This window comes from Lysinibacillus sp. CD3-6 (assembly GCF_006351725.2).
Taxonomy (GTDB): Bacteria; Bacillota; Bacilli; order Bacillales_A; family Planococcaceae; genus Lysinibacillus.
The window spans coordinates 2479868-2595210 of sequence record NZ_CP085880.1 but is presented as its reverse complement, the minus strand read 5'-3'; the positions used below and the strand labels follow the sequence as shown (position 1 = coordinate 2595210).

Annotated in this window: 128 protein-coding genes, 1 pseudogene and 4 riboswitches (1 of these 133 cut by a window edge); of the genes and pseudogenes, 103 read left to right on the top strand and 26 right to left on the bottom strand. The window is 36.3% G+C overall.

Annotation, left to right across the window (positions count from 1 at the left end; all coding sequences use genetic code 11):
• The first annotated feature begins 69 nt into the window (after positions 1–69).
• Positions 70–846, top strand: a complete 777-nt coding sequence (locus tag FH508_RS12630; RefSeq protein WP_228134066.1) for a CPBP family intramembrane glutamic endopeptidase — start codon at positions 70–72, stop codon at positions 844–846.
• 85 nt (positions 847–931) lie between these two features.
• A complete protein-coding gene (gene ccsB, locus FH508_RS12625; RefSeq protein WP_217270082.1) occupies positions 932–2104 on the top strand; it encodes a c-type cytochrome biogenesis protein CcsB in 1173 nt (390 codons plus the stop codon).
• A 77-nt stretch (positions 2105–2181) separates the two neighbouring features.
• Here the strand turns inward: ccsB and FH508_RS12620 are convergent, their stop codons facing one another.
• The 3 genes from FH508_RS12620 to FH508_RS12610 all read right to left on the bottom strand — a co-directional run bounded on the left by FH508_RS12620 (position 2182) and on the right by FH508_RS12610 (position 5574).
• Positions 2182–2382 carry a cold-shock protein gene (locus tag FH508_RS12620; protein ID WP_010859201.1) on the bottom strand — a complete coding sequence of 67 codons (201 nt, stop codon included), beginning with the start codon at positions 2380–2382 and terminating at the stop codon, positions 2182–2184.
• Positions 2383–2751: 369 nt separating this feature from the next.
• The gene (locus tag FH508_RS12615) at positions 2752–3378 is read right to left on the bottom strand and encodes a response regulator transcription factor (protein WP_172771656.1); all 627 of its coding nucleotides are present in this window, start codon (positions 3376–3378) and stop codon (positions 2752–2754) included.
• A 3-nt stretch (positions 3379–3381) separates the two neighbouring features.
• The gene (locus tag FH508_RS12610) at positions 3382–5574 is read right to left on the bottom strand and encodes a sensor histidine kinase (protein WP_172771655.1); all 2193 of its coding nucleotides are present in this window, start codon (positions 5572–5574) and stop codon (positions 3382–3384) included.
• 213 nt (positions 5575–5787) lie between these two features.
• Here FH508_RS12610 and FH508_RS12605 point away from each other — a divergent pair, with 213 nt between their 5' ends.
• The 3 genes from FH508_RS12605 to FH508_RS12595 all read left to right on the top strand — a co-directional run bounded on the left by FH508_RS12605 (position 5788) and on the right by FH508_RS12595 (position 8202).
• A complete protein-coding gene (locus FH508_RS12605) occupies positions 5788–6708 on the top strand; it encodes a hypothetical protein (RefSeq protein WP_139860736.1) in 921 nt (306 codons plus the stop codon).
• Positions 6709–6849: 141 nt separating this feature from the next.
• On the top strand, positions 6850–7827 hold the full coding sequence (locus tag FH508_RS12600; protein WP_228134065.1) for a thymidylate synthase: 978 nt from the start codon (positions 6850–6852) through the stop codon (positions 7825–7827).
• Between the two features lie 174 nt (positions 7828–8001).
• Positions 8002–8202: a hypothetical protein gene (locus FH508_RS12595; RefSeq protein ID WP_172771654.1), complete on the top strand. Its 201-nt coding sequence runs from the start codon at positions 8002–8004 to the stop codon at positions 8200–8202.
• A gap of 45 nt (positions 8203–8247) precedes the next feature.
• Here the strand turns inward: FH508_RS12595 and FH508_RS12590 are convergent, their stop codons facing one another.
• The gene (locus tag FH508_RS12590; protein WP_172771653.1) at positions 8248–8805 is read right to left on the bottom strand and encodes a hypothetical protein; all 558 of its coding nucleotides are present in this window, start codon (positions 8803–8805) and stop codon (positions 8248–8250) included.
• Between the two features lie 159 nt (positions 8806–8964).
• On the opposite strand from FH508_RS12590, the gene FH508_RS12585 reads away from it, so the two are divergent.
• From FH508_RS12585 to FH508_RS12485, 21 genes are all read left to right on the top strand, one after another.
• Positions 8965–9729 carry a hypothetical protein gene (locus tag FH508_RS12585; protein ID WP_228134064.1) on the top strand — a complete coding sequence of 255 codons (765 nt, stop codon included), beginning with the start codon at positions 8965–8967 and terminating at the stop codon, positions 9727–9729.
• 213 nt (positions 9730–9942) lie between these two features.
• Entirely contained in the window at positions 9943–10149 is a 207-nt protein-coding gene (locus tag FH508_RS12580; RefSeq protein ID WP_172771652.1) for a thymidylate synthase, read from the top strand.
• A 124-nt stretch (positions 10150–10273) separates the two neighbouring features.
• A complete protein-coding gene (locus FH508_RS12575) occupies positions 10274–10684 on the top strand; it encodes an Rrf2 family transcriptional regulator (RefSeq protein WP_172771651.1) in 411 nt (136 codons plus the stop codon).
• Positions 10685–10759: 75 nt separating this feature from the next.
• The gene (locus tag FH508_RS12570; RefSeq protein WP_172771650.1) at positions 10760–11389 is read left to right on the top strand and encodes an NAD(P)-dependent oxidoreductase; all 630 of its coding nucleotides are present in this window, start codon (positions 10760–10762) and stop codon (positions 11387–11389) included.
• Between the two features lie 152 nt (positions 11390–11541).
• Positions 11542–12960: an aspartate ammonia-lyase gene (gene aspA / locus FH508_RS12565; RefSeq protein WP_172771649.1), complete on the top strand. Its 1419-nt coding sequence runs from the start codon at positions 11542–11544 to the stop codon at positions 12958–12960.
• Between the two features lie 246 nt (positions 12961–13206).
• On the top strand, positions 13207–14454 hold the full coding sequence (locus FH508_RS12560; protein WP_172771648.1) for a methyl-accepting chemotaxis protein: 1248 nt from the start codon (positions 13207–13209) through the stop codon (positions 14452–14454).
• Between the two features lie 443 nt (positions 14455–14897).
• Positions 14898–15200 (top strand): urease subunit gamma, encoded by a 303-nt coding sequence (gene ureA, locus FH508_RS12555; protein ID WP_172771647.1) that lies wholly within the window; start codon positions 14898–14900, stop codon positions 15198–15200.
• A gap of 14 nt (positions 15201–15214) precedes the next feature.
• Positions 15215–15583: an urease subunit beta gene (locus FH508_RS12550; RefSeq protein WP_172771646.1), complete on the top strand. Its 369-nt coding sequence runs from the start codon at positions 15215–15217 to the stop codon at positions 15581–15583.
• The gene (gene ureC, locus FH508_RS12545; RefSeq protein WP_172771645.1) at positions 15580–17295 is read left to right on the top strand and encodes an urease subunit alpha; all 1716 of its coding nucleotides are present in this window, start codon (positions 15580–15582) and stop codon (positions 17293–17295) included. The genes FH508_RS12550 and ureC overlap by 4 nt, the downstream gene beginning before the upstream one ends.
• Before the next feature lie 69 nt (positions 17296–17364).
• On the top strand, positions 17365–17811 hold the full coding sequence (locus FH508_RS12540; RefSeq protein WP_172771644.1) for an urease accessory protein UreE: 447 nt from the start codon (positions 17365–17367) through the stop codon (positions 17809–17811).
• Entirely contained in the window at positions 17753–18493 is a 741-nt protein-coding gene (locus tag FH508_RS12535) for an urease accessory protein UreF (RefSeq protein WP_228134063.1), read from the top strand. Before FH508_RS12540 ends, FH508_RS12535 begins: the two co-directional genes overlap by 59 nt.
• A 17-nt stretch (positions 18494–18510) precedes the next feature.
• Positions 18511–19140 (top strand): urease accessory protein UreG, encoded by a 630-nt coding sequence (ureG, locus tag FH508_RS12530; protein WP_172771643.1) that lies wholly within the window; start codon positions 18511–18513, stop codon positions 19138–19140.
• On the top strand, positions 19133–19939 hold the full coding sequence (locus tag FH508_RS12525) for an urease accessory protein UreD (protein ID WP_172771642.1): 807 nt from the start codon (positions 19133–19135) through the stop codon (positions 19937–19939). The genes ureG and FH508_RS12525 overlap by 8 nt, the downstream gene beginning before the upstream one ends.
• Before the next feature lie 30 nt (positions 19940–19969).
• The gene (locus FH508_RS12520; protein ID WP_172771641.1) at positions 19970–21556 is read left to right on the top strand and encodes an ABC transporter substrate-binding protein; all 1587 of its coding nucleotides are present in this window, start codon (positions 19970–19972) and stop codon (positions 21554–21556) included.
• The gene (locus FH508_RS12515) at positions 21546–22514 is read left to right on the top strand and encodes an ABC transporter permease (protein ID WP_172771640.1); all 969 of its coding nucleotides are present in this window, start codon (positions 21546–21548) and stop codon (positions 22512–22514) included. The genes FH508_RS12520 and FH508_RS12515 overlap by 11 nt, the downstream gene beginning before the upstream one ends.
• Positions 22511–23323: an ABC transporter permease gene (locus tag FH508_RS12510; protein ID WP_172771639.1), complete on the top strand. Its 813-nt coding sequence runs from the start codon at positions 22511–22513 to the stop codon at positions 23321–23323. The genes FH508_RS12515 and FH508_RS12510 overlap by 4 nt, the downstream gene beginning before the upstream one ends.
• On the top strand, positions 23316–24065 hold the full coding sequence (locus FH508_RS12505; RefSeq protein ID WP_172771638.1) for an ATP-binding cassette domain-containing protein: 750 nt from the start codon (positions 23316–23318) through the stop codon (positions 24063–24065). The genes FH508_RS12510 and FH508_RS12505 overlap by 8 nt, the downstream gene beginning before the upstream one ends.
• 14 nt (positions 24066–24079) lie before the next feature.
• Entirely contained in the window at positions 24080–24805 is a 726-nt protein-coding gene (locus FH508_RS12500; RefSeq protein ID WP_172771637.1) for an ABC transporter ATP-binding protein, read from the top strand.
• 121 nt (positions 24806–24926) lie between these two features.
• A riboswitch (cobalamin riboswitch) is annotated at positions 24927–25112 on the top strand.
• A gap of 179 nt (positions 25113–25291) precedes the next feature.
• The gene (locus tag FH508_RS12495; protein WP_172771636.1) at positions 25292–26206 is read left to right on the top strand and encodes a tyrosine-type recombinase/integrase; all 915 of its coding nucleotides are present in this window, start codon (positions 25292–25294) and stop codon (positions 26204–26206) included.
• A 758-nt stretch (positions 26207–26964) separates the two neighbouring features.
• A complete protein-coding gene (locus FH508_RS12490) occupies positions 26965–27291 on the top strand; it encodes a hypothetical protein (RefSeq protein WP_228134062.1) in 327 nt (108 codons plus the stop codon).
• Between the two features lie 333 nt (positions 27292–27624).
• Positions 27625–27954 carry a YolC/YozM family protein gene (locus FH508_RS12485; RefSeq protein ID WP_172771634.1) on the top strand — a complete coding sequence of 110 codons (330 nt, stop codon included), beginning with the start codon at positions 27625–27627 and terminating at the stop codon, positions 27952–27954.
• A gap of 168 nt (positions 27955–28122) precedes the next feature.
• On the opposite strand, the gene FH508_RS12480 is transcribed toward FH508_RS12485, so the two are convergent.
• Together FH508_RS12480 and FH508_RS12475 are read right to left on the bottom strand one after the other, a co-directional pair.
• Complete coding sequence (locus tag FH508_RS12480) at positions 28123–28488, bottom strand: hypothetical protein (protein WP_217270081.1); 366 nt, start codon at positions 28486–28488, stop codon at positions 28123–28125.
• A 186-nt stretch (positions 28489–28674) separates the two neighbouring features.
• Positions 28675–28914, bottom strand: a complete 240-nt coding sequence (locus FH508_RS12475) for a helix-turn-helix domain-containing protein (RefSeq protein ID WP_228134061.1) — start codon at positions 28912–28914, stop codon at positions 28675–28677.
• Positions 28915–29025: 111 nt separating this feature from the next.
• Between FH508_RS12475 and FH508_RS12470 the strand changes: the two genes are divergently transcribed.
• Positions 29026–29274 carry a hypothetical protein gene (locus FH508_RS12470; protein WP_172771633.1) on the top strand — a complete coding sequence of 83 codons (249 nt, stop codon included), beginning with the start codon at positions 29026–29028 and terminating at the stop codon, positions 29272–29274.
• A 395-nt stretch (positions 29275–29669) separates the two neighbouring features.
• Here FH508_RS12470 and FH508_RS12465 read toward each other — a convergent pair whose 3' ends face one another.
• Positions 29670–30098, bottom strand: a complete 429-nt coding sequence (locus FH508_RS12465) for a hypothetical protein (RefSeq protein ID WP_228134060.1) — start codon at positions 30096–30098, stop codon at positions 29670–29672.
• Between the two features lie 955 nt (positions 30099–31053).
• On the opposite strand from FH508_RS12465, the gene FH508_RS23945 reads away from it, so the two are divergent.
• The 15 genes from FH508_RS23945 to FH508_RS12395 all read left to right on the top strand — a co-directional run bounded on the left by FH508_RS23945 (position 31054) and on the right by FH508_RS12395 (position 42295).
• Positions 31054–31182 (top strand): hypothetical protein, encoded by a 129-nt coding sequence (locus FH508_RS23945; RefSeq protein WP_255639583.1) that lies wholly within the window; start codon positions 31054–31056, stop codon positions 31180–31182.
• 58 nt (positions 31183–31240) lie between these two features.
• The gene (locus tag FH508_RS12460; protein WP_172771630.1) at positions 31241–31726 is read left to right on the top strand and encodes a helix-turn-helix domain-containing protein; all 486 of its coding nucleotides are present in this window, start codon (positions 31241–31243) and stop codon (positions 31724–31726) included.
• Between the two features lie 223 nt (positions 31727–31949).
• On the top strand, positions 31950–32906 hold the full coding sequence (locus FH508_RS12455; protein WP_172771629.1) for a hypothetical protein: 957 nt from the start codon (positions 31950–31952) through the stop codon (positions 32904–32906).
• Positions 32907–32963: 57 nt separating this feature from the next.
• A complete protein-coding gene (locus tag FH508_RS12450; protein WP_172771628.1) occupies positions 32964–33206 on the top strand; it encodes a helix-turn-helix domain-containing protein in 243 nt (80 codons plus the stop codon).
• 35 nt (positions 33207–33241) lie between these two features.
• Positions 33242–33796, top strand: a complete 555-nt coding sequence (locus tag FH508_RS12445) for a hypothetical protein (RefSeq protein WP_172771627.1) — start codon at positions 33242–33244, stop codon at positions 33794–33796.
• A 315-nt stretch (positions 33797–34111) separates the two neighbouring features.
• The gene (locus FH508_RS12440; protein WP_172771626.1) at positions 34112–34537 is read left to right on the top strand and encodes a hypothetical protein; all 426 of its coding nucleotides are present in this window, start codon (positions 34112–34114) and stop codon (positions 34535–34537) included.
• Entirely contained in the window at positions 34527–35207 is a 681-nt protein-coding gene (locus FH508_RS12435) for a hypothetical protein (protein WP_172771625.1), read from the top strand. Before FH508_RS12440 ends, FH508_RS12435 begins: the two co-directional genes overlap by 11 nt.
• Positions 35208–35209: 2 nt before the next feature.
• Positions 35210–35440, top strand: a complete 231-nt coding sequence (locus FH508_RS12430; protein ID WP_172771624.1) for a hypothetical protein — start codon at positions 35210–35212, stop codon at positions 35438–35440.
• Between the two features lie 78 nt (positions 35441–35518).
• A complete protein-coding gene (locus tag FH508_RS12425) occupies positions 35519–35854 on the top strand; it encodes a hypothetical protein (RefSeq protein WP_172771623.1) in 336 nt (111 codons plus the stop codon).
• A 53-nt stretch (positions 35855–35907) separates the two neighbouring features.
• Positions 35908–38322, top strand: a complete 2415-nt coding sequence (locus FH508_RS12420; protein ID WP_172771622.1) for a phage tail protein — start codon at positions 35908–35910, stop codon at positions 38320–38322.
• Positions 38323–38433: 111 nt separating this feature from the next.
• Complete coding sequence (locus tag FH508_RS12415) at positions 38434–38973, top strand: hypothetical protein (protein WP_172771621.1); 540 nt, start codon at positions 38434–38436, stop codon at positions 38971–38973.
• Positions 38955–39365: a phBC6A51 family helix-turn-helix protein gene (locus tag FH508_RS12410; RefSeq protein WP_172771620.1), complete on the top strand. Its 411-nt coding sequence runs from the start codon at positions 38955–38957 to the stop codon at positions 39363–39365. The genes FH508_RS12415 and FH508_RS12410 overlap by 19 nt, the downstream gene beginning before the upstream one ends.
• Before the next feature lie 300 nt (positions 39366–39665).
• Positions 39666–40241: a recombinase family protein gene (locus FH508_RS12405; protein ID WP_172771619.1), complete on the top strand. Its 576-nt coding sequence runs from the start codon at positions 39666–39668 to the stop codon at positions 40239–40241.
• Between the two features lie 422 nt (positions 40242–40663).
• Positions 40664–40972 (top strand): hypothetical protein, encoded by a 309-nt coding sequence (locus FH508_RS12400; RefSeq protein WP_228134059.1) that lies wholly within the window; start codon positions 40664–40666, stop codon positions 40970–40972.
• 106 nt (positions 40973–41078) lie between these two features.
• Positions 41079–41263: riboswitch (cobalamin riboswitch) on the top strand.
• Positions 41264–41521: 258 nt separating this feature from the next.
• The gene (locus FH508_RS12395; protein ID WP_172771617.1) at positions 41522–42295 is read left to right on the top strand and encodes a hypothetical protein; all 774 of its coding nucleotides are present in this window, start codon (positions 41522–41524) and stop codon (positions 42293–42295) included.
• Positions 42296–42485: 190 nt separating this feature from the next.
• Here FH508_RS12395 and FH508_RS12390 read toward each other — a convergent pair whose 3' ends face one another.
• Positions 42486–44423, bottom strand: a complete 1938-nt coding sequence (locus tag FH508_RS12390; protein WP_172771616.1) for an elongation factor G — start codon at positions 44421–44423, stop codon at positions 42486–42488.
• 180 nt (positions 44424–44603) lie between these two features.
• A riboswitch (cobalamin riboswitch) is annotated at positions 44604–44790 on the top strand.
• A gap of 227 nt (positions 44791–45017) precedes the next feature.
• On the opposite strand from FH508_RS12390, the gene FH508_RS12385 reads away from it, so the two are divergent.
• The 5 genes from FH508_RS12385 to FH508_RS12365 all read left to right on the top strand — a co-directional run bounded on the left by FH508_RS12385 (position 45018) and on the right by FH508_RS12365 (position 49034).
• Complete coding sequence (locus FH508_RS12385) at positions 45018–46001, top strand: ABC transporter substrate-binding protein (protein WP_172771615.1); 984 nt, start codon at positions 45018–45020, stop codon at positions 45999–46001.
• Positions 46002–46054: 53 nt separating this feature from the next.
• Complete coding sequence (locus tag FH508_RS12380) at positions 46055–46729, top strand: precorrin-3B methylase (protein ID WP_228134058.1); 675 nt, start codon at positions 46055–46057, stop codon at positions 46727–46729.
• A gap of 263 nt (positions 46730–46992) precedes the next feature.
• Positions 46993–47487, top strand: a complete 495-nt coding sequence (locus FH508_RS12375; protein WP_172771613.1) for a DUF2243 domain-containing protein — start codon at positions 46993–46995, stop codon at positions 47485–47487.
• A complete protein-coding gene (locus FH508_RS12370; protein ID WP_172771612.1) occupies positions 47477–48307 on the top strand; it encodes a cytochrome c oxidase assembly protein in 831 nt (276 codons plus the stop codon). Before FH508_RS12375 ends, FH508_RS12370 begins: the two co-directional genes overlap by 11 nt.
• A 490-nt stretch (positions 48308–48797) precedes the next feature.
• A complete protein-coding gene (locus tag FH508_RS12365; RefSeq protein WP_172771611.1) occupies positions 48798–49034 on the top strand; it encodes a hypothetical protein in 237 nt (78 codons plus the stop codon).
• Between the two features lie 88 nt (positions 49035–49122).
• On the opposite strand, the gene FH508_RS12360 is transcribed toward FH508_RS12365, so the two are convergent.
• Together FH508_RS12360 and FH508_RS12355 are read right to left on the bottom strand one after the other, a co-directional pair.
• The gene (locus FH508_RS12360) at positions 49123–50319 is read right to left on the bottom strand and encodes a class I SAM-dependent rRNA methyltransferase (RefSeq protein WP_172771610.1); all 1197 of its coding nucleotides are present in this window, start codon (positions 50317–50319) and stop codon (positions 49123–49125) included.
• Between the two features lie 62 nt (positions 50320–50381).
• Positions 50382–51299, bottom strand: coding sequence for an alpha/beta hydrolase (locus tag FH508_RS12355; protein ID WP_172771609.1), 918 nt, complete (start codon positions 51297–51299; stop codon positions 50382–50384).
• Positions 51300–51472: 173 nt separating this feature from the next.
• Here FH508_RS12355 and FH508_RS12350 point away from each other — a divergent pair, with 173 nt between their 5' ends.
• Positions 51473–51952, top strand: coding sequence for a dihydrofolate reductase (locus FH508_RS12350; protein ID WP_172771608.1), 480 nt, complete (start codon positions 51473–51475; stop codon positions 51950–51952).
• 83 nt (positions 51953–52035) lie between these two features.
• Here FH508_RS12350 and FH508_RS12345 read toward each other — a convergent pair whose 3' ends face one another.
• Positions 52036–52671: a PAQR family membrane homeostasis protein TrhA gene (locus FH508_RS12345; RefSeq protein WP_172771607.1), complete on the bottom strand. Its 636-nt coding sequence runs from the start codon at positions 52669–52671 to the stop codon at positions 52036–52038.
• Positions 52672–52937: 266 nt separating this feature from the next.
• Here FH508_RS12345 and FH508_RS12340 point away from each other — a divergent pair, with 266 nt between their 5' ends.
• The 5 genes from FH508_RS12340 to msrB all read left to right on the top strand — a co-directional run bounded on the left by FH508_RS12340 (position 52938) and on the right by msrB (position 56454).
• On the top strand, positions 52938–53780 hold the full coding sequence (locus FH508_RS12340; RefSeq protein ID WP_172771606.1) for a DegV family protein: 843 nt from the start codon (positions 52938–52940) through the stop codon (positions 53778–53780).
• Positions 53781–53970: 190 nt separating this feature from the next.
• Positions 53971–54900 (top strand): GDSL-type esterase/lipase family protein, encoded by a 930-nt coding sequence (locus tag FH508_RS12335; protein WP_228134057.1) that lies wholly within the window; start codon positions 53971–53973, stop codon positions 54898–54900.
• A gap of 4 nt (positions 54901–54904) precedes the next feature.
• Positions 54905–55486 carry a YpmS family protein gene (locus FH508_RS12330; RefSeq protein ID WP_172771605.1) on the top strand — a complete coding sequence of 194 codons (582 nt, stop codon included), beginning with the start codon at positions 54905–54907 and terminating at the stop codon, positions 55484–55486.
• Between the two features lie 12 nt (positions 55487–55498).
• Positions 55499–56029, top strand: coding sequence for a peptide-methionine (S)-S-oxide reductase MsrA (gene msrA / locus FH508_RS12325; protein WP_172771604.1), 531 nt, complete (start codon positions 55499–55501; stop codon positions 56027–56029).
• The gene (msrB, locus tag FH508_RS12320) at positions 56026–56454 is read left to right on the top strand and encodes a peptide-methionine (R)-S-oxide reductase MsrB (RefSeq protein WP_172771603.1); all 429 of its coding nucleotides are present in this window, start codon (positions 56026–56028) and stop codon (positions 56452–56454) included. Before msrA ends, msrB begins: the two co-directional genes overlap by 4 nt.
• A gap of 264 nt (positions 56455–56718) precedes the next feature.
• Here msrB and FH508_RS12315 read toward each other — a convergent pair whose 3' ends face one another.
• Entirely contained in the window at positions 56719–58560 is a 1842-nt protein-coding gene (locus FH508_RS12315; RefSeq protein WP_172771602.1) for a methyl-accepting chemotaxis protein, read from the bottom strand.
• 274 nt (positions 58561–58834) lie between these two features.
• Between FH508_RS12315 and FH508_RS12310 the strand changes: the two genes are divergently transcribed.
• Together FH508_RS12310 and deoD are read left to right on the top strand one after the other, a co-directional pair.
• Positions 58835–59056 carry a YozE family protein gene (locus tag FH508_RS12310; protein ID WP_172771601.1) on the top strand — a complete coding sequence of 74 codons (222 nt, stop codon included), beginning with the start codon at positions 58835–58837 and terminating at the stop codon, positions 59054–59056.
• Positions 59057–59172: 116 nt separating this feature from the next.
• Positions 59173–59880, top strand: coding sequence for a purine-nucleoside phosphorylase (deoD, locus tag FH508_RS12305; RefSeq protein WP_172771600.1), 708 nt, complete (start codon positions 59173–59175; stop codon positions 59878–59880).
• On the opposite strand, the gene FH508_RS12300 is transcribed toward deoD, so the two are convergent.
• Positions 59871–60179 (bottom strand): tyrosine-type recombinase/integrase, encoded by a 309-nt coding sequence (locus FH508_RS12300; protein ID WP_172771599.1) that lies wholly within the window; start codon positions 60177–60179, stop codon positions 59871–59873. The two genes, deoD and FH508_RS12300, sit on opposite strands and share 10 nt — an antisense overlap.
• Here FH508_RS12300 and FH508_RS12295 point away from each other — a divergent pair.
• The 7 genes and pseudogenes from FH508_RS12295 to FH508_RS12265 all read left to right on the top strand — a co-directional run.
• Positions 60177–60332: pseudogene (locus FH508_RS12295) on the top strand (nuclease); the annotation flags it as partial. The gene FH508_RS12300 and the pseudogene FH508_RS12295 sit on opposite strands and share 3 nt — an antisense overlap.
• Before the next feature lie 222 nt (positions 60333–60554).
• Positions 60555–60782, top strand: coding sequence for a hypothetical protein (locus FH508_RS12290; protein ID WP_172771598.1), 228 nt, complete (start codon positions 60555–60557; stop codon positions 60780–60782).
• On the top strand, positions 60769–61164 hold the full coding sequence (locus FH508_RS12285) for a YopX family protein (RefSeq protein WP_172771597.1): 396 nt from the start codon (positions 60769–60771) through the stop codon (positions 61162–61164). Before FH508_RS12290 ends, FH508_RS12285 begins: the two co-directional genes overlap by 14 nt.
• Positions 61165–61209: 45 nt before the next feature.
• Entirely contained in the window at positions 61210–61380 is a 171-nt protein-coding gene (locus FH508_RS12280) for a hypothetical protein (protein WP_172771596.1), read from the top strand.
• Between the two features lie 45 nt (positions 61381–61425).
• Positions 61426–61650: a hypothetical protein gene (locus tag FH508_RS12275; RefSeq protein WP_172771595.1), complete on the top strand. Its 225-nt coding sequence runs from the start codon at positions 61426–61428 to the stop codon at positions 61648–61650.
• A gap of 42 nt (positions 61651–61692) precedes the next feature.
• The gene (locus FH508_RS12270; RefSeq protein ID WP_172771594.1) at positions 61693–62109 is read left to right on the top strand and encodes a DUF722 domain-containing protein; all 417 of its coding nucleotides are present in this window, start codon (positions 61693–61695) and stop codon (positions 62107–62109) included.
• 471 nt (positions 62110–62580) lie between these two features.
• The gene (locus FH508_RS12265; protein WP_172771593.1) at positions 62581–63357 is read left to right on the top strand and encodes a hypothetical protein; all 777 of its coding nucleotides are present in this window, start codon (positions 62581–62583) and stop codon (positions 63355–63357) included.
• A gap of 153 nt (positions 63358–63510) precedes the next feature.
• On the opposite strand, the gene FH508_RS12260 is transcribed toward FH508_RS12265, so the two are convergent.
• Positions 63511–63711, bottom strand: a complete 201-nt coding sequence (locus FH508_RS12260) for a hypothetical protein (RefSeq protein WP_172771592.1) — start codon at positions 63709–63711, stop codon at positions 63511–63513.
• A gap of 237 nt (positions 63712–63948) precedes the next feature.
• Here FH508_RS12260 and FH508_RS12255 point away from each other — a divergent pair, with 237 nt between their 5' ends.
• Together FH508_RS12255 and FH508_RS24105 are read left to right on the top strand one after the other, a co-directional pair.
• Positions 63949–64170 carry a transcriptional regulator gene (locus FH508_RS12255; RefSeq protein WP_172771591.1) on the top strand — a complete coding sequence of 74 codons (222 nt, stop codon included), beginning with the start codon at positions 63949–63951 and terminating at the stop codon, positions 64168–64170.
• Positions 64167–64379: a YhjD family protein gene (locus FH508_RS24105; protein WP_370635623.1), complete on the top strand. Its 213-nt coding sequence runs from the start codon at positions 64167–64169 to the stop codon at positions 64377–64379. Before FH508_RS12255 ends, FH508_RS24105 begins: the two co-directional genes overlap by 4 nt.
• A gap of 140 nt (positions 64380–64519) precedes the next feature.
• On the opposite strand, the gene FH508_RS12245 is transcribed toward FH508_RS24105, so the two are convergent.
• From FH508_RS12245 to FH508_RS12230, 4 genes are all read right to left on the bottom strand, one after another.
• Positions 64520–64717 carry a hypothetical protein gene (locus FH508_RS12245; RefSeq protein ID WP_172771590.1) on the bottom strand — a complete coding sequence of 66 codons (198 nt, stop codon included), beginning with the start codon at positions 64715–64717 and terminating at the stop codon, positions 64520–64522.
• Positions 64718–64759: 42 nt separating this feature from the next.
• Positions 64760–65593 (bottom strand): hypothetical protein, encoded by an 834-nt coding sequence (locus tag FH508_RS12240; RefSeq protein WP_228134056.1) that lies wholly within the window; start codon positions 65591–65593, stop codon positions 64760–64762.
• On the bottom strand, positions 65559–65765 hold the full coding sequence (locus FH508_RS12235; RefSeq protein ID WP_228134055.1) for a hypothetical protein: 207 nt from the start codon (positions 65763–65765) through the stop codon (positions 65559–65561). Before FH508_RS12235 ends, FH508_RS12240 begins: the two co-directional genes overlap by 35 nt.
• An 88-nt stretch (positions 65766–65853) precedes the next feature.
• The gene (locus FH508_RS12230; RefSeq protein WP_172771589.1) at positions 65854–66051 is read right to left on the bottom strand and encodes a helix-turn-helix domain-containing protein; all 198 of its coding nucleotides are present in this window, start codon (positions 66049–66051) and stop codon (positions 65854–65856) included.
• A gap of 174 nt (positions 66052–66225) precedes the next feature.
• Between FH508_RS12230 and FH508_RS12225 the strand changes: the two genes are divergently transcribed.
• The 15 genes from FH508_RS12225 to FH508_RS12155 all read left to right on the top strand — a co-directional run bounded on the left by FH508_RS12225 (position 66226) and on the right by FH508_RS12155 (position 79509).
• Positions 66226–66903, top strand: coding sequence for a helix-turn-helix domain-containing protein (locus FH508_RS12225; RefSeq protein ID WP_228134054.1), 678 nt, complete (start codon positions 66226–66228; stop codon positions 66901–66903).
• Complete coding sequence (locus tag FH508_RS12220; RefSeq protein WP_228134053.1) at positions 66879–67115, top strand: hypothetical protein; 237 nt, start codon at positions 66879–66881, stop codon at positions 67113–67115. Before FH508_RS12225 ends, FH508_RS12220 begins: the two co-directional genes overlap by 25 nt.
• A 277-nt stretch (positions 67116–67392) precedes the next feature.
• Complete coding sequence (locus tag FH508_RS12215) at positions 67393–67920, top strand: hypothetical protein (RefSeq protein WP_172771588.1); 528 nt, start codon at positions 67393–67395, stop codon at positions 67918–67920.
• A gap of 320 nt (positions 67921–68240) precedes the next feature.
• Entirely contained in the window at positions 68241–68477 is a 237-nt protein-coding gene (locus FH508_RS12210) for a hypothetical protein (RefSeq protein ID WP_172771587.1), read from the top strand.
• Positions 68478–68590: 113 nt separating this feature from the next.
• A complete protein-coding gene (locus tag FH508_RS12205) occupies positions 68591–68887 on the top strand; it encodes a hypothetical protein (RefSeq protein WP_172771586.1) in 297 nt (98 codons plus the stop codon).
• Between the two features lie 843 nt (positions 68888–69730).
• Positions 69731–70279 carry a hypothetical protein gene (locus tag FH508_RS12200; protein WP_172771585.1) on the top strand — a complete coding sequence of 183 codons (549 nt, stop codon included), beginning with the start codon at positions 69731–69733 and terminating at the stop codon, positions 70277–70279.
• A 484-nt stretch (positions 70280–70763) separates the two neighbouring features.
• A complete protein-coding gene (locus tag FH508_RS12195; protein ID WP_172771584.1) occupies positions 70764–72392 on the top strand; it encodes a PucR family transcriptional regulator in 1629 nt (542 codons plus the stop codon).
• Positions 72393–72653: 261 nt separating this feature from the next.
• On the top strand, positions 72654–72839 hold the full coding sequence (locus FH508_RS12190) for a XapX domain-containing protein (protein WP_172771583.1): 186 nt from the start codon (positions 72654–72656) through the stop codon (positions 72837–72839).
• Between the two features lie 72 nt (positions 72840–72911).
• Complete coding sequence (locus FH508_RS12185) at positions 72912–73073, top strand: XapX domain-containing protein (RefSeq protein WP_172771582.1); 162 nt, start codon at positions 72912–72914, stop codon at positions 73071–73073.
• Between the two features lie 213 nt (positions 73074–73286).
• Entirely contained in the window at positions 73287–73964 is a 678-nt protein-coding gene (locus FH508_RS12180; RefSeq protein WP_172771581.1) for a cysteine hydrolase family protein, read from the top strand.
• Between the two features lie 229 nt (positions 73965–74193).
• Positions 74194–75135, top strand: a complete 942-nt coding sequence (locus FH508_RS12175; RefSeq protein WP_172771580.1) for an oxamate carbamoyltransferase subunit AllH family protein — start codon at positions 74194–74196, stop codon at positions 75133–75135.
• Positions 75125–76678 (top strand): acyl-CoA synthetase FdrA, encoded by a 1554-nt coding sequence (fdrA, locus tag FH508_RS12170; protein ID WP_172771579.1) that lies wholly within the window; start codon positions 75125–75127, stop codon positions 76676–76678. The genes FH508_RS12175 and fdrA overlap by 11 nt, the downstream gene beginning before the upstream one ends.
• 1 nt (position 76679) lies before the next feature.
• Positions 76680–78113, top strand: a complete 1434-nt coding sequence (locus FH508_RS12165; protein WP_172771578.1) for a YlbE family protein — start codon at positions 76680–76682, stop codon at positions 78111–78113.
• Positions 78106–79041 (top strand): carbamate kinase, encoded by a 936-nt coding sequence (gene arcC, locus FH508_RS12160; protein WP_172771577.1) that lies wholly within the window; start codon positions 78106–78108, stop codon positions 79039–79041. The genes FH508_RS12165 and arcC overlap by 8 nt, the downstream gene beginning before the upstream one ends.
• Positions 79042–79095: 54 nt before the next feature.
• Entirely contained in the window at positions 79096–79509 is a 414-nt protein-coding gene (locus tag FH508_RS12155) for a cupin domain-containing protein (RefSeq protein WP_172771576.1), read from the top strand.
• 134 nt (positions 79510–79643) lie between these two features.
• Here FH508_RS12155 and FH508_RS12150 read toward each other — a convergent pair whose 3' ends face one another.
• Positions 79644–80147, bottom strand: coding sequence for a hypothetical protein (locus tag FH508_RS12150; protein WP_172771575.1), 504 nt, complete (start codon positions 80145–80147; stop codon positions 79644–79646).
• Between the two features lie 353 nt (positions 80148–80500).
• On the opposite strand from FH508_RS12150, the gene FH508_RS12145 reads away from it, so the two are divergent.
• The 4 genes from FH508_RS12145 (at position 80501) to FH508_RS12130 (ending at position 85797) form a co-directional block, all read left to right on the top strand.
• A complete protein-coding gene (locus FH508_RS12145; RefSeq protein WP_172771574.1) occupies positions 80501–81235 on the top strand; it encodes a metallophosphoesterase in 735 nt (244 codons plus the stop codon).
• Positions 81236–81853: 618 nt separating this feature from the next.
• Positions 81854–82543, top strand: coding sequence for a FadR/GntR family transcriptional regulator (locus FH508_RS12140; RefSeq protein ID WP_172771573.1), 690 nt, complete (start codon positions 81854–81856; stop codon positions 82541–82543).
• 4 nt (positions 82544–82547) lie between these two features.
• Positions 82548–83792 (top strand): CynX/NimT family MFS transporter, encoded by a 1245-nt coding sequence (locus tag FH508_RS12135; RefSeq protein ID WP_172771572.1) that lies wholly within the window; start codon positions 82548–82550, stop codon positions 83790–83792.
• 517 nt (positions 83793–84309) lie between these two features.
• Positions 84310–85797 carry an MFS transporter gene (locus tag FH508_RS12130; RefSeq protein WP_172771571.1) on the top strand — a complete coding sequence of 496 codons (1488 nt, stop codon included), beginning with the start codon at positions 84310–84312 and terminating at the stop codon, positions 85795–85797.
• 222 nt (positions 85798–86019) lie between these two features.
• On the opposite strand, the gene FH508_RS12125 is transcribed toward FH508_RS12130, so the two are convergent.
• Positions 86020–86640 (bottom strand): flavin reductase family protein, encoded by a 621-nt coding sequence (locus tag FH508_RS12125; RefSeq protein ID WP_172771570.1) that lies wholly within the window; start codon positions 86638–86640, stop codon positions 86020–86022.
• 200 nt (positions 86641–86840) lie between these two features.
• Between FH508_RS12125 and FH508_RS12120 the strand changes: the two genes are divergently transcribed.
• The 4 genes from FH508_RS12120 (at position 86841) to FH508_RS12105 (ending at position 88855) form a co-directional block, all read left to right on the top strand.
• On the top strand, positions 86841–87164 hold the full coding sequence (locus FH508_RS12120; RefSeq protein WP_172771569.1) for a nucleoside triphosphate pyrophosphohydrolase: 324 nt from the start codon (positions 86841–86843) through the stop codon (positions 87162–87164).
• Positions 87165–87245: 81 nt separating this feature from the next.
• Positions 87246–87566 (top strand): hypothetical protein, encoded by a 321-nt coding sequence (locus tag FH508_RS12115; protein ID WP_172771568.1) that lies wholly within the window; start codon positions 87246–87248, stop codon positions 87564–87566.
• Between the two features lie 393 nt (positions 87567–87959).
• On the top strand, positions 87960–88214 hold the full coding sequence (locus tag FH508_RS12110; RefSeq protein ID WP_172771567.1) for a hypothetical protein: 255 nt from the start codon (positions 87960–87962) through the stop codon (positions 88212–88214).
• 101 nt (positions 88215–88315) lie between these two features.
• The gene (locus FH508_RS12105) at positions 88316–88855 is read left to right on the top strand and encodes a hypothetical protein (RefSeq protein ID WP_172771566.1); all 540 of its coding nucleotides are present in this window, start codon (positions 88316–88318) and stop codon (positions 88853–88855) included.
• A 272-nt stretch (positions 88856–89127) separates the two neighbouring features.
• On the opposite strand, the gene FH508_RS12100 is transcribed toward FH508_RS12105, so the two are convergent.
• From FH508_RS12100 to FH508_RS12085, 4 genes are all read right to left on the bottom strand, one after another.
• A complete protein-coding gene (locus tag FH508_RS12100; protein WP_172771565.1) occupies positions 89128–89595 on the bottom strand; it encodes a nucleoside deaminase in 468 nt (155 codons plus the stop codon).
• 310 nt (positions 89596–89905) lie between these two features.
• Positions 89906–90079, bottom strand: a complete 174-nt coding sequence (locus FH508_RS12095; protein WP_172771564.1) for a hypothetical protein — start codon at positions 90077–90079, stop codon at positions 89906–89908.
• A gap of 160 nt (positions 90080–90239) precedes the next feature.
• Positions 90240–90434 carry a hypothetical protein gene (locus FH508_RS12090; protein WP_172771563.1) on the bottom strand — a complete coding sequence of 65 codons (195 nt, stop codon included), beginning with the start codon at positions 90432–90434 and terminating at the stop codon, positions 90240–90242.
• Between the two features lie 86 nt (positions 90435–90520).
• A complete protein-coding gene (locus FH508_RS12085; protein ID WP_228134052.1) occupies positions 90521–90820 on the bottom strand; it encodes a hypothetical protein in 300 nt (99 codons plus the stop codon).
• Positions 90821–91561: 741 nt separating this feature from the next.
• On the opposite strand from FH508_RS12085, the gene FH508_RS12080 reads away from it, so the two are divergent.
• The 7 genes from FH508_RS12080 (at position 91562) to FH508_RS12050 (ending at position 99918) form a co-directional block, all read left to right on the top strand.
• Entirely contained in the window at positions 91562–92302 is a 741-nt protein-coding gene (locus FH508_RS12080) for an N-acetylmuramoyl-L-alanine amidase (RefSeq protein WP_172771561.1), read from the top strand.
• Positions 92303–92668: 366 nt separating this feature from the next.
• Complete coding sequence (locus tag FH508_RS12075) at positions 92669–94183, top strand: lmo1851 family serine protease (RefSeq protein WP_172771560.1); 1515 nt, start codon at positions 92669–92671, stop codon at positions 94181–94183.
• A 68-nt stretch (positions 94184–94251) separates the two neighbouring features.
• Positions 94252–95154 (top strand): CobW family GTP-binding protein, encoded by a 903-nt coding sequence (locus tag FH508_RS12070; protein ID WP_172771559.1) that lies wholly within the window; start codon positions 94252–94254, stop codon positions 95152–95154.
• 378 nt (positions 95155–95532) lie between these two features.
• Positions 95533–96219 carry a CAP domain-containing protein gene (locus FH508_RS12065; protein ID WP_172771558.1) on the top strand — a complete coding sequence of 229 codons (687 nt, stop codon included), beginning with the start codon at positions 95533–95535 and terminating at the stop codon, positions 96217–96219.
• Positions 96220–96389: 170 nt separating this feature from the next.
• Positions 96390–97823, top strand: a complete 1434-nt coding sequence (locus FH508_RS12060) for a spore germination protein (RefSeq protein ID WP_172771557.1) — start codon at positions 96390–96392, stop codon at positions 97821–97823.
• The gene (locus tag FH508_RS12055) at positions 97820–98857 is read left to right on the top strand and encodes a GerAB/ArcD/ProY family transporter (RefSeq protein ID WP_172771556.1); all 1038 of its coding nucleotides are present in this window, start codon (positions 97820–97822) and stop codon (positions 98855–98857) included. The genes FH508_RS12060 and FH508_RS12055 overlap by 4 nt, the downstream gene beginning before the upstream one ends.
• Positions 98839–99918, top strand: a complete 1080-nt coding sequence (locus FH508_RS12050) for a Ger(x)C family spore germination protein (RefSeq protein WP_172771555.1) — start codon at positions 98839–98841, stop codon at positions 99916–99918. Before FH508_RS12055 ends, FH508_RS12050 begins: the two co-directional genes overlap by 19 nt.
• A gap of 69 nt (positions 99919–99987) precedes the next feature.
• Here FH508_RS12050 and FH508_RS12045 read toward each other — a convergent pair whose 3' ends face one another.
• Positions 99988–101337: an MATE family efflux transporter gene (locus FH508_RS12045; RefSeq protein ID WP_172771554.1), complete on the bottom strand. Its 1350-nt coding sequence runs from the start codon at positions 101335–101337 to the stop codon at positions 99988–99990.
• A 175-nt stretch (positions 101338–101512) separates the two neighbouring features.
• On the opposite strand from FH508_RS12045, the gene FH508_RS12040 reads away from it, so the two are divergent.
• The gene (locus FH508_RS12040) at positions 101513–102589 is read left to right on the top strand and encodes an undecaprenyldiphospho-muramoylpentapeptide beta-N-acetylglucosaminyltransferase (RefSeq protein ID WP_172771553.1); all 1077 of its coding nucleotides are present in this window, start codon (positions 101513–101515) and stop codon (positions 102587–102589) included.
• Between the two features lie 53 nt (positions 102590–102642).
• Here FH508_RS12040 and FH508_RS12035 read toward each other — a convergent pair whose 3' ends face one another.
• Positions 102643–103191, bottom strand: a complete 549-nt coding sequence (locus tag FH508_RS12035; protein ID WP_172771552.1) for a GNAT family N-acetyltransferase — start codon at positions 103189–103191, stop codon at positions 102643–102645.
• 550 nt (positions 103192–103741) lie between these two features.
• Here FH508_RS12035 and FH508_RS12030 point away from each other — a divergent pair.
• From FH508_RS12030 to FH508_RS11995, 8 genes are all read left to right on the top strand, one after another.
• Entirely contained in the window at positions 103742–105769 is a 2028-nt protein-coding gene (locus FH508_RS12030; RefSeq protein WP_172771551.1) for a diguanylate cyclase domain-containing protein, read from the top strand.
• Positions 105770–105879: 110 nt separating this feature from the next.
• Positions 105880–106557: a response regulator transcription factor gene (locus tag FH508_RS12025; protein ID WP_172771948.1), complete on the top strand. Its 678-nt coding sequence runs from the start codon at positions 105880–105882 to the stop codon at positions 106555–106557.
• Complete coding sequence (locus FH508_RS12020) at positions 106554–107939, top strand: sensor histidine kinase (protein ID WP_172771550.1); 1386 nt, start codon at positions 106554–106556, stop codon at positions 107937–107939. The genes FH508_RS12025 and FH508_RS12020 overlap by 4 nt, the downstream gene beginning before the upstream one ends.
• Positions 107940–108171: 232 nt before the next feature.
• The gene (locus FH508_RS12015) at positions 108172–110994 is read left to right on the top strand and encodes a 2-oxoglutarate dehydrogenase E1 component (RefSeq protein WP_172771549.1); all 2823 of its coding nucleotides are present in this window, start codon (positions 108172–108174) and stop codon (positions 110992–110994) included.
• A gap of 96 nt (positions 110995–111090) precedes the next feature.
• Positions 111091–112335, top strand: coding sequence for a 2-oxoglutarate dehydrogenase complex dihydrolipoyllysine-residue succinyltransferase (gene odhB / locus FH508_RS12010; protein WP_172771548.1), 1245 nt, complete (start codon positions 111091–111093; stop codon positions 112333–112335).
• A 348-nt stretch (positions 112336–112683) separates the two neighbouring features.
• Positions 112684–112869: riboswitch (Lysine riboswitch) on the top strand.
• Between the two features lie 119 nt (positions 112870–112988).
• Positions 112989–113840, top strand: coding sequence for a transporter substrate-binding domain-containing protein (locus FH508_RS12005; RefSeq protein WP_172771547.1), 852 nt, complete (start codon positions 112989–112991; stop codon positions 113838–113840).
• 278 nt (positions 113841–114118) lie between these two features.
• A complete protein-coding gene (locus tag FH508_RS12000) occupies positions 114119–114844 on the top strand; it encodes an amino acid ABC transporter permease (protein WP_172771546.1) in 726 nt (241 codons plus the stop codon).
• 13 nt (positions 114845–114857) lie between these two features.
• On the top strand, positions 114858–115343 hold the 5' portion of the coding sequence (locus tag FH508_RS11995) for an amino acid ABC transporter ATP-binding protein (protein ID WP_217270077.1). 246 nt of this gene lie beyond the right edge of the window; 486 of the gene's 732 nt are visible here — the first part of the coding sequence; its start codon is at positions 114858–114860; the stop codon falls past the right edge of the window.

Here is a 115343-nt window from a genome sequence, read left to right as displayed (position 1 = left end):
ACTTTTTACGTTAGTGAAAAGTTGGTTTTTTTTTTGAAATGATGAATTACATGATAAGGAGTTGAAGTTTTGTCAAATTATTTAGTGATAAAAACTACATTATGTATATACATTCTTACTACTTTAGTTCATCTATTTTTACTGACATTTTCTAATGGGCGAAGCTTGATTGGGCTTACAATGATAATTCCACTCCTCTCCGTTTTTCTTATGCAAAAAATAGGCGCAAGCCTACCTATTGTTTATTCCTTTGCTTTTAAAAAGCCAAAATGGAATTGGTTATTAGCAAGCATTGTAATGCCCATTCTCATGGGGGGCAGCATTCATTTATATTTCCTATATACAAATCGTGGGACATTTCTTGTAACGAGCATAGCTGATCTTTTTCCCTTAATACTCATTGGTCTTACTATTAGTACACTTTCAGCATTATTAGAGGAAATTGTCTGGCGTGGAAATTTTCATTTTTATTTGCGTCAGTATTACGGTTTGTGGCAAACCGCTTGCATAACAGGTGCCATATGGTCTTTATGGCATTTACCAATTGCACTATTTTATAAATCTTATAATATGCCATTTTTAGGGGTAATTATTTTTTTGTTACTGCTATATGGGATATCGTTAATACTTTCATTGTTCCGAGAATATGGACAATCTATTATGCCAGTCGCTATATTACATGGAATGATGAATGTGTTTTTTTTAAGTGATGGGTACCAAATGTCGGTTTCATTGGATGTCCAAGAAGGTGTAAAAGGAGCTATAATCCTGCTTCTATCCGTCTGCTTTTTCTTGTCTCGCCACATTTTTGTAACATACACCATTAAAAGAAGGATTTTACAGTAGAAAGTGGACACTTAATATAACGGTTTACGTTCTTTTATAAAGAGGCATTCACAGCTTCTACCAAAAAAGGATGTTGGAGGTCGTTATGTTGGAAACAGAAAAAATTTTAAGTATGAGTGGGAATTCGCTATCTGGCGCCTTTATTTTATTGTTAATCGCCATTTTCCCATTTGGACTAGCAGTAAAATCGTCTGGACAGACGTTTAAAAGGCTTGGTCTTATCCTTACATATTCCGCCTTTGTTTTGCAATTATGCTATTTTATTTTAAGGTGGATTGCAGTCAAGCATGCGCCTGTAAGTAATATGTATGAGTTTATGACGTTTTTTGGCATTATGTTAACGGCTAGTTTTCTTATCATACATTTTTTGTATAAGCAAATTGTCGTAGGGTTATTTGCTATACCTGTAGTACTTATCATTCTCGGCTATGGAAGCGTTTTTACAAATGAGGTGACACCGCTAGTCCCTTCATTACAAAGTAATTGGTTAACAATTCATGTGATGACAGTTGCCTTTTCAAGTGCTATTTTATCTATCTCATTTGCCACGGGAATAATTTATTTACTAAAAACATTGGATGTTCAAAAGCGATCCCTTAGTACGATTTCGTTAGAATTTGTCATGTACTGTTTGCTTGTTGTCATCGGCTTTAGTGGCGTATCGACTGCATTTAATATAATAAAGAATGACGTACATCTTCAATTTGAAAATGCACAAGGCAAGGAAGAAAAGGTTATTTATTCGATGACACCTCTTATTGTCAATAAAGGAGCATTAAAGGATAGTGGAGACTCTATTGGATTATTGAAAGTACCCCAGAATATAGATGCAAAAAAGTTAAATTCTATTATCTGGGCATTTATCGGGGGGACTATTTTATATGGACTCATACGAATCATCTTTAGAAAGCGAGTTATTGTTTTATTAAAGCCACTGTCAAAACGTGTACAGCCAGCATTAATGGACGAAATTTCATATAGAGCTGTTGTGATAGGTTTCCCATTATTTGCTTTAGGTGGCTTATTATTTGCAATGATCTGGGCACAAATTGCTTGGGGAAGATATTGGGGTTGGGACCCTAAAGAAGTATGGGCACTAATTACATTTTTATTTTATGCAGCTTTTTTACATTTACGTCTTTCCAAAGGATGGGAAGGGGAGAAAACTGCATGGTTATCTATCATCGGTTTTGGCATTATTGTTTTTAATCAAGTTTTCGTTAACTTAGTCATTGCGGGTCTCCATTCTTACGCTTAGAGAAATATTTACAAATGAAAAGAGACATCCATTAAGGATGTCTCTTGTAGTTTGAACTGTTAATTCTTGAAAAAGAATTAAAGTTTTACAACGTTTGTAGCTTGAGGGCCACGGTTACCTTCTTCAACGCCGAATTCTACTTTTTGTCCTTCTTCAAGTGTTTTGAAACCTTCAGATTGGATTGCAGAGAAGTGTACGAATACATCGTTTCCACCTTCTACTTCGATGAAGCCAAAACCTTTTTCTGCGTTAAACCATTTTACTGTACCTTGAGTCATTTAAAAAACCTCCAAAAATAAATTCAACAATCATATTCCTTCATTCTGTATAAATAAACACATAATCAGAAGATCCCAAAAACACGTTACTATTGAATACGTGGTTTCATTGTTTACGATGAAGTAATTTAATTATTACTTTCATTATATAACAGATTCATACATTTATCCAGCAAATGCCGTTTTTTAGTAAGAAAAAATTACATAATATTGTTTCTAAGTATAAGGATAAACCCATTTACTGAAAGAAAAGAGGTATAAAGAACCTATTTTGTTAATAAAAAACGATAAAATGAATGGATTTTAAACCTTTATCACATTATTAAATACTATGTAATTTTATGCGAAATTTAAGGTATCATAAATGACTCAGTCAATCCATGCTTTTTCCTTCGCAACAATTACCGCCTCTGCACGTGATTCCACTTGTAATCTGACAAAGAGTTTTGATAAATAATTTTCTACAGTACGCTGGGTAACGCCAATTGCAGAGGCGATGGCTTTATTTGTACAACCTTGTGCTACAAGCTGTAAAATTTCTTGTTCTTTATGACTTAGTAACACTTCCTGTTTTGCATTAGAACGATTCGAGTGTTGTTTGACAAAGTCCAAAAAATCAGAGGATAATAAAATCTCGCCGCGTAAAGTAGCTTGAATTGTTTGAATGACTTGTTCTTTTGTAGCAAGCTTTGATAATAGACCGTCCACTTTTTTTTCAATGAGTAGCTCGTAATAATCGGATAATTCGTAGCCTGTATAAAGGATAATGAGAGCTTCAGGCTGTTTTTTCTTAATCATTTCAGCAAGTTGAATTCCGTTTATTGGTTTCATATTAATATCAATTAAAAAGAGCTGAAATGATTGAGCCTCCATTCGGCAAGCGACATTAGCACTTTCTTGCTCTGTTTCAATATGAACGTTTTCCAAGTCTTGTAATAATGTTTTCGTTCCGTCTAATACGACAGGATGATCATCTACAATCAATATTTCAATCATTTTTTATGGTTCCTCACATTCCTCTTGAATTTGAATAAAGACATGCATGCCATCATTTGGTTTGGAGGTAATGGTCATTTCTCCGTTAAACGCTCGAACACGTTCGCGAATCCCATTAATGCCCATAGAAGCGGATGATTGCATTAAATCTTCAATATTACAGCCGATTCCATTATCGTCGTATTGGAGAACAAAACCATTATTTATCGCAAATAGTTTAAGTGAAACTTTTGATGCATCAGCGTGTTTAATCGCATTATTAAGCAGTTCTTGAACTAGCCGATAAACGACTAAATGTAAAGTTGCATCTTGAAACTGAACACGGTCAATTTGAGTATTCAATAGAAAGTTAGCACGAATTTTTACTTTTTGGACAAGTTTTTTTAAAGCCATTTCTAAACCAAACGTATCGAGTAATGGTGGGCTTAGATTTTCACAATACTCACGTAAATCTTTCGTGGCATTAATAAGCTGCTCTCGAATGTTTAAAACTTTTTTTTCTTCGATAATAGGGGAGCTTGCGATAACATCTAATTCCCTCGCTAAATGAAGCTGCTCCTGTAAAATAGTGTCATGTAACTCTTGGGCAAGGATACTTTTTTCTTTTTCAATAATATTCCATAATAATTTATCGAGCCAAGGAAGTTGGGTGTTATTTGTGTCTTTCATGTGTTGAATATCGCGTACTAAATCTTCGATATGCTTTAAATTGTCGATAAACATAGAGACATATAAAGCAAGTAACTCCAACCAAAGTAGCTCTTCTTTTTGTAGAGTGTGTCTTATCCGAATAAGAATCTTTTCATCCACTGTATCATGGATAAGGAGTTGTGTCATTTGGTTCTCAATTTGGATGCCACCTTGTGGAAATTGAACATCTTCGGTTATTGTTTCAAGGGTAAATGCTGTCGTACCAAGTTTCTCGGTAATTTCACTTTTAAGCTTATTAAGTAATTCCTGTTGATTTTTTGCATTACCAATCCGATTAACTGCAGCATATAAATTATGTACATAATCACCAGAAGACGAAAATATAATTTTTCGATGTTTAAAATCAAGTTGCTCTTTTATATAGAAGCTTGTAATAAAGCCTACGAAAAGCACGAAAAATACAACAATTAACATTGCAATTGTAAGCTGTGAAAATAGCAATATTGCTAAGACTGTCGTTATGATTAGTGAACTAAAAAAGGCAAGGGATGAATAGTAGCGAAATCGTGATAATTGGTACTCAATATCAAACAATCGTTCATTTAACTGAATGAATATAAAAGAAAAAGGAATAAACAAAATAAATAAAACACTTATTTCGGGCTGTATGATTGTATTATTACCTAAAATCTCAGGTACAACAAATAATAGTAAAAAAGGCAAAAATGGAATAATACACGAGATGGCAATTAATCGTATTTTTGCTAACCGTGTTCGTAAATAACTAGTGAGCAATATAAAAGTAGCGTATAGAATTAGTAACGCAAATAAACTGAGTGTAATATTAGGTGTGATATTACTAAAATGTGGCACAAATAATTCAATGACGTAACAAGAAGGTATGATGACTAACGGAATAAAATAGAGCCACTTTGTATCAAAATATGACCATTTAATATGTAAATAGCGAAAATATTGTTGTAAAAAATGAATGATTAATACTAAACATAAAACGATACAAATACCATTTACGATCATACCAATTCCATTCCCTCGACTTGAAGCACCTGTGCTCGTATAAGCTAAAGAACATGTTAAAAGAAATAGCATAAGTAACTTGGTGATGAAATTGTCTTTATTATGCTGCCATAAGTAGAACGCAACACCAAAACAAAGCATGAAATAAAACATCGGAAAAACTATATGCGTATAAAACTCTTCAGGAAGCTCTCGATGCAATACTTTAATTGTATGTACTGTGCCGTCTAATTTTAAAATCGACAGTTCATTTGCGCTAGGAATATATGTATCTTGTTGGAAAGATTTAAAACCTTTCGCAGATTGTTGATCGATGCTCAGGATAATGTCTCCTCGTTCAATATTTTGTTGTTGAGCCCAACTTGTATAATAAGGATCAATTATGACAGGTAGCTCATTGGACGTATCGACTGAAATGTTAATAAAAGGGGCACGGATGGCAACAACAAGTACATAAATGCCAATAAGTAAGTAGGTTATAAAAATACTAGAAGTTAATTTGTGCATAGTATATCCTCTTTATTTTTCATAATCATTATGAAAATGCCTCGTTTCATCAATAAGTATCAACTATATTATCCCTAATTTTTGGGTTTTTTGGAATACCGAAAGAAGACGTTTCGGAAAACCACTAACATTTTTTCGGAATAACGAAATAGTATTTTCGGTAAAAGCTGTGATAATGTGAATCTAGCTTGTGTGAAGGAAAGGGGAGCCTACATGAAAAGATGTGTGCTAACACTAATCCTATTATTCTTAGTCGCCATCTCAGTGTATCCGATAACAACAATGGCTAAAACTATTGTTGAAACGCCAGTTGAAGTGGATATTTGTATTATTGGAAGTGACAATCATTTTGTTTATAAAATTCCTAAACAGCTACATAACAATACGCCATATAATGAGATGAAAAATGATATCGAAGCCTCTTTAGCAAATCATTGGAAAGTGGAAGGTGCACATTTTGAAACGAATCAAAAGGATGTTGCCTATACATTTTTTATCGGAGATTTGTTTCAAGAAAAACAAGATGGTCAATTGAAATTGTCAATACCCTATCGCACGTTAGTTGGCATGTTTAGTGAAGATGAGTCTATTCAATTGCGTATTATGGCAAGTAAATTAACAAATTGGCAAATCAATGCTAAAGAATGGTCAACATTTGGATTTGTCCAACCACTAACATATTTGAGTGAACGTGAATACATCTATAATGGTGCAGTGAATGAACTGTTACAGCAACGCGTTGCCCATTTCGATGGGGCAATTGAAAAACAACAAATGATTTTACGCAGTATTATGTATTTTAGCTTTATTATCGTGCAAATTTTTGCCTGCTTGATTTTATCTAGACGTTTGAAAAAACGAATTCTTCAGCATCCAGAAAATATGCATCAATTTAGAAAACTAAACTACTTATATCAACTCATACCGTTGTTAATTGTTATTGCTCAAATTACTTTCTTAGTGATGTCTGGATTACTGACTGCATTTGGACTCTTTTTTAGCCCTGGTATTGATTTGTTATTTATTGTTGGTCCTATCCTTGTATCAATTATCCTGTTACCGATGTTTTTCGTTGCTACAGAAAATGAAATTTCTAGAGAATTACACGATAAAACATTGGGTTCAGACATGTAATTAGTTTGTTAAAGAGAAGTAGAAAAAAATAGCAGATTTTAATGTTGGAGTTAAAATGTCGTTTCTTTTTATTTGAGCGTTCATTTACTACCGTTAGATGGTATAATGTTCAACAGCATATTTGAAGGAGCTGGTGACAAATTGACGCATCCAGAAACTGCGTATTTAAACTTACTACAACATATATTAGAAAATGGAGTTAAAAGGGACGACCGTACTGGAACAGGCACATATAGTGTCTTTGGCTATCAAATGCGCTTTGATTTAAGTAAAGGATTTCCACTATTAACGACAAAGCGTGTTCCATTTAAACTTGTAGCAAGCGAGCTTCTTTGGTTTATTAAAGGCGATACAAATATTCGCTATTTATTACAAAACAATAATCATATTTGGGACGAATGGGCATTTAAAAAATGGGTAGAATCCGATGAATATAGCGGTCCTGATATGACTGATTTCGGCAGACGTTGTCTAATGGATGAAGCGTTCAATGCGTTATATCAAGCAGAGTTGACATCGTTTTGTGACCGCATTGTACAGGATGATGATTTTGCGAAAAAATACGGAGATCTTGGCAATGTTTATGGCAAGCAATGGCGTAATTGGACAACATCAAATGGGGAAAGTATTGATCAATTACAAGATGTCATTCACCAAATTAAACATAATCCAGATTCACGACGTATTATTGTGAATGCTTGGAATCCTGAAGATGTCATTAATGCAGGTGCAAAGGGGAGTAAAGCTGCTTTGCCACCATGTCATGTCATGTTCCAATTTTATGTAGCAAACGGGAAGTTAAGCTGTCAATTAATGCAAAGAAGTCTTGATACATTGCTTGGTTGTCCATTCAATATTGCTTCCTACGCATTATTAACACATTTAATTGCCCATGAATGTGGGCTTGAAGTTGGCGAATTTATTCATAGTATCGGCGATGCGCATATTTACGCAAATCACATAGAGCAAGTGAAAGAACAGCTCTCACGTGAGCCACGGGAACTACCAACCTTGAAAATAAACTCAAATAAAACGTCAATATTCGAAATAGAACTTGAGGATCTTTCCATCGAGGGCTACAATCCACATCCAGCAATTAAAGCACCAATTGCGGTTTAATAGAAGAAAGCAGCAACCAAAATGGTTGCTGCTTTTTTGAATAGTCGAATAAAATCGATCCATCTATTGAAAGAAATAGGAAAGAAGTCGGATGGTTAAGTAATGGTTCGTCTATTATAGTGTTAATGGTATTAATAGGAATATTTTCTAATTAAATGTTTAGGGGTGGCTGTGTTGATAGAAAAAGTAATGCTTCAAACGACAAACAAAGCAAAAGTTCGTCGGTTGAGGAAAAATATACAAGAACCAGCATCGTTGGAAAAAGAACAGCAGACTCAACACGATAGCTTAAACATTTCAACAACTTTAACACAAGAACAATTAGTGAAAATGATGCAAATAGTTGAAGAAATACGGCTGAATGGCTATAAATAGCTTGAAATGTAAGCGCCTTCCATGATTGAAATAACGCTCATAATCTTAACCATGTTTCGAGTAATCATAAATGACTTCTCCAGTTTTATCATAAAAAGTAAACATTGCTGGGAAAGTATCTTCTACATTTTCAGGTAGTTTAAATGTTTTCATAAATGGAGCGACTGTATCAACTTCAATTTCTTTTTCGAAATTCTTCCAGTTTGGTGTCAATTTGATTTTGGCAACATTACTGTCTAGTTCGTGTACATATAGTGTGCCATAGTTGCCTTTATTTGTTTTATGTTCTCGATAAGTTACTGTGAGATCTGTTGCTAAATAAATAAATTTAAGTTTACCATTCCAACCTTTATTAAAACGTGCATGACCATATTTACTATCGTTAATTTTCAATTGTACTAGCCACATATTGGTTTCTTCTATTCGTTCAAAATGCATTATTTGTATGCTACTATCGATAAAATCCTCTATAAAATCTTTCACTGTCGTTTCGGATGATTTTAGATGATAGTCGTTATAATAAGCATTTCCGTAAATGAAAAGTCCTAATAATAGTAATGGTGAAAATGAGCATATTACGATTAACAATAATTTGATTTTCATACTAAATATCCTCCTTTTTTATAGAAAATCCTTTTACTGATTTTTTTTATAATTTATCATTTAAGTATGAAAAAAAACAAGGAGGAAACCAATATAAAAAAATTATTTTTTATCTTTATTATGATTATTTTCATAGGATTTAATTTGGGAGAAATTCAAGTGAAAGCAGCTTCTAATTTAAATGCAGAGCAAATAGAACATCTTGAGTCTCTTGGTTTTACTCAAGAAGAAATATTAAACATGCTCCCAGAAGAAATAAATAAAAATTTAGAAATAGATGGAGAAGTTGTTGCAACTAGTACAAAATTTTTAAAAGTGATAGAAAATGATATTTTTAATGAGGAAGATTTAATCAATTTAATTATCGAACTTGATGAGGAGACTTATTTTAAGGAAGTTCAATTACAAGAAGAGAAAGAAAATAGGGGCTTTTTTTCTAATAAATCTATTGTAAAAAGGAATACGCTACATAAAAAAGATATTGATAAAAGTACAACTTCATATAAAACAGTTACAACAACTATAGTTGCTTTAGAAGCAAAGAAAAAATATCGAGTAAAAACAGCTATTACATGGCATATTATGCCGAAAAATAGGAAAATAGATGTGATAGGGACAAGTATTAACAGTGCCTTCTGGTCTCCTACTCCTGGTTCACAATATGGACAGCAAAGTTGGTCTGTAAGACATTCATGTAATAAAACGAAACATTTAGTAAAAACTTATTCTAGCAGTAGTAATTCTTGGACAAAAGGTCCAACTGGTTATCCTTTAAGTATTGATTTACCTGATGATATTATGAAATCTTATGCATGTCATAGTGAAAAAGTGTTAACTTTATCTGCATTTTCATATTTTACAGTAGATAGATTAACTTCTGCAATTCCAACTCAAATAGATGCATTTGGTAAATATTTGCACTAAGAATCCGTTTGGCAAATTTCTCCTTCTATTAACTTTACCTCTTGGTCATTTGGAGTTTCAGCTAGTCAGTCCAGTAAATTTACAGAAGCTACGACACATGCAAAAGTAATATTTTAATAAAAGCCTTCCCTAGGCGAGTATAGAGACTCAACTTAATTAACGCTATAAATCCAAGCACCTTCTAAGCTATAATGGCTAAGGAGGTGTTTTTAAATGAACGTATTTTTTATTGAAACGATTTCAGGGATGGAACTTTTACATATAGTGTCACATGATGTGGCTGGTATACTCGCTGCAGCTCAAGGGGAGAGCGTGACGTTTCCTGTTGGCCATTTTAAATATGAATTTCATAACTTAGATTTTTATGAAGAAAATGGGCAAATCCAACAAGAGCTCGTTATTTATGTGTCAAAAATATAAGAGGGGTAGTTAGATTTCTCAACATGTATTGTGTTCAGTAAGAATGAACAGGTTATGATAAGAGCAAAATACTTGTGATTATCTCAACCTGTAACTATAATAGTTACAACAGGTGGTGATTCATATGGTGAATAGTCGATTCTCGGTCGCTATCCATATACTTTCGCTCATTGCTACAACATCTGATAAAAGTCAGCTAACATCTGATTATATTGCTGGTAGTGTCAATACCAATCCAGTAGTCGTGCGACGAATGATCGGTGTATTAAAAAGAGCTGGTTTGTTAACATCGCAGTCAGGAATTGCAGGCTATGGGCTCGTTTTTGAACCAAAAGATTTGTCGTTATTAACTATTTATCGTGCAATTGATGGTCCTGAACAACTATTTGCAATTCATGATGAGCCAAACCCAGCATGTGCGGTTGGTCGAAAAATTCAGCATACGTTAGAAGCCGTTTATATAGATGTTTGGCATGCAATGGAAAAACAGTTACAAGCACAAACGTTACAAGATGTGCTAGATCAACTTCGTTAATGTAAAACGAGGTCGGTCTTACTGTGATTAACCTGTAACTAAAATGGTTACAATAGAATTGAGGAGGAATTTAAAATGAAAATAGGGGTAATTGGAGCAACAGGGAAAGCAGGACAAAAAATAGTAGAGGAAGCATTACAACGTGGCCACGTTGTAACTGCTATTGTTCGTTCAGCTTCCAAAGTAAAAGAAGATATTAAAGTGATTGAAAAAGATGTATTGAATTTAACACAACAGGACGTTCAAGACTTTGATGTAGTTGTGAATGCTTTTGGGGCACCTTTCGGACAAGAGGCATTGCATGTGAAAGTTGGTCGTCATTTAATTAATATTTTTAATGGCATTACAACAAAACTATTTGTTGTCGGTGGGGCAGGAAGCTTATTTGTTGATCCAGAGAAAACTATTCGAGTTATGGATACACCAGATTTTCCGGAAATGTTCTTTGCAACTGCAAAAAATCAAGGTGAAAATTTAACTGATTTACAAGCATCCAGTATTACTTGGACATTTTTAAGTCCGTCTGCGATGTTTGATCCTGAAGGACCACGTACAGGTAGCTACACTACTGGGAACGATCATCTATTAGTAAATGCATCGGGTGAAAGTTATGTCAGCTACAGTGATTTCGCTATTGCTGTATTAGATGAAATTGAAAATCCGCAAAATATTAATAAACGTTTTACTGTTTCTTCAACGAAATAATAATGCTACCGAGCGTACGAATTGCGCTCGGTTTTTGTTGATTATCGTCAAAATTAAAAAAAAACTTTTGCATTATGGCGAACTGACTGTTTACAAGACGGCATTTATTAGCTACTATCAGTGTGAGTATTACTTCAAAGGAGACGACAATAATGTCCACACAACGTATAGAAAAAGATTTTTTAGGTGAACGAGTATTACCAGGAGAAGCTTATTATGGGATTCAAACGCTTCGTGCAACAGAAAACTTCCCGATTACAGGTTACACAATTCATCCAGCACTTATTAAAGCAATGGGAATAGTTAAGAAAGCTGCTGCGCTAGGTAATATGGAAGTACACCTATTATCAACAGAAATTGGAGAGGCAATTGTCAAGGCTGCACAAGAAGTCATCGATGGTCAATGGGATGCAGAGTTTCTAGTAGACCCAATCCAAGGTGGTGCAGGCACTTCTATTAATATGAATGCAAATGAAGTTATTGCGAACCGTGCACTTGAAATTTTAGGTAAAGCAAAAGGCGACTATCAAACGATTAGCCCAAACAGTCATGTTAATATGTCACAATCAACAAATGATGCCTTCCCAACAGCTATTCATATTGCTGTTTTAAATTTGATAGATGAACTTCTTGTTACAATGGAAAACATGCAAGCTGTATTCCATCAAAAAGCAGAACAATTTGCACATGTCATTAAAATGGGACGTACGCATTTACAAGATGCAGTACCGATTCGTTTAGGACAAGAGTTTGAAGCATATTGTCGTGTAATTAACCGTGATATTGTCCGTATTCGACAAACACGTCCAAATTTATATGATGTAAACATGGGGGCAACTGCTGTTGGTACAGGGTTAAATGCTTTCCCAGATTATATAAAATCAGTAGACGAACATCTTGCTGAAATTTCTGGCTTGCCATTAAAAGGTGCTACACATTTAGTAGATGCTACACAAAATACAGATGCATATACTGAAGTGTCAGGTGCACTTAAAATTTGTATGATTAATATGTCTAAAATCGCTAATGATTTACGATTGATGGCATCTGGTCCACGTGCAGGTTTAGGTGAAATTATATTACCAGCACGCCAACCAGGATCATCTATTATGCCTGGTAAAGTAAACCCTGTTATGCCAGAAGTGCTTAACCAAGTAGCATTCCAAGTAATTGGTAATGACCATACGATTTCTTTAGCATCTGAAGCTGGTCAATTAGAGTTAAACGTTATGGAGCCTGTTCTTGTCTTTAACTTAATTCAATCTATAAGCATTATGAATAATGTTTTCCGTGCATTTACTGAAAACTGCTTAAAAGATATTGAAGCAAATGAAGAGCGCATGAAGGAATATGTAGAAAAAAGTGTTGGTGTCCTTACTGCAGTGAACCCACATATTGGCTATGAAGTAGCAGCACGTCTTGCACGTGAAGCGATTCTTTCAGGACGTTCGATTCGTGAGCTTTGTATTGAATCAGGTGTTTTAACAAAAGAACAATTAGATTTAATTTTAGATCCTTATGAAATGACACACCCAGGTATTGCTGGTTCTAGTATGATGAAATTAAAATAATATTGTACGTCCTTTGCTATATGTATAATATGTATAGCGTTGATAGAAGGCATCAGGAGTGAACTCTTGATGCCTTTTCTTATTGAAAGACATATTTTTAAATTTTTTTGAAAAAAGTCAGCGGAGTAAATTGTCCTCAGCTTTTTTTCATTTCTTAAATAAAAAGTAGGCGTTTTTCTGTGATTATTAGACTAAATCAACTATAATAATGGTATTATAGTAATATTATAGTTGGGGGAATTTAGTATGAGTTTGCGAAAAAAAAGCATTATCGGTTTTTCGGTATTAAATTTAATTATGATGGTTGTATTAATTATTGATTTGGCCAATTTAACATCTTTTGCTTGGCTTTCTACGATTTTAACAATCATTGGTATTTCGATTACTTTATCTTATATGTTCTATGTCAAATATAAAGTAATTCTACCAATTAACCAATTATCAAATGCCGCGAAAGCGATTACAATTGGGGAATTTGATTCAGTTACAATTGCTACAGATGACAAAAGTGAGATATCAGAGTTAGCTAAAGCCTTTCATGAGATGAAAGAACAACTTCGTACGATGACGCAAACAATTGCGAACAGCTCGACAGATTTATCTGCAAGTATTGAGGAACTTTCAGCAAGTACAAATGACATTACGATTGCTGTAAAAGAGGTAGACCATCAAATGGAGAAGACGTCAACTGGATTAAAACAAGCTGCACAATCTGCTAATAATAGTGCTATTGCGATGCAGCACACTGTAGACGGCATTGAACGTATTACAACTGCAACACAAGGTGTTTACGACCATGCTAAAGAAGCAAATGATATCGCAGGAAACGGAGCAGAAATATTGCATGTTGCGAAAAAACAAATGGAGTTTATATCTTCTTCCACAGATAAAACGAGTGGATTAATGCAACAGTTAACAAATAAAATGACAGATATTAAAGCAATGACAGAAATGATTACAACTATTAGCGATCAAACGAATTTACTAGCTTTAAATGCTGCAATCGAAGCTGCACGAGCTGGTGAACATGGCAAAGGCTTTGCGGTAGTTGCAGAGGAAGTTCGTCATTTAGCAGAGCAATCTAAACATTCAGCTACTCAAATTGTTGATCTTGTAGTAGGCATTGAAAGTGATACGAAACAAGTTGCTGTAGCTGTTGAGGAAGATTTAAAAAATGTCCAACAAGGTGTTTATGTTATTGATGAAGCAACAAAATCTTTTGGCAACATTTCAAATCATGTGAGCCAAATGACGAATCAACTCGAAGATATTTCGACTACTGCCAAACATTTATCGGGCAGTGCAAATGAGGTAGCCACATTAGTAACCAATATTGCTGGTGGTATGGATAAATTATCTCATTACACGGAAGCGGTGTTACAATCGATGGATGAGCAAACGGCATCTATGCAAGCAGTCAATCAAGTTTCACAGGAGTTAACGATTCAGGCGGATGACTTGCAAAAGGTTACAAATCGATTTCAAGTAGTTTAATGATTAGACGAGAAATTTTGCGTCAATAAATACTTCTTTAAAATAAAAATATAAGTTTTTTAATATAATTTTTTAGATGTTTCAAACACAGACATAGTAGGCTGTTTCACAAAAGTAATTTATTTTTGTGAAATAGTCTCTTTTTTTTACTTTTTATTCAGAAAACTTGTAAGTTGACAGACAAATAAAAATGTTGAATTTTTTAATATTGTTTCTTATAATAGACTAACTGTTACCTCTTCTAACACACTTCAACTATTGCAACCCGCATTCGCCGGGTCAACATGTCACTTCTATAACCTTCGCAAATCCCAGCGAATTCATAACTTATATGAAAAAACAAACTGTAAGTAAAACTAAATTGTAAGAAAATTGAAAGTCCATATTTTATCTAGAATCATTATAGAAAGATAATTCTGAATTTTTGAAAGAGAGAGATTGGATTGAAGCTATCACAAGTAGAACAAGAAAAATTACTCCTCCATGTGGCAGGAGAACTTGCGCTGAAAAGAAAAGCGCGTGGATTAAAGCTGAATTATCCAGAGGCTGTAGCACTTATAAGTAGTTACATTATGGAAGGTGCTCGAGATGGAAAAACCGTTGCTCAATTAATGAGTGATGCAAAACATGTTCTAACGGCAGAAGATGTTATGGAGGGTGTTGGCGACATGATTTCCGATGTACAAGTAGAGTGTACTTTCCCAGACGGAACAAAGCTTGTTACTGTACACCGTCCTATTCAGTAAAGGAGGAATTGATAATGATTCCTGGAGAAATCAGACCAAAAAATGATGTTATCGAAATTAATGTAGGTAGAGCAACAAAAAAAGTACTCGTTGCGAACACAGGAGATCGTCCGATTCAAGTAGGCTCCCATTTTCATTTTATCGAAGTCAATAGATTTCTAGAGTTCAATCGACAAGATGCCATCGGAATGCATCTTAACATTCCATCAGGTACAGCAGTTCGATTTGAACCTGGTGAAGAAAAGGAAGTAGAGCTTGTCGAGTTTGGGGGCAAACAACATGTTTTTGGATTAAATATGCTAACAGAAGGCTCTACTCATCATAAGGATGAAATATTAGATAAGGCAATTGAAGGTGGCTTTAAAGGAGCGGAAGACAAATGAAAGTAACACATGAAGCTTACGCGAAAATGTTTGGTCCAACAGTCGGAGATAAAGTTCGCTTGGCCGATACAGATTTGTGGATTGAAATCGAGAAGGACTATACAACATATGGAGATGAAGGCGTATTTGGTGGTGGTAAATCATTACGTGTCTCGATGGGACAAAACGGTAAGAATACGCGAAATGAAGGTGTGCTTGACACTGTTATAACGAATGTCATAATCATTGATTATACTGGAATTGTAAAAGCGGATATCGGTATAAAAGATGGACGTATTATAGGCATTGGTAAAGCAGGAAATCCGAATAGCATGGACGGGGTCGACCAAGATATGATCATTGGCGTTGGTACAGAGGTCTATGCAGGGGAAGGTCTAATTGCAACGGCTGGAGCAATTGACACACATATCCATTTTATTAGTCCAGATCAAGTAGAAACAGCATTATTAGCGGGAACAACAACGTTTATTGGTGGAGGTACAGGACCTGCAGCTGGTTCGAAAGCGACAAGCTTAACTGCTGGCGAATGGCATTTACATCGTATGTTACAAGCTGTTGAAGGTTTTCCAATAAATGTTGGTTTACTTGGGAAAGGGAGTGCATCTGATCCAGAGCCAATTATTGAGCAAGTTCGTGCGGGTGCGATTGGTATGAAAATACATGAAGACTGGGGAGCAACACCTGCTGCGTTAAACCAGAGCTTAATGGTTGCTGACGACTATGATATTCAAGTGGCATTACATTCAGATACTTTGAATGAGGCTGGATTTGTAGAAGATACGATTAATGCAATTGATGGTCGTGTAATTCACATTTTCCATACGGAAGGGGCGGGTGGTGGCCATGCCCCAGACCAATTAGTGATGGCATCATTACCGAATATATTGCCAGCATCTACTAATCCTACAAAACCGTTTACAACAAATACGATTGATGAGCATTTAGATATGTTAATGGTTTGTCATCATTTAAAGCATGACGTACCAGAGGACGTGGCGTTTGCCGATTCTCGTATTCGACCAGAAACGATTGCTGCAGAAGATATTATGCAAGATTTAGGGATTTTAAGTATTATGTCCTCCGATTCACAAGCAATGGGTCGTGTTGGTGAAGTGACAATACGAACATTCCAAACGGCAGACAAAATGAAAAAACAACGAGGTCCTTTACCGCAAGATGAAGGGAAAGATCACGATAATTATCGCGTTAAGCGTTATATGGCTAAGCTCAATATTAACCCAGCGATTGCGCATGGAATTAGCCATGAAGTAGGCTCATTGGAAGAAGGAAAGCTAGCGGATATCGTGCTTTGGGATCCAGCGTTCTTTGGCGTAAAAGCGGAAGTGGTCATAAAAAGTGGTATTGCAGTTTACGGTATTACAGGTGATCCGAATGCGTCCATTCCGACACCGCAGCCGATGAAAGGACGTCGGACGTTTGGCTTCTATGGACAAGGCCCTCAAAATTGTGGCATGACATTTTTACCGAGCATTGCTGTAGAAGAGGGTTTACCAGAAAAATTAGGTTTAAAACGTATGATAGGAACAGTGAAGAATTGCCGAAATATTAGTAAAGCTGATATGAAGCTTAATAGTGCTACACCGAAAATTGATGTGAATCCTGAAACATATGAAGTAAAAATTGATGGTGAGCTAGCTACATGTGAGCCAGTGGATGTATTGCCAATGGCACAACGATATTTCTTATTCTAAAAGAAAAATAGAGAGTGTGTAACAGTAACAGAGGAACAGTAAAAAATTCGATGACGAGGAGCAACATAAATGTTAATTGAAAAAATTATCGGCAATATTGCCAACGAAGAAGAGCATGCACATAAAGCGACTGAGTGGATTGAGCTTGAGTGGGAAGAATTAAGCAAACGTATTCTTCGAACAGAAACTGATAAAGGCACGGATATTGCTTTACGTTTAGAGGGTGACGAGCCATTACAATATGGTGACTTATTATTTGAGGATGATAGCCGTCGCATTGCGATTCGTACAAAGCTCGAACCAGTTATCGTCATTTCACCGAAAGATATGTATGAAATGGGGAAATCTGCATTTGAATTAGGCAATCGCCATACACCTTGCTTAATTGAACAGAATGAAATCATCGTACGAGCTGATCATACGATTAACCCATTATTAGATGAAATAGGAGTGAACTATGAAACGACAGAACGACGATTTAAACAACCGTTTAAATACCGCGGACACGCTCACTAATTTTTCGTTATTGCGTCTATTACAAATTCATGATTCTGCATTTCCAATAGGCTCGTATACCCATTCATATGGGATGGAAACGTATATTCAAGAAGATGTTATTCGCACAAAGGAACAATTAATAGATTATTGCCAAGCGTATATATTTCATAATTTAGTGCATGGTGACGCCTTAATTATTCAGGATGCGTTTCATGCAGCAAAAGTACACGATGTTGCTCGTCTAATAGAACTTGACGAACTTTGTGGGGCTATCAAGCTAGCTAAAGAATCGAGAGATGCTAGTGTCAACGTTGGCAAGCAATTTATACGAACAGTGGCACCACTTATGGACAGCCCCTTATTATTGCAATGGCAAGAAAAGATAGCTAAAGATAAGGTGCAAGGTCATTACGCTGTACTTTATGCAATTTATAGTGAAGCACTAGGTGCAGATGTCTATCATGCAGTGATGACATATATGTATGCCTCCATTAGCGGATTAGTACAAAATGCTGTACGCGCTGTGCCGTTTGGTCAAAATACAGGTGTACAAGCATTAAATAAACTGCTTGTCTCTATTGAGGAAGCAGCGGAAAAGGTCATGACATTAACGATAGATGACCTATCCAATAATGCTTTAAGTATTGAACTAGCATCGATGAAGCATGAATTTTTATTTTCAAGATTATTTATTTCATAGAAAGAGAGTGGATATAAATGACTCCAATTCGAATTGGTATCGGAGGCCCAGTTGGCTCTGGGAAAACATCTTTAGTAGATCAATTAACACGTGCAATGCATGAAAAATATAACGTGGCGGTAATCACGAATGATATATATACAAGGGAGGATGCCCAGTATTTAATTACTAATGGTGTTCTAGAAGAGGATCGTATTGTCGGAGTGGAAACAGGTGGTTGCCCGCATACAGCGATTCGCGAAGATGCATCGATGAATTTTTCTGCCATTGATGACTTGAACAAACGCTTTGAAGATTTAGATATTATTTTCATTGAAAGTGGTGGGGATAATTTATCGGCTACATTTAGTCCAGAACTTGTTCATGGCTATATTTATGTAATTGATGTTGCAGAGGGACAAGATATTCCTCGTAAAGGTGGACCTGCATTAACACGTTCGGATTTACTGTTAATTAATAAAACGTCCTTGGCACCTCATGTTGGTGTTGATCTTGAGATTATGGATCAGGATGTGAAAAAAATGCGTGCTGGACGACCATATATTTTTGCAGATGTACGTTCACAAACTAATGTCGATAAGGTCGTTGAATGGATTCAGCATCACATGTTACTTGAAGGCGCCGAAGCAGTTGACGTGAATGCTTAATCAAGGAAAAGTAAATCATTACGGTAAATTAGAGATGGCATTTGAGCTGAGAAGGGGCTTTACACGACTAGTTCATGTGTATCAGCAACCGCCATTAAAGGCAAGTAGAGAGTTATACACAGCGAATCAGTCAACTGCTACCGTTTTTATAATGGAATCTTCTGGTGGTATGGTAGCGGGTGATCGAAATGACATCTCGGTAAAACTTGCGCCTGAAAGCCAAGTGAAATTACAACAACAATCTGCTCTAAAAATTTATCCTTCTCACACAGGTGAGCAATGCATACAGGAAATTACGGTGGAATTAGCAGAAGGTGCACGATTAGAATGGCTACCTGAAGTAACTATTCCTTTTGAACGAGCGAAATTCCAAGTGAATACAACGATTCGTATGACAGAAAGCTCTACATTAATATGGGGTGAAATAATTGCCCCAGGTAGAGAAATGCGAGGAGAACTCTTTGATTATCAATCTTTCCAATCAAAATACAAAATATTTGTTGAGGAAGCGCTCATTGCATTTGATTCGTTCCTGTTTAAACCACAGGAAATGAACCTTTCTACAATTGGTTTGCTGGAGAAGGCACGTTATATCGGCTCTTTATGGATAGTGTCTCCAAAAGTTGAGCAGCTCAATATTCGAGATTTGCAGGAAATGATTCAACAAGAAAGCTTGATTCAGGCAAGTGTTACAAAACTAACAGATCATGCAATCCATTGTAGATGGCTTTCACAAGAGCAGCGAACACTTCACAAAGAAATCAATCGCATGTTTGAACATGTTGCATCACTGCTTTAAATTTCTGAGGTAAATGAAGGAGATAGAGAATTGAAAAAGTTTTCAGTAGTTATTTTATTATTCATACTTAGTCTTGCGGGCTGTAGTAATGTGTCTAGTCAAGGCGAGGGAAAACAGCCATCCGCTGCTTCCTCCTCAAAGGCTAATGAGCTTATTTATGCATCAGAATCCGAATTTGCGGGGTTAAATCCTATTTTAGAGGAAACGAATTTAGATGCATTACTTTTTAGAGGTCTTATGCGCTTTGATGAACATAATGCTCCAGTAAATGACATAGCAAAAAGCGTGGACATATCAGATGACCTGTTGACATATACGATTTTGATTCGTGATGACGTGACATTTCATGATGGACAAAGATTAACAGTAGACGATGTTATGTTTACTATTGATAGCATTCTTGATGATGCAAATGGGTCTTATTTAAAGTCTGATTTCATCCATGTCCAAGCGATGAAAAAAGTAAATGATACAACAATGACAATTCAATTGGATGAACCATTTACACCAATGTTAGATAAATTAACAGTGCCAATTTTGCCAAAGCATGTCTTTGAAGGACAAGACATGAGAACGGCTACGTTTAACCAAGAACCAATTGGTGCTGGCCCATACATGTTTGAAAAATGGGATAAAGGGACAAGTCTAACGCTTCAAGCGTACACTTCTTTCTTCGGAACAAAGGCATCTATAGAAAAAGTTATTTTTAAATTTATTCCAGATAGTAATGTTCGTGCATTGCAGCTGAAATCTGGCGAGGTAGATATTGCGTTACTGGATCCGAATCAGGTTGAAGAGCTTTCGAAAGTAGAACAATTAAAAATGTACGAAGTAGAATCAGCCGATTATCGTGGCGTGTTATTTAATATGAACTATCCCCTTTGGCAAGAAGTCGATGTTCGAAAAGCGATGAGCTATGCGACAGATCGAACAGGCATAGTTAAAGGCATCCTACATGGGTATGGGACAGAAGCTTATTCGCCACTTCAAAAGCATGCCTATGTAAACGAAAATATTGAACATTATACTTATGATGTAAAGAAAGCAAATGAATTGTTAGAAAAATCGGGATGGATATTAGCAGACGATGGGTTCCGCTACAAGGACGGTAATAAGCTTGCCTTTACCATTACGGCACCAATTACAGATTCTGTGCGTGTCAATATGGCGAATTATGTCGCTCAAGGCTATAAGGAAATTGGGGCAGAGGTAGAAGTAGCGGCACTTGATTGGAGCAATATCGTGATTGAAGAAACGGAAGCGTTTATGGTGGGATGGGGTAGCCCATATGATGCGGACCACCATACGTATAGTTTATTCTATTCGGGTGAATCGAGCGTAACAAGTGCGGGCTACAATTATGGAAGCTATGCCAATGCAAAAGTAGATGCTTTGCTTGAGGAAGGACGAACAACTGTCGATCCTGAAAAACGCAAGGAAGTCTATATGGCATTACAAGAGGAGCTAGCAGAAGATCCACCGTTCGCTTATTTTGCCTATGTTGATGCTGTTTATGGCATTAATAAAAATATTAGTGGTGTGAAAGAGCGTATTTTAGGTCATCACGGTGCTGGCTTCTTATGGAATGTCGAGGAGTGGAAATGGAATGATCGCTAAGTGGATCGGGAAGCGAGTGATAATGGGGACAATTGTCCTCATTATCGTGAGCTTCCTCTCTTTTTTCATTATGCATGCTGCACCTGGCAATCCTGCTGCTGCTTATTATGGAGGCAATGCTCAAACATTAACAGTAGCTGAGCAACAACGAATTGAAAAAGCGTTTGGCTTAGATAGGCCAGTGCTTCTACAATATGGTACTTGGTTAGGCGAAGCGGTAAAAGGAAATTTAGGCTATTCTGCCAAAGAGGGAAGACCCGTCATAGCGATTTTATTAGAAAGGTTACCTAACACATTACAGCTAGTGGCGCTCACATTATTTGTCGTTACAATTGTCTCTACTTGGCTAGGTTTACGGGCAGGAATGAAGGAAGGTTCTTTATTGGATAGAGGATTATCCATCTTTAGTATAGCAAGCTCTGCGATTCCTCCTTTTTGGCTAGGTATTGTCTGTATAATAATTTTTTCGGTACAGCTTGGTTGGTTTCCTTCTTCAGGTATGAATGATGTGCGTGGTAATGGAGGTTGGCTTGATCGTTTAAACCATATGGTGCTTCCGCTAATTGTTTTAGTAATTTCTCATGTGGGCATATTCGCACGCTTTTTACAGGACAGTGTTAAGGCAGAGAATCGTAGTTATTATGTACAAGTTGCGCGTGCAAATGGCGTTCCAGACCGACAAATAAGAAATCTCATACTACGGAATTCTGTTATTCCGTATATCAATTATATTGGTGTGACGATTCCTTCATTCTTTGGTGGTTCCATAGTAGTTGAAACACTTTTTGGCTGGTCAGGATTAGGCTCATTGCTTGTGAAATCCGTTATGGTTAAGGATTTTCCTGTACTTATGGGAGCCATTCTGATTATTGGTGTTGTGGTGGTCATTTGCTTATTTGTAATCGACGTTTTAATGATTTGCATCAACCCAAGATTGAGAAGAGGAAAATTAGTATGAGAAAACAACGGAAGATGCCACTCGTTTGGCTTGCGCTTCTTTGCATTATATTAGGAACTACCATCTTCTCCTCACTGTTGGCACCTTTTGAGCCAAATGCAATGGATATGAATCATATTTATGAAGCACCGAATCTTACACATATACTTGGTACAGATCAGCTAGGCAGAGATGTTTTATCACGGATACTTGTTGGGGGGAAAGTTACGCTTTTCATCGCCATAGTGTCAGTCGTAATTTCAAGCATTATAGGTATTATCTACGGTGGTATTAGCGGTTTTGTTGGTGGTGCCATTGATGTCGTTATGATGCGCATTTTGGAGGCCTTTTTAACGATTCCATCCTTAGTAATTGTACTTGCCCTGCAAGCAATTATGCAAGGAAGTGTTTGGCGAATGGCTATGATTATAGGTTTCACAGGTTGGTTTGTTACAGCTCGAATCGTTCGCTCTGAGTTTATTCGCTTAAAGGAAATGGAATTTGTCCAAATGGCTACAATGTTTCGTACCCCATTATGGAAAATATTATTTGGTCATTTATTACGAAATAGTGTGCCTGCTATCTTTGTCGTGACAATATTTAACTTCGCAGGTGCGATTTTTACGGAAGTGTCTTTAAGCTTTTTAGGCATCGGTGTGCCGCCAGCAATCCCGTCATGGGGAACGATGCTGTACACAGCGCAAAATGATTTACTTGTTGGGGCTTGGTGGATCGGTCTTTTTCCTGGAATACTGATTTTTGTGACGATATTATGTGTACAAGCGATCGGGAGCACTTTCAAACAAGGAGGAGAACGATCCCATGTTTAGTATCGATAATCTAACTGTTCAAGTGAACGATAAAAACCTCATCCACAATATTTCGTTAACTGTCCCGAAAGGCGAGATTACCGCAGTTATCGGTGAAAGTGGCAGTGGGAAAAGCACAACAATATCAGCTATTTTAGGGATGCTCCCGCCGCAAGCTGAGGCAATGGGTGCAGTTTTCTTTAATGAAGAAAATATGATAACGATGTCAAAAAAAGATAGGTTGTTATTAAGGTCAAAGCATATTTTCACGATTTTTCAAGATGCCACAAATAGCTTTTCACCTACGCAAAAAATGAAACAACAATTGTATATGTTTACTGCCTTACGAGTGGGTGATGACAAAGAGAGGTTTCTCTCTAAAATGACCGCTATATTAAAGGAGTTAAACTTATCAGTAGATATATTAGAAAGCTATCCATTTGAGTTGTCAGGTGGTATGCTACAACGCTGTATGTTAGCTTGTGCATTGTATAATGAGCCAGACATATTAATAGCAGATGAACCAACTTCTGCACTAGATATGCTGCATCAACAACACTTTATAACATTATTAAAAAAACTTCATGCGCAGCTAGGGACAACTATTATACTGGTTACTCATGATTTAGGGGTTGCTGTTTCACTAGCGAATAACATAGTAGTGATGAAAGATGGAGAAATCGTTGAGAAGGGGCAAGCGACAGAAATTTTTGAGCAGCCTAAACATCCGTATACGCAACGGCTTGTCGCAAATCACTTTTAGGAGGCGTATATGTATTGCTTCAGGTTGAAAATATAAGTAAAAGCTTTCGAGCAGGTCAGCAAGTATTAGCAAATATAAATCTTTCTGTAGGAGAAGGTGAAATCGTCGGTCTAGTTGGAGAGAGTGGCAGCGGTAAAAGTACTTTAGCGAAAGTCATTATGCAGCTAGAGTCAGCTAATAAAGGGACCGTCCATTTTCAACAACAACACATCACTAAGAAAAATCGAAAGTCCTTTTATGAAAATTGCCAAATTATATTCCAAAATGCAAGTAATGCTCTAAACCCTATGTGGACAGTCAAGCAACTATTAAGAGAGCCATTGCAACATCAAAAAGTGGTGACGGACAGCTATTTACAAACGATGCTTGCGAAAGTTAAGTTATCAAACGATGTTTTATATGCTTTGCCCTCTGAACTTAGTGGTGGTGAGAAGCAAAGAGTAAATTTATTACGCTCAATTCTTGTAGAACCGAAATTGATAGTGTGCGATGAAATTGTTTCAAGCTTAGATCGTTTAATTCAGCGAGAAATTATTGATTTATTAATGGCGTTGAATAAAGAAAGAAACATGGCTATTTTATTTATTTCGCATGATTTAAAAGCTGTTTCTTATTTAAGTGAACGGATATATGTAATGAGAGCTGGAGAAATTGTCGATGAACAGCACAAGGAACAAGATGGATTTCATTTCACTGATAGCTATGCACAAAAGCTATTCCAAGCAATGGAAGGTGAATAATATTTCGTTTTTTCGCAGCAGAAAACAATTAGATACCGTTTTCTGTTGATTGACTTTAAAATTCCATTACTTTACAATATGATTTAATAGTATACTAGTGAGTTTACTATTTATCACAACAAAATAGCGTGTAGTAATAGGTGTAAATTGCGTGCAATTTACTGAAAAGGGAAGTCGGTGCGAGTCCGACACTGTCCCGCAACTGTAAATGTGAGCTTTCTTTTCGTATACCACTGTTAAATGACGGGAAGGGGAAAAGAAGCTGTGACCATAAGTCAGGAGACCTGCCTGTTACGAGTACACACCATAACCCTACGAGGAATCAAATTTTAAGCAGGAATGGTGATATGCTACAAACGCTGTCATGTTAAGGTTTTAGGGTATATATATAACGTAATTTAGGGTAGTGGTGTATTACAGTCACTTTTCTATTTAACGCAGACACTTTCGTTTAGATTATAAAAATCTAAATGGAGGTGTTTTTTTGTGTTATTAAAATTTGCTATACAGGATTTTTTAGATGAAAAAGAACTGCAAAATTTAAGCAAACATACCTTGCAAAGTTATAAGTCCTTCTTTAGAGAATTCAAAAGATGGCTATATGAAAAAGAAATAGTTGATATAGATGATGTTAGTCCATCTATCATTAAGAGTTATCTCCTTTATTGTAAAAATAATCGTGGGAACTCTGCACCTACAATAAATACAAAACTAAAACATTTGAGAGCCTTTTTTAATCATTTACAAGATAATGAGTTTTTATTGAAAAATCCAATTATCAAAATAAGTAGGATGAAAGAAGATACTCAAATTGAAGTATTTACTGATGCCCATATTAGAAAGATGTTGGCGTATTACAGGAGAACAAAAGGAAAGGATAAACAATTTATAGCGTTTAGGAATAGTTGCATTATTACAACGTTACTCGGCACGGGAATACGCATTGGTGAATTATTAAATTTGCAGTGGTCGGATATTGATTCAGTAAACTACTTGATGACTATTTACGGTAAAAATCGTAGACAGGAAACTGTCCCACTTACATCAAAGGTGTTACAAGAGTTACTGGAATATAAACTCTTTTGTGAACGACACTTTGGTACATTATCAAATTATGTGTTTGTGAAGTATACCAATAATCAAATGACTTACGACTCAATTAAAAATATGTTTAAAAAGTTACAAGAAGTAATGAACTTTAGTGATGTTCGACTTTCTGCTCATACGTTTAGACATACTTTTAGTCACCGGTTTTTGATGTCGGGTGGAGATGTTTTTACTCTTCAAAAGATTTTAAGGCACAAAAATCTTAGTATGACTGAAAAGTACCTTGCGCTATGGGGAACTGCACTACACGAACAGAATGAGAAATACAATCCATTGAACGATTTTGACTTATAGACAAAAGAAAAAGCCGAGTGCGCTAACACTCGACCTTAACTTAATACGATTACACTAAAGTTTCTGACGCCCTAGTGTATTTATAACCTTACTTTAGCATTTTGCAAAAAAATGTTCAAGTCCGAGGGTTATTAAGTGCACCCATTTTTAGTGAAGTCCGACGAGGTGGCCCACTAATTCGTCGTAAATATAACCTGGTCAGAGCCGTCCGTCTCAACGCAAACTACGGAATATATCGCAGGTCAAGCCGTTTCCTGTTACGGTTGCGATGAATAGGTGAGCGCCACCATTAAGGGCGCGGACGGTTTATCGGCTAGTTACGGCTAGGGTAAGCATGTACAAGCGGATAATCGGCGTACAAATACGCTCAATTAAGGACTACCGCACGTCTAGGACGATAATTAGACGAGTACATACGGATAGAAATATCCCAATCTAACAGGAGCATACGAGAAACCTCGGACGTCACCATGACGCTGAAATATGCGGTTGTTACTTATTGTTGCTATTCGCGTATTTCTACGAGTATAGCGATAATAGGTAACCACTTTGCGCCGATTTCCTGGAGCAAGCAGCCATTCTGCTGAAAATGGGTGTGGTTGTCAAGCGTAAATATATTTTTTAGTACCTATCTTAAAATCTATTATAAATTGAAATATAATATAAAAAAGGAGGTAGTTTATATTCGAAGATTTTTTTTAATAGTAGTGTCGCTAGGTTTAATGTATTTTTTATTTATGGTTGTAGGTGCAGTGGATTTGAGTGGATCACATATTGAGACGATTAAAAGGATTTTAACTACTCCTGAAAACATTATATTATATTTAGTTGTAGTTTTCGCTTTTAGTGCAATTGCATATGGGCTAGCTAGGGAGTTAAGTTCTGGTTGGTTTAAAAAGAGAGGTTATAAGAATTACGAAACTCTAGGTTCTTCTTCTGGATTGCTATATGTAGTTTACATAATTGCACTTATAACTACTTCAACTAATAATTTAGGTCCAATGTTATTTGGTGGTATTCTTGCTCTTTGTTTAGGTGCGTTACAAGATGGTCAAAATAGTAAAGATTCAGAAGGGGAAGACTAATACATAATCGATGATAGTTACTAAACAACTGGTTTAAAGAGCAGCTAATTAGTTAGCGTGCTCTTTTTTAATGTTTTCTAATCACACGTTTTACCATCATTATTTCTATCAAAACTGTTATAAATCTGCGGTTGGATCGCTATTCGATCTAATAATCGCACCTTTGTCTCAGTTACTCACTACCACTTGTCGATAAAATCTTTAAGCGGGGCGAATATTAAACTAACGAAGTAGATTAGTTAAAGAAAGACATTTTCAAGTTAATGACGAATTGTTATAATAGAATATATTACCAAAAAAGGAATCTGTAATTGAGAAGTTGGAGGTGATTTTTTGAAGAAGATTATTATTGGACTATGTATAGTTGTAACTGGATTTATCCTCTTTATCGCACAAAATGAATTTAATGGGAATGATACTGTAAATAGTATTGAAGAAATGTTTTCTGGTGAAAATTTCGATGTTGCACAGGCGAGATTTACTGCACATTCTATGGGATTAAGCGAAAAAGTCCTTACAGTTAGAATTGAAAAAACACAATACAAAGAACAAGCAAAGGAATATTTTAGAGACAATTTAGATTCTCTTGGTATGGAAAGTTATGAAATTGAGGTAGTCCATGTTGATTCAATAACGGGTGCTTTAATTGAAGAAATGGATTAAAAAGCATCGTAAATAAAAAAAGACGACGGCCAATAGGCTATCGTCTTTTTTTGTCGTCCACTATTTCGATTAGCTCACTAATATCACAATTCAAAACGTGAAATTTCGGAAAAAGCTAATAGCCTGTAGTTGCTATATAGCTTATGATAGCCATACTCCGTTTTAGAACTAACTTTTGATACTTTTTAAAAAGTCGCGAATTTCGACGGCATGAGCTGCGAGTAAATATCCGCAACAACAAGCGATTAATAATTCTATAGCTTTACTGCGGTGCCCTAGCATCCAAGACGCGCCAGCAAACACGATGACCAATACGACGCCTTGATCGAACAAAGTCATAACTGTATCGTAAATTTTAAAAAACGTGCTTCTTCCGTCATTTGCATACGCAATTCCTGGCGTCAGTAATAACGGGATTGTTAAATAGGTAATTTTATGAATACTTTTTCGAGGTTTTACTTCCGGCACAATTTCCTTTGATTTTCGGACTACTAACGGACTAAAACTTTCTTTTAATTCCCAAGCAATTTCCACAGTTGCACCTCCGAATATTTTTTGCAAATACGGGTTAAAGTAAGAAAAAGCATAGCGAGGTGTTTTAGATGCTATTTGTGGTTGGTATGGGGCTCGGTGTTGGGGCATATGTAGTGCTACATCACGTAATTCCAGCTTTAATTAAATAAGTAGTATGCGCAAGCCTAAAGAGGTTTTGCGCCTTTTTTATTTTTTATCAACTAATTCGATTAACTCGCCAATACTTTCTAATTCTAATGCGTTACATATTTTCTCAATATGTTCGATCGATAAGCGATCCACATAACCACGGCAAAGATTACTTATTGCGTTTGGTCTAACGTTTGATAATGCGGCTAATTGTGTTTGTGTCATTTCACGCTCTTTTAGTATTTCAGCTAATTTAATTCTTACTTCTTTCATAATCATTCCGCCTTTCTTCGTCATTGTATGAACAATTATAACGCTTTATAACTTTTTAGTAAATAAGTGTTGACGTTATATCGCATATACGATATATTGATAATAACAAATAAAACATTTTGGGAGGTTTTAAGAATGAATCAAAATAGCCAACGTATTTTACTCGACGAGGATTATGTAGTCACAATGGTAACAACGCACCTATTTGAAGGGGTGCAGCTAATCGTCTGCGATGAAGAAGGCGAAGCAACGCTTATGATAAATGACGCAGATATAAACCTCAAATATACAGAGGAATTGGCGTCTATTCTTGCCAACTTAAACGACTACACAGCGGAGCATCTACTTATGGCACTAGCGCAAGTTGATCGTTTAGCTTCGTAATACGTAATTTCTAACCGGATACTACGGTATCGGTGGCTGATACAGGAATTTGATACGGTGAATTATACGGAGTTTGTACCGTATAAGCATATTGCAGACGTAAAGGCACGTCTTAATTCCACCAGTTAGCATGATTGGCGCATGTCTAACATATTGGTGAAGGCGACTGGAAACGTGAATGGACGGATTTCCGACACGTTTACATACATCATAAGCGTTTGCTGACGTTCGAGAATATACAGCATAGTTGCAGATTGGCGACGGGCGATTGAGGGAGAAGAAAAACCGAACGTTTTGGCGGACGTTCATCACGAAAGTAATAGCGTACTATATAGATGAAAAAACGGTCTTTGTTGCTGCTTAGACTAAAAGACTAGAGGCGGTTTCATTTGTCTCTAGTCTTTTTTAAATATTAATTTTCGGGATTTAACATCATAAATTTCATAACCAATTTCAAGTTTATGGTCTTTTGTAACGGTCATCTTACAATAGTAAGGAATTGAACTACCATAGGCATCTAGTTCAGGGATATCGAAAAAGTCATATTGTTCATTAGTTTCAATCATGTCAAAAGTTGCGGATGCACGGCGGCCGAATGACTCAACTTCGATCGTACAATCTCCGCTAATAACGTCATAATCTTTTTGAATAAAATATTTTAGACTTGGTAGGGTAAGAACTAACAACGTAACACCTACTAAAAAACCGAAAAGGGACTTAAATCCACCAAAGGATAGAAGTTCATTGTCTTGATACATAAAAATTAATAATATAGCTTGCGAGATAACAAGCAATAATCCCATTGAGAGTGTTATCCAATACACTTCTTCACTCACTTCCTATGTAACTGTTGAGTATTTTCTTGTAACAAATTTAAAGTTTGCCTCACATATCTTATCTTTTTTTTCATGCAAAGGTAAACAGGTGGATTATTCCACTAGATATATTCTTCACATCTTCTGATATAGAAAATAGGAAAGTGTGTTACCTTCATTTCGCCTTTATAAACGTGGCTAAAAACGGTTCTTAGTCGATACTCGACGTATTTATCATCGAAGGAATAGCGACGCTAAAATGAACGGAATTAGTTGCGAGTATTGTACGCTATTAGTTCGTAGGTATTTCGACTTATTTTACTTCAAAGTGTTAACTAAATATAAAATCACTCCACTGTGAAAAGTAAGGAGGTCGCAATATGCAAGTAATCGACTATCGCACAACCAAATTCATAATGATACCGCATTTTGAAATAAATTTACGCAAAAGTGTCGAAGTTGTCCCAAAATGGCACGTTTAAGTGTGCAGTATAAAGTAGAACGAAATTTTAGATAAGGTAATAACGTTTTTAATTTCACGGAGCTTTAGTTAATAGGGAAAATTATGAAATACTTGTCCGAAACTGAATTTTCATTCGGGTATATAAAGTAAGAGGCAATTATTTTTAGAAGTTGTCCCAAAAAGAAACGTTTTACGGTGTGTAATTAGTAGAGGCATTTCCGTCGATCAATCGGCGTTCACATATAACAAAACCAAAACAAACAAAAGGGAGAGATTTTATTATGACAAACACAACAAACTATCGAGGTAACAAAAACAGATGAGCAAAAAGCTTTAGAGGTACTTACGGCAATTAAAGGACTATCTGTATATAAAACATCAGGTTTTGAAAATCAAATTTATGATGAAAAAAGTAATGGGCTATTCGCAGCTAGTCTATACAAAGCATCGGATGTGGAGCAGACGGACCTAACTTTTTATGTAATCACTATCGTAGAAGGGTTGGGTGGAGATCAATTATTCTCGGGGATGTTGTTTGACAACCATGTTCTAGTTAACAACGAAGAAATGACGTACTATGATTTAATCGCAAAAGCAGACGCAGCTATGCATAAGTTCATCGGCAAATAACTGCACACATGCCCGTCTGATTGGGGGGCTCTTAATTCTCGATAAAGGAGACGATATTATGACGGAAATTAAAAAAGATATACAAAAGGCGTTACCGTACGATTACGATGGCGGTTGGGTAGCAGTTCAAAATGCTGTTTTAACCGTTTATACATTACACCCGGATTTTAAAGCAACGACGTTGTTAGTTTATGCGTATTTGTTAAAGAATTATAACATCGGGCGAAAGTATAGTTGGCCTTCTTTTGACGCGATGGAAATCGATTTAAATATAAGTCGGGGTACTATATCTGCAGCCACTCAAACACTATGTGATTTAGGCATGATTAATATTTTTAAGCGTGGTTCGCGTGGTAGCCATGCTTACACATTCAATGCGTTGATTGACGATGAAGTCGAGTTTATCACACGATTCCCGGATGCCGTTCCGAATTACGAGAAGAAGTTAGCCAAGGTTAGGCGTATCGAGGAGAAAAAAGTTGCTTATGATTCGCTGATTCCCTTGCGTGGTCAAGATATTGAATTGCCGCAGTCTAATTTTTAGAATAGGGCTATATCGTTTATTAGTATATATAAAGACTTATACGATAAAGACCGAGTGTATAAAGATTTAAAGATATTCCGCTATTTGCAAAAAGACGCAAATAGACGGGCTAGTAATATCGTTAATTATCTTATTGAATGCAAAGAAAAGAGAGATAGAGCAAAAGAAAGCTCGTAGTCTAATTTTTAGACTTAGAGAATTTAACCAAAGGGGAGTACAGGCAATGACTAAAACAATCGCAGCTAAACCACGACTAGCGGGTCGCGCATTAATTGAAATCGCAAAAGCTGACGGTATTACGATAACATACGAAAACGTTTATCCTGGCTCGATATTCACGCATAAAATACTCACAGCGTACCATCATGTCAAGACAAGCGAAGATATTCCGAAATCTAAAAGTCCGTCGATACTGGAGCGTTTTGCAAATGTAGATGATGTACGGCTAAAAACTGCGAAGGTTACAACGCTTGAAGGAATGGCGAGAGAGTTCGGGAAACTAGCGGAGCATTATGAACGTGAGAGCATCCGGTCGAATCCGCCTGTTAACGATAAGGCTTATGTAGAGCAAGCGGACTTCACAGTAACGGATTTATACAACGATTTAATGTCGGTAATCGAGTGGTCAATGCTGCGATATATGGCGTTAGTTTATACGTATGGATTCGATGCGTTGCCGTATTATTCTACTGTACTGGATTACTCGTATTACGTCCAAGAGCGTAAGAAGTTTCGTAGATGCAAGTACATGTTTTGTTTGAACATGTTCGCTATCGAAGAAGATAATATCCGTGACGCGAAATCAAAGCGAGTTGACAGCCGATTCTGCTGCGAGGCATGCCGTAAAGCCTCACACGATGCGAAGAAACGATTTATTAAAACCAGTTCGTACTTACCCGTCGAATATTATTCACCACTTTACAACGAGTCAATAGATGATCGTTATAGACTTCAAGAAGAAACACAGCCAGGATATGTAATCGAATCGGAGATAATGAAGAAGAAACCGATGTTTAAAGCACAGTTGAAAAACGAGGATTACAAGCATGGGAAAATGGTCAAATATAAAACGTTGGCCGAAGCCAGACAAGCCCAAATAATTGCAGGAAAAGTTGATAAAATAGCCATTTATCGCGATATTATCCGTCGGACAAACCCCTACATTAGTGAAGGGCAATAGCCCGCATTTATTTTTAGGGTGCTAGTAAGCAAATGATAGCAAAAGGAGGGAATCGACATGACAGGTGAGCAGTTACGAGATTTACGATTAGCTTTATCTATGTCACAGAGAAAGTTTGCTGAATTGGTAGGTGTAGGCGATACCACTATCGCAAGAATCGAGAATGGAACGCAAGAAATGAGTTTGATGACACGTGCGAAAATTGTTCGAAAAATTCAGCTTGATGAAGGTTTATTTATTTTTGCTGACAAATCTCGAAAATTAAATGAATTTATCCATAATTACACAATATCACGTTAATAGTCAAAAGTAAAGCGTTTTGGGAGATGAAAATAATGATTAATGAAATGATGCGTAAATGTCGTATTTGCAAAATAACTAAGCCCTTAACCGAATTTACTCGCCAGGCAACTGCGCCACAAGGACGACAGGCTCGGTGTAAATCATGTCGCAGCAAAGCCCGATACGAAAGTGGTGATTACTTACGCGAGCGCATCCGAAAACATGAGTATCGCCATAACGCGGCTAATCACTATACTGACGTGACTATACAAGAAGTATTAAACGCTACAAATTGCGCTTATTGTGACGTAGAAATGACACGAGGCATATGTGAATCGTCAGAAGCCACGGTCGATCATGTCTATCTTGGGCACAATATTGACCAAAACGTTGTTGTTTGTTGTCGTAGCTGCAACGCATCAAAAGGACGCATGCACGTATATGACTTTTATCAATCTAGCGAACAATTTACAGACAAGTTATGGCACGCGTTCGTAAGTAAATTTACTAGTCGTTTCTTAAAACGAGAGCCAAACGAACAAGAAATCGAAGCCTGGAAACAAGGCTTTAAAGAAGAATGCGAGGAGAGAAAACAATATGGAGCGTAAAAAATACACATCGAATTATCGAGGCGAAGGTAAGCGAACGAAACCTAGACGTGTTAAGAAACAGTTTAACAAGAATGGTATCCGAATCATTGGGGAACGACCATCACGACCAAAATTTATCAACGGTGAGGTGTTCTATTAATGCAGATTTACTACAGTAACGACAACAGAGAACATTGCGTTTATATCGACGAGGGTGAACGACAGCATCGGATATTCTTGCCGGAAGATGTGGCCACGCTCGATGCTCGATATTTTGCACAATCAGAGGCAGCTAATTACGTGATTCAACAACTATTAAAAGGCGGTGATTAGATGCGTTTTGCTTTACTATCAATCGTTAACTTGCATGGTGTACCGTTCATTTCATTATTAATTTACCAAACAGATGAACGGGGAATATCCGATTTAATCGGCGAAATTGCAAAGCCTTATGACGATGTAATCGACTTGATAGACGATTTATATGCGTATGAAATTAACGAATTGCAGACGGATAGCAAAGAGATATATCGCGACTTAATGAGCGTTCAGTATCCGGTGATTTATCGCAGAGAAGTCGAAGGCCCACGCGATCACGTTACTCGTAACGAGGAAATGTTAGTGGAAATATTCGAGTTGGACAAGCAAGACGAGCAGCCAGCGCCAGTTATTCCAAAATGGCGATTATGGTTCATAGACAAGTTAGAAAAAGTTATTCAAATACTAAAAACAAAGGGGATAAAAACACATGGCAATTAAAGTACAGGAATATCTACTATTACAAGAATTTAAAAGAGAAGGTGCTGAACGAGCGGCTAAACTCTTACAGTTCCAAAAAGATGCAGAAAGTGCACGCTCACGTTTAAGAGAATTACAGACACAGTATGAGCAAACGTTCACGGAAAGCGTTAAGCATGGGACGGATGCAACGGCTCAACTTGTTAAGATTGACGATGATATTGCGCTACAAAAAGAGGTTGTCACACGACGTGAGCGTGATTTAACGTTGGCTCACCAAGCAATGCCTGAAACTATAATTTCTTCCGTTGAAGTCATAGAGAAATACAAGCCCGAATATGCTGACGGAGTTCGAGCGGAGTTAGAGGACAAAGTTAACCCGAAATTACAGCTTGCTCGGGACCTTATTCTTTCATGTATTGATGATCATAAGGAGTACAGTAGCGCATATAACGATATTTACCGTGAAATAACTGACTTAGTGACTGCCAATCATCAAGCAGGAAAAACACGATATATCATGACGCAGATTCATCCGACAGACAGCGCGCAGGTTTTTGGTGCAACTGGAACTATTAGCGGAGTTCGTAAACTACTAGAGCAAGTGTCACAATACACATTCGGCAATAAGCCAAGAGATTACAAGTATATTGATGTAGTACCGACAACAACGGAGAAGGTGGGTAAATAATAATGAGTAAATATAATGAACATGTAGAAGCCTTATTAGCACAACAAGCGAAGGGGAAAAGTGTTAATTTCCGTATAGTAGAAGCTGGATTAAAACAGAAATTGCAGGAAGGTACAATCGAGCAGCAGGACGTAGTAATCGCAATGCAAGTCGCAAGAGCGCTCGGTTCAACAGAATCGAAAGTTTTATACACATACGTTAAACGAGCTGCGCAACAAGAGCAAACTGAATAACGCAATATTGACGCAAGGCATGACGTTTTAATGGACGTTGTGCTTTTTCTTTTTTCAAAAACGGAAGGAGAGACGGAAATGAAACTAGTTAAACGTAAGCAAGAAATAACGCAATTACTCGACGATAATGAAGTAATACTTGCTGCAGCTACGTTTGTAGTTGAAGTAGAGCGATTACACGGTAAAGTGCCGCAATTTAAGGTTAAACAAGCTAACGATTTAAAAGTACCACTATTAGCTATTGCAATGAGTGGTCGAATACAAGCAAATCACGCTAAGAAGCGATTAGAAGCGTTGAATGCAGCGATTGAATATGCCAACGGGGATAAGGTCGCACGCAAACGATACATTACGGCAAGCCAACAAGCCGACCGATTGGCTGAAATTGTAGCAAAGAGAGTTGATAGCATCTAATGGCTATAAATCTAACGGCTGTTTTCAGAATGAGGGATCAAGGGTCGTCCCGTATGCGTCGATTAACGCAGATGATGGACCAAATGAATCGAACGAGCCGTACTACAAGCGAAAGTATGTCGAGAGCACAATCAGCAACTACTCGTTTCGGAGGTGCCGTATCTTCAACGTCCAATCGTATAGGAGGATTTGCTACGAGAGTAACTTCATTGCGCGTAAGTGCCGATGGACTTAGTGCTTCATTACGCGGAATGCAGAGTTCGCTAGTTGGAATAGCTTCGGCATACTTAGGAGCTCAGGGAGCAGCTAAAGCATTTGACGCGACAATTGGCGCTGCAGCTAGGTATCAACAATCAGAAGTCGCGGTAAAGGCAATATTTAATGACGATGAAAAGTCCAATGCGTATATGAAGATGGTCGATAAAATGGCGATTGATTCCCCATTACTCAATTCTACCGAGATGTTAGCGTCCTCAAAGTCGTTAGTAGCAATGACTAAAAATGTAGGTGAATTGGGTAAGGCGTGGTCAATTATTGAGCGTTTAATGGTACTTGATCCGACACAAGGGACTGATGGAGCAGCCTTCGCTTTGAAGGAAATGTGGCAAGGGGATTCACTCTCGATGGTTGAGCGATTCGGTCTTGATAAGAAAAAGCTTAATGAAATTAAGAAAATGGCTATACCTAAACAAATTGCTGAGATTAATAAAATGCTAGACGGTATGGGAATTACACAAAAAACAGTAGACGCAATGGGTAGGACAACCCTCGGATATTGGGCACAAATAGGTGAGCGAGTCGGAAAGTTCATGCGGCAAATCGGAAATATGGGTAACTCTAAACTAGGTGCTGCATTAGGCGGCATCGTTAAAATGTTTGACAATTCGGAGGGTACTTTAAATTCATTGGCCGCCAAAATAGACGAAAAACTCGCAAGTATCATCGACAAGGCGATCGCGTTCGGCAAGTTCGTATGGAAATGGCGCGAGCCTCTAATGTATGCAGCCAGCGCAGTTGGAATATTTGCTGGCGCATTAATCGCTATAGGAACTGTATCAATGCTAGCAAACCCGATTTCTTTGATTGCTGTCGCAATTGCTTCTTTATCAGTCGGGGTTAAAGCGCTCTACGACAACAGTAAAGCCGTTCGGGGAGTTATATCCGGTATCAGTGGCGCGTTCAAAGCTGTATCCGAGATATTTAAAAACGGACTTAAGGGATATGGAACAGCACGAAACCTTTTAGAAGAAGCCGGACTTAGTGATAATCAAACCAGACTTGTTTTGAAATTCTCTTACTCGATTAAAGACGCGTTCGACAAACTTAAAGCCGTCTTTAAAAGTGTGACTAGCATTTTCGGAGGCGAGCACAAAGCGGCTTTAGACGTTCTAGGGAACGCAGGGTTTTCGGATGCGCAAATCAAGCTTATACGCAAATTCGGATATGGCTTAAAATCAGCGATCGATAAAGTGAAAAGCGTGTTCGGCGGAATAGGAACGCTAGTAAGCGGCGGTGGTACCATAGACCTTCTAACTGCGCTAGGATTCTCGTCAGAAACTGCATCAAAATTAGATGGGACAATTAAAGGAATTGTACCAAAAATAGCCGGACTTATACCTATTGTCAAAGCGAAATTCGAGGAAGTAAAAGCGTACATTACCGAAAAAGTGACGCAATTCTCCTCGGTGTTTGGCCGTTTGAAAGAGGCGTTTTCGTCAATTCTTACGACTATTTCCGGCATAATTTCGAACCTTTGGACGGTCGTTCAGCCGTATCTTAGCGGACTTTGGAACCTACTTCAAATTCTCGGAGACATTGCGACAATTGTATTTATCAACGTCATTGCTCCGGCTCTTTCGTTTGTTGCGCAACTATTCTCGACTTTATGGACGATTGCACAGCCGATTATTAACGGTATCGCAAAGGGATTCGAGTTGCTAACTACGGTAATTAAGTGGTTATGGGATAACGCATTAGGTCCGCTAGTCGAGTTTATCCTAACTGGCGTTAAAGGTGCGTTTGATATACTTTCTGGCGCATTAGCAGGCGTACAGGGTTGGTTCGAGAAACTGAGCGGATGGATTTCGACTGTTTACGATAACATCAAGGATTTCGTCGGATTTATAAGCTCCGTTAAGATGCCCGACTGGTTATCTAGCGGAATCAGTTCTACTGTATCATTCGTCGGAAATATGCTTGGCGGAGAAAAGGGCGGAAAGAAATCGCATTACAGTGGATTAGATTCCGTGCCATATGACGGGTATTCTGCTCGCCTCCATAAAGGGGAACGCGTACTTACTGCAAGTGAAAACAGACAATACTCGCAAAATGGCGGGGGTTCATCTAACGGAGCAATCACTATCGCTAAACTTGCTGACAGTATCATAGTACGTGAGGATGCGGATATTACACGAATTGCTGACAAATTAGTCGCAAAAGTATTAGAAAAACGGGGAGTGACGGCATGAGCGGAATAGAGTTTTGGCTGAAAGACCGTCATAACTTATAAAAATCAAACAGGCGGGCATCGAATTTACATGGTGCTTGCCTTTTCTAATACAACGAAAGAAGGGGATTAGATGGGACGTTTTCTAACGATTGAGGAATTAAAAGAGCGGATAAAACAGCTAGGCGAGGAAAAGGAAGCGAGAGACATTGAACAAGGTTTTTGTATCTTACACCAACCTTCATATAAGCCAGTCGTAAGTGATGTTTGGGCGGAAGAAGCGTATTACAAATATTTGCCGGAAATTCATTTGTTTCTTGAAGAATATGCGTCACTATTACTAGAAGTAAAGGGAGTTTTTAGTAGTGATTCACCCAAGTTACTGGAATGGCAAGCATTATTAGATATTGCGTCAGAATGTAAAGACCGCTCACTACGATTTACATGCTTATTTATATCGAAAGTTTTTATAAAGGCAGCAGTTGAAGGTAAGTCGCCATTAGATTATGCAAAGTTGGCGGAGATGATTGCTAATAAAATCAACGCTTATCCATACCACGTTTATTATAAAGAACGCTATGACGATGGCTATGGCGAAGGTAAACAAGGAACATTTGATGAGTATTACGCAACGAAAAGGGAGGAATTAGCGGAATGGCTAATAGAACACTAAGAGATGTTATGAAAGAACTGACGACGGAACAGGTGAGAGCGGCAAACTTACTATTCGAGAATGATATTTTACCGTCAAAACAACGTCGCACTTATGAACAGATTGCCGATGAACTAGGTATCGAAGTACGCACGCTGTATAATTGGCGTAAACTAGACGCTATGTTAGATTACAAAGTCGCTATGACCGATACTTATACTAAGGAACATCGAGCCCGTATCATGAGCGCAGTCATCCGTGAGTCCGAGCTAGGTAATGCGTCAATGACTAAGTTATACATGCAGCACCAGGGTATGCTTATCGACCGAGTGGAATATGAGGATAAATCGGAGAAAGTTGATGAATCTGCAGTGGCGGCTAAGTTAGCAAGTTTCAGGGCAAAGCATAAATAGCGATATATCAACGATTTAAAGCGGTAAAGTATTATATTGGCGGTGGTTGGCTTCGGCTGACTGCCGTCTTTTTTTGCGTTAAAGTGGCGTTAAGTATTCCGTTTAATTCCGAAATATGGCGAAAACATCGGGCAGAAGGCGCTAGCGGACGCGCTACATCTGAAAACAAATCGTTATCTGACAATTTACATATTTGTATTCGGTATCTCAACTTAAAAGAATTGACACCATTATGCCGATGTAGTAGTATCAAGGTATCGAACGGTATCATAATAAGGTATCATTTAAGGGGCGGATATAATGACTAAATATGGATATGCACGTGTATCAACTGCGGGCCAAGAGTTAGATGCGCAAATTCAAGCGTTAAAAGAAGCTGGCTGCGATACTATTTACGAGGAGCATTTTACTGGTACTAAGACGGACAGACCGGCATTGAATGAAGTATTGAGAGTCCTGCAAACGGGAGATACGCTTATGGTGACGAAGCTAGACAGACTTGCGCGTAGTGCTACGCAAGGGAGCGAGTTAGTGAAGCGTCTCATTGACGATGGAATAACGGTTCACATACTGAATATGGGTGCGATGGATAACAAGCCAACGTCTAAGTTAGTCCGAAATATATTCTTCGCCTTTGCCGAGTTTGAGCGAGATATGATCGTAGAACGAACGCAAGAAGGCAAAGCAATTGCTCGTCAACGTGAGGGCTATCGAGAAGGACGTAAGCCAACGTATACAAAGGCGCAACTTGACCATGCGATGAAGCTAAAAGAAACGAATAGTTTTACGCAAGTTGCGAACTTAACTGGAATTTCAATCGCGACATTGAAACGAGAAAGTGCAAAACGGAAAGCTAACGAAGTGATCAATGATTAATGTTGGTCGCTTCTTTTTTGCGTTGAAATTGCGTGACCTCCAAGCCCCTATTTCTAATATCCGTTTCCTGGTGCCGCTTAATTACGTACATCATTTTTGAAACAAGCCGACTTTTTGCGCTGTAAGACGCATCGAGAAACGAATAGTCGATTAAGTTGGCCGGTTCGATACGTCTGTATTGTTATTATAATTAGGAATAATTCAATATTTAAGTAAAAATATGTAAATTTATAATCTTGATTTAATTAGCGTCAGTATTGCGTCATATCGATTTCTCGGTAGTATAACAATATAGTAAAATTGTGCCGAATAGTATCGGTCGACTTTCCTTTGTTTTTGTCGAATCTATTTCGGATAATTTAGCGGATTTTTATAAAAGTACATTTACGCTAGAATATCGAAGAGAAAGCGAGGTAATTATAGTGTGGTATAACGATAACATTCTAACAGCAGACGTTAGGATAGCGTTTAATTTAACAGAAGGACAAGTGAGAAGCATAGTAATAGCTATGAGAAAAAGAGTAGGGATATTTACGACTAAGGTAGGCGGAGATTTACGTTACGATGCCCGCGAGGTAAGTGTAATAGAGTTTGTCCGTAATAGAATGAAAGAGAATTATTTACTAGATGATGCGTGTCAGCTAGCGGTGTTAACGCACTATGGGAAAAAGAATAACGAAGTAATAAAAGAGTACTTACATTCGGAGTTAGAAAGATTGGAGGAAAAATAATGAAATATGGAATATATTGAGAAATTTGACTTTGGAAAAACACTACTTTACAATTGATTTTAATAATCTATAAGGAAAGTGGAGTACCCTGAATTCCTTCACAACTAAATAGCGTGTAGTAATAGGTGTAAATTGCGTGCAATTTACTGAAAAGGGAAGTCGGTGCAAATCCGACACTGTCCCGCAACTGTAAATGTGAGCGACTTTTCAAAGACCACTGTCAAAGGACGGGAAGGTGAAAAGGAGCAATGACCATAAGTCAGGAGACCTGCCTGTTACGAGTACACACCATAACCCTACGAGGAATAGGAGGTGGCATGTTGACAAAGCAGAATGTTCTGTTCGTCACAGTACGTCAAACGACCAATACCAAAGGAATTAAGGATATACGGCATCGAGCCAAATATCTCCCATTGGTTCATTGTTTGATGCTGCTTGATGAATGATAATGATTAGCTGAACGACGGATTTCCTCTCAAAGCAGGAAATCCGTATTTTTATGTGATCGCAACATTTGTTTTGAAAATATGTACGAACTGAGGTGCACGTATGACGAATATTCATGTATGTACAACACAAGAAAAGCAATATGTAGATATGAAGATTTGTAAACTGTCACGAGTTGAAGTTGCCAAGCAGCCTAAAACTAGAATGGTCATTGAAGCTCTTGTCGATCAGTTTTTAGCAACAGGACTTATTCGTAACGAACGTTTATTTAATCAAATATTCTTTAACAAAGATATCATTTGGATTCAAAATGAGGTGTATGACGGTTGCCTTTTTGCTAAAGCAAGCGTGGCGGACGAGCTCAAAACGAAAAAGAACAGCTTTATGATGTACATGCCAACAAATCCAATTGTTTATGAGGTCAATGGTGAGGCGTATCATTTAATAACACGTATTGATTCGATTCGTGCGAAACCAAATTTAGATAGGCTGAATATAGAGCAGAAACCTATTTTAAGTGCTGCGCGAGTCAATGATTTACTATGCTCAATGGTTATGCGTTTTTATATTACCTATTTAGAAGATTTGTCGTTAGTCGTTCATACAAATCAAGATACTAATAAAATATTAGATTTAATAAAATATGTAAAGCATGAATACGAACACTTTCTTGAAAGTGTGAAAGAATTAAATGACTATCATTTAAATTGGCACCCACGAGGCAATGGTCATCAATTATTGCTTCAACTGATCGAGCAATTACAAATTTTAAAGAGTAAACCTGGCACGGTTCTTGTAGATTTTACGAATAGTAATGGTTATGTAATTGTGGAATCGGCAAATAGCTTTGTTGCGAAAGTAAAGAAAGCTTTATAGGAAATATAAAAGGCATCGAGATGTTCTCGATGCCTTCAGTTATTTTTTAAGGAGAATAATATTGATGGATATTGCGGATAACTTTTGAAACCGCCGATAAAAGCCTAGGAATCGCCGATAGAACCGTTGAAACCGCCGATAAACCACTAAAAATCGCTGTGTTGCTATAGAAATGTGTGTCGTTGTTTAATTACAAGCAATGCATGGCTTCTTTTGCGTCATACCAAGGAACGGAATAGCCCTTACCCTTCGCACAAAAAATACTAGACGATGAATAGTCGGGATCAGCTTGCTTATTGTAATTGATTTGCGCTATTACTTCTTCACTATTATGGCATTTATCATAGCCATCAAATTGTAACGATATTGATCCTTTGCCGTTCGTATAAGCAGCGAAAGTAGTACTATAATGCATAAATGTTGCAACAGGAACGCGTCCTGTTAATGTTACTTGTTCCTCTGTTAAGACGGGTGCATCAAATGTACCGTCTGCTTGCTGGATATCGTTCATCATACGACCGATAAAATCATTCGATGCTTTCAATTTGAAGCGATAATACGGTTCAAGCAATATATTTTCGGCTTGTTCCAGCCCTTGTCGAAGTGCACGGAAAGTTGCTTCGCGGAAATCGCCTCCCTCTGTATGCTTGATATGGGCACGTCCTGTCAAAAGGGTGAAGCGTATATCCGTAACGGGGGAGCCTGTTAAAAGACCGTGATGCTCTCGCTCAAATAGATGTTTTTCAATTAGTCGTTGATTGCCAACTGATAAATCATCAGCATGACAAGCGTTAACAAACGTGTTTCCTGTACCTCGAATATTTGGCTCCATTAATAGGTGTACCTCTGCATAATGTTTTAACGGCTCAAAATGACCGTATCCTGTTACAGTTGTTGCAATTGTCTCCATATATAAAATTTTAGGTTCACCAAAAGTAATAGTAAGTGACAAGCGATTTTTTAACACTTCAGCAAGCACTTCAAGTTGAATAACACCCATAATATGTACATGGATTTCTTGAAACTTCTCATGCCATACGACGCGCAACGACGGTTCTTCGGCTTCGAGCAAACGGAATACTTGTAATACTTCTTTTATATGCTGCTGCCCATCATACTGTACTTTAGCTTGTAAAGTCGGCACTAGCTCATATGGCTGAGGAGTCATTGTACTACCTAAAATATCACCGATTTTTGCTATACTTAGCCCTTTTACAGCGAAAATTTCTCCAGCTTGCACTTTTTGTGTTGTGACAAAACGACTTCCATTATATAAGCGGATTTCAGTTACTTTTTCAGTCATAACACCAAATGTAAAGTCTTGGCGTGTATGTAAAGTTCCTTCTAAAGCTTTGATAAAGGTTAAACGTTGCATGCCATCATGACGGATTTTAAATACTTCACCTTGAAATGGTCGTTGATGGTCGAATTGCGTTTCTGTAAGTAGGGGTAGCTGTGATAAAAATTCTTTTATTCCAATATCCTTTAAAGCAGCACCAGTAAAGCAAGGAAATGCTTGCTCTTGTTTAATGAACTTTTGCAACTGCATTAGGCATGTTTGCGCATCGAGAGTTTCTGTCAAAAAGGCATCGAGTAGTTGTTCATCACGCTCAGCTAGCCACTCAGCAATGTGGTTTGGTACGTAATCTGCACACAATGGATCGTTTATTAAAAGTACATGCTCCGAACATTCTTTTTGAAGCTGTCGCACAACGGCACCCACATCAGCACCATCACGATCTATCTTATTTATAAAGAAGAAGGTTGGTACGTTATATTGGCGTAGCAATTGCCACACTGTTTCAGTATGACCTTGTACACCTTCTACAGCGCTTACGATAATGATAGCGTAATCCATTACACGAATTGCACGTTCCATTTCAGGTGAAAAGTCGACATGCCCAGGCGTATCTATTAACGTATAGATATCACTTCCAATTTCCATCCTCCCTTGTTCGGCAAAGATGGTAATGCCACGAGCTTGCTCGATTGAATGATTATCCAAAAAAGTATCTTGATGATCGACTCTTCCGCGCGTTTGAATACTATTCGTGTGGAAGAGTAGTTGTTCACAAAAGGTTGTTTTTCCTGCATCGACATGTGCGAGCACACCAATCGTTTTATACATAAAAAATCCTCATTTCTATTTTTCCTATACGCTCATTGTAACAGATTCAGCTAAAAAACATTTCGTGTTTAATAGTGCTCGTTCATGTTAAAATAGTAGTAAATAATTCATAATTATTAGTTATGGATTTTTTTGTGTGATTGAAAACAAAAATTAGTTCTGCTAGGCTATTTTTATAACTTAATACTGCTATATATTGGTGCAAATGGTTTTTGCCATTTGCTTAAAAGGGAAATCGGTGTAAATCCGATGCTGTCCCGCAACTGTAAATGGGGAGTTTATACAACAGTCACTGTAGTTTAACTATGGGAAGACGTATAAATGTTGAACCTAAGCCAGGATACCTGCCAATATGTATTTTTTACTTAATACCACGAGGATGGGAATAGTGATTGGTTCATTAACCATTGTTTTTTCACTATGTCGCCCTCTTGGAAACAAGAGGGTTTTTTTTTGTGTCTTTTTGAAGAATAGTAGCATGTTGAGTTTTCAATTTATATTAAGAAAAGTCAAGAATAAGCCGTGATCAGTAGCTAAGAAGTCTTTGATTTCTAACTATATAATGAAAAATTACAAACTAAAGGAGAAACAAACATGAAGAAATGGAAAGGCATGTGGTTAGTTCTTGCCATTGCGCTATTAAGTATTTTAGGGGCATGTAGTGCAAAAAATGATTCACAAAGTGAAAATATTGAACCAGCACAAACAGGAGCAAAAGAAGTAACCATTGAAAATAATGAGACGACGCAAGTTTATAAAGATGCACCGAAAAAAGCGATTAGCTTAAATCAACACGTCACAGAAATTATGCTAGCACTAGGCTTAGAAGATTCAATGGTGGGTACTGCCTATTTAGATGATAAAATTTATGAACCTTTACAAGCAGCTTACGATAAAGTACCCGTTATAGCTGAGCAATACCCAACAAAGGAACAAGTCATTGATAGTGAAGCAGATTTTTTATACGCTGGGTGGAAAAGTGGTTTTAGTGAAAAGGGTGTTGGTACACCAGAAGAATTAGAGGCACTTGGTATTCACACCTATTTACATACTTCTTCAAGTATTACAAAACCAACATTAGACGATATTTTTACGGATATCCGTAATATTGCAAAAATCTTCCGTGTGGAAGAGCGCGGTGAAGCATTGATTAATCAGATGACAAATGATGTTGATGCTGTACGTGCAAAGTTACCAGAAGAGGATAAAGAATTACGTGTTTTAGTTTACGATAGTGGGGATAAGGAAGTTTTTACAGCGGCTCAAAACTTTATGGATGAACTTGTCACAGTAGCGGGCGGTAAAAACATTTTTGGCGATGTCGAATCGGGCTGGACAACAGTTTCGAAAGAAGAAACTGTTGAACGCAATCCTGAAGTGATTGTCGTAATTGATTATGGTTCCCAAACTGCTGAAGACAAAATTAAATTCCTGAAAAGTGACCCAGCATTAAAAGAAACAAATGCTGTGAAAAATGAGCGCTTTGTCATTTTACCACTTTCAGCCGCTTCAGAAGGGGTTCGGGCTGCAGAAGCTATTGAAATTTTAGCAAAAGGTTTTTATCCTGAAAACTTTTAAATAACAATCAAAAGAGCTAGCTATTTGCTAGCTCTTTTTCATAAGGAGCACAAATGATGAATGCATTTCATTCGAATATACCAGATCGCACATTTGAAAAACTAAATGTTAATGGAAACTTTACACGCCTTGCAGTAAGTCCAGGTATTATCAATAAGCATTATACACCAGCTCAATTTCAAAAAATTGCAGAGATTGTCGGTGAAAGTGGCGCAATTAAATATTCAGCTTCCTATAGTATTCTTTTATCTGTCCCAACTATAAAAGTAAAGGAGATTATCAATGAGCTTCAAACAGTGGGCTTATATATTGCTAAGCAAGGTCCCATTGTCGCGATAAAAGCTTGTGATTTTTGTGATGGGGATAAAATGGAGGCGGCTGAAATAACAGAACAACTATACGAAGCACTACAGGAAGAAACTGTGCCTTCTAGACTACGGTTAAATATTAATGGCTGTGCGTCTGCCTGCTATAATGCAGTATATGATGATATTGGACTTGTTTATCAAAAGGATAGCTTTGATGTTTACTTAGGTGCCGTGCCGATGGGGGCCCATGCAAAGGCAGGAACACTATTTGCTAAAAGGGTGTCAGTACAAATAATAGAAAGCTTTCTACAACAAATTATTGAGCTGTATCAAAAACATGCACGCCCAAATGAACCTTTCTATAAGTTTTATCGTAGAACAAATAGCGCCGAATATTGGCAAGCATTAAAGGGAAAGTGATTCTACTTATTTTATTTCTGCTTAGAACATAAGATTCACTGCTTAATAGAGATGATGTTGAATTTCTGCATATACGAAGAAGAGAGCTAGCTAAATGCTAGCTCTTTTTCAAATGGTAAACAATATGAGCAAAGACAGCATTTAGTTGTGCAGATTAACGTTTTTATGGGGAAGTATAAGTCTGAACGAAATGTAAATTTAGATTAAAATAATCAAAAATAGGGAAAGATAAGGACGGCAATCTAAAAATAGGGGGCGAAGAAATGACGACAATAAACGCTCATAAAAACAAACAAGTTTATGTAAGTCGTAATTTACTGTCAGGGTTTTTATTTGGGATAGGTCTAGTAGCTTTTATAGACGAGACTATTTTTCATCAACTATTTCGCTGGCATCATTTTTATGATAAGTCGACAACGGATATTGGCTTGATTTCTGATGGGATATTCCATGCGATTAGTTGGTTTGCAACTATTGCAGGATTATTTTTACTTGCAGATATTCGTCGTAAAAGTGGTTTTTGGTTGAAGAGATGGATGGGTGGTTTGATGCTAGGAGCAGGCGGCTTCCAATTATATGATGGGATTATTCAACATAAACTAATGCGAATACACCAGATTAGGTATGTTGAAAATGTCATCATCTACGATATCATTTGGAATGTCATTGCGGCTATTATCCTCATTATAGGACTTTATCTTACCGTTCGCACTAGCAACAACAAAATAAAAGCAGAGGCTATTACTGATGAACGCTAACCATCATCAAATAGCCGAGAGTAGTCATAGTCAAAATCTTTTCGGAATAATACATCCTCAACTAATTTTTTTTATTGTATTTATTACTATATTGTTATTGTATATTTTGGCCGCAGTGATGACGAATCGTAAATATAAAAAATGGCCACATTATCGTATTGCAAGCTTTATTTTAGGGGTTTTATTGGCGATTCTTGCTGTTGTTGGTCCTTTAGCGAATCGTGCTACGGTAGATTTTACAGCACACATGTTTAGCCATTTACTTTTGGGTATGCTAGCACCGTTACTTATTGCTCTCGGCGCACCAATGACCCTATTACTTAGAACTTTAAGCACCCGATTAGCGCGGAAGCTTTCAAGTATGCTAAAAAGTTGGCCTGCAAGGATACTTACGCATCCAATAATCACTTCCTTACTGAATATCGGTGGTCTTTGGATATTGTACACGACTAACCTATATTCATTAATGCACGACAATAGTCTAATACATCTATTTGTCCATTTACATGTATTCATAGCAGGCTATCTATTTACAATTTCTATTATCTATTTTGATTCTGTAAATCATAGGAAATCCTTTATGTACAGGGCCATTGTCTTAATTATTGCATTAGCAGGACATGGAATATTGTCTAAGTATATTTATGCTCAACCTCCTAAAGGTGTTCCGATAGAACAAGCAGAAATCGGAAGTATGGTTATGTACTATGGTGGAGATGTAATTGATGCCATAATAATTTTTATCCTTTGTTTGCAATGGTATAAGGCAGTAAGACCAAGAAATCATGAACTGCAAACAGTAAAGGCACATTTACAGTGAATCAAAGAAAGAGTGACTCTAGCGGAGTTACTCTTTTTTAGTGTAGTTTTTGATGTTTCTATTATTGAGAATTTTTAGTTCAGTTATTAAAATAAAAATATAATCATGTGGTTAAATACTATCATAATGGTTCATTTTCATAACTCTAAGTTTTGTCCTCCATTTTCGCTAGGCGCTTTCCATGAGCATCCAGATTTTACTCGAACAGCTAATATTCTAACATCCCAGTCTAGCCTTTTGATGAGCCATAATAATGGTATTTTACCTAATAAAATATCGAAAGGGGCTAAGATTAGATAAAAAATAAGTTCGTTCTAAATGATTTAAAGAAGATAAAGGGTATTTTAGCTGTTCATGTGATTGGGAGCTTGTCGCTTATATAGATAGAAATTTTCATAGAATGGGACTTAAAGAAAAACTATTTGCTTCTGCGATAAAAATATATTTTAATAAAAACTTATGTAATCCGTTGAAATAAGGAATGGTTAAAATGGTGAAAGCATTAGCTGTAAGTACGATTATTATTTCTTTATTACTTTGGGTACCGAATATTGTGTTTCAAAAAGCATCAACTTTATGGATTTTCACGTTTGTATTATCAGGCATAGGTATTGTCTTAGCTGCATGCGTTAAATCTAAAATTTTAATTATAGGGAATATCATCACATTTTTTAGTTTTTTTATCCTAATGTTTTTAGGTTATATTTTTGTTTTTTTAACAAAGTAATAGATACTTGCTTCAAAAAAAGTAGACAAAGTTGAATAACTCGACTTTGTCTACAGTCTAAGAGGGACTTGATGAAAGTCGCTCTTTTTTAGTTTAATTTTTCAATAAAAACAACTTTTAAGTAATTGAATTCAGGATGTTCACGTGGCACGCGGAAATCTTTTGGTAAACCGTATTCCTCAACGATTTTATAACGCGTATTTGTTTCTTTAAACGCTTGGTCAATAAAGCCTTTGAACTTTTTCATGCCAAAGCTTGCATTGTTTGTAGACGCAACAATAATACCATTTTTTTCGGTAATAGCAATTGTATCCTTTAATAACTTTGGATAATCCTTTGCAGTTGAAAACGTCATTTGTTTTGTTCGCGCAAAGCTAGGCGGATCTAATACAACAAGGTCGAATTTTAACTGATGACGCTGTGCATATTTGAAATAATGAAATACATCCATTACTTTAATGTCCTGTGCCTCATAGTCAATATGATTGACACTAAATTGCTCGATTGTTTTCGCTAAACTTCGTTTGGCTACATCGACACTCGTAGTTTTTGTTGCACCACCAAGTGTTGCTGCCACAGAGAAAGCACCTGTATAAGAAAATGTATTTAATACGGTTTTATGTTGAGAATAGCGTTCACGAATGGCAAGTCGCACTTCACGTTGGTCGAGGAAAATACCAGTCATGGCACCATCATTTAAATGAACAGCATAGTTCATACCATTTTCCTTAACGATAAGTGGGAATTCACCAGGTGTACCCATAACAAAATCGTCCTGTTCAATATATTGCCCTTTACTATCAAAACGTTTTTTCTCATAAATGGCTTTAAAGTTTACTGTTTCTGCAAGAGCCTCATAAATGGCTTCTTTAAATGAATAAATACCTGCACTATACCAGCTCACCATATAATAGCCTTCAAAGAAATCGATTGTCATGCCACCAATTCCATCACCTTCGCCGTTAAAAGCACGAAATGCCGTCGTATCAGGGTTATTAAAGAATGTCTCGCGATTTTGTAGCGCCTTGCTTATTTTTTTCGCAAAAAACGCCTTGTCAATTTCTTCATTAGCATCAGTAGTTAATAGCCAGCCGATGCCTTTATTTTGAATACCATAATAGCCTGTGCCGATAAATCGATTATGAATATCTAGTAGACGAAGTAGCGCACCTTCCTCAGCAGGCAGTTTTCGTGTATCAACTGCTTCTTTTGAGATTAGTGGGTAGCCTTTTTTCAATGGGCCTGCATATTGATTATTAATTTGTAATGCAATCGTTTGTGTCATGTTGTCATCCTTTAAAAAACATTTTGCTCTATTATCGCATTGTTTAGTAGCAATACACAAACTTATTTCACGAATGTCGCAATTTTTTCAACTGTCTCCATTGTAGCAGCCTCAAAAAACTCCATCTTACTAAAATAACTATGAATTAAACCTGCCATATGGACATGCTCAACGTAAACGCCCGCTTCAGTTAATTTTTGAGCGTAAGTCAGACCTTCGTCGTAAAGTACATCTGCTTCAGCCGCAATGATTATTGTTTTTGGAAGTACACCAAGGTTTTCAATATTCATAGGTGAAACAAGTGGATTGTTAAAATTATTGGCCTCTGTATAATGCTCAGCAAACCATTGCATCCCTTGCTTATCTAAACCAAAATGTTCTCCGTAAGAACTATAAGAAGCCGTCGTAAAATCAAGGTTTGTAACAGGATAAATTAGCGCTTGTGCAGAAATTATTGGACCATCTAAGATTGCTGCTAAGTAGGAAACAATTGTTGCTAGATTTCCCCCAGCACTATCACCAGCTACTATTAATCGCGTGTTATCGCCACCGAACGCTGTTATGTTGTTATAAACCCACAGTAATCCATCATATGCGTCGTTTAGTGGGATAGGGAAGGGGTGTTCAGGTGCTAAACGATAATCTACGGATACGACAATAGCATGCGCTTTGTCAGCTAATAACTGACATCCCGCATCCGAGGACTCTAAATTGCCAAAGACCCATCCACCACCATGATAATAAATAATAACAGGTAATTTTTCTGTATGTTCGGGAATGTAAACGCGGATATTAATCTCGTGTCCATCTCGCATACGTATTTTTCGATTCTCGATAGATGCGAGCACAGGCATATGGACAGATTGCCATGTTGGTACTGCGCGCATAACTCTTGCTTCCTGTGGTGATTGTTCATAATAATGTGGTTTACAATCCGTCGCTTGAATATAGCAAACAGCCTCATTGGTTAAACGTGTCATAACATCATCCTTTAAAAATTTTTATTGTTACCTCTCATTATAAACTATTCTTATAAATTTACTATGATTTAAAACCGAAGAAGAAATTTATTTTAAAAATGAGCAGAAATATTCCGATAGTAAAGTAAAATTATGTTTATAATAGGATGAATGATATAACTTGGAGGGTAATGATGATTTCATTAATAGTAGCGCATGATAATAACCATGTCATTGGATATGAAAACGGGATGCCGTGGCATTTACCAGGTGATTTACAATATTTTAAGGAAAAAACGATGGGCAAACCAATGATAATGGGACGGAAAACATTTGAATCGATTGGTAGACCGTTACCAGGGCGACGTAACATCGTAATTACACGTGATGCCAACTATCGTGCTGAGGGTATTGAAGTAGTAACTAGTCTCGACGAAGCACTTTCTATAGCAGGTGATGTGCCTGAAATCATGATTATTGGCGGCGAACAAATTTTTAGATTGTCAATGGACATCACAGATCGAATTTATGCTACAAAAATTAATCATTCCTTTAAAGGGGATACATACTTCCCTAAATATGAAGAGGAATTTGTGCTCGTCTCGTCACAACAACCTGTAACTGCACCAGAAGGGTACACATTTCAATATCAAATTTTTGAACGTAAAGATTAATTAGATTGTTCTAAGCTCAATGAAGAACAAAGCACACGGATTTGCTTATGCCGTGTGCTTTGTTGCGTTACATATTTTTAAAATTATAAATAAAAATAAATACAGGCATACATCGAGCCACATCCAGCTAACACAAACAGATGCCAAATTGTATGATTATAAGGGAGGCTGCGCCAAGCGTAAAAAATAGCACCAAATGTATAGAAAAGGCCGCCAGCTAATAAGAAACCAAAGCCATTACTTCCTAAGAAAAAATAAATCGGCTTAATGGCAAAGATAATAAGCCAGCCCATACCAATATAAAAAATAAGCGATAGTATTTCAAAGCGATTAATAAAAAAACATTTAAATACAACACCTAGTAAAGCAAGTGTCCAAATAACACACAATAAAGTGACCCCTAATGTTCCACCAATTGCGATTAATAAAAACGGTGTGTAGGTCCCCGCAATTAAAATATAGATAGAAGAATGGTCAAGAATAGCGAAAAAATACTTGTATTTTTCAGGCATACTATGGAGTAATGTTGACATTAGAAATAAGATGATAACAGAGGCACCAAAAATACTAAATGATGTAATATACAATGCACTTCCATTTTGGACAGCAGTTAATATTAAAATAACAAGTGCTGGAATACTTGCAAGTAAGCCTATACCGTGAGTAATGGCATTCCACAATTCTTCCTTCCATGTTTTATAGTCAAATGAATCCACCATAAACAACACTCCCTTCGTTCTGTATTTACTATAGCCCAATAATGTGCTTCTTACTATTTACATTTGTCACATATTTACTTATCTAAAATGTCATGTCGAAATTTAGAGGAAATTGTTAGACAAATTTAGTGGAAAAAGGCTATAGTATCGAAGGAAGTGGAATTGAAAAGACTTGAAATAGACACTTGAAATGACAAATGTCATGTTTACATATGGAAACATTAGTCTATATAATTAATTTCAATGATGTTAAAGGATGTGTCGAAGTGGGACGAATTCATATAGTAACGGACTCAACTTGTGATTTAACAAAAGAAGAAGTAGAGCAACACGGTATACATATAGTACCGTTAACAATTCAAATTGATGGGAAAACATATATAGATGGAGTAGATTTAGATCCACAACCTTTTTTAGGTCTGATGAAAAATGCTAAAGACCTGCCGAAAAGTTCGCAACCAGCACCAGGGAAGTTTAAAGAACTATATGACGAACTTGGCAAAGATGGGGACCAAATACTTTCTATTCATATGACAGGTGGAATGAGTGGGACAGTTGAATCTGCTCGACAGGCTGCTCAAATGACAGATGCTGATGTAACGGTTATTGATTCTCGATTTATCGCAATTGGGCTTGCTATCCAATTGAGAGAAGCGATAAAGATGCGCGATGCTGGTGCATCTGTTGAAGAAATCGTCACACGTTTAGACACGGTACGTGACAATACACATTTATATGTAATTGTTGACACACTAGAAAATTTAATTAAAGGCGGTCGAATTGGTAAAGGAACAGGATTTATCGGTTCTTTGCTAAATATTAAAGTAATTGCAAACCTAGAGGGCGGGGCATATAACCCTGTATCAAAAGTTCGCAGTCATAAACAGGTTGTAAACTACTTATTCAAACAATTCCAAGCAGATACTGCTGGTAAAACAGTTAAGGCTGTAGGTATTTCACATGCCGACGGTTTGATCACAATGGGTGGTCCATTAAAAGAGCTAATTGAAGGAACAGGCTTTAATGATGTTGAGATTGCTTTTACTTCACCAATTATTTCTACACATACTGGACCAGGTGCAATTGGTTTTATTTATTTTTCAGAATAATTAACAAGAGCTGCTACATAAGTAATTGTAGTAGCTTTTTAACGCTTTTCGTAGCAAGTTGTAAAAATGGTATACAGGTAATGTGATGATAATGCTTGGATTTTTCTTGATAAACTGAAGCGTCGTCACTTTTCATTGTAGCGACAACTATTTATAATAGAACTAACAGTAAATGATGGAAGGTGGTCAAATGGGCATCTGGCGAATTATTTTGTCATGTTTGATCGTCTTAGTACTAAGTGGTTGTGCAATATCAATAGATGAACCGATTGCGCCTGCAGACCAAGATAGTGAGCAGGCAGAGACGGAGCAAGATATGAGACAGGATGAGCAACAAGCAGAAGAGGAGGCAAAACCTTCTAGTAATGTATTGACGCAAATTTTTGAACATTTTTTTGAACCTTCAGAAGAGGATTTACGGCAAATTGATGATGATAACGCAAAGCAACTACATTACTTGGCACTTGGAGATTCATTAACAGATGGTGTCGGGGATGAGTATAGTCAAGACGGTTATGTTGGAAGATTAGCAGATTCAATGCAAGCTTGGACTTCGATTTCAGAAGTCGATGTGGATAATCGCGGAAAAAGAGGAAGACGGAGCGATCAGCTATTAAAATTAATAAAAAAAGGGCATTATGATGAAGAGCTGCAACAAGCACAGCTTATTTCATTAACTATGGGTGGAAATGATGTAATGAAGGTAGTCAAACAGGATTTGTTTAATTTAAAACGAGATGCGTTTGACAAGGAATTATTAACTTATGAGAATCGTTATACGAAAATTATTGATGGTATAAGGGCAAAAAATCCTACCGTGCCTTTATTACTCATTGGCTTTTATAATCCTTTTTCGATTGTTACAAATGAGGCAAATGAATTTGATACAATTATTACTGAATGGAATAGTGTCATAAAAAAAATCGCAAGTAAAGATTCAAATGCTTGTTATGTCTCAGTTGAAGACTTGTTTGATTCGAATCAAGAACTTGTCTATCATACAGATTTTTTTCATCCCAATGCAAAAGGCTATGATAAAATGACTGAGCGAATATTAGCTACAATGGAGCAATGTAAAATGGAACAAAAAATTAATAAGGCAATAGGCTTCGAGGAGTGACTAAATGAATAAATGGAAATTCGCATTTTTTGCGTTAGCAGGTATGGTTCTTTTTTCAATCCTCCTCGTCGTTTATTTAGCAACGAAACCAGTTGATGGATATGATTTAGCAAAGAGCTCAGACAAAGATACTGAAATAACAGGCAATGTTTTAGTTGTCCAAACGACAACGAAAGAATTAGAGTCAATTACAAAGAAATATTTAAAGGACAGTGCAAAAGGTTCGCCACTCCCTTTGGATTTTACTATTGGGGATGATATTGAATTACGTAGTAAGTTAACGGTTTTTTATACTGAAATCCCAATTTCAATGAATTTTGAGCCAATTGTCGATGACAAGGGTAATATTATTTTAAAGCAAACAGGGATGAATGTAGGGCTATTAAATATTCCACCGGAGACGACAATGAAAATAATGAGAGATTCGGTGGATTTCCCATCGTGGATTACAGTGAATCCGAATAAGGCTGAAATTTATATTGATTTATCACGAGTTAATATAGCTTCGGGTTCTCGTGTACGTGCGAAGGAATTAGACTTACCAAACGATAAAATTTTATTGGAAATTATTGTCCCTGGAGAATAAGGAGTGATATATATGGCAATGAAAAAGGCAACATTTGCAGGCGGCTGTTTTTGGTGTATGGTTAAGCCATTCGATGAAACACCTGGCATTGAAGCTGTAGTTTCTGGTTACACAGGTGGACATGTGGAAAATCCAACATATGAACAAGTATGTTCGGAAACTACAGGTCATGTAGAAGCGGTTCAAATTACGTTTGATGATGATATTTATTCTTATGAGCAATTATTAGCTACATTTTGGACGTTAATTGATCCAACCGATGCAGGTGGACAATTTTATGATCGTGGACAATCCTACACTACTGCCATTTTTTATCATGATGAAGAACAACAAGAATTAGCGGAACGTTCGAAGGCTGATTTAGAGGCTTCAGGTAAATTTGATAATCCGATTGCAGTGAAAGTTTTACCTGCAAGTACATTTTATGCTGCTGAGGACTACCACCAATATTATTATAAAAAAAATCCAATGCATTATGAACGCTATGCAGTGGGATCTGGTCGAAAAGCATTTCAAGAACAACACTGGGGGCATAGAAAATGAATAAAGAACAACGAGTAAAACAACTAACAGATATGCAGTACTATGTAACTCAGGAAAATGGCACGGAGCCACCATTCCGAAATGAATATGATCAACATTTTGAAGAAGGTATTTATGTAGATATTGTTTCGGGCAAGCCATTATTTAGCTCGCACGATAAATTCAACTCAGGCTGTGGTTGGCCCGCTTTCTCAAAACCGATTGCAAACGAACAAGTGACGGAGCACTTTGATACATCCCATGGGATGCGCCGTGTAGAAGTACGAAGCAAGGATGCGGACTCTCATTTAGGACATGTCTTTCCAGATGGCCCTGCAGAATTAGGTGGCCTACGCTATTGCATTAACTCTGCATCACTTCGTTTTATCCCTAAAGGTGAATTAGAAAAAGAAGGCTACGCGGAATATTTATCATTATTTAAGTAATAAATCTGCGGACGTAAGCGAGTTACGGTAAACTTAGGTAGAAGCCTGCGAATCGCCTGAAAGAAAGAAGAAATCGCCGATAAAAGTCTGTGAATAGACGGTAAACTATCAGCAAGGCGTGCCGTAGTGGACAAAGGGCACTGCAAAAAAGTGTTAGATTGATTGTAAACAATCTAACACTTTTTTTATTTGTCTCAACCTTGTTTTGAGGACAATATTCGCAAAAAAAGAATGCCTCTATAGAAAAGAGACATTCTTTTTTTGTTAAATTTTGAATGCACCGACGACATTGCGTAAACTATCTGCTTGATGAGCTAATTCCGTAGCGGCTGCATTAATTTCCTGCATGGATGCAGAACCTTGTGTAGCAGCTGCAGCTGACATCACCGTATTGGAAGCGGTTTGTTCAGCATAAGCGTTAATATGCACGAAATCATTTGCTACAGCATTACTGTAATCAAGTGTTTGCGCAATTTTTTCAACCATTGTCGCAATAATTGTAGTCGTTTCTTTCGTGTGCATTAAAATATTAGACAATGACTGGTTTGTTTCATTTGTCACTTCGACTCCTCGTATAACAGTTGTGACACCATCATGATTTTGTGTAATTATTGATGCCACCTCATCTTGTATGGACGTTACAATTGTTGTTACTTCTTTTGCAGCAGTTTGTGATTGCTCAGCGAGTTTGCGCACTTCATCGGCTACTACAGCAAAGCCACGACCATGCTCTCCAGCACGAGCAGCTTCAATTGCCGCATTCAATGCGAGTAAATTTGTTTGCTCTGAGATGGCTGTAATAGTACCAATTATCGATGTAATATTTGCTGATTTACGACCAAGTGCTTCAATTGTTGTTGCAGTAGAAGCTATCGTTTCTTCAATAGATTGCATAACTAGTGTAGATTGCTGAACTGAACGACTACCTTCATCTGCCGCTTGTTGCATAGCAAGTGATGCACGTTGAACTGCATTCGCTTGCTCGTTTAATTGATGCATGGAATGATCTAAATCACTCATCTTTTGTTGTGCACTATTCATACTATTGATTGTATTTTCACTATCACTCGCTATATCTGCACTAGCATCCGCTATATTTTGAATTGTACGAGCATTATCATCCGCTAATGTCATCAACTCTTGGCTACTGCTTGATACGTGATCAGCGAGTTCGCTAACACGTTTAATAAGGTTTGAGATAGAAATGATAAGGGTATTCGTAGAGTTAGCAATAATAGAAAATTCATCGTTATTACGTACATGGACACGCCTTGTTAAATCACCACCAGCTTGGGCAATATCAAGTATAGAGTGGTTAATAGCACGTGTATTGTTTTTTAATGATTTAAATAGCATAAAGCCAAAAATAATGATTGCTATAAGACCGATGATTGAAATAATTAAGAAAGTACTATTTGACAAAGTAACCTGCTTATTCAACGTATTAAGTTTAGCTTTGTTGGATTTATCCATGACACTGTTGATGGCTTCAATATTTTGATCAATATGCAATTTCATTGTTTCGCCAGTACCTTCAATCATCAGCTTACGTGCTTGTTCTAGACCAAGCTCATCACGCATCGTCATGACCTTTTTCGAGTACTCAAGGTAATTTTTATAATATTGACCGATTGCTTGTATATGGCCAAGCTCAACTTGGCGGTCTGCAAATTTTTGTTGTAAAGCTGCTATTTTTTTATTGATAGAATCGATTTTCATTTTGTAAGAAGTAGAATAACTACCATTTCCCGTAATTATATAGGCTTGTTCTAAGTTGGTTAATCTAGCAATTTCATAGGCTAGCTGATTAACGGTAAGTTGCTCCTGTACATTCTTCTCAGTAAAATCTTTCATTTGCTGTTGAAGATTCGTTATATTGTTGTACGACAATATACCCATTGCGGCGGTAATAAAAATAAGAAGAGAGAAAATTATAAGTACTTTGCCGCGAATTAAATGATAAAAACGTTGTCGTTTTTCTGTAGTAGGAGGGAGATTATGCCTACTAGCGTTAGAATCAATAGCTTTCTTTCTATTGAAAAAGCTAGAATCTAAGAGAGACGGGCGTTTTCTCGTTGGTTTACTTGATTTTTTCTTGTTTTTCATCGCCATCACCTTCCTAATTTTTGCAGTATTGTATACAATTCTAGCGTATAATACTAAAAAATTCTATCTTAAATTCACAAAATTTTCATTTTTCAGATAAAAAAGCGTAATATTTTTGCATGTCAAAAGTCTAATAAGGTGAAAAAGACTTTACGTAATTTACTTACTAGGAAAAATTACTTAAATAAAAATATAGTCCATTTTATGACGAAATGTATTTTTTTTGATAAACTAGCGGAAAGTAAAAATGACAAGAGGAGGGCACTTTTCAATTATGAAAAAGAGCTTTTATTTATATGTACTAACATTCCGTGGAGGAGACTGGTCGGATGCTAAAGTTCGCTTTGCTGAAGAAGTATTTCATGAACATAACTTCCCTAAACAAAGCATAGATTTTGATGAGCTATCTACATATATCGAAACATATGCAACAGATAACTTAAAAACAAATGTGTTTGATGAACTATGGGATTTATATATTGAACAAGGTCGATAATATTAGAATACTCTAATTATTCTTTCTTTTAGAGTTGCTAGACGTCTAGCATTGCGTAAATACGTGAAACAAAGTATTATTTATATTGATAACTGACAGAAAAGAGGGATTGCAGTATGAGTATTCATATTAATGCAAAAAAAGGCGAAATCGCTGACACTATTTTACTTCCGGGAGATCCACTACGTGCAAAATACATTGCCGAAACATTTTTAGAAGATGTTACTTGCTATAACGAAGTGCGCAATATGTTTGGTTATACAGGTACGTATAAAGGTAAACGTATTTCTGTACAAGGTACTGGTATGGGTGTGCCTTCCATTTCTATTTATGCAACAGAGTTAATGCAAGAATATGATGTACAAAAATTAATTCGTGTAGGTACTTGTGGTGCAATTCAAAAAGATGTAAAAGTACGTGACGTTATTTTAGCTCAAGGTGCGACAACTGATTCTCGTATGAATCAAATCATTTGGGGCAACAACATTGACTTTGCACCGATCGCAAACTTCGACCTATTATTAAAAGCGTATAATGCTGGGAAAGAAGCAGGCTTAAGCCTTCAAGTTGGTAACATCTTCACAGCTGACCTGTTCTACTCAGATGAACACCAAAATGAAAAGCTAGCTAAATATGGTGTATTAGCAGTTGAAATGGAATCTGCAGCACTTTATACATTAGCAGCGAAATTTGGCCGTCAAGCTCTTTCTGTCTTAACAGTAAGCGACCACATCATTACAGGTGAAGTAACAACTTCTGAAGAACGTCAAACAACATTCAACGACATGATCGTTGTTGCTTTAGAAGCTGCTATTCAAGAGTAGTTGATATAGCAAGGGTTTAAAGCAAGTCTAAAACAATAACAATAAGAGCAACCGACTAAAAAGTGACCATTTTTTAAAATGGAATCTAAGAAGTCGGTTGCTTTTTCTTTATCTCTCATGGTTAGGTGGCTATAGGTATTAACCGTCTCTTGAATATTTACATGTCCAAGTTGTTCTTGGATAATTTTAAAATTAACATTTTTACTAACCATAAATGATGCATAGGTATGTCTTAATCCATGGAAAGTGAGTATAGGTAGATTATGTCTTTCTACTATTTCACGCCATCTTCCAGACAATACGACCCACTTGCATTACTTGGCTCGTTGAATACTTTCAAGGCTCGTTACGGCTTTGAAATTGTCTACTTAGATAATAAGTTTAGTGGGAATTTTATTTACTTCCATTTCTATTACCAAATGAAGAACTACCTAAAGAGAGGGGCGTTCTAACCATCATGAACATGCGCAATGGGATTCCTATTGTTCAGTCGGTGAAGAAAAAGAAGCAACCACAGGGTAGATTATGGAAGGCAAAACCCAATCCATTTACAAAATATATCGAAATGTTTATGACCGTTGACGGATGCGAAGTAAGTGTAATCATGCCGTACAAATATAAATGGGTGCAGAAGTATTTACGTGAAGGATGGTGCACAAAGAAGGTGTGGAATTATGAAAATTGAAGATGAAATCCTAGCAAATCCAGTATTACGTGAAGTGCAAAATTTACTAGAATTCCAGACTGCAAAAGGTCTTGCGAAGTATGGAACAACAGTCAATCCACTTGATTACACAACAATCGAATGGATAGACCATGCAATACAAGAGTCGATGGACAAAATTGTTTATTTGACGGTACTAAAACAGAAATTGGAGGAATTGCAGAATGCGAGAGATTAAGTTTAGGGTGTTAATCGATCATCTGTTTAAATCGTTGCGAAGAATAGCGCATTTTGAATCCCTAAAAGCAATAGATTTCATCGAACAATCTGTAACGATTAAGGTTGATGGCGAGATATTTAAATTTCACTTTAGTGAAGTAAAGTTTCTTAATTATACAGGTATAAAGGACAAAAACGGTCGTGAAATTTACGAAGGCGATATTGTTGAGCAGCTAAGTGAACGTACTTACAAATCGGCTAAAGGCACAGTCAAATTCATGGATGGTAGCTATGTTATCGAATTCCTTAGCGGTGATGACGGAGTATTTTTATTTGATGAGGTAGCTTACAACGAGGTTTTAGGAAATGTATACGAAAATCCTACACTATTGAAGTTGTAAGTAAATCCAGAGCAATAGAAAAAATGATATGGATGATGAATGCGCTTGTCTAGTCGTAATAAACATAGAGTGCTTACTCGCTCTAACAAAAAGACAATTATTCAACATGGTGAACTCACTCGTATTTTAAACGCATCAGAAATCATGCAATGGCATCACATTATTAGTAAAATTGAACGTTTTGATGAAAAGGAAGAACAACGATTAAAAATATAAGTAATAGAGTAAGGGATTGTTCATTAAGAAAGGGGAATAAAATTAGTGAATTTAGAAGGTATCAGTAACAAGTATACTGTTTTTAAAAATGAAGATTTAAAGCAATTACCATTAACGATACAAACACAAATACAACTTGCTGGGTATATGATTGTTTATAACCGTGTGGGTGAAGGAAAACCTGAAAATATCTATCTTGTTATTAATACAGATGAATCTTATGCAGATGAAGTAATTGAAATTTTAAAGCTACATGGTCATTGGGGTTAATGAAGAATATGAGTAAATAAAAAAACAAGGTAGGTGCTGCACATGCCTACGTTATCGCGTAGTGATATACAGACAATCGAACGTTATTGGATTGAACTGGACCAATATAGGAAGAAATTAAAATACCGTGAGTGGGAGTTGTTGCATCCACATAATGAACAAGGTGAGCTGGTCGGAGGTCGTAGTAATACGATTTCTGACACTACAGCAAAGAAAGCTACGCTACTTGCTAACGATGCCTATTATCAAAATTTAAAACGCATCATCAAGACTGTGGAAGACCTATACCGAGATCTCGACGAAGATATGCGCACCATTGTAGATATGCGTTATTGGGACCAGGATGGCTGTTACGAGTGGGAGGACATAGCGGATAAATTGTATATCTCACGCCATAAAGTATTGCGTAAACGTAACATTTTGATTGATAAGACAGCCGAAAGAATAGGCTGGGTATAAGGGTATTTATATAGAGGTTGTCTAATAAACTAGTATCAGATTAAAGGAGGTAGGTGCGTGTGGTTGGGTATTCTAAATTGGTATTACGTTAATCAAACGGTGTTATGGCTAATGTTACTATCGTGCATTATGGTGTGGGGTTTATTCTTCTATTCAAGAGATAAATGGTTGTTTCAAAAATTAACATTTGCATTCGGATATACAATGATAACCTTATATTTTTTATTCCCTTGAAAAAAGTGAACTTGTTAACACCAGGGAAGTTCGCAAAAATCTGTAGTAAATTGATATTGTGATAAGTTTTCAAAAGCGCACGGAAATGCGTTAAAAAAATATTACTTACAATAATTAAGCACGTTGCTTGTACGTGTGTTGCTACAAACAAGCAATTAGAGACTACATTCATAGAAGTGTAGTCTTTATTGTGCTCTCATGATACTATTTAATTTAGTAAAATGTGGGGGTATTGTAGTGGGTAAAAGCGAGAACTTATTAGTAAAATTTTTGATAGCATTGGCAGGGATAACAATTGGTGTTGTAGTATTCCTTACCATTATTGCGTATCAAATTGGTGTTGATGACCTTGAAAAACCTAATAGAATTGCCATTATTAGCGGATTATTAAGTATGTTTGGTGGGATTGCTGGGGCATTTTCAGCGTATTTAATTGCAAAAATGCAACTTACTAAACAATTAGAATTGCAGGATAAAAAGAATAGAGAAATGTTTTTGGCAGAATTGAATATAAAAAGAGCTGAAGATGCTTTAAATATATTATTTGAAACAAGGATGGATTATTTCAATTTAAAAGGTAGTTGGGACGGTTATGTGGCTGACTGTAATGGTGTTACAGAAAATTTAATTGGTATTAAATTTGATAAACATAAGTTGAAAAACGAATTTCTTCTTGAGGAAGTTGAAAATAAAAGAGATAAATTTATTTATACTTATAATAAAATCTATTCTTTACGACCGCATTTTAAAGAATTAATTTATGAAATTATTAATGAACAAGAGAAATTTTTTAAACCATTAACTGTAGAAGTTAATGAGATATTGTCTATCAGTTTAGGGTTAGGTAAAGAAAACCAATTCAGTAACTATGTAGAGTTCAGAAAAAAATGGATTCCCAGGGTTAGAAATGTAGAGAAAAATTTCGATAATGTAATAGAGTTAATCCATTCACAAATTTTAATTTTCGAAGAAGAAATTGCTAATATTATGAATGAATTCGTAAATAATAAATAACTATAAGTCACATCTAACAAGGTGTGGCTTTTTGATTATATTATTTTACTCACAAACACTTCCATTCAGGATATTATAGTAGTGGAGGGGAAATTTATGAAATTGAATTGGAAAGATGTTGTGATTGTTATATTCCTAGGTGTAATTAGTATCTTATCTTTTATATTCAATACTCAATTCGTAATTATATAAATTTTCTTTATCTGATTTTTTAGCTACAATTTTAGCTTTCCAAATTTCATTCTCTCCTGAATAAGATAGGACTTTTTCCTCCTCTGTGTTTTCTGTAGAATTATTATTAGAACAAGCAACTAAAATACTTAGTAAAAAAAATACAATAAACAGTTTCTTCATTTGACTCCCCCCTTTTTTTATCTGTACTTTTTAGATTATATTCAAATTCTAGATGTATTAGAAAAAAATTACAATATGTATATCCTGATTACTTTTGATTAATTTAAAATTCTTAGTTAAAATGGATTTCATCTTTATATTAGTTAAACCAAATATATGCTTTTAGTATTGTTGAAAGCGAACGAATGTGCGTGTAATGTATACAAACAAACGTTCTTATTGGAGGAGTGGATTGATATGAAGGAACAACTGGTAAAAGCAATGCAACGTAATCAAATAGTAAACATGATGTATATAGCAAAAGATGGTTCCATAACAAAAAGACGAGTAAAAGTCATAAAGATTAATGGTGAATCATTTCAAGCATACTGTTTTATAAGACAGGCAAAGCGAACTTTCATGATTGATAGCGTATTAGCAGTTGTTCCAAACATTCACAAGGAGCGTTCAGTTGTATGATAAGTTTTGAACAAAGGCGTCTACTCCATAAATATGTAGTTTATGATATGGCAGTACAGACATTACAGCGTGACTACAAGGTGATTGAAAATCTTAAAATGAGAAAGGTGTATTTACCAATACTAGATAAGCTTTTAGATGACATTTCACAAGAATGTTACAACTCTAAGAGGCTGTTGGCTAAAGATAAAATAAGAGTAGTAAGGTAGAAAAAGACAGATGAATATTTTAGCGATTTAATTGTTGCTACAGCAGGTGAGGACCTTGTGTTGACGTATGCAAATATGGCTTTGAAAACACAGGTAGAAAAATTATTATTAAGTCACCAAACTAAATAAACCAAGATAGCTTAATCGCCGTCTTGGTCTTTTTTTCTTTTAATGAAACTTGTATTAGGGAATAAATATAAAAACCCGATTGTTAAAATAAAAATCCCTGAAATCTTTAATGCAATATTTGTTGATGTTTCTCCATATTCATTTATATTCATCAACAAACTGCCAAATAAAATTAGAATAAATCCAATAAACCTAGAAATAAATTTCAAATATTCATCTCCTTTTGTAAAAAAGCCACTCGATTGAGTGACTTATTTTTTATTTACAGGTACTACAACAGTAACTTCTTCACCAATTGTCATAGCATCTTTTGCGGTTCCATCAAAAATAATTTTTAATTCAGTTACTCCCTCTAAACCTTCTTCACCAAGGTCAAATATTACTTCGCCTTTTTGAATTATATTACCAATGAATTCAGATTCAAAAGGAGAAATCATTACATTCGAACTGATTTGTCGCTTTGTATCAGTTGTCATTTTAGCTGTGTTAGGGTGGAAACTTACAGTATCATCAGAAAGGTTTTCTCCTGTAATTGATAAGATTAAAACGTTTGTTTCAGGTTTAGTTTCGATTAAATCAGGATCTTCTGCAACTAATTTAGCTGTTTTAATTTGATTAATAGTAAACTCTACATCCGCACTTTTATATTTATCAGTAGGTGCAATGTACAAATCCGTAATAGTATATGTTCCAGCGAAATCATCTTTCACTACATCGCCAACTTGAGCATCTGTTAAGTTTTCAACTTTATTCGCTTTACTTTCCTCGGTTATTTTTATGCTAGTAGAACCAGTAACAGCTTCTTCTAAAGATGCAGCATATTTTGCAAAATCATTATCTTCCATATCGCCATTCATCTGAAGTAAGAAAAGTCCACTTTGATGTGTGTGTGAATAAAACATTGGACCAGAGTTACTTAATTCGTCGTAATAACTTTTAGCTTTCTGTAAGTTTTCTTCATTATCGAATAGGAATAATCTGCCTCCTGCATCGGAACCTAATGAAGGAATTAAAATTCTTTTTCCTTCTTTTCGGATATTACCAAATTCATCATTTGGTAATATCCGAAACTTCTCCGATTTCAAGATTATCATCCTTAAAGTGTTGGATAACATCTTCCGTAGTTTTAGCTAAAACCTTTTGCTCTGCCTCTGCATTAGTATTGCTTTCTTTTGGTTTATCATTTATAGAACTATCACCACATCCAGCTAAACCTAAACTTAATACCAAAGCAGCACTAAAAATTAATTTTTTCATTTTATATATCCTTCCTCTATGTTTCCATTTTAGGAAATTTTGTCATGAAAGTACATATAAAAAACAGACAACCCTTATTAGTTATCTGTTAGTCCCATTCTAATATATCGTCAAAACTTGTTATTTCTAATGTCTTACAAATGGTTTCTAAATGCGCTTTGTTAATTGTGTCTCTACGATTGTTTACAATTTCACTGATAGCTGCTTGGCGAATGCCTGTCATTTCTGCTAATTTTGATTGTGTAAGTCCTCGTTCTTCCATTACTTCTTTAAGTTTTATCCGCATGTTAAACCACCTTCCGTTATTTAATCCATATACAAAATATATCAGAATATACGTTTATACGCAATATCGAATAAAATTTATCTAAAGGTATTGACTATACGAATATTCGTATATTATGATATATCTAAATAAACGTATATACGAATATTGGTATAGAAATGAGGTGAAACACAAATGGCATTCGAATACTTAGCACAATACACAACATTCGATTCAGTAGCAGATATGGATAAGAGTGTGGAAGACCACATGGCAATTCACTATTACGACCTAACAGAATCAGAACGAGCTATCGTTTACAAACTAGCTAGTCACAGCTTAGAACACACAGGGGCATGCCATTTAAAGGCATCGACAATAGCTGATGCATTGGAAATCAGTACAAAGACGGTTTATCGAAGTGTTAAGAAATTGGTGGAGTTAGGCATTGTCGAAAAGGTAGCACAAAGCAAATTAAACGGCATTAAAGGTGCAAGCATTTATCGCATTCTACCGTATGTCCCAACGAGCGTGTCCCAACGAGTGATAGACGACGAAAGCAGTAATGACGCGGTTTGCCGTCCACAATCTGATAACCAATCATCAAAATCTTTTAATCTTTCTTCTTTTAAAACAAGCACTTTACAGGAAGTATATAATAACGCTCACGCTGAAAAAGAAGCTTGTAAGGAATACATGAACGAGTACCAAGTGATGCTGTTTGATTTCATGAATAGCTTGCCATTGGCTGATAGCTTAAAAGATGAACTACACAAGGTTGTAATAGCTGCACCAGTTCAAAATGCAACTGATTTCATTAAAGCAAAAATGTTCTATTCAAAATTGCTATGGATATTAAAGAAGGAACTTTAACTGTTGCAAGTACATTGAGAGCTGTATTTGTAGGAGCCTATAACAAGGCTATTGACCGTTCGGAAAATAAGTTGAGTAAATCTCCATCTATAGAAGAAACTCAAAATAGAAAGCGTCCAGTACCTTTCTACAACTGGTTAAAAGAACACAATAGCCTTCCACATTCAATTGTGCAAAGTAAACCAGCGTTAGAAAATTGGTTGGAATGGTAATTTGTTAGGTACCGACAGAATGAGGGTGCCTGAATACATTTTGTAGGTACTTGCAAATTATAAGTGCCTTCATACTTAATAATACCTATATATCTAAGTCATCACGTTTCAACTACGGACAGATTGTCAGTACTTAAATATAGCCACCCTGAATTTTTAGGACATAAAAAAGAGATGGAGAATTGACTCATTTTGAATATTTATATTGAATGTGTATTTTTACTATAGATAGAAATGTTTCTGCATTATAATTATTTTTGAGAGGGAGGAATTAAAGATGACGCTGGCTAAAACATTAATACAAATTGGAATTTCAAATATACAATTGGATAAAATGAACAACGAAAAAGTGTTATTAATAGCAGATTTTCAAGATGAATACGAGTATAAAAAAACTGTGCGAGAAGAGATAACTATTAATATTGATGAAATTATTTCTTTGGGTAGGTTTAATAGAGAATTAAAAGGGGTTTCTTGGTTAGGGTTAGGAGAGCTTACACATAAGAATCTAGCGCGAAAGAATCCTCCACATGGTCACCCGCAGTATTTCAAGAAAGAAAAATTTGATTATTATTTGAATAAATTAATAAATCATTCTAATACTGATTCTCAAAAATTTGTAGACGCATTTATAAAAGAAAATGTTTATACATTAGACTGGAGCCAAGTATATGCGAATTACTATGAAAACTTAGGTTATATAATTTCTGGGGAAGGGAATCATAGAACGCTTTTAATGAAATTGATTGGAGCCAAACAGGTTAAAATTAAAGAATTAAATTATTATGCAAGAATAAATTCTTAAAAATTCTTAATTTAGTTGAATAGCCAAATATAAGACCACTCCGTGAAGGGTGGTTTTTTTATTATATTTCGATTTGAAATTGTAATTATGTTACAAGGATGTTTTTGGTCCATTGTTGAAGAGAGAGAACAAGCATGGTTTCATGAATGTGATCTATGCTATGTATTTATTCAGATGTCACCTTTATTTTTGGAGATACTTAGAACGATTGGTAAGGCAGTTTAAAAATATTATGGAAATAGTTTACCAAAATAAAGGTGTTTGAGGTATTATAAAAAATAGGTAGTAATTTACAATTAAAAACAAAAGGGGTGATTGAATTGAATTTACAAAGTTACCAACTAGTGATAGAACTCAATGTGGTTCGCTGGGGAGATACTGATTTAGGCCAAAAAGTTATGGAAGTGAGAGATTCCCAAAAACAATATACAAACGATATTGCAGAAATACAACAAATTGTTGATATCGGGAGAGTTACTGAAGAGTCACACCGTATACTTATTATCATAAATATAAAAAGGGATTTAGATAATCCTGGTGATAAAATAATTTTATAAGTTCTGATGAACTATTTAAAAAGTAAAGACCACTCCTATGATGAATGGTTTTTGTATTCAATTAGAAACAAAGGATTTTAAAATTTATTTAAAGTTAAAGAGGAATATATATTTTGTTTAAATTTATCGATAAGCTAGATAAAGAGGTAAAAGTGATAATAGTTATCGGATTGATACTAATATTAAGTTTTGGCGGATATATGGTAAAAGTACAATACGATGAATATAAGTGTAACTTATATAACACAAGTGATAAAAAGTACGTTGGTGATTTATGCCGTTATATATTAGATGGGTTTCCTACAGATGATGAGGATCCAGCAATCAAGACAGATGCTGAACAAAGAGATGAGGAGTTTAAACGTCAATTAATTGATGATGCTATTAGACTAGATAAGGAAGGATATTAATTTTAGCGTTTTTAACATATGTAATTAATATAATAAGATAAATGTTTTAATTAATATTATCAAAAGAAAAAGACCACTCCATTATGGGTGGTCTTATTACTAAAAAAATTGCCCGACTAAACCGACCAAAAACCGACCAAAAAAAGAAAATTAAAGATTTTTATTTAATATTATTGATTCTTAAATACAGCTCGTAATCAACAAGATACTGATATAGAGGGCTTTTGAGCATTTTTGATTTTCTATGAAAGTTCAGGTATTCAACGACATGATCGTTGTTGCTTTAGAAGCTGCTATTCAAGAGTAGTTGATATAGCAAGGGTTTAAAGCAAGTCTAAAACTATAACAATAAGAGCAACCGACTAAAAAGTGACCATTTTTTAAATGGAATCGAAGAAGTCGGTTGCTTTTTTTCTTTAAAGGGATAGGGGCTATAGTCGACAAAAAGGAGCCATTTACAAGATATCATCGAACAAGTTACTTGCTTTAAGGGTGCTTTGGAAAAAGAAAGTGCTAAACAATATAGGCACGAGAGTTAAAGAATGTTGTTGAACTCAAATTGTACAGAGATAATAAAGTTGTTAAATAATCCTTCTTCCACTCGCATGAAAGATCGCAATAAACTTTCATTTTCTGATGTGTAGAGTTGATGGTATATGACCTGGGCAGATAACCTGGCAGAATACTTGAAGAAGGGGATATTGAAAACAATGTAGAATATAAGCATTAATACAGAGCCCATGGTTGTACCCCAGCATAACGAGATAGTGGAGGTATTATCAGAAAAGGGTCTTTCAAGGAACGTTATATCCCTTGAAAGAAGCGAAAGGAGTAGAAATACACATGAAAGAACCAGCTGAACTACTCATTGAACTGCTTGGCCAACCGTATAATCCCAGGAATGTTCAAGCGTTATTGCAATCATTCGGTGTCAAAAGAATGCCCTCTCCGAACAGCTATTTCAAAGACGATATTATCTGGTCTGTGAAAACATCCATCCGTTTCGATATTTATCGCCCACCAAAAATAAATGATTTGACTGGACTCAACTATACAAATCAAGACGAATGGATCATTGGTGCCGTACATTTTCTAGCGCCTGGGTCGGATGACAGAATTAAAGCTCCGTTTTCCGGAAAGCTTCCAAAGGGAATCACGATGAGCTCAACACCAGAGCAGTCGATAAAGGCATATGGTCAACCTGAAATGGATGAAGACTGTAGCTGGCCTGGATTTTCTGGTCGAATATTGGCGTGGCGCAAGTCAGGCGTAAATATCGTAATTGAATATGCGAACAGTGAAATCGAAAAGGTCATGCGAAGCTACACGGTCTGTCTAATTGGTTGCATAGGCGCATGGCGAGACGATAATCCAGAAGTCTTTGCTCCTTGATAAAAGGTTGACATTACCGCGGCTGCGGATAGCAGTTTGGTACTCTCAAAAGAATGGCATTGCTAATCAAACTTGAATATCTTTACTTGCCCTTTTCTATGGTGAATGGAGTTCACTAGTAAAACAGTTGGCAGCATTTAGTGAATGCACTAGTAACCGAAATTAATTAATAGAATCAGCAGAGACCAAGAGGCTTATTTGATAGGCATCTTGGATTTCTTTATCTAAAAATGACAACAACTAAAAAAGATTTTTTAGTAGAAAACAAGCTTTACCACCATTAATGATGAAACGTGGTCCGTCTTCATAGTCGTGTTATAATTAAAAAAATCTTGTTTCTCACAAGGTATATTTCAATGAAATTTTCTGGGCGGTGAATTCATTTTCCATGTAATCACCGCATCCATAATAAAATTGTCACACAGAGCATTTAAACTAAAAAACGAAAAAAGGGGAACAATCTGCCCTCGTTTGGAGTGATAATATGTTTATTACTATATGTGATGTATTGAAGATGGAGAGGTTCGAAAACGTAGAAGTGATTGCTGGCCATTCTGGTTTGAGCCGCAGAGTAGAAAACGTGTATTTTATGGAAGTTCCTGATATTTACGCATATATCGATCAAAACGGATTACTGCTCACCACATTATATCCTGTTGCGGATAAACCAGCGCTTATTCAAACATTGATTCCGAAATTGGCTGAAATGAATCTTGCAGGGATTGCCATTAAGCCAGGAAGATATGTCGCTGAAATTCCAGAAATCATGGTGAAGCAAGCAAATGAACTTGGGATTCCATTGCTGAAACTCCCTAATGATGCAAACTTATCGACACTTGCCAATCAGGTACTAACAAAGTTTTTAGACGTAAAGACCTCACTTTTAGAATTCAGGAATAAGATGCATCAGCAATTGCTAGAGCTATTATTGGAAGGCACTGATGTAAACAAGTTCATTCATTCTATAGCTAGTCTTGTAAACGCACCTGTTCTGCTTCTTAACAATGATTTCGATTATGTTGGGTCGTCTATACAAAAAGGACACGAAATTATAGTTCATCACAAGCCAACTAATTCAAACTCGAACAAGAATACATTTTCTGTGCAAGTCGGTAAAGACATTTATGAAAAAAATGATCTTTTTATTCAGTGTATTTACGCTAGTGGTAATGAATATGGCTTTTTGGTCGTATTACTGGATAAAGAAAAAAATCTGACAGAAAATATGATTATCGCTATCGAGCAGGCATCTTTTATCATCGCTTTTTTATTTCAAACAGAGGAGACATTACTTCAAAAAGAAAGAAATCATTTAAGCAGTTTTGTCAGGGACATCTTTCATAATCAATATACCTCCCAAACCGAAATGATTGAAAAAGCGAAGGTGTTTAGATGGAACTTGCAATTCCCCCTTGTTTTGCTAAACATTAAAACAAGTGAGAAAGAAAGCGAAAAGAAATTAGCTATATTTCACAAAATGCTTGATTCAGGCCATATTGAGAGAGCTGCTTCAAAAATAGTCGATGTGCCAATAGAAAATTGCAAGATATTATACATTAATGACTCTTTAGTATGTTTTATCAGTCTCGTTTCGGAAATACATGTTCGGCAAAAGCTTCGTAATTTAGGGAATATGATTCTCTCTCTATTCGAGAAATACGGAAATCTTGGAGTCAGCATTTCCGATACAATTCACCATTTTAAACAAATAAAAGAGTACTACGATAATTCAACATTAGTATTTAAAGTGTATAAAGAAAATTTACATAAACAATCCTATGTGCATTTTTATAGTGATATCGGATTGTTCCGTCTTTTTCATTATGTTGAGAATCTTTTCATCTTGGAAGATTTCGTAAATGAAAAATTAGGTAAAGTGTTCGAATATGATAAAAAGAAGAATACTAATCTTTTAGAAACCCTTAGATACTATATACAAAACAATACAAATATGCATAAAACAGCAGAGGATATGTTTGTTCATTATAATACGATGCGCTATCGGATAAATAAGCTGAAAGAACTTGGAATAGACGGTGAGGACGGATTTGAATTAACAGAAATTGCATTGGCATACCAATTGCATCAATACTTGCAACTGAAAAAAGGGTAAGGGTGGTGGAACGCCCAACTGTCGTTACTTTAGACATTGTCTATAAGACAATGTCTTTTTTTTGTTAAAAAGACGTTCCGATTCGTAGAAAGTTGCCAATTAAAAGTGAAATAAATATCAACTTCTTACAATGATTAAACCGCTTTCAAGTGCTATTATTTAGGTATTAAAGGATGGAGGTAATCAATATTCAGCCGCCATAGAAACAAGATTCAAGTAATAGGTTTCTGTTTACACTTTGAGATACAAGGAGTGTTTAAAATGCGTGACTATCTTTTGTCTTTAGCAGGTGGTTTGATTGTAGGCATTTTATTTTCATTAGTTAAGTTGCCGTTACCTGCCCCTCCGTTAGTTGGAATATTTGGAATGGTAGGTATATTTTTAGGAGGTGTACTAATGGATTCTCTTTTCAAAGCTCTTAAAGAAAAGAGAAAGGTGAGTACATAAAAAAATTAAAAGTGTATGATTGGTTGCTATGTTTTTTGATAAATACATCCCACATAAAAAGGAGCAAGTAAGATGTTGCAGATCGTTCTGTCTTTAATTGGAGGTTTACTAGTAGGCATATTATTCAAATTCATCAAGCTGCCAGTTCCAGCGCCTCCTCTTATCGGAATTGTCGGGGTAATAGGAATCTTTCTTGGCGCAGAGTTAGTAAACGCTGTCCTTCATCTTTTCTAAAGAAGACATTAAATCCTCCTTCCTTTATTGTATAACCAGTTAAAAGAATAGTATCAGTTATTAACGTATGGAAGTTTGTGTATATCTCAAAATAATGAACTATAGTTTTTTCTGTATTTTATTCAGTCCAACAATAAGAATCCTTGTAAAAACAGATTGCGGGTAGTATCCAAGATCTATCTATTTTAAATTACATTTGAGAGGGAGATTTACATGAGTAAAGTATATACAATAGATGCGAAACCTTATAGTTTTGAATTTGAGTTAGAAAAAACTGCCCTAATTATCATTGATATGCAGCGTGACTTTTGTGCACCTGGCGGATTTGGCGAGAAGCTGGGGAATGATATTACGCTCACACGCGCCATCATTCCTACCACTCAGACAGTACTGGAAGTTGCACGTGAAAAAGGCTTGATGGTGATTTATACCCGCGAAGGGCATCGACTAGACTTATCGGATTGCCCGCCAAGCAAACTAAAACGTGGCAGCAAGCAAGGTGCAGGCATCGGTGATGAAGGCCCAATGGGAAGAATTCTTATCCGAGGTGAATATGGTCATGATATTGTCGATGAGCTAAAGCCAGTTGAAGGCGAGATTGTTATTGACAAACCTGGGAAAGGCGCTTTCTATCAAACAGACCTTGAAGTGATTTTGAAAAATAAAGGCATTACACATTTGCTTGTTGCTGGCGTAACGACACATGTCTGTGTGCAAACAACAATTCGTGAAGCGAATGACCGTGGATTTGAATGCTTACTGCTCGAAGATTGCTCTGCGGCATTTGATCCAAGAGACCATGAAGATTCCATACATATGATCAACCAGCAAGGTGGCATCTTTGGGTGGACAGCATCTTCTCAGAATCTGCTTGCTTCACTAGGTAAATAAGGAAAGCAACTTTCAACCAGATAAATCCATGAAATTTTCTATTGTCGATAAAGCTTTTGAGGGCATGCGCTATTCCCATGTCCATAGCATGCCCCTATATACCTCTCAAACTCATTCTGCCCCATGATGATAAGTAAGAAGTCCAAAAATATCTATTATTGTTATAGATAGGGAGAACAATTCTCGGTCGTTTACTGAAATTGTCAATCTTGAAAATTTGGTGATATCAATGGTCAGAACAAATACATGTAAAATCAATCAGATGGACGGCCGTCTGCTTGAATGGTTACGCCACCAACCGATTGGCGAACAAATCGGAACAATCCACAGTATTTTCGATAAGGTGGTCAATTTCATAACCAATGACGGCACTTTGCTATTTTCTTTGGCAAAGAATGAGGTGATTCAATCACCAGGAATGATGAAAACCTTAGAAAATGATCTTTTTTCTGAAATGTGTTCAACTTTAAAGTCGACTAAAGAAATTTATTTAGTAGATTATAATCTTTTGAAAATTAGCGATTGGCAATGGGATTTTTCAAATGCGGCACTTTGGAGTAGAGGTATTAAGCCGCGCTGGCAAGCTAAGCAAGAGCCAACTTGTTACCACTTGTCGCTATTGAACCATTTCATTCTAAACAGCGGAGCAACGGCAGGGATTTTTCCAGCATGGAAAAGTTTCACTTATCCAGATTGGGAAGTTCCTACTGCCACACAGAAGGATTTCTACTTTTCCTCTTTTTTGGAGGGGTTAAATCAGCTAAATCAGGAAATAAAGGCAGATAAGCTCGATACGTTTTTATTAAAGTTTGCGGGTCTTGGGATCGGGCTGACACCAGCAGGCGATGATTTTCTAACAGGGCTGCTGGCAACTTGGAAATATTTTGAAGCCCCTCTTTATAAGAAAGTTGAAAGCTGTAGCGCCGAGTGGCTACAGAAGTTGAAAGGAAGAACAACCACTGTTAGCTATTTTATGTTAAAGCAATGCTTGGAGGGGCAGCTTAATGAAGCCTTGCTTGATGTATTGGACAACATGGATAGTAATCCAATTCCTCATTTACAGAGAGTGTTAAAAATTGGATCTACCTCTGGGACGGATATGTTGACTGGTGTCAGCATGGCATACCAACAGCTTATAGACCATAAGGAGGAAATACATAATGGCATCTAAAGTATTGATAGAAAGGAACGCCTATCATGATTCGGTAACGCTAATGTCACTGTCCAGCAAAATGAATAGTATCGAGGGTGTCGAACAAGCAGTTATCTCGATGGCGACCCAAATGAACAAAGAATTGCTGGCAAACATTGGACTGCTGACAGATGAGGCAAAAGTAGCAACAGCAAATGATTTGATTATTGCCTTGATTACAGATACTGATGAGCGTGTAGAGGAAGTGATGGAGCTCATCTATACGGAACTAACAGCTAAGAAGGAAAAGAAAGGAAAAGAAAATAATCAAACAGCGAAAACTATAAATTCAGCATTGAATCTTATGCCCAGCGCTAATATGGCAATTATCTCTGTTCCTGGGAAATATGCTGCACGCGAAGCGAATCAAGCCTTAAAGAAAGGCATGCACGTCATGCTGTTCAGTGACAATGTTAGTATCGAAGATGAAAAAGTGTTGAAGGAAACAGGTAGAGACAATGGGTTATTTGTCATGGGACCAGATTGCGGTACAGCAATTATTAATCGCAGCGGACTTTGCTTTGCGAATAAAGTAAGCGAAGGAGGCATTGGTTTAGTCGCTGCTTCTGGTACTGGGCTACAAGAAGTGACAGTGCAAATCGACCGCCTCGGGTTTGGCATTACACAAGCGATTGGCACAGGTGGTCGCGATCTCCATGAATCAATCGGCGGTATTATGATGCTTCAAGGGCTTAAAGCATTGGAAAACGATGAGAATACGAAGGTCATCACATTAATTTCAAAGCCGCCTGCCCCAAGTGTTCAGGATAAAATTCTTACAGCAGTGAAAAAATGTAAAAAACCAGTAGTAGTCTGCTTCCTGGATGGAGATGCAAAAGCAGTAGAGGCAGCAGGAGCAACTTTTTCACCAACATTAATTGATGCTGCTCGCAAGTCTGTTAAAATACTTGATCCACAAGCAGTAATTGAAACGGAAATTACGGATGGTGTGCAAAGATGGATCACAGCAGAAAAAGCAAAATTAAAGGAATCCCAACAGGACATTCGCGGATTATTTTGCGGCGGTACGCTGACGGCAGAAGCATTGTCCATTATCCGATCTACAGGAAAAACTGTCAAAAGCAATGTAGCAAAGAAAGTGGAAGAGAAACTTAGCGATATTACCTATAGTGTAGGCCATACGTTGCTGGATATGGGAGATGACGAATTTACAAAGGGTAAACCTCATCCGATGATAGAGCCCTCACTTAGAAATGAACGAATTCTTCAAGAAGCAAAAGACCCAAAAACGGCTGTCTTATTATTGGACTTTGAATTGGGATTTGGTGCTCATGATGATCCAGTAGGTGTGACGCTAGATACAATTAAATTAGCAAGGGATGAGGCCGCACAGGCAGGAAGGTACTTGCCGATCGTTGCCTATATTTGCGGAACTTTCAAAGATAAGCAAGATTATCAGCAGCAGCAAAAAAAACTTCAATCTGTTGGTGTTTATGTGGCTGACAGCAATGAAATGGCAACGAGAATTGCAGCAATGCTTGTGCAAAAGGAGGTCAATTAAATTGAGTACGCTAAATGAGCTTTTTAATCAGCCATTACGTGTGATGAACATCGGAACGTCCAAATTTAAAGAAGATTTAGACCTGCAGGGCATCGAAACAATTCAAGTGGACTGGCAGCCCCCAGCAGGAGGCAATATTCAACTACTCAAAGCATTAGATTTCTTTCAGGACAATGAAAGAGTAGAAAAGGCAAACCAGGAAGCCATTCAACGCATTAAGGATGCCCATCCTTTCTTAATCGATATTGAGCGGGCTATCGATGTCATTCCAAGTATGCACAGCAAAAAAATACTGCACTCTGGACCTCCAATCGACTGGGAAAACATGGCTGGTCCAATGCAAGGTGCAATTATCGGAGCGCTCATTTTCGAAGGAATGGCAGCGAACGCGGAAGAAGCGAGAGCATTAATTAATGCTGGAGAAATAGAATTTGGCTCATGCAATGAGCATTCAACAGTTGGGCCAATGGCGGGCATCGTCTCGCCATCCATGCCAGTACATGTCATTGAAAACAGAACTCATGGAAACAGAGCCTATTGTTCGATTAATGAAGGTCTAGGCAAGGTATTGCGTTTTGGTGCTTTTTCCAGCGAAGTAATTGATCGGCTAAAGTGGCTGCGCGATGTTTTTGCCCCTGCATTGAAAAAGGTTCTTGTGCTAACAGGTGGTATTGATTTGAAATCCATTACTGCACAAGCGCTTCATATGGGGGATGAATGCCATAATCGCAATAAGGCGGCAACAAGTCTTTTCTACCGAGAGATTGCTGATTATTTCATGCAGATCGATATCGAGACTGACACATTACGAGAGGTCTTGCGTTTCATCCAAAACAATGAACACTATTTCTTAAACTTGTCCATGCCAGCATGTAAAGCGGCACTTGATGCAGGGCATGGTGTTCCATATTCCACTGTTGTCACGACAATGGCAAGAAACGGTGTAGAATTTGGCATTTGCATTAGTGGGCTAGGAAAAACAGAATGGTTTACAGCACCCGCAAACTACATTAAAGGTTTATTTTTCCCAGGGTATTCAGAGGAGGAGGCAACGCGGGATCTAGGGGATAGTGCCATCACAGAAACGATGGGAATTGGCGGATTTGCGATGGGCGGTTCCCCTGCGATTGTTCAATTTGTTGGAGGCGAGGTAAAAGACGCCATTCAATATAGCGAGCAAATGTATGAAATTACGGTAAGTGAAAATAGCAATTATTCCATTCCCACTTTAAACTTTCGCGGAGCTGCATTTGGAATTGATATTAAAAAAGTAATTGAAACAAACATTCTTCCAGTCATTAATACAGGTATAGCACATAAAGTAGCTGGAATCGGGCAAATTGGTGCGGGTATCGTCCATCCTCCTATGGAATGCTTCGAAAAAGGCCTCCTTCGTTTCTATGAAGTTTATGGAGAGGGTGCTGTAAATGAGTAGAATATTAATAGCACTTGGAGGAAACGCTCTTGGTTCTACGCCCCAGGAGCAGCAGCAATTAGTACACGGTGCGGCAAAACCGATTGTCGATTTAATTGACCAAGGTCATGATGTAGTGATTGCCCATGGAAACGGGCCGCAAGTCGGTTCTATAAATCTTGCATTTGAAAAAAGCTCGAAGGAACATGCTAGCATTTCCAGCATGCCCTTTGCTGAGTGCGTGGCAATGAGCCAAGGGTATATTGGCTACCATTTGCAAAATGCAATCCAAGAAGAACTGTTAAAGCGCTCCATCAATAAATCAGTCGCAACGATAGTCAGTCAGGTGGTGGTTGATAAGAACGATCACGCTTTTCAAAATCCTACAAAACAGATTGGTTCCTTTTATTCAAAAGAAGAGGCACAAAGATTAATGGCTGAAACAGGTGACATTTATATTGAGGATTCTGGCCGCGGCTATCGGCGGGTTATTCCATCGCCTGTTCCTATTAAAATCGTTGAAAAAGATATTATTAACGACTTGGTGAATGCAGGACGCATTGTCATTGCTGTTGGTGGCGGAGGTATTCCAGTAGTCGAGGAAAACAACCATTCCTTAATCGGCGTGGAAGCGGTTATTGACAAAGATTTGGCAAGTAGATGCTTAGCTGATGAGTTGAATGCAGACTTTTTGTTTATTTTGACAGCCGTCGAAAAAATCGCGATCAACTTTGGTAAGCCGAATCAGCAAAACCTTGATTATTTATCTGTTGACGAAGCGGAAAAATTGATTAGAGAAGGGCATTTTGCGCCTGGAAGTATGCTTCCTAAAGTCCAGGCAGCTATTTCATTCGTCAGAGGCAAGCAAGGCAGAAAGTCGATAATCACCTCGCTAGATAAAGCAAAGGATGCAATCCTTGGAAGGACAGGTACCGTTATTTTCGACTAAACGAGTATCGCACGGACATGAAAGTATCAAAGTATCATATAAGGAGTGATTGGAATGACCGAAAAAAAGACGAAGGTGAAAATTGGTGATGAATTAAAATGGAATGTATTTACAGAGCACCGCAATGTCCATCACCATGAGCTCCTAAGTGCCAAAGAATCGGATGAACTAGGTGTAAGTGTCAGCTCGGTCTTAAGAGAACGCATTGAGGTGGGCGGAGCCGTATTGCCCCATTATCATGACGTGGCTGAAGTGATTCATATTACAAAAGGAAAAGTAAAACTCCTACAAAACGGTGAATGGAAGTCCTATAAAGAAGGTGACACATTCCTAGTTCCAAAAGGAGTCGTTCACTCTGTTGCAAATGACGATGTCGAACCTACCGAACAAATAAGCATCTTCATACCAGTTCATGAAGGAATCCATAACGAAAATTTCACATCACATATGGTAGATGTAGAAAATTAAATGCATCAATACCAAAAAGGGCAATCCACACAAATAGGCGGGATTGCTCTTTTGTTGTGACGTGCATGGAGATTGGCTAGACGGTGAAAAATCGTTTTATAATGGATTGGCTCCAAATTCAGAATAACCCTTATTTAATTTTTTAAAAAAGTAGGAAGCCCAACTTCTCTTAATAGGTCATTAAAGTTATATTTATGTTCTTCAAGTCCTGAGTCAGTTAGCACTTCTATAAGTACCAAGTACAATTGCTTTTCAACTAAACTAAATTGTGCTGTATTATTTAACTGGATTAAATAATTTATTATTACATTATATAAAATTGGAAACTCTTGTTTAATTGCCTCTCTATGATCAATAAACGTTCGAACATAATCTTCAACATTATAAATCCTGTCTTTAGACGATTTGTATATTTGATTTTTATTTGGGTGAAAGATAATGCTTGAGCCCATTAACCAATTACCTAAACCAGCAGCAAAAATTAGAAGAGAATACTTCCTAACTTCGAAATTCGGATTTGAAAAGTATTGATAATACTCATCATAATTATCTTCATCCCAATTTTTAGCTGTATCAAAAAATCCAATTTCCATTCCTTCTAAAATACTCTTTGCCTTGTCAACTATAGTCTCTTTCATATGAAATTCCTCATTTCTTACTTTATTGGAAATCCTCTATAAATATAATAATCTATTTAGAAACAGATTCACCATCAACTGTAAAAACCTTGGAAGATTAGAAAACTCATTAAGGGGAAACAAAATACTCTTAAATTGAAAAGATATTTTACTCAATTAGGTGCAAAATGAATGTAGCAATAGCTCTATCAGGAGTAATTGTAAATGGATTGATGACTGTATATAGTACTTCTATAGGTGGTATAACGGTATAGGTATCTTTGCAATCATTTATAACCGAAAAAAGTCGAATTTTGTAACATTCTTCTCTATAATGGAAAGTAACGCCTGTTATACTAGAAAGGATGCTTTTTATGACACGAATTTTAGCCATTAGTGATATACATGGGGAATTAGAACTTTTAGAAGAATTATTAATAAAGGTAAAGTTTGATGCTACACAAGATAAACTATTTTTGCTCGGAGATTATATTGATCGGGGACCTGCTTCATGTGGTGTGTTGAATATAGTTGCTGAGCTACAAGCCACTGGGGCACGTGTGCTAATGGGAAATCATGAAGCACTTATGCTAAAAGCATGTCGTTTAGGGACTCCAAAAGCTTGGAATCATTGGGCTGCAGTCAATGGCGGGGATGCGACACTCGCTAGCTATGGCTATCATATGGAAGATTTTGAAGATGCTTTACTCACTAATACATTACCTAGTTACATTCAAACATTACCGAAGCTCGAAGAACATTTACAGCTTATAGAAACTTTTGAAACGTATATAGAGTTAGAAGATGCAATTTTTGTCCATGGTGGTGTTGTGCCGGGCGTAGCGTTAGCGGACACAGACCCCTTACGACTTTTATGGGTTCGAGAGGAATTTCATACTGGTTATAAAGGCGAGAAAACGGTGATTTTTGGGCATACACAAACATATGAGTTGCATAAAGACCCAACAAATTACGATGTTTATTTTGGTGACAATAATATTATTGGCATTGATGGCGGAGCTGTATTTGGAGGGAGACTTCACGCACTCGAATGGCCGAATCGTCAAATTATATCTGTTGAAAGTAAAAATCCAACAACGTTAGAATAACTTGTTGGATTTTTTTCGGTTTTACGTATATAACAGTTAACTTATAAACATGGAAGTGGCTATTCAGCAAAGCTGTTGTATAAAATACATGCTGGATACTCTGAAAAGTAGGGTGTGTAAAATCAACACGTTTAATGGACGACAGAGAATTAAATGTTGAGAAAATCAAAATTACAAAGTTCAGTGCTACCCTCCAATAGGCGCATAAAGCCAATAAAAAACTACCTGTTTTTATAGGTGGTTTTTATTTATGTTTTAATTACATACAGCAACTAAATTAAAGTAGATTTGTATCTATCTTATTTACTTTTATAATTTGTTGATTTCCAACATAACGAGATTAATCTTTACTTTGCGTTATTCGTTCTACAAAATTTAAGTCATTTTCTCAATTCGGTACTATCAAAACTTAGAGCAGATGATTCCCTCACTAATATAATTCTACTTTAATTTACAATTCGAATTTTTATTCCTACCGTCAAGTTAGAAATTCACATGCGCATTTTACCTATATATCAGCAATGTTAATCAGAATGTATATCGGATTGACAACCCTTTTTCTTTATGTTAACTTTACCAACATACCAATCATCCTACAAATTTAAAGGGGGCGTAATTATGATTCAAAAAACAAACAGAATGAACCTAGTAGAACAGGTTGCTTCTCAAATAGAGCAGTTAATTGAATCTGGAAGCTGGCAAGTAGGAGAAAGAATTCCTCCTGAAATGGAATTGATGGAAAAGTTTGATGTCAGCCGTAATACACTTCGCGAAGCAATTCGTGCCTTAGTACATGCAGGATTACTGGAAACGAAACAAGGCAGCGGAACAACCGTACGCTCTGCCAATTCTCTTGGAGCAGCACTTAAACGTTATGTAAAAAAATCAGCGTTGCTTGAAATCCTTGATGTGCGCTTAGCTTTAGAAAAACAGGCTGCCCAGTTGGCTGCTGAACATAGGACAGAAGCGGATTTAGCAAAACTTGAATCATATATTCAAGATTCGCTTCAAGCTGCTGAAAATAGTAATCGTCAACAATTTATAGAGTTAGATATTCGTTTTCATAAAGCTGTTGTAGTGGCTTCTAACAATCAGCTCTTAATTGATTTATACGAGCCACTTTTAGAAATCATCTATTCGTTTGTGGAAGATTTACTGACAATGAATGCGCCTTTTAACTTTGAAGAAGAACTGCACAAGGAGTTATATACAGCCATTCGTAGTCAGGATAAAGTAGCTGCTGCAAACTATGTTGAAAACTATATGGAGGCATTAAGAAAAGTAATTGTGAAATTGATGGAGGAATAACAACATGAATAAGGAAGCCATATCATCTACATTAAATAAAAATACAAGAAATAGCTGGTTATTACTAATTGGTATAATCTTAGTGGGGTCTAATTTAAGAGTGCCCTTAACTTCTGCTGGGTCACTTATCCCTTTGATACGAGATGATCTTGGTATCAGTAATGCGCTTATCGGAACGATTACAACAGTGCCTTTACTTGCCTTTGCACTGCTTTCACCGTTTGCTCCAAAAATAGCAAATCGCATTGGCATGGAATTAACGATTACTTTATCCCTTATATTACTTATAATTGGGATTGCAATTCGCTCATTTTCAGGAATTTTCTCTTTATTTTCTGGTACAATTTTAATTGGAGTTGCAATTGCAATGGGTAATGTACTTATTCCAGGCATTGTAAAAATGAATTTCCCACAAAAAATCGGTTTAATGACTGGGATTTATGCTATATTTATGAATCTATTCGGTGCGCTTGGTTCTGGGGTAAGTGCACCTATTGCTTCTGTTGGTAATTTTGGATGGCAAGGTGCGCTTGGCATATGGGGAGTGTTGACACTCATTTCTTTATTGCTGTGGTTACCACAGCTTAGTAAACGACAAAAAGGTGAGAAAGTACAAGTTAAAGTAAATATAAAGAAAAAAGGTAGTTTGTGGCGTTCTCCACTCGCTTGGAAGATAACAATATTTATGGGTGGACAATCACTCATGTTTTATACTTTAATCACATGGTTACCAGATATTTTAAATATGAAAGGGTATAACTCAAATGCTGCTGGTTGGATTGTTTTTCTAATGCAGTTCTCACTTATTCCTATAACATTCATTGTTCCAGTACTAGCGGAAAAAATGAAAAATCAAGTTGGTCTAAGTATTACAACAGCCATTCTATTTATTATTGGATTAGCAGGGCTACTGCAAGGAAATTCAGTGCTTGTTCCTTTATGCGCTATCATTCTTGGAATTGCGGGAGGAAGTGCCTTCAGCCTATCCATGATGTTCTTCACACTAAGAACAAGTGATGGAAAAGAAGCCGCAGAAATGTCAGGAATGGCTCAGTCTTTCGGTTACCTTTTAGCGGCAGTTGGACCAGTGTTGGTTGGCACATTGCATGATTTATCAGGTGGATGGTCAATCCCACTTATTTTACTCATTTTTTTATCTTTCGTTCTGTTAATTGTTGGAATTGGGGCAGGAAAAGAAGGACATGTTACAAATGATGTAGATCAACATCATACTATGTTGAAGGAGTAATCCTGACACGAATGTTTGATGGTGAAATTAGCTGTAAAGTTATTGCAGATAAATTATAAAAATAACAATGATTTTTCCATTTGAAAATAATAGTTTAATTGACTCGGGTATATCTTTATTTTTCTATCGATAGAAAGGCGTATGTATTTTGGTCAATTAATCATTAAAATATTGATTACGCTGTTTGGTGCGATTGTAATGATGACAGACTTAAAAGAAAATACTATATGGTTATTTAGCTTTTGGTTCGTACTCACTTTGTATATGATTTTCGAGGGGTTTTTTTCTAAAAAGAAAAATCTGCAAATATATGTTTAGTGAACTTAATAAGGTGTAGGATGATTTGATTTACAAATGTTTTAAAAGCCTTCCACATAATCTGTGGAGGGCTTTTCTTATATAAATAGGAACCAGACACTTTAAAAGAAACATTTTGAATGAAGAAATTAATAATAAATTACATATTGGATAGCTTAACAATAGTATGTATTAATTTTAACAACGAGGAGGCTTTCGATTGGCTGATAATAATAACAATAATAGCCCAAAATTGAAGAGAAAATCGAAACCAAAGTTGAAAAAAGAAGAAATTACTGTAGTTGACACAAGTTCCGCCCGTAAAGCTGTTATAGCAACTGCTGTTGGTAATGGTATGGAGTGGTTTGATTTTGGCATTTACTCTTATTTAGCTGCTACTATTGGACAAGTATTTTTTCCTGAAGTCAGTGGTCCTATGCAATTAGTATTTTCTTTTGCGACATTTGCTGTCGCCTTTGTTGCTCGACCTATCGGAGGAATTTTCTTTGGGATGCTTGGGGACCGATTAGGCCGTAAAAAGGTGTTAGCTATTACCTTAGTTATGATGGCACTGGCGACGTTAAGTATTGGCTTAATTCCATCCCATTCATCTATAGGGTATACTGCCACAGTGCTTTTACTCATAGCACGTTTAATTCAAGGATTTTCATCGGGGGGAGAATATTCAGGTGCTATGACGTTTATTGCTGAATCCACTCCTGATAAGAAAAGAGGATTTATGTCAAGTGGCCTTGAGGTAGGAACTTTAGTTGGTTATATCGCAGGGGCTAGTCTTGTTACTTTACTTACTTATATTTTGGGCCAGGACACAATGTTGGAATGGGGTTGGCGTATTCCATTCTTCTTATCAGCTCCTATTGGTTTAATTGGCTTTTATTTGCGAAATAATTTAGAAGAAACGCCTGCTTTTGAGGCAATGAAAGAGAAGACAGAAGATGAAAATGCTATATCTGTAAAAAATATTTTACAATTCCACTGGAGAGCAATCGTTGTCGGTATGTTTGTTGTTTTCTTTTATATTGTTGTCAATTATATCGTATTATCGTATATGCCATCTCATTTAACGGCTGTGCTTGGATATGGCGAAGCGGAAGGGCTTTTATTAATTGTCATCGTCATGGTCATCATGATACCGATTGTTCTACTAATGGGGTATTTTAGTGACCGTATAGGAGCGAAAAAGATTATTCAAGGAGGGTTAATTGGGCTAATCCTTTTAAGTATACCTTCGTTTAATTTAATTGGTAGTGGCAATACATTGCATGTATTTTGGGGATTATTGATTCTTGCAGTATTTTCCGCTTCTTTTCAGGGAACAATGCCAGCGCTATTGCCGTCTCTATTTTTCACAAATGTAAGAAATGGGGCATTGGCGATTACATTTAATATCTCTGCGTCATTGTTCGGTGGTACTACACCACTACTTGTATCATGGTTAATTAGTAAAACGATGAATGAAATGGTACCTGCCTACTATGTGATATTTGCATCTGTTGTCGGTATTATTGTTGTTTCCATCTTTCTAAAAGATACTTCTGGCATGGCACTTCGAGGTTCACCACCAGCTGTTGAAGAGAAAGCTGAAATAAAAGAGATTTTAGAAGATCCCGAAGAAGCATTATGGTGGCATGAAGAAAAGAAAGTTATAGAAGAACGTATTGAAGATCGTTTGGATGATGGAAAGTAAATTTAAACATCAATTTTTAAATCATCACACTGTGTTGCTAAAGAAGCTAGGATAAAATATAAAGCATAAAAATAAAGCAACCGACTACTTGCGACTATTGAAGAAAATGAAATCAAAGTAGTAGGTTGCTTTCTCTGTATATTTTCGGTTACATATCGTATAAGGGATTTTTCGCTTAGGGCAGATTCGCTTATGAGCGTTACTGTTCAAACTTCGAAATGGCTATGCTCGAAAATTGTTACCTAAGTTGTGACCAAGAGCAAAATAATGACGGAAATTATAAATAAGTGGGCTCCATTTATTTGGATCAATATGATTTTCTTCAATAACAATTTCCGTATGTGCATGTACTTGTATTGCTTGTGTCTCAACAATGGCAAAATGAGAAGAATAGTCTGGTTTACGAATGTGTGTAACTTTTGCTTCAATTTGAATGGGACACTCCATAATTCGAGTGGGTTTTACTAATGTAGCTTTTATAGGTGTTAAATCACTAATATTATATTTTTCCTTTTTATAAGTATAGCCATTTTGCTTTTTAAATTCTGGAACTGGATTTTTTCCTGTAAAAGGAGCTAATTGTTCAACATTTTCCCACAGTGAGGGGTCTGGTATATTAATGACACATTCAGGATGACGTTCTAAATTTTCAATGGCCTTCCCATCAATACCGATACCTAATACTATATACTCTCCCAATGCCCAAGAAGAAGATAAAGGGCTAATATTCACTGTTCCATCCTCATTCAAAGTGCTAAGTAAAATAACAGGGAATCCATAATATAAAATTTTCGGATTTATCATTTTTGTATTGGGAATTGTTATTTGCTTGTTTATTTTCATTTTTAGTGCCTCCTACTAAATATTCTTTTTTTCAAAATTCATTGTAAACTCTTAATATTTCGAGATGTATCGAAGTGTCGGTTACATAAATTATTAAACATGCATTTAATTGAAGTTTGGTTATTGGATTAAATAGAGCGGTGAAATAATTTGAAATATATTACAATGAGGTTGTAATGACACTATAAAGGAGAATGCCAATGCCTATTTATAATAAGTTAGTACGAGATCGGATTTTAGAAATTATTGAAGCAGATGGTTTACAGTATAATGCAAGAATTTTAGAACCACAGGAGCTTCTAGTAGAAGTAAAAGCAAAAATAATAGAAGAAGCTAAAGAGTTTCATAAGACCGTAAACGTTCAGGAGGGCATTGAAGAATTAGCTGATCTTTTAGAATTAATACATACAGCTATCAATGCGTTAGGTGTAAGTTTTGAGGATCTAGAAGGAATTCGTGAGCAGAAAAAGGCTAAACGTGGGGGTTTTGACAAGGCGATTTATTTAATGAATGTAGAGGAATGAAAATTGGAACTATTTGTATACTCTAAACGTCTACATGCTAAATAAATGGGCATTATAAAGATAAAGAGGGGGGCTTTAGAAATGATTGGTTTACTGAATGTTGGTAGTCTAGTAATTGGACTAATTGCATGGCTACTTCCTATTGTTGGCCTTATGCAATCTAAAAAGCACGACTATATAATATGGGGATTGCTTTCTAGTTTGAGTTTGAGTGCTTGTGCAATTGCACTTATTTTTCAATTGTATTATCAATATCATCTCGTTAACATAGAGGATTGGAGTGCACTTATGGACACAACAGGCGCTGTAATTTTCGCTGCGACTGTCCTTCTCGTTGTAACTGTTTTATTAAATATTTTAACACTAATTGTATTTCGAAAAAGATTACAAATTGCGAGGTAAAAGTCGATAGGGCAGGATTAGATGTTAAAAATCTTGAAAAAACCTACGACATTGTTCTTTATTCTTTTCCATTTCTTAAATCCCCATTCCAGCAATAGTAACGGTTATTGCACTTTTTCTGGTCCAATGGATCAAGGGGAATATGTCATTTTTCATGCTAAATATGCTGAAACAAAAGTCAATTTTTAATGGATATTTTCATATTGAAAACAAAGGAAAGCAATTGTCCAAATAAGGGCAATCGCTTCTTTTACAATTAAAGCATATATATACACTAAGTCCATGATGAATGTAGCAATTTCTAACTTGCGGGTTCTACGCTTTTATTAATTGTGCATGTGCGTCATAAATGTATTGACTCTGTGAAAGTTGACCACAGAAGGGAATTGAAATATGAAAAAATCGAAATTTGAAAAGATAAAAATCGGTTTTGGTATTGTTCTTTTACTGCTTGCACTACTTGGTTTCATTTTTGAGCATCTTACAAATATTACATTGACCATTGTAGCTATAATAATACTAGTGACTAAAATTCAAGAATTGAAAAAAGGCAAAAAAACAATTTCAAACTATTTGCTAATTGGTGTATGGATATTATTAACCATTGCAATATTTCTAATCACAATTATGGATATGATTAATTCCTAAATTTTAAAATATATTCATTTCACAGTAACGATAAAGGAAGATAGGATAATGAAAAGTTTTTCGGAGAAAATATACCTAAAGATAATTTAGGAGCGATACAATTGAAGAAAAATAAATTGCTTACATTGTTATTTATAAGCGCTTTACTATATGGAACAATGAATGAAACAGTAAAAGCAATATCGAATGATCGTCCCCAACCTTTAGAGGAATTTCTCCCACAAATCGGATATAAAACAATAGAAGCTGCCATAAAAGAATTTGAGCAACATTTTAATCAAGACCTTAAGCTGCCACTTAGAATACCTCCAATAAGCTTTACACATCAGTTCGGAAGGTTTAATTCTAATAATCATTTAGAGGTAATGATGCTAAGTGAGGAATTTCCGCAAAACCATTATAAAATTGATGTTCGGCCGATTGAGCAAAAAATAAAATTTGATAAGTATATGTCAAAAATTTATAAGTTAAAAAATGGTGTGGATGCACTTTTTATAGATAGTCCAAAAATTGGCTTTAATTTGTTAGTTATCGAAAGAGATGATTGGCAATATGTGTTTAGTATCGATAAAGATGTAGCTGATAAAGTAACGCCTGAAATCCTTCTTCAAATAGCCAATACAATAGATTATGAACAATAATAAGCAAAAGAATTGTTAACTTGTTAAGACTGCAAATGGCGGTCTTTTTCGTTTGCCAAAGCATTTACTTCACTTCATACCGCATATCATTCTATCCAAAAGGGTATTGCATTAGCTAAACGATTGGATGTGCAAGATGCAATTCATGACTTTGAAGAATTAGTTGAAAAATTAGAGCAAAAAAATAAACAATAACTTCTTTATTTAAAGGATGCGAGAAGTTATTGTTTATCGCTAATGAACGCAGTATTTTCCTTGCTATTGAGAAAACATTAATGGCAATGGCTAAATGAGTAGCCTTCAAAAACCTTTAAGCCTTCAGCGTTTAATACTTGCTCAACTAAAATTGGTTTATGCGGACTTTTATCAATTACTTCTTTACTTGAAATCATAATATTGCTACCTGCAATTTTGGCTAATTGATCATGCGATACACTGTACACGATTTTCCCTAATTTAGACCAGACCATCGCACCTGTACACATGACACAAGGCTCACAGCTCGTATATAAAGTATAATCGCTCAAGTCGAAAATGTTATTTTCAGAGCAGAACGTCCTAATTAGGCCGATTTCAGCATGATGTGTTGGGTCGCAAAAACTATTAATTTTATTTTCACCATACATGACAATTTCATCGTTTTTTACTAAAATAGCGCCAAATGGTTCATTGCCAGCTTCTCTAGCATTTAAAGCCATTTTAATAGCTATTTTAATAAATTGTTCATCAATTTGTGTCATAACTAATACCTCCGATTCAATGCCATTATAACTGAATGTACACCACTTTGAATACATTTTTGAGCGTGTTAGCTTAGCCCATTACTTAAGCTTTCTTTTAGAATAAATCGTGAACCAAATAAAATACAAGATAGTAACAGTTGAAAGACCTAACGAAGCATAGCGGTTATGTTCATAAGGCAAAATAATATAAAGGACTATTGCGATTAAGATTGCTGGGAAAACCGTATAAAACCAAACCCTCACGGCTTTATTTTTAAACGACATGTCAAATCTCTTCATACAAACACCTCTGCATAGTTTACTACTTTTAAATTTTTGCGATTTTTACAAGATAATATAATCCTGCTACCATAATTAAAAAACCAAAACCTTTATAAGTAATTGTTTTAAATGGTTCATTAAAAACTGTAATATTCATAAAAAGTGATCCAATAGAAGTAATCAAGATACCTATAATGGCATTCACTATCTTCACAAGCATCTAACTCCCCCCAATGCTTTGAAAGTAAGGTCAGTGTATCCATGAACAGGGGGATACACTAAGCTGATTATGGTTGAGTATAAGTTGTTAATTGTCGTGACATCTACACACTACCACAACATACTTAATAGATATGTATAAGAAACCGTCTTCGATTCAATTACTCTCCATCGTAAACAATACTGTAAGAAATATTGAGTTTGGTACAGACCCACGATTCAAAGATTTTATCTATCGCCATTTTCGTTTCTACGTTATTCATCTTTTCGTCTATTCCCAATTGTTCAAATGTAAATGTCTCTAGGATCCTTTCTTCATATTTCGTATCCATCGTAAATGTCACTGTTCTGCTCATTATAAGTATTCTCCTTTCAGTATGACAAAACTGGACTTACTTCTAGGGAAATCAGTCCTAAACGCAAGTCCAGTCTAAAAAGTATATTATTGTTTTACTGTTTCGCTTTTTAAAGCTTCTTCATTACTATTTTGTTTCTTTTGGATACTTAAAATAATGAGTGCTTGTACAGTCATCGCAAGTACGATAAAAATTAAATGTGTATTATGAAAGAACCATTTTGATATGAAATAAAATATAGGTGCAGATGATAAATAGGAGATATATTGATTTTTCGTTGCAATAAAAATAATCGTCGCTATACAAGAAGTAACTAATAAAAGTTCTACTATAATACCGATTGAACTACTGTCTAGGTAGTATTGTAATTCGTTCAAATAGGACATGCCAAGTTCACCTCGCTTTGTTATCAAAAGTTTTACAAAAATTGTAACACATCAAAGTGTTATTTGGAAGATAATTGGTAGGGAAAGTATTGCCTTTTATAATCGCTTTATCGTTTAGGTTCTCTAAAAAACTAATACTGCTATTATCATGCTCTTCTAAAGGGCTATGTCCGCAATTGTCAAGTCTATTCGAATTTAACGTAGAAATTGAATGAGCATCATTTTCTCTCCTTGCCAAATTGATAGAATTTCTACGTTGTCCTCTCCCGATACATCTAGTTGAAGTTAAGTAAGTAGTTGTATTAAAAAAGAGGCTTTTTGAGTAGCCACGCAATTTTTTATTCCCACAAAGCAAGTTCATATTTAAATTGGCGATTTTGTGTAGAAAGGGTATATCATGTAAAAAAAGAGGTCAGAGAAACATAAACGATTTGGAAATTCTAAAAGGGTACTGTAGGAAATAAAACGTAGTGAGTAAATAGAGCAGAAAGAATTTCGCTCAATTAGTCTATGCAATAGTATTATGAGTTTTTTACGTAATAGAGTGTATATAAAAACACAAATGAATTTTGCATTACAACATACTATAAGAATAACTTGGATGCACAAGTGACGAGACAAAGATCAGTTAGTTGAACACTATTGCTCGTTATGTAGACCGATTACAGTTTAAGTAGTCGGTTTTCTAATGAAAAACAAAAGGAAATTGAAACGCCATTTAATTAGGAAGGGGGTAATTGCGTGGTATCAATAAGACAAAAATTAGTACCTGCAAACCAAGCTGCCAAAATTACAAATGGGAAAAACAATGCAAAAAAATATATCGTTGTCCATGAAACAGATAATACAAGCGTAGGAGCGGATGCGGATGCGCATGCTCGTCTACAATTTAATGGTAATAGTCGTGCGGCAAGTTGGCACTGGCAAGTAGATGATCATGAGGCAGTACAATCTTTTGAACACTATTGGGAATGCTGGGGAGCGGGAACTTATATAGGAAATACGCAAGGAATTCAGGTTGAAATATGTGTTAATAGTGATGGCGATTTTAATAAAGCTGTCGAAAATGCAGCAGCTTTAATAGCAAAAATAATGAAAGATGAACATATTTCAATCCAAAATGTCGTGCAGCATCATTATTTTAGTGGCAAAAACTGTCCAAGAAATATACGTGCAGGGAAAGTTTCCTGGACTAATTTTTTGAAAATGATTACAACTATTGAAACGCCACAGCCCGAAAAACCACCAACCGAATCAATGAAATACCGTATTATTACTGGAACATATAGCACACGAAATGCCGCCGTCAGCGTAGTAGATGTAATGAAGAAACGTTTTGGCTGGGTTGCTTATATTGAGCAGGATGGTGCGCAATATCGTGTAAAAACAGGTACCTTCACAGGGTTAACTGCTGCCAAAAGTGCAGAAATAAAAATAAAAACGGCTAAATTAGCACAAGTAACATATATTGTGGAAGCGTAATCAGTATAATACAAAATCTATGAGTATTTTAGTTGACTGCAAATAGGAAATGAGTAAAATAGAAAAGCAGTACTATTATATTCCATAAACTTAGCAGCTAAGAGCATTCACGTGCCTCAGTAAGGTATCTGAGGCACTTTTTATTTATAAATTGTAAAATAGGTAGTATTTTAAAGACACTATGCTATTTATAGAAAATGGTCTAGGAAAAAGTACCTTATTAATGTGCAATTTTATGAAGTTAATAGAGGGACAAGGGTTGTCATGAAATTTTGACACGCTTTTTCTTTTCGTCTTCTCTATAACCTGTTAAGATGGTAATAGTGTGACAACAAGTTAGTGTATATGAGAGTGGTGACAATCAAGATGGATGAACAGAAAAAAGATGGTTTAGAACAACAAGAGCAAACACAGCAAGTAGAGGTAAAACCAGCGGGACAATTTATTCAGATGAAACCGTTTAAATTTATTATGCTGATGTTCTTTACAATCTTAATTACCGCAGGCTTAACAATTTTTGCGTTAACATTCGGTGAAAAGAAAGTAGTAGAAGTAAAAGTTCCGATAGAACGTGCGGAATTTACAAAATTATACGAAGCATTTGATATGCTAAAAGACAAATACTACAAAGATATTGATGATGAAAAAGTAGTGGATGGTGCTATTAACGGCATGTTTGATGCATTAGAAGATCCGTATTCTGATTTCATGGTGAAAGATGAAGCAGAACAGTTTAACTCTGGATTATCTTCAAGCTTCCAGGGAATCGGCGCTGAAATTCAAGAACGTAATGGTTTCATTACTGTTGTGTCACCTATTAAAAATTCACCTGCTGAAAAAGCAGGACTATTACCAAAAGATATAATTTTAACTGTTGACGGCAAAAGTATTCAAGGATTTAGCGCTTCTGAAGCAGTTGCTCTAATCCGTGGTGAAAAGGGTACACCTGTTAAACTAACAGTGAAACGTGGAGAAAATGCTGAGCCAATTCAAATGACGATTGTACGGGACGATATTCCTGTTGAAACGGTTTATGGTGAGATGCTAGATGGAAATATTGCACATATTCAAATCACATCGTTTAGTGAACAAACAGCAGCAGAGCTAGAAAAAATACTTGCTGAATACGAAGGAAAAGGCATGAAAGGGATTGTCCTTGATTTACGCCAAAATCCTGGTGGTTATTTAAATGCAGCAGTAGAAATTTCGAATTTATTTGTGCCAGAAGGCAAGGCGATTGTACAAGTGCAACAAAAAGACGAAGAGCCTGAAATTACAAATGCTGCATCAGGGAAAAAATACAATTTACCTGTCACTGTATTAGTTGATAATGGAAGTGCTTCAGCATCAGAAATTTTAGCTGCCGCTTTAAAAGAGTCGGTTGGTGCGAAAATTGTTGGAGAAACTTCTTTCGGTAAAGGGACAGTCCAAAATGTTACACCATTAAAAGATGGTTCTAATTTAAAATTCACTACTGGTAAATGGTTAACACCAAACGGTAACTGGATTAATGAAAAAGGTATTGAACCAGATGTAAAAGTAGCTTATCCTGCTTATGCTTCTTTACCAATTATCGATCCAACAATTGAAATGAAAGATGGCATGCAATCAGACTCCATAAAAGTGGCTGAAGAAATGCTAGAGGTGCTAGGATATGAGCCTGGTAAAGCCGACGGTATTTTTGATAAGTATACAGAACAAGCAGTGAAAAAACTGCAAGCTGATAATAAACTTGAAGAATCAGGCATTTTGACGAATGAAACTACTTACGCATTAATGGATGCATTACGTGCAAAAATGAAATCAGATGACCCTCAACTTTTAAAAGCAAAAGAACTTATTTCTGATGCAAAAGAACAAACTGAGAAAAAAACAAACTAACACTGTAGCTGTCGCAGAAGTCGTCTCGTACGGCCAATGCGATGGCTTTTTTTATAGGAGGAATATTTGTGAAGGACGTATACTTATTTAGTGGTTTTCTAGGAAGCGGCAAGACTTCTATGCTGACAGACGTAATTCGACAACTAAAAGAAAAGGGGTTAAAGCCAGCTGTTATTATGAATGAGCTTGGAAAGCTTCCTTTTGACTCACAAGCAGTGGAGGAGGATGTTCCTCTAAAAGAGATGCTAGAAGGCTGTATTTGTTGTTCAGGTGCCGAAAAAACAGAGGCTCAAATACAATCTCTACTATTAGATAGTGAATTTGATGTCCTTATTATCGAAACTACTGGAGCTGCTCATCCTGTAGAAGCATTGGATGCCGTCTATTCTCCCATTTTCGCCGAGCAGTTAAATGTTAAAGGGATTGTTACGGTTGCAGACTCGAAGCTATGGTTAAATCGTGAGACACTTACGCCACAAGTTCGTACGTTGTTTATGGAACAAATTCGCCACGCACATTTATTACTGGCGAACAAAACGGATTTACTAAGTGAAGCGGAGCAAGCCAAGGTAGTTTATGAGCTACAAGGTTTTAATCCACATGCTTTTATATTGCAAACTACAAATGGACGTGTGCCATTACATTTACTTGAAAGCTTAAAGGCTACAGCACAAACTGATAAACAAAATATTACGACAGCAACGATTTCATCAATGCATTTAGGCTCCCGTTTAGTGGAATTCGACGGTGTTCACTTTACACAGGAGCAATTTGAGGATTGGGTACGGACATTACCAGATACGGTTTATCGGATGAAAGGATATGTTCCAATCGAAGGTATTAAAAATCCAATGCTGTTTCAATATGCCTATGGAATGGTGCAATGGCTTCCAGAATACATTAAAATGCCAGCAAAACTTGTTTTAATAGGTGAAAATATTGGAAGTGTCAATGTTATTGGTATGGATTAGATTAAGCTAATAATAGGTTTTATGAGTATTTCTGCGTGTGTTCTTACTAGAAAGCGACAAGCTTTCTAGCAGGAGCGGGCAGATTTTTTAAATTTTATTCGGGTGTTATAAAATTATAGTAATTCTTTAAAGGCCTGCTACTGTCATAAAATGACCTTTTTAATAAAACTCAAAGTCTATAAATAGCTTCATTTTAAGTATTGTCAACCCTATATAAAACGTAAGTATTTCATAGCATGGTGAAACTTGCTAAAATTTATAACAAAAAAACCCCTGTTTCACGGAAACTACTTTTCTATTGGAGAAGCTAGCAGATGTTGGGAAGATTTTTAATAGAATCGTACTTTACGATAGGTTGCAGAGAGGAGAGATTGCAAAATGAAAAAAACACTTACTGCAATTTGTGCAACATTTCTTTTAGCAGCTCCAATTCAGTTGGCTTCTGCTGCTTCTAATACTACAGAGGGGAACTCAGCAAATCAAACAACAAACTGTAAAGTTTACTATAATAATAATTGGTCAAATCACAAGTGGGTTATAACTAAACCACATACGACAACACCATCTAAAGATACTCAAACTAATACTAATCAACAAAATAATCAACAAACAAATCAACAAAATCAACAAAATAATACAACAACGACACCACCGACTACTTCTACACCGACGACAACTACTTCGGATGTGAATGCTTTTGAACAAGAGGTAGTAAAATTAACGAATGCTGAGCGTACTAAAGCTGGTTTAAAAGCATTACAAACAGATGATAAATTAATGGCTGCTGCTCGAGAAAAATCTCAAGATATGCAATCAAAACAATATTTCTCACATACTAGTCCAACTTTTGGTTCACCATTTGATCGTATGAAAGCTTTAGGTATTACTTATAAGAGTGCAGGTGAAAATATCGCTCAAGGTCAACGTACACCACAAGAGGTAGTACAAGCTTGGATGGATTCACCAGGACACCGTGCGAATATTTTAAATGCGAATTACACGCATATTGGTGTTGGTTATGTGAAGTCTGGTAACTACTGGACTCAACAGTTTATTCAAAAATAATAAGTTGAATGTTTCATAGAAACAATACAAAAATAATTAGGATGTCCAATAAGTCTGAGACTTATTTGGGCGTCTTTTTATTTTGCACAGGAAAGAAAACGGGACATTCGTGACATAGCCGTTTGAGAAAAGCCTTTTTTGCCTATACTTCCAAGTATAGGAGGCGTTTTATGGATAAAGTGGAATTAATGATGAAAAGCCTACAAAAAGCATTTAATCATTCATCTGATTTTACAGTGAGACAAGTAGATTGGCGAGAAGGAACGTCTGCTATTTTATGCTTTTATACCTCGCTCGTAGATGCAAAAGAAGTGCAAAGAGTACTCGATACGATTTATGCTCGGTTAGATACAAACAAGCCCTTTTGGAGTGAAACGTTAATCACTACACTTGAGCCATTTTCTCTACCACTAGCGATTGAGCACATTTGTAATGGAGAAACACTAATCGTAATACCTGAAACTGGTGAAATGCTTTCTCTTACTGTTGTGAACCAAGTACAACGAAACCCTGACGAGCCAAATAATGAGCATGTTCTTCGTGGTTCACATGAGGGGCTTGTCGAGAGCCTCGAAACAAATCTGGCATTATTACGGAAACGAATTCATAATCCAGCGCTAGTAGTTAAATCTTTTTCAATCGGTAAAGAGACAAATACGAAAGCGTATTACTTATATATAGATGGGGTCATAAAGCCTGAAACTTTGGATGAGATTGAAAAACGGATTGACGCCATTAATATTGATTATTTTTATAGTGTTGGTCAATTAAGTGATGAGTTAGAGGATTCTGTTTGGTCACCTTTTCCTCAATTGCTAAATACGGAGAGACCTGATCGCGTGATGGCTAATTTAGTAGAAGGTAAAGTTGTATTGTTAACGAATATTTCCCCGACAGCCTTAATAGCACCTGTAACATTTTTTTCTTTTTATCAATCGCCTGATGATTATAATGGTCGAGTGTTAGTTGGTTCCTTTTATCGGATAGTTCGGTTGGTGTCATTTATTGCAGCTGTTTTCTTACCAGCCTTTTATATTGCTATTATCAGTTTTCACTTTGAAGTGCTTCCTTTAGAGTTGAGTAATCAAGTAAAGAATGATGTAAATGAAATACCGTATCGACCGTTAATAGAGGCACTTATTTTAGAGATTATTATGGAACTCATTCGAGAATCCAGTATACGATTGCCACAATCAGTAGGTCAGACGATAGGCATCGTTGGAGGATTAGTAATAGGGGATGCGATTGTAAGTGCTGGCTTAGTCTCAAATTTAATGGTAATAGTGGTCGCTTTAACCGCAATTTCAAGCTATGTCGTGCCTTCGGTAGAGCTAAATACATCAATTCGTATGCTTCGATTTCCATTTATGCTGCTCGCCTCTTTATTTGGATTTTTCGGTATTGTCATTGGCGTTGTTGTCCTATTGATTCATTTAATTAATTTAAGTTCATTAAAACAACCATACTTTGCACCAATTGTGCCATTTCAGCCAAAGGAAATATACAAAGTTTTTGTACGAGGACCGTATTTTAAACCAACTGTCCAAGTCACAACTTTTAGTCCACCGAAAGATAACAGTGTAAAGAATGGTGATACACCTTGAATTTTTCCCTATCTAAAGGACAATTTTTTTTACTATTATTTTTTATTGAAACAGGGTTTATTTATATATCCTTTCAAACACCTTTAATAAGCGAAAGTGAAAATATGGCATGGGTGCTCTTCATCGTTGCAGCAATATGGCATTATTTTTTATTAATATTTTTCGAACGTTATTATAAATATTTTTATTTAAATACATTTTTTCAATGGGTATATAAAATTTACTGGTTTCTAATGATCGCGTCATTTATAGCCTATATGGAGTTTGTATTAGCATCATGGGTTTTACCTCAAACACCCGAATGGATTGTTATCTTTTTTATAGTAGCACTATCGTTATATGCTAATTTAAGTCGACCAGAAACAGTTATTAATATCGGTGTTATGCTTATTCCACTCGTATTTATTTTTATTATTTTTTTAATGCTAGCGGTACCAGATCTCACTTGGACAAACTTGTTTCCGCTTGATTTTACTAATAAAAAACAAATCATTCAGGGCTTTATTCATGGTGCATTTGCATTTATGGGCGCAGAAATGTTTTTAATATTTCGCCCCTTTTTACAAAGGGAGTTAACATTGAAGGGCAAGCCGATATTCCTATATCAGCTTGTAATTTTTGTATTTTATTTTATCTCAGTGCTTTTTTCACTCATGTTTTTTACTATCGAGGAAATCAAACTAGTACCAGAGCCGATCATTTATATTTTAAAATCACAAGAAGTGACTTTTGTGAAGCGACTTGATATTTTCTTTGTGTATATTTGGTTATCTTGGTCAATCGTTACTGTAATGATTGTAAATTTCACCTTTAGAATCATTCATTTTGTAAAAGAAAGAAAACGACCTAAGTTACAAATTATGATTTATCATGTGTTGCTAGCGATAGTCCCACTTTTTTTGGTGAAATTTAGAGTGATTGAATTGATGAAAAGTTCTTTCCATTATATATTTTTAATTTTTACCTTTCTATTGCCTATACTCATTATTTTTTGGAATAAATGGAGGGGGAAAGAGTGTATCGAAAAGGGATAATACTACTGTTGATTGTATTCCTTGCTGGTTGTTGGGATGAGCGTTTATATAAAAACTCGTCAGTTGTGTCACTCGTTGGAGTTGAAGGGAAAGTAGGGGAATATAAAGGATATTACGCCTACCCTAAGTTAATTGATAATAAAAGTAAAATAATGGTGATAGAAGCAGAAGGTATTTCTCCACGTGATATCCGAAATAAAGCTGACATGAAAGTGGAACAAACATTAGATTTGTCTGAACTAGCGACACTACTTATTTCAAGTGATACTGTAAAGGAACCTCTTTATGACATTTTAGATATTTATTTTCGTGATCCTCAAAATCCAATATCTATTAAAGTTGCGTTGACGGAAGGGGATGTAAAGCCTTTTATTGAGTTAACTAAGGAAGTAACAGACAATGCAGGAGGGTACTATCAGCGCTTTATTGAAAGTACTGAAAAAAATACAATATACCCCAAACTTGATTTACAAATGATTGGCTCGACGCTGTTTGATGATGCAATCGATATTTCAATTCCCTATATAAAAATGAATAAAGAAAAAAATATAGCAGATGCAGCTGGGGTTGCATTGTTTTCTGGCCAGTTATTTACTGGGAAAATATTAAATCCTAAACAATCATTAAGTATGCTTTTATTAATGGATGAAGCAAGTCAACATGCACGAATTGAATATATGATGAATTTAAATGATAAGGACATACCCGTCACTTCAGAGGTCATTCATTTAAAGAGAAAGTGGACTATCTACGAAGACATGAAAAAAATAACGATGGACTATAAAATCGATTTAGAAATTGATGAGTTTTCACAAGATCATTTGTATAAGAAGGACATATTAAAAACGCTAGAGGAAAATTTTCAACAAAGAATTCAAGCTGACTTTGAGGAAGTGCTTCAAATACTTCAAGAACAGAAGTCAGATACGTTAGGGATAGGGCGATACATTCGTGCCTATCACCCAAAAATGTTTAAGGATGACTGGCACGAGCAATTTGCTTCACTAACATTAGAACCGAAAGTGAAAGTTTCGATTATTCGTACTGGCATTCTCCGATAGTAATGGTTTTAGTCTTTAAATACAGAAAACAACGCAAAAATGCCCATATTCAACATTTTTGCGTTGTTTTTATCGTAAAACGAATCTTTTTTGTACGAGCAGTAAGCGAATTAATAGTGTAATTGCACCAGCAGATAGACCAGCTACAAGTCCAAGCCAATAACCAACTGGCCCGAAATCGGTATAGTTAGCTAGTAAATATCCTGTAGGCAATCCGATAATCCAATAGGAAATAATCGCCATAATGAATGTGATAGTTACATCCTTGTATCCTCTTAAAGCGCCTTGCACTGGAGCCTGAATAGAATCTGACAGTTGGAAAATGGCAGCATACACTAAAAATTGTTGCGCATATTTTAATACTAACTGATCCGTTGAATACATTGTTGCGATTTGTTCGCGTAGTAAGTACAGAATACAAGCTGAAAAAAAGCTAAATACAATGGCTGTCCCGACACATAAATAACTATAAATTTTTGCATCACGGAGTCGACCCGCACCAATTTCAAAACCTACTAATATCGTAACACCCATTGAAATACTTAGGGGAACCATGTATAACAACGATGTAAAGTTTATAGCAATTTGATGTGCTGCTATGATTTCTGTACTAAAGCTACTCATCATCATCGTTACGGCAGAAAATATACTTGTTTCCGCGAATAGGGAAATGCCAATTGGTACACCAATAACTAATATCTCTTTCCAGCTTAACCATTCCAGCTTTGGCCATTCTCGGAATATATTAAAGTGTTCAAAAGGCACTCGTTTCGCAATGATCCAAACGGTGATAAAGAACATTAACCAGTAGGTAATAGCTGTAGCGACACCTGCGCCCACACCGCCAAGCTCTGGCGCACCAAACTTGCCGAAAATGAATATATAATTTAGTAAAATGTTAATAGGTGTTGCTAGTAGCGTAATAATCATTGTTACCCGTGTTTGACCTAACGCATCGATAAAGCAACGTAGGACAAAAAATAAAAAAAGTGGAATAAGTCCAACGCACATAGCGTGAATATAGGATTTGGCAATGTTATGTACTGCTTCTTCTAGTTGCATATTTCCAAGTATCCAATCAAGTCCGACAAATAATAAAATAAATATTAAGGCAGAAAGGACAAGGGCAACATATAAGCCTTGCTGAACAGCCTTTTTCGCAGCATGTTCTTTTTTAGCTCCAACTAGCTGGGACACGATCGGTGTTATCGCTAATAAAATGCCAGAAAGTCCCGTATAAATGGGCATCCAAATGGACGAACCTATCGAAACCCCAGCTAAATCGGCTGTTCCGTAGCGGCTAGACATTAAAATGTCGAAAAATGAAATAAGATAAATTGCTACTTGGGTGACTAAAATTGGCAAAATGATTTTTAAAATTAAAGCATACTTCTGTTTTAACGTTGTAGTTTTATCCATAATGAGTAACTTCCTTTATAAGCATAATGAATTAGTATAGCATAGAGTAGACAAAATATGACTGAAAAATTAAAAGCTTCATCTATATCTTTTCTTTCGCATATAGTAAAATAAAAGACTGTAAACAAAAAGTAGCGTTTGGCTACAATGGCTTTTAAGGAATAGGAGAATTTACGTGAAACAACTAACAATCATTTTAACCGGTGGTGGGACAGCAGGCCATGTATCACTTAACCAAGCGATATTACCTTCTTTACTTGAACTAGGTTATGATGTCCACTATATTGGTTCAGAGCAAGGTATTGAAAAAGAATTAATCGGCGAGGCATTTCCTAAAGTCCCTTTTTATGGGATAGCAAGTGGGAAGTTGCGTCGTTATTTCTCTATGAAAAACTTTACAGATCCATTTAAAGTGCTTGCTGGTATTATGCAAGCGTTTAGTATTATAAAAAAAGTGAAGCCAGATGTCATCTTTTCAAAAGGTGGATTTGTCTCTGTCCCTGTTGTGATGGCAGCGAAATTGGCTGGCGTACCCGTTGTTATACATGAATCAGATGTAACGCCTGGCTTGGCAAATAAAATTGCCCTTCCATTTGCATCTCATATCTTCACTATTTTTGAAGAAACGCTACAGCATTTACCAAAGGAAAAGGCAACATGTACTGGTTCTATTATTCGCGAAGAATTATTTAACGGTAACAAAGCAAAGGGTCTTTCTTTTTGTGGTTTTACAGCAGCTAAACCTGTTCTTTTAGTTATGGGAGGAAGCCTTGGCTCAGTTGTATTAAATGATGCATTACGCCAAAATCTCCCTGAACTATTGCAAACGTTCCAAGTTATTCATTTATGTGGAAAAGGGAATAAAGATGAAAGCTTGGAGGCAATGCCTGGCTACAAACAATATGACTATGTAACAACTGAATTACCTGATTTACTGCATGCAGCAGATTTTGTCGTTACGCGTGCAGGGTCAAACTCTATTTTTGAATTTTTAGCACTTCATAAACCAATGTTATTAATCCCTCTTTCTGCACAAAAAAGTCGTGGCGATCAAATTTTAAATGCGAACTTATTTAAAAAACAAGGATATGCTGAAGTATTACAAGAAGAAGAATTAACAAAGGAATCGTTTATGAAATCGGTCTATACATTAACAGAGCGAAAAGTGGAAATGATTGCGACGATGGAAAAAACACAAAAACCGAAAACGCCAGATGAAATGGCGAAGTTAATATTACAATATAAAAAATAAAAGCAATGTGTACTGTTTATCCTAACAGTACACATTGCTTTTTATTGTTACTATTACATTGCTTGTTCTTCGCCCTCTTGTGTTTGATTGGCAGTTGTCAGATAGAACAAATCGCGAGGGATTTTATATAAATCAAATTGTGCCTCTCCTCTATTAACTTGTGCTAATAATGTAGGGTGACTATCATTTGCACATACTACATAAGGTAACTTTAATGCGGCACGTTGTGATTTTAAATTTTCAACTCGAATACGAAGGAAAACCGTATTGAAATTATAATCAAAAAATAATTCATTCAAAAAAAGCATTTTTGCCTTTTGGTTATAACCTTGCCCTTGATAAGGGAGTCCTATCCACGTTCCGAGGAAGCCTGCACCGTCCTCAACATCATGAATGCTAATGGTGCCGATTGGTTGCCCCCAATCGTCGGTAATTGTCCTTGAGATAGCGAGCCCTCTCGCTTCTTCTTCGATTAGTTGCTTGGTCATAAACCAGTATTCATCCGCCGATTTGGCTTTTTGACGGACGAAGGGAAAAACAGATGGATGCGATAATAGCTCATAAAGCTCTGTACATTCATGTAGGTCTCGATGTTTAAGCATACGAAACGCCTCCTTTACAAGGGTAGTTAAAACAATTCCGTTAAAGCATAAAGAATAAAACTAAAATTCGTACTGGAATTAAAAACCCAAAGAACTAGACGTTATAACTATGATATCCATAATCTCCCGCTGTCTTACTGATTTTGCGACCATACCGAAAAATGGCTAGTTTTATTGATATAATATAACAAGTCTACTGCTTCGTGCAATCAAATTGCTCTTTTAAACAAAAAATAAGTTTAATTGTCAGTTAATTCAGAATAATAGAAGGGGAGTATCATTTTCTTTCTTATGTTATATATGGATAAAAAGTCTTTTATAGTCTTATTTTACATCAAAATGGCGAAATTGGCATTACATTAGTATTGTTTTCCCGTTATTTAAGTAAAATATCATCAAATTTTTCCTCAAAAAGGATAGAATCTTTCTTAATTCAAGAAAGTTAAACGATTCTAAATATGATATAATATTAGTGTAATTTTTATGTTATAAATATATCCCATTTATAACGAATTTATATATATGTGACTTTATAATGGAGAGTGACATTATGGAATATCTTTTAAGCGAAAAGCTTTTCAATCAACTTTTTATTGGAGAAGATTTCGTCTATTTAATGAAAAAAGTAGGAGACGATTATCAATATGTTCGCTTAAATCAGGCTGCCCAAGTTCTGGTATCTGCAAGTGCCATTGGGAGAATGCTGTCTGCTGTTACTTCTCGTCGGAATTTTGTCATTATTCAAGAAAATTATCACCGAGCTATTGAACAGCATCAACAAATCGATTATGTGGATTATGCCTATGTTAAATCTGAAGTTCGAAAATATGAGACCTCTGTCAGACCTATTAAAGACGGGGAAGATTACTATATTTTAGCTATAACAAAAGAAATATTATATGACAGAAGTATTGAAGATAAATTTTTATTTATGCGATCGATGTTTGATCATGCTTTTTTTTCAACAGTTATCTTATCTGAAGAAGGTGCTATATATGAAGTAAATTCAAGCTTCATAGAAGATTTTAATTTAGATAATGATATGGTGAAACATCAGCCGTTCATTAATTTACCTATTATCCCTCAAGAAGAAATTGAAAAAATACAAAACTATTTACAAAGGGCTGCGATGGGCGAAAATATTGGTGAAAAGCTTATTAAGCTTCATACATTGGATAAAAAGGAGCGCATGTATTTAGTATCGTTGTCACCTGTAATGCAAGGTGATAACTCCTTTGCTATTTTTCTTATCATGCAAGATTTCACACAATTTACTGAGCAAAAGGCGGCGTTACGCTCAAAAACCCACGGTCTCGAAGTGTTTAAGGCCGCCTTGAATTTTGCAACTTCTATAGCTATTTTGGATAATGAAGGCACGATTATAGAAGTAAATGATTTATTTTTAAATGCTTCTGGATTTACAGCTGAAGAGCTAATTGGGCAACCTTACAATCTTATCGAGCCACGTAATAATAAAAAAGGAGTTTTTCAAACGATTAACGAGTCCCTTGTTCTGGGGGAGGTATGGCGAGGGGAGCTGTGCTATCGCACCAAATATCATGCAGACTATTGGGTAGAGGCAGCCATTGTGCCATTGAAAAATGAATTTGGCAAAGTGGAACAATATTTATCCATTAACTATGATATTACGGACAAGAAAAGAATGTTAACGGAATTAAAAAATATTGAGCGTACTTTCCGATTAATTACAGAAAATACAAATGATTTAATTGTTATTATCAATGAGGATGGCATTATTATTTATGCCTCACCGTCCTATAGGATGTATTTAGGGTATGAGATTGTTGAATTACAGGGACAGTTTTACAATAGTATAATTGACGAGCAAAGTAAGCCTGCCTGGCAAGCATTTTTAAATGATTTTACAGCGAAGTCGGATACACAGTTTGAGCTTTTACTAAAGTCAAAAGATGGTACCCCAGTGTGGACCGAAGGAAATGTGACGGTCGTTCATGATACAGAACGTGCAACGATTTCCCAAATAATTATGGTTTCACGTGAAATTACTCATCGAAAAGAACGAGAAAATGATTTACTCTATTTAGCCTATCACGATAGTCTAACACAGCTACCAAATCGAAGGTTTTTATTGAAAGAATTCCCGAAGATACTGTCAGATGCACAAGCAAAAGACACTTGTATCGCCATGCTGTATATCGATGGAGATGATTTTAAAGATGTGAATGATCGATATGGGCATGATATGGGGGATGATTTTATCCGCAATTTCGGTAATGTGCTTATATCATCTGTACGTAGTCATGATTTAGTGATCCGAATGGGCGGAGATGAGTTTATCATTATTTTAACGGGGTTAACCCGAAACCAAGAAGAGAGACAAGTCCAGATAATGCACATTATAAACCGTATCCGCAATGAATTGAAAAATGGCTGGACTATAGAACAGTATTTTTTTGCACCTACTGCATCTATTGGGATTGCTTACTATCCTGATCATGCAATAACTCTTGAGTCGCTTATGGATTTAGCAGACCAAGCTTTATATAAAGCGAAGGAATGCGGAAAAAATAATTTATTTATTACGGGACCACTTTAATAAAAGTCTGTACAAACGAGTATTTACTTGTGGTACAGGCTTTTTAATTGATGTTATGCTAGGACTATGATAGAAAGGATGTCTATATTTTGAAATTAGAAGGTGATCAGATGCCTAAAAAAATACTTTTAGTAGAAGATGAGAAGCATATTGCCCGTTTTGTAGAATTAGAGTTACAACATGAAGGCTATAATGTAACTGTTGCCTTTGATGGGCGAGAAGGGCTAACAATTGCCACAACAGAAAATTATGATGTGCTATTACTAGACGTAATGCTACCTAGTATTAATGGAATTGAAATTTGCCGTAGAATACGTACGCAATCCCAAGTACCCATTATATTACTGACTGCTAGAGACGCAGTAATGGATAGAGTTGCTGGTTTAGATGCTGGGGCTGATGATTACATAGTGAAGCCATTTGCCATTGAAGAATTACTTGCACGCATACGAACTATTTTACGTCGTGTAGAGCCGAACGAAAAAATAGGAGGAGATACACTGCAATTCCGAGATATTGAAATTGACATTGATGCATATGAGGTATTAGTGCAAGGAAAAAAACTTGATCTGACAAAAACAGAATATGATTTATTGAAGCTATTAATAGAACATAAAAATCGTGTTTGTACTCGTGAGCTTATTCTAACTTCTGTTTGGGGATATGATGCTGATATTGAGACCAATGTCGTTGATGTATATATACGCCATTTACGGACAAAACTACCTGGTGATTCGAATGCTTATATCGAAACTGTTCGTGGAGTAGGGTATGTGATGCGCGAATGATCAAAATAAAAGAATATTTCACTAATCTATCATTACAAAGAAAATGGATGCTAACATCTAGTGCGGTTATTTTTATTAGCTATGCGATTATTTGTATAGTCGTTTATGTATCATTGCATACTTGGCTTTTAAATGATGAAGGAAGTAAAGTGAAACGAACAAAAGATGATGTTGTTTCATTTTTAGAGTCCCAAGGGCCAAACATTTCAGTACAACAACTACAGCAAAATACTGGTTTATTAAAATCAATTGTTGACCGTGATCAAACTGTAAGACTTTTTAATAATGATGGAATTGAAATTTTACGTATTAATAATGCCTCACAAGCTGCACCACTTACGCCAATGGGTTCCATTGTACAAATGACCATTGATAAAAAAGACGCATATGTCGTAAATGAACCGTTACAGCTTGGTTTTTTTCAGGTATATATACAGGTGATACATCCGTTAACACGTTTTGAATCATTAATGCGTTATTTGTTAACTGCTATGCTTATTGCAGGTGTTGGTGCACTATTACTTTCAGGTTCCATTGGTTATTATTTAGCAAACTATTTAACAAAGCCCCTTCATGCATTACGTGCATCAATGAAAACAGTAATGGATCAAGGTTTTAATGAACCAATTCAGCTATCCTATACATCACATGATGAAATTGGTGATTTGTTGAAAATGTATAATGCGATGATGAATGAACTGCAAATATCGTTTGCACAACAGCAACAATTTGTCGCAGATGCTTCGCATGAATTAAGGACACCGATTCAAGCGATAGAGGGGCATCTTTCATTGTTAAAACGTTGGGGTAAAGATGATCCAGCTATTCTTGAAGAGTCTATCGAGACGTCATTAACAGAAATTACACGTATGCGGAAAATGATTGAAGAGTTACTGGAGCTTGCCAGACGGGAAGAAAAAGATGAGATGAGTGAAGCGAATCCGATATATGTAATTGACAGTGTAATAGCAGAAATGGAGTTATTACATCCGACAGCCAAAATAACTTTGTCGAAAATTGGTGAAATAGGTCCAGTTTTTATAACATCCAATGCACTTAGTCAGATCGTTCGCAATATAGTTGAAAATGCAATTCGTTATTGTGAAAAAGTTCCAGAGGTGAATATTTCCCTTTTAACTTTAGATGATAAACTGCAAATTCAAATCGCAGATAACGGCATTGGTATAGCTGAACAAAATCTCCCGTATATTTTTGATCGTTTTTATCGGGTTGATGAGGCGAGAAATCGCCAAATTGGCGGTACTGGCTTAGGGCTTAGCATCTCAAAAATGTTACTTGAAAAATACAATGCATCAGTAGAAGTCAAGAGTGAAGAAAATGTTGGAACCGTTTTCTTGTTGAGGATGCCGCTAAAATATTAAGGAAAATGCGCGGTTTATTTAAGATTTTTAGCCTTCGGGAAAAAAATTGCTTAATTTGCTAAAAAGTGTTGTATTTTTTGTGAAGAGTAGTAAGATTGAGATGGAAAAAACGTTCTTTAAAATATGGATAATTTGTGTCGAACGTCCTTTAAAAGAACGGGATAATATTATATAATTAATTGTAATTTAATTAATGGAACTGCCGATAGGCAAAATTTGGAGGTCATTTTTCATGTCGAACAACGTTACAACTGTAAGTTCTCCATGGTCAGCTTTCTCTGGTCCTAACTTAGGATATGTGATGGAGCAATACGACTTATTCTTACAGTCTCCTGAAGAAGTAGAACCGGAGTTAGTATCATTATTCCAACAATTTGGTGCACCAGTAGAAGTAGAAGGTGATGTAGCTGTAGTAAGTGGTTCAGCAGCTCCTGCTGGCGATTATAAAAAGGTATTGGCAGCTGTAAAATTAGCTGATGTAATTCGTACTCAAGGGCATTTAGCAGCAGATATTTATCCTTTAAAAAATCGTGCACTTCAAACAGCACAAATTGAAGAAAGTGCTTTCAACTTAAGTCCTGCGGATTTAGCAGAAATACCTGCTGCTATCTTCTTCAAAGATGTGCCAGCGGGCGTGAAAAATGGTAAGGATGCAATAGACTTTTTAAAATCTGTATATACAGATAAAGTAGCATTTGAATACGGTCATGTTGTAGCAACTGAAGAACGTGAATGGATTCAAGCTCAAGTTGAATCTGGTTCTTTAAAACAAGCTCTAACTTCAGATGAGAAAAAAGCGCTTTTAGATCGTTTAACACGTGTTGAAAACTTTGAAAAATTCATTCACAAAACATTTGTTGGTCAAAAACGTTTCTCTGGTGAAGGATTAGATACTCAAATCGTCCTTTTTGATGAAATTTTAAAAACAGTAGAAGCAAATAATGTTGAAAATGTTCGTATAGGAATGGCTCACCGTGGTCGTCTAAATGTCCTAACACATATTTTAAATAAACCATATGACATGATGTTCTCAGACTTTGCACATGTTTCGAACGATTTATTTATGCCAGAACATGGCCGACTAGAAATTACAAAAGGTTGGACTGGCGATGTGAAATACCACATGGGTGCTTCATACACTCGTGAATCAGGTATGAACGTAAAACTAGCTTATAACCCTTCTCACTTAGAAGTTGGAAATCCAGTTGTATTAGGTGCTACTCGTGCAACACAGGATGATACATCTAAACCAGGGCAAGCTGTCCACAATCCCGCTAAAGGCCTAGGTATTCTTGTGCATGGTGATGCAGCTTTCCCAGGTCAAGGTATTGTAACGGAAGTATTAAACTATTCGAAAACAGAAGGTTTCTCAACAGGTGGAACAATTCATATCATTGCAAATAATATGATTGGATTCACTACGGAGCTTCAAGACTCTCGTTCTTCTGTCTATTCATCTGACCCAGCTAAAGGTTATGAAGTACCTGTTGTTCATGTGAACGCAGACAGCCCAGAAGCGGTATCTCAAGTAGGTCGTTTTGCAGCAAGCTACCGTCAAAAATTCGGTAAAGATATTGTGGTTGACTTAATTGGTTACCGTCGACATGGTCATAATGAAACAGATGACCCAACTGTAACAAATCCAGAAACGTACAAACTTGTAGCAAAACATGAGACTATTCGTGCATTATATGGTGCACAGTTAGTAGCAGAAGGATTAGTTACTGCTGAAGAGGTTGCGGCACTTGATTCAGCTATTTATGCGGAAATGCAAGTTGCTTACGATCACGTAAAAGAAATGGCAGAAAAAGATGAACACAAACATGTAGAAATGCCAGAAGAATTAAAAATTAACTTCCCACAAATCGATACAGCAGTAGGTGCTGAACGTTTAGATACGATTAATGAAGAACTATTAGTATTTGAACAAAACTTCGAGCCACAAAAGAAATTAGGCAAAATTTTAGAAAAACGTCGTGATGCATTTGCGTCTGCAAAAATTGATTGGGGCCATGCTGAAACATTAGCATATGCTACAATTATCCAAGATGGTACACCTGTGCGATTTACTGGTCAAGATGCTCAACGTGGTACATTCTCACAACGTCATTTAGTATTACATGACAAAAATAACGGTAACGTATTTACACCACTTCACCACATTTCTGGTGCAAGCGCTTCATTTACGGTACACAATTCACCATTAACAGAAGCTGGGGTTGTTGGGTTTGAATACGGTTACAATTTAGAAAAAGGCAACGTACTTTCAGTATGGGAAGCACAATTTGGTGACTTTGCGAATATGGCTCAAGTGATGTTTGATAACTTCATTTCAGGGGCACGTTCTAAATGGGGCCAAAAATCAGGCTTAGTTATTCTTTTACCTCACGGGTATGAAGGCCAAGGTCCTGAACACTCTTCAAGCCGTATGGAGCGTTACTTACAAATGTCTGCTGAAAATAACTGGTTTGTGGCAAACTGCTCAAATGCAGGAAACTACTACCACCTATTACGTCGTCAAGCAGCAATGTTAGAAACAGAAGGTGTGCGTCCATTAGTTGTTGTATCACCAAAATCATTACTTCGTCATCCATTAGCTGCAGCAAATGCTGAACAATTAGCAAATGGCGCATTCCAAGAAGTAATCGAACAACCAGGTTTAGGCTCAAAAACTAAATCTGTTGAACGAATTGTATTAGGTACTGGTAAAGTAATGATTGACTTAGCAGACCGCGTGAAAGATGGAGAAGGCTTCGATCACTTACACATTGTTCGTGTAGAGCAACTTTACCCATTCCCAACGACGCAAGTTGCTGATATTATTGCTAAGTATCCAAATGTTAAAGAAATTGTATGGGTACAAGAAGAACCTAAAAACCAAGGTACTTGGAATTACGCATTGGAAACATTATATGAACTATCTGAAGGTAAAAAGCTTCGTTATGTAGGTCGTCCTGCAATGAGCTCAACTTCAGAAGGTGATGCAGATTCTCATAAAGCAGCTCAATCAGCTCTAATTGAAGAAGCAGTTGCTGAAACGGTAAAAGTAAACTAAACATATCATTATTACTGGAAGCTGGGCTACGTGCCTATGGCGGTAGCCCTTTATGTGCATGAAACGCATGCACGTTAATCAAAGGAGGAAATGAAAGTGGCTGAAATTAAAGTCCCTGAATTAGCAGAATCGATTACAGAAGGTAGTATTGCACAGTGGGTTAAAAAAGTGGGCGACCGCGTGGAAAAAGGTGAATTCATCGTTGAACTTGAAACAGATAAAGTAAATGCTGAAATCATTTCTGAAGAAGCTGGGGTGTTAACACAAATTTTAGCTGAAGAAGGCGATACTGTTCTTGTAGGCCAAGTAATCGCAGTTGTAGAAGCGGGCGAAGGTGCGGCACCTGCACCAGCAGCAACACCAGTTGCAGAAGCTCCAACACCAGCGGCTGCTCAAGCTGTAGCTGCACCAACACCAGCAGCAGCACCTGTTGTGGAAGAAACTTCTGGCGAACGTGTAATCGCATCTCCTGCAGCACGTAAACTTGCTCGTGAAAAAGGAATCGATCTTGCAGCTGTATCCCCAGTTGATCCACAAGGTCGTGTACGTGTACAAGATGTTGCAGCTCATGGTACAGCACCTGTAGCAGCACCTCAAGCTAAACCAGCTGCAGCGCCACAAGCAGCAGTAGCTGTAGATAATTCACGTGTAACAGTTGAAAAAATGAGCCGTCGTCGTCAAACAATTGCTAAACGTCTATTAGAAGTTAAGCAATCGACTGCTATGCTTACAACATTCAATGAAGTTGATATGACTAATGTTATGGCATTACGTTCTCGTAAAAAAGATCAATTCTTTGAGTCTACAGGCTCTAAACTTGGTTTCATGTCATTCTTCACAAAAGCTGTTGTTGCAGCACTTAAAAAATACCCTTATGTGAATGCTCAAATCGTTGGCGATGAAATTCACTTAAATAACTTCTTTGATATTGGTGTAGCTGTATCAACTGAAGAAGGTTTAGTAGTACCAGTTGTTCGTGATGCAGACCGTAAAAACTTCGCTGAAATTGAGGATTCAATTGCTGACCTAGCTAAAAAAGCACGCGATAAAAAATTAGGTTTAGCTGATCTTCAAGGCGGTTCATTCACAATTACAAATGGCGGTGTATTCGGTTCATTAATGTCAACACCTATTATGAACGGTACACAAGCGGCTATTTTAGGAATGCACTCAATTAAAAAACGCCCAGTAGAAGTAAATGGTGAAGTAGAAATTCGCCCAATGATGTACTTAGCATTATCTTATGACCACCGTATTATCGATGGTAAAGATTCTGTAGGCTTCCTTAAAACTGTTAAAGAGTTACTTGAAAATCCAGAAGATTTATTATTAAATTCTTAATTCCATAAATGACATGCGAAAACCCTACAAAATGAACTGTTTTGTAGGGTTTTTTGTAGTCCGTTTAATTTAAGATGTACTTTCGAAAAAAATACTTCAAGGTCTAAAGGGCCTTTGTTGAACTTAAAAATAGATTCTTATGGTTTATAATTATTGTTTTTAATAATAAAAATTTGTGAAATAATGCCAAACGTTTTTAATGATATTCTACTTAATTTATGGATTTAAGAAGGATTATAGGCTAATTTTGTCATTAGTCAGAAAAATGATAAAACTATCTTGACGAATATGCTAGCTTTATAGTAATATCTATATAACAATTAAATAAACAAACCTCACTTTTGTTTTTCGTGAGGTAGAGGCGCGGTATTTATTAGTCCATTGCTGAGTTAAAGCAAGCGAAGACGTAATGGAGAAGGAAATATCGCCGAAGTATAAAAGGAGCTCGTACTTTTATGCTGGGTCTGCAGTGAATAAGTGCAGGACTGTCCTAGTAAATATAATTCCAGTTTACTAGGTTGTGCTATCTCGGAAACATGGAAATTATAGTGAGGATTTGGGCAACTGTTAATAAAAGGTAAGACCTAAGTTCAGAACTTAGGTCTTTTTTTGTACAGTTGCTTTATTTTTTTTACAGAAAAGGGGAGTTTTAGATGAAAAGAAAATGGTTGTTATTTATGTTAACAGCAATGACAGCAATCCTGTTAGCGGCTTGTGGTACTAGTGACAAGGATGAAAAAGCAACAGGAGATGGTGCAAAGGATGAAAGCGGTGGAGAATTCCGCATTGGGATGGAAGCAGGTTATCCACCATTTAACTGGACACAGCAAGATGATTCTAACGGCGCAGTAAAAATTGCTGATAATGCAGAGTTTGCAGGCGGCTATGATGTACAAATGGCGAAAAAAATCGCTGATGGTTTAGGCAAAAAACTAGTCGTTGTAAAAATGGAATGGGATGGTTTAGTACCTGCGCTTCAATCCAAAAAAATTGATGCAATTGTAGCAGGGATGTCTCCAACAGAAGAACGTAAACAAACAATTGATTTCACTGAAAACTACTATACTTCTGATTTCGTAATGGTTATTAAAAAAGGTAGCAAGTATGAAAATGCCAAATCAATTCAAGATTTCTCAGGTGCAAAAGTTACATCTCAGCTAAATACATCGAACTATAATGTTATCGATCAAATTAAAGGTGTAGAAAAGCAAACAGCGATGGAAAACTTCTCTGCAATGCGTGTAGCTTTAGAAGCTGGCAAAATTGATGGCTATGTAGCTGAACGTCCAGAAGGTATTTCAGCAGCAGCAGCTAATGATAAATTTACATTTGTATCATTTGAAGAAGGATTTGATACAGATATTTCTAATACTTCTATTGCAGTAGGTTTACGTAAAGGTGACGCGAGTCTAGAGAAAATCAATGAAATTTTAAAAGGTATTTCAGAAGATGATCGCCAAAACATTATGGAAGAAGCTATTTTGCAACAACCAGCAGCACAGTAATATCACTGGAGCTGTCCTAATCGAAAAAATAGTATACTGAGCTGTCTTCTCGTATGCTATTTTTTCATATTCAAGCAGTGTTTTACTTCAAAAGTTTAAGTGACTTTGGGACAGTCTCTATTATAAATTAGTTGATTCAGAGAGAAAGTCAAACTGAATAATGCATGTCTAAGAAGTGTGTCACATAATTTGAATAAAGCTTATTCATTCAAATGAAAAGATGATTTCGCTAAGGCATAATTGATATCAAGCAACAACACGTTGTTAGGAGGAACATCATGAGTTTAGAATGGATTATTTCTATTATAGAAAACAACTGGCAAATGTTTTTACGAGGAGCGTATTATACGTTACTCATTTCAACAATCAGTACAATTATTGGTGCATTCATCGGATTTTTTATTGGGATTATGCATACCATTCCAGTTCGAAAAAAAAGTATAAAACATATTTTATTAAAATGTATTAATTTTATACTGACATGCTATGTTGAATTTTTCCGTGGTACACCAATGATTGTACAAGCAATGGTCGTATATTACGGACTAGATATTGCCTTTGGCATCGATATGCACTTTATTACTGCTGGTATTTTAGTCGTTTCATTGAATACGGGTGCGTATATGGCTGAAATCGTACGTGGTGGGATTGTCTCAATCGATAAAGGACAATACGAGGCTGCTTCTGCGATTGGCATGGGGCATGTGCAAATTATGATGCATGTTGTATTACCGCAAGTTGCACGTAACATTTTACCTGCAACAGGTAACCAATTAATTATGAATATTAAAGATACTGCTGTTTTAAGTGTAATTGGTGTAACAGAATTATTCTTCCAAACAAAATCGATTTCGGGTAATAACTTCCGTTATTTCGAATCTTTCTTTGTCGCATGTGTGCTTTACTTCATCATGACATTTACGGCTTCAAGAATTTTGCTATATGTAGAAAAACGTCTTGATGGACCTGATGCTTATCAAAAAGAACTGAAAGAAATTGACTAGGGGGAACGAACAAATGGCAATCATTCAAATAGATCATTTAAGTAAATCATTTGGTCGTAACCAAGTATTAAAAGATGTGAATTTTAAAGTAGAAAAGGGAGAGGTTGTATGTTTAATCGGTTCATCAGGATCAGGTAAATCAACCCTTCTGCGTTGCATCAATTTACTTGAAACACCAAATGGCGGAGAAATTATTTATAAAGGGGAAAATATTTTACACGAAAAGCATAACATTCAAGCTTATCGGACGCATCTGGGAATGGTTTTCCAACAGTTTAATTTGTTTAATAATCACAATGTGTTAAAAAATTGTACTGTAGGACAGGTTAAAGTGTTAAAACGTTCGAAAGAAGAAGCTGAGAAGACTGCTTTGAAATATCTTAAAATAGTTGGGATGGACCAATATGTTAATGCAAAGCCAAGACAGCTTTCGGGTGGTCAAAAGCAACGGGTGGCAATTGCTCGAGCACTATCTATGAATCCTGATGTGATGTTATTT

What these genes read in the sequence shown, in the direction of transcription:
- ccsB (WP_217270082.1), top strand. Translation starts at nt 932, where the DNA reads ATGTTGGAAACAGAAAAAATTTTAAGTATGAGTGGGAATTCGCTATCT.
- FH508_RS12620 (WP_010859201.1), bottom strand. Translation starts at nt 2,382, where the DNA reads ATGACTCAAGGTACAGTAAAATGGTTTAACGCAGAAAAAGGTTTTGGC.
- FH508_RS12615 (WP_172771656.1), bottom strand. Translation starts at nt 3,378, where the DNA reads ATGATTGAAATATTGATTGTAGATGATCATCCTGTCGTATTAGACGGA.
- FH508_RS12610 (WP_172771655.1), bottom strand. Translation starts at nt 5,574, where the DNA reads ATGCACAAATTAACTTCTAGTATTTTTATAACCTACTTACTTATTGGC.
- FH508_RS12605 (WP_139860736.1), top strand. Translation starts at nt 5,788, where the DNA reads ATGAAAAGATGTGTGCTAACACTAATCCTATTATTCTTAGTCGCCATC.
- FH508_RS12590 (WP_172771653.1), bottom strand. Translation starts at nt 8,805, where the DNA reads ATGAAAATCAAATTATTGTTAATCGTAATATGCTCATTTTCACCATTA.
- FH508_RS12580 (WP_172771652.1), top strand. Translation starts at nt 9,943, where the DNA reads ATGAACGTATTTTTTATTGAAACGATTTCAGGGATGGAACTTTTACAT.
- FH508_RS12575 (WP_172771651.1), top strand. Translation starts at nt 10,274, where the DNA reads ATGGTGAATAGTCGATTCTCGGTCGCTATCCATATACTTTCGCTCATT.
- FH508_RS12570 (WP_172771650.1), top strand. Translation starts at nt 10,760, where the DNA reads ATGAAAATAGGGGTAATTGGAGCAACAGGGAAAGCAGGACAAAAAATA.
- aspA (WP_172771649.1), top strand. Translation starts at nt 11,542, where the DNA reads ATGTCCACACAACGTATAGAAAAAGATTTTTTAGGTGAACGAGTATTA.
- FH508_RS12560 (WP_172771648.1), top strand. Translation starts at nt 13,207, where the DNA reads ATGAGTTTGCGAAAAAAAAGCATTATCGGTTTTTCGGTATTAAATTTA.
- FH508_RS12550 (WP_172771646.1), top strand. Translation starts at nt 15,215, where the DNA reads ATGATTCCTGGAGAAATCAGACCAAAAAATGATGTTATCGAAATTAAT.
- ureC (WP_172771645.1), top strand. Translation starts at nt 15,580, where the DNA reads ATGAAAGTAACACATGAAGCTTACGCGAAAATGTTTGGTCCAACAGTC.
- FH508_RS12540 (WP_172771644.1), top strand. Translation starts at nt 17,365, where the DNA reads ATGTTAATTGAAAAAATTATCGGCAATATTGCCAACGAAGAAGAGCAT.
- FH508_RS12535 (WP_228134063.1), top strand. Translation starts at nt 17,753, where the DNA reads ATGAAACGACAGAACGACGATTTAAACAACCGTTTAAATACCGCGGAC.
- ureG (WP_172771643.1), top strand. Translation starts at nt 18,511, where the DNA reads ATGACTCCAATTCGAATTGGTATCGGAGGCCCAGTTGGCTCTGGGAAA.
- FH508_RS12525 (WP_172771642.1), top strand. Translation starts at nt 19,133, where the DNA reads ATGCTTAATCAAGGAAAAGTAAATCATTACGGTAAATTAGAGATGGCA.
- FH508_RS12515 (WP_172771640.1), top strand. Translation starts at nt 21,546, where the DNA reads ATGATCGCTAAGTGGATCGGGAAGCGAGTGATAATGGGGACAATTGTC.
- FH508_RS12510 (WP_172771639.1), top strand. Translation starts at nt 22,511, where the DNA reads ATGAGAAAACAACGGAAGATGCCACTCGTTTGGCTTGCGCTTCTTTGC.
- FH508_RS12505 (WP_172771638.1), top strand. Translation starts at nt 23,316, where the DNA reads ATGTTTAGTATCGATAATCTAACTGTTCAAGTGAACGATAAAAACCTC.
- FH508_RS12475 (WP_228134061.1), bottom strand. Translation starts at nt 28,914, where the DNA reads ATGACGAAGAAAGGCGGAATGATTATGAAAGAAGTAAGAATTAAATTA.
- FH508_RS12470 (WP_172771633.1), top strand. Translation starts at nt 29,026, where the DNA reads ATGAATCAAAATAGCCAACGTATTTTACTCGACGAGGATTATGTAGTC.
- FH508_RS12460 (WP_172771630.1), top strand. Translation starts at nt 31,241, where the DNA reads ATGACGGAAATTAAAAAAGATATACAAAAGGCGTTACCGTACGATTAC.
- FH508_RS12455 (WP_172771629.1), top strand. Translation starts at nt 31,950, where the DNA reads ATGACTAAAACAATCGCAGCTAAACCACGACTAGCGGGTCGCGCATTA.
- FH508_RS12450 (WP_172771628.1), top strand. Translation starts at nt 32,964, where the DNA reads ATGACAGGTGAGCAGTTACGAGATTTACGATTAGCTTTATCTATGTCA.
- FH508_RS12445 (WP_172771627.1), top strand. Translation starts at nt 33,242, where the DNA reads ATGATTAATGAAATGATGCGTAAATGTCGTATTTGCAAAATAACTAAG.
- FH508_RS12440 (WP_172771626.1), top strand. Translation starts at nt 34,112, where the DNA reads ATGCGTTTTGCTTTACTATCAATCGTTAACTTGCATGGTGTACCGTTC.
- FH508_RS12435 (WP_172771625.1), top strand. Translation starts at nt 34,527, where the DNA reads ATGGCAATTAAAGTACAGGAATATCTACTATTACAAGAATTTAAAAGA.
- FH508_RS12430 (WP_172771624.1), top strand. Translation starts at nt 35,210, where the DNA reads ATGAGTAAATATAATGAACATGTAGAAGCCTTATTAGCACAACAAGCG.
- FH508_RS12425 (WP_172771623.1), top strand. Translation starts at nt 35,519, where the DNA reads ATGAAACTAGTTAAACGTAAGCAAGAAATAACGCAATTACTCGACGAT.
- FH508_RS12420 (WP_172771622.1), top strand. Translation starts at nt 35,908, where the DNA reads ATGCGTCGATTAACGCAGATGATGGACCAAATGAATCGAACGAGCCGT.
- FH508_RS12415 (WP_172771621.1), top strand. Translation starts at nt 38,434, where the DNA reads ATGGGACGTTTTCTAACGATTGAGGAATTAAAAGAGCGGATAAAACAG.
- FH508_RS12410 (WP_172771620.1), top strand. Translation starts at nt 38,955, where the DNA reads ATGGCTAATAGAACACTAAGAGATGTTATGAAAGAACTGACGACGGAA.
- FH508_RS12405 (WP_172771619.1), top strand. Translation starts at nt 39,666, where the DNA reads ATGACTAAATATGGATATGCACGTGTATCAACTGCGGGCCAAGAGTTA.
- FH508_RS12395 (WP_172771617.1), top strand. Translation starts at nt 41,522, where the DNA reads ATGACGAATATTCATGTATGTACAACACAAGAAAAGCAATATGTAGAT.
- FH508_RS12390 (WP_172771616.1), bottom strand. Translation starts at nt 44,423, where the DNA reads ATGTATAAAACGATTGGTGTGCTCGCACATGTCGATGCAGGAAAAACA.
- FH508_RS12385 (WP_172771615.1), top strand. Translation starts at nt 45,018, where the DNA reads ATGAAGAAATGGAAAGGCATGTGGTTAGTTCTTGCCATTGCGCTATTA.
- FH508_RS12380 (WP_228134058.1), top strand. Translation starts at nt 46,055, where the DNA reads ATGATGAATGCATTTCATTCGAATATACCAGATCGCACATTTGAAAAA.
- FH508_RS12375 (WP_172771613.1), top strand. Translation starts at nt 46,993, where the DNA reads ATGACGACAATAAACGCTCATAAAAACAAACAAGTTTATGTAAGTCGT.
- FH508_RS12370 (WP_172771612.1), top strand. Translation starts at nt 47,477, where the DNA reads ATGAACGCTAACCATCATCAAATAGCCGAGAGTAGTCATAGTCAAAAT.
- FH508_RS12365 (WP_172771611.1), top strand. Translation starts at nt 48,798, where the DNA reads ATGGTGAAAGCATTAGCTGTAAGTACGATTATTATTTCTTTATTACTT.
- FH508_RS12360 (WP_172771610.1), bottom strand. Translation starts at nt 50,319, where the DNA reads ATGACACAAACGATTGCATTACAAATTAATAATCAATATGCAGGCCCA.
- FH508_RS12355 (WP_172771609.1), bottom strand. Translation starts at nt 51,299, where the DNA reads ATGACACGTTTAACCAATGAGGCTGTTTGCTATATTCAAGCGACGGAT.
- FH508_RS12350 (WP_172771608.1), top strand. Translation starts at nt 51,473, where the DNA reads ATGATTTCATTAATAGTAGCGCATGATAATAACCATGTCATTGGATAT.
- FH508_RS12345 (WP_172771607.1), bottom strand. Translation starts at nt 52,671, where the DNA reads ATGGTGGATTCATTTGACTATAAAACATGGAAGGAAGAATTGTGGAAT.
- FH508_RS12335 (WP_228134057.1), top strand. Translation starts at nt 53,971, where the DNA reads ATGGGCATCTGGCGAATTATTTTGTCATGTTTGATCGTCTTAGTACTA.
- FH508_RS12330 (WP_172771605.1), top strand. Translation starts at nt 54,905, where the DNA reads ATGAATAAATGGAAATTCGCATTTTTTGCGTTAGCAGGTATGGTTCTT.
- msrA (WP_172771604.1), top strand. Translation starts at nt 55,499, where the DNA reads ATGGCAATGAAAAAGGCAACATTTGCAGGCGGCTGTTTTTGGTGTATG.
- msrB (WP_172771603.1), top strand. Translation starts at nt 56,026, where the DNA reads ATGAATAAAGAACAACGAGTAAAACAACTAACAGATATGCAGTACTAT.
- FH508_RS12315 (WP_172771602.1), bottom strand. Translation starts at nt 58,560, where the DNA reads ATGAAAAACAAGAAAAAATCAAGTAAACCAACGAGAAAACGCCCGTCT.
- FH508_RS12310 (WP_172771601.1), top strand. Translation starts at nt 58,835, where the DNA reads ATGAAAAAGAGCTTTTATTTATATGTACTAACATTCCGTGGAGGAGAC.
- deoD (WP_172771600.1), top strand. Translation starts at nt 59,173, where the DNA reads ATGAGTATTCATATTAATGCAAAAAAAGGCGAAATCGCTGACACTATT.
- FH508_RS12290 (WP_172771598.1), top strand. Translation starts at nt 60,555, where the DNA reads ATGAAAATTGAAGATGAAATCCTAGCAAATCCAGTATTACGTGAAGTG.
- FH508_RS12285 (WP_172771597.1), top strand. Translation starts at nt 60,769, where the DNA reads ATGCGAGAGATTAAGTTTAGGGTGTTAATCGATCATCTGTTTAAATCG.
- FH508_RS12270 (WP_172771594.1), top strand. Translation starts at nt 61,693, where the DNA reads ATGCCTACGTTATCGCGTAGTGATATACAGACAATCGAACGTTATTGG.
- FH508_RS12260 (WP_172771592.1), bottom strand. Translation starts at nt 63,711, where the DNA reads ATGAAGAAACTGTTTATTGTATTTTTTTTACTAAGTATTTTAGTTGCT.
- FH508_RS12255 (WP_172771591.1), top strand. Translation starts at nt 63,949, where the DNA reads ATGAAGGAACAACTGGTAAAAGCAATGCAACGTAATCAAATAGTAAAC.
- FH508_RS24105 (WP_370635623.1), top strand. Translation starts at nt 64,167, where the DNA reads ATGATAAGTTTTGAACAAAGGCGTCTACTCCATAAATATGTAGTTTAT.
- FH508_RS12235 (WP_228134055.1), bottom strand. Translation starts at nt 65,765, where the DNA reads ATGAAAAAATTAATTTTTAGTGCTGCTTTGGTATTAAGTTTAGGTTTA.
- FH508_RS12230 (WP_172771589.1), bottom strand. Translation starts at nt 66,051, where the DNA reads ATGCGGATAAAACTTAAAGAAGTAATGGAAGAACGAGGACTTACACAA.
- FH508_RS12225 (WP_228134054.1), top strand. Translation starts at nt 66,226, where the DNA reads ATGGCATTCGAATACTTAGCACAATACACAACATTCGATTCAGTAGCA.
- FH508_RS12220 (WP_228134053.1), top strand. Translation starts at nt 66,879, where the DNA reads ATGGATATTAAAGAAGGAACTTTAACTGTTGCAAGTACATTGAGAGCT.
- FH508_RS12215 (WP_172771588.1), top strand. Translation starts at nt 67,393, where the DNA reads ATGACGCTGGCTAAAACATTAATACAAATTGGAATTTCAAATATACAA.
- FH508_RS12200 (WP_172771585.1), top strand. Translation starts at nt 69,731, where the DNA reads ATGAAAGAACCAGCTGAACTACTCATTGAACTGCTTGGCCAACCGTAT.
- FH508_RS12195 (WP_172771584.1), top strand. Translation starts at nt 70,764, where the DNA reads ATGTTTATTACTATATGTGATGTATTGAAGATGGAGAGGTTCGAAAAC.
- FH508_RS12190 (WP_172771583.1), top strand. Translation starts at nt 72,654, where the DNA reads ATGCGTGACTATCTTTTGTCTTTAGCAGGTGGTTTGATTGTAGGCATT.
- FH508_RS12185 (WP_172771582.1), top strand. Translation starts at nt 72,912, where the DNA reads ATGTTGCAGATCGTTCTGTCTTTAATTGGAGGTTTACTAGTAGGCATA.
- FH508_RS12180 (WP_172771581.1), top strand. Translation starts at nt 73,287, where the DNA reads ATGAGTAAAGTATATACAATAGATGCGAAACCTTATAGTTTTGAATTT.
- FH508_RS12175 (WP_172771580.1), top strand. Translation starts at nt 74,194, where the DNA reads ATGGTCAGAACAAATACATGTAAAATCAATCAGATGGACGGCCGTCTG.
- fdrA (WP_172771579.1), top strand. Translation starts at nt 75,125, where the DNA reads ATGGCATCTAAAGTATTGATAGAAAGGAACGCCTATCATGATTCGGTA.
- arcC (WP_172771577.1), top strand. Translation starts at nt 78,106, where the DNA reads ATGAGTAGAATATTAATAGCACTTGGAGGAAACGCTCTTGGTTCTACG.
- FH508_RS12155 (WP_172771576.1), top strand. Translation starts at nt 79,096, where the DNA reads ATGACCGAAAAAAAGACGAAGGTGAAAATTGGTGATGAATTAAAATGG.
- FH508_RS12150 (WP_172771575.1), bottom strand. Translation starts at nt 80,147, where the DNA reads ATGAAAGAGACTATAGTTGACAAGGCAAAGAGTATTTTAGAAGGAATG.
- FH508_RS12145 (WP_172771574.1), top strand. Translation starts at nt 80,501, where the DNA reads ATGACACGAATTTTAGCCATTAGTGATATACATGGGGAATTAGAACTT.
- FH508_RS12140 (WP_172771573.1), top strand. Translation starts at nt 81,854, where the DNA reads ATGATTCAAAAAACAAACAGAATGAACCTAGTAGAACAGGTTGCTTCT.
- FH508_RS12135 (WP_172771572.1), top strand. Translation starts at nt 82,548, where the DNA reads ATGAATAAGGAAGCCATATCATCTACATTAAATAAAAATACAAGAAAT.
- FH508_RS12125 (WP_172771570.1), bottom strand. Translation starts at nt 86,640, where the DNA reads ATGAAAATAAACAAGCAAATAACAATTCCCAATACAAAAATGATAAAT.
- FH508_RS12120 (WP_172771569.1), top strand. Translation starts at nt 86,841, where the DNA reads ATGCCTATTTATAATAAGTTAGTACGAGATCGGATTTTAGAAATTATT.
- FH508_RS12115 (WP_172771568.1), top strand. Translation starts at nt 87,246, where the DNA reads ATGATTGGTTTACTGAATGTTGGTAGTCTAGTAATTGGACTAATTGCA.
- FH508_RS12110 (WP_172771567.1), top strand. Translation starts at nt 87,960, where the DNA reads ATGAAAAAATCGAAATTTGAAAAGATAAAAATCGGTTTTGGTATTGTT.
- FH508_RS12100 (WP_172771565.1), bottom strand. Translation starts at nt 89,595, where the DNA reads ATGACACAAATTGATGAACAATTTATTAAAATAGCTATTAAAATGGCT.
- FH508_RS12095 (WP_172771564.1), bottom strand. Translation starts at nt 90,079, where the DNA reads ATGCTTGTGAAGATAGTGAATGCCATTATAGGTATCTTGATTACTTCT.
- FH508_RS12090 (WP_172771563.1), bottom strand. Translation starts at nt 90,434, where the DNA reads ATGAGCAGAACAGTGACATTTACGATGGATACGAAATATGAAGAAAGG.
- FH508_RS12085 (WP_228134052.1), bottom strand. Translation starts at nt 90,820, where the DNA reads ATGTCCTATTTGAACGAATTACAATACTACCTAGACAGTAGTTCAATC.
- FH508_RS12075 (WP_172771560.1), top strand. Translation starts at nt 92,669, where the DNA reads ATGGATGAACAGAAAAAAGATGGTTTAGAACAACAAGAGCAAACACAG.
- FH508_RS12065 (WP_172771558.1), top strand. Translation starts at nt 95,533, where the DNA reads ATGAAAAAAACACTTACTGCAATTTGTGCAACATTTCTTTTAGCAGCT.
- FH508_RS12060 (WP_172771557.1), top strand. Translation starts at nt 96,390, where the DNA reads ATGGATAAAGTGGAATTAATGATGAAAAGCCTACAAAAAGCATTTAAT.
- FH508_RS12045 (WP_172771554.1), bottom strand. Translation starts at nt 101,337, where the DNA reads ATGGATAAAACTACAACGTTAAAACAGAAGTATGCTTTAATTTTAAAA.
- FH508_RS12035 (WP_172771552.1), bottom strand. Translation starts at nt 103,191, where the DNA reads ATGCTTAAACATCGAGACCTACATGAATGTACAGAGCTTTATGAGCTA.
- FH508_RS12030 (WP_172771551.1), top strand. Translation starts at nt 103,742, where the DNA reads ATGGAATATCTTTTAAGCGAAAAGCTTTTCAATCAACTTTTTATTGGA.
- FH508_RS12025 (WP_172771948.1), top strand. Translation starts at nt 105,880, where the DNA reads ATGCCTAAAAAAATACTTTTAGTAGAAGATGAGAAGCATATTGCCCGT.
- FH508_RS12020 (WP_172771550.1), top strand. Translation starts at nt 106,554, where the DNA reads ATGATCAAAATAAAAGAATATTTCACTAATCTATCATTACAAAGAAAA.
- FH508_RS12015 (WP_172771549.1), top strand. Translation starts at nt 108,172, where the DNA reads ATGTCGAACAACGTTACAACTGTAAGTTCTCCATGGTCAGCTTTCTCT.
- FH508_RS12005 (WP_172771547.1), top strand. Translation starts at nt 112,989, where the DNA reads ATGAAAAGAAAATGGTTGTTATTTATGTTAACAGCAATGACAGCAATC.
- FH508_RS12000 (WP_172771546.1), top strand. Translation starts at nt 114,119, where the DNA reads ATGAGTTTAGAATGGATTATTTCTATTATAGAAAACAACTGGCAAATG.